Here is a 114,577-nt window from a genome sequence, read left to right as displayed (position 1 = left end):
CGCGGGCCGAGCCGTACGCCGCCCGCCCGTTCCCAGAGCGCCATCAGCACCGGGGACGCGGCCATGATCATGCCCATGTTGGCGGCGGGTGTGGTGACTCCGGCCTGGTTGACGAGGGTGTTGTAGACGGTGACGCCGAGCAGGGAGGCGAGGAGGACGAAGCCGAGGTGGCGCCGGATCAGCGCGCGTTGCCGCCAGGCCCGCCGGGCGCCGAAGGGGGCGACGACCGCGAGGGCCACCACCCAGCGCCAGAACGCGTGCTGGACGGGCGGGACGCTGTCGCCGAGGGCCCGGGAGGTGACGAAGCTGCCGGACCAGACGAGGGTGGCGAGGACGGCGAGCCCGATGCCGAGGGCGACGGGGGCGGCCGGTCCCGGCCGTGCGGCGGTGGGTGCCGCGGTGCTGCTCCGGCGTTCGGCTAGGGCCACGGAGTTCCTTTCGCTGGTCGGCGATGGCGGTGGCTCTACCGTCGCAGCGTCGCACCCGTCAGGTCCATCGAATCTTTTCGACTGCTCTGTGCAGGAGAACTGAAAGGTCGGGGCTCCGCCACGGTCCTGCCCCGCGGCATGAGCTGCCCCGCGACCGTCGCCCCGAACGCCAGGGCCATGCCCGCCAGTTGCACCGGCGTCAGCGCCTCGCCGAGCGCCGCCCAGCCGACGACGGCGGCGGTCAGCGGCGAGAGCGGGCCGAGGAAGGTGATCTGGGTGGCGGAGAGCCCGCCCATGCCGCGGAACCAGAGCCAGTACGCCACCGCCGTGTTGGCCAGCGCCAGGTAGAGGTAGCCGCCGACCGCCGGGCCGTCCAGCGCGGGCGGGGTGCCCTCGGCCAGGAGGGCGAGCGGGGCGATGAGCAGGCCGCCCGCGGTCAGCTGCCATCCGGTCAGGGCGAGGGGGCCGACGCCGTCGGGGCGGCCCCACCGTTTGCTGAGCACGGTGCCGGTGGACATGGAGGCGGTGGAGGCGAGGGCGGCCAGCGCGCCGAGCGGGTCCAGTGCCCCGGCCGCCTTCAGCACCACCAGGCTGACGCCGAACGCCGCCACGACCCCGGCGAGCACGGAGCGGGTGGTGGGCCGCTGCCCGAGCAGCAGCGCGGAGAGCCCGAGGACGAAGAGCGGGCCGATGGAGCTGACGACGGCGGCCATGCCGCCCGGAAGGCGGTAGGCGGCGAGGAACAGCAGCGGGAAGAAGGCCCCGATGTTCAGCGCGCCCAGGACCGCCGCCTTCCACCACCAGGCGCCGCGCGGCAGCACCCGGGTGAGGGCGAGGAGCAGCAGGCCGGCGGGCAGGGCGCGCATCAGCCCGGTGAACAGGGGCCGGTCCGGTGGCAGGAACTCGGTGGTGACCGCGTAGGTGGTGCCCCAGGAGACGGGGGCGAGGGCGGTCAGGGCGATGAGGGCGGGACGGTTCGCGGCCACGGAGGTCCCCTTCAAGTAGGTCGGCAATAAGTAGCTTACTCCTAAGCTACTTATTAGCAAGCCACTTTCTTGCGGCCGACCTGACGGCCGTCGATACTCGTCCCATGAGTGAGCGCCCCGAGCAGCACAAGGACCCGGTCGACGCGATCATCGGCCAGTGGGCGGTGGTCCGGCCCGACCTCGACACCACCGCGATGGAGGTCTTCGGTCGCGTCAACCGGCTCTCGCGTGCGATCGGCGAGCGGATGGACAGGGCCTACGCCGGGTTCGGCATCTCCCGCGGCGAGTTCGACGTCCTGGCGACGCTGCGCCGCTCCGGCGAGCCGTACGCGCTCTCGCCCCGGCAGCTGTCGGCGACCCTGATGCTCACCACGGGCGGCATGACGGGCCGGCTCGACAAACTGGAACGGGCCGGTCTCCTGCGCCGCTCCCCAGACCCGCACGACCGCCGGGGTCTCAGGGTCACGCTCACCGACAAGGGGCGGGAACTCGTCGACGAGGCGGTCGGCGCGGGGCTCGCCGTGCAGGCGGAGGTCCTGTCCGGCGCCCTCGACGCCGGGCGGGCCGGCCAGTTGGCCGACCTGCTGCGGGACCTGCTGTCGGCGACCGAGGAGTAGGAGACGGCATGCGGAAGGCGCCGGTCCCGCCCGCGTACGGCTGCTTGCCGCGTGCGGGAGGACCGGCGCCCTCGGTACAGCTGAGGTGGGCCGACGGGCCGTGGGCCCGCCGGGTGGAGCCCGTCAGGCCTTGGCGTCGGCCTTGGGCCGGGTCTTGATGTTGCGGGAGGTCACCCGGTGCTCCTCCTTGGACCTGTCCAGGACCATGACCAGGCCCGCGATGACCACGAACAGCGCGATCGGGGCCAGGACGTAGAGGCCCAGCGTCTCGATGACGCTCAGGCCCGGGCCGGGGTCGTCGCCGTCGTCGCGGGTCAGCGCGAGCGCGGGGGACGACATGAGCAGCATCATCAGCGTCGTACCGGCTGCCAGGGCGCCGGCGCGCAGGGCGTTCTTCTTGTCCACGGTGCAAAGTTAGCGAACGGCCGTCAGGCACGCGCGCCCGGGGTGCCGTACGGGGACCGGACGGGGCCTCCGGGGCGTTCCTTCCCGTGTCCGGCGCGCTCCCGTACGACGTCGATCAGGGCGTGCAGCCGCGGGGAGGCGGCCAGGTCCTCCAGGGTCACGGGGCGGCCCCCGGCGTCGGCGATCGGCAGGCGCCAGTTCGGGTACTGGTCCCAGGTGCCGGGGAGGTTCTGCGGGCGGCGGTCGCCGACGGCGTCCGGGAGCCAGATCCCGGCCATGCGGGCGGGGGTGCGCAGCAGGAAGCGGTGGACGGCCTGGATGCCCGCCTCCTCGGAGGGGGCGCCGGTGTCGCCGCCGGTGCCGTGCAGCAGGCCGAGCCGGGCCAGTACGTCCAGCCACTCGGCCGTGTCCGCCGACGCCTCGGCCCGTTCCTCCTCCAGCGGGCGGGTGAGCAGGCCGAGCCGGTCGCGGAGTTCGACGTGTTCGCCGGTGAGGCGGGCGGCGGTGGAGGGCAGGTCGTGGGTGGTGGCGGTGGCCAGGCAGTCGGCGCGCCACCGGTCGGGGGGCAAGGGGCGGCCGTCGCCCTCCCAGTCCCGCTCGAACCACAGCACCGAGGTGCCGAGCACCCCTCGTTCGCGCAGCGCCTCGCGCACACCGGGCTCCACGGTGCCCAGGTCCTCGCCGATCACCACGGCACCGGCGCGGGACGCCTCCAGGACGAGGACGGCGAGCATGGCCTCGGCGTCGTAGTGGACGTAGGTGCCCTCGGTGGGCGGGTGGCCCTTGGGGACCCACCAGAGCCGGAACAGGCCCATGACGTGGTCGATGCGCAGGGCTCCGGCGTAGCGGAACAGGCCGCGCAGCAGGCCGCGGAAGGGCGCGTAGCCGGAGGCGGCGAGGCGGTCGGGGCGCCAGGGCGGCAGGCCCCAGTCCTGGCCGCGGGCGTTGAAGGCGTCGGGCGGGGCGCCCACCGACATGCCGGCGGCGAAGCACTCCTGCTGGGCCCAGGAGTCGGCGCCGCGCGGGTGTACGCCCACGGCGAGGTCGTGGACGATCCCGAGCGGCATGCCGGCCTCGCGGGCGCTGTGCTGGGCGGCCCTGAGCTGGGTGTCGGTGAGCCAGGCGAGGCGGGAGTGGAAGTCGACGCGGTCCATCAGGGCGGTGCGGGCGCGGTCGGTGTCGGCCGAGCGGGGGTCGTGCAGGCCCTCGGGCCAGCGGTGCCAGTCGGGGCCGTGGACCTCGGCGAGCGCGCACCAGGTGGCGTGGTCCTCCAGGGCGGTGCCCTGTTCGGCGAGGTAGTCGCAGTAAGCGGCGCGGCGGCCGGGGCCGAGAGGCACCTCGCGGAGCAGTTCCAGCGCCTCGCGCTTGAGCTCCCACACGGCGTCCCGGTCGATGAGGGCGTCATCCTCCAGCACGGCCTCGCGCAGCCGCGCCGCCCGCTCCCGCAGCGACCGGGCACGCTCGGGGTCGGAGACGTGCGCGAACTCCGGCACGTCCTCGATCCGCAGGTGTACGGGGTCGGGGAAGCGGCGCGAGGAGGGACGGTACGGGGAGGGGTCGGTGGGGGCGCCGGGTACGGCGGCGTGCAGCGGGTTGACCTGCACGAAACCGGCGCCGAGGGCGCGTCCGGCCCAGGCGGCGAGTTCCCCGAGGTCACCGAGGTCGCCCATCCCCCAGGAACGGTGGGAGAGGAGGGAGTAGAGCTGTACGAGGAGGCCGTAGGAGCGGGTGGCGGGGGCGGGCAGCCGGGCGGGCGCCACGATCAGGTGGGCGCACGCGGTCCGGCCGTCGGGCGCGGTGGCGGTCAGGCGGTGGACGCCGGGCGGAAGACCGGCGAGGACGCCACCGACCGGTGCCCCTGCGGAGCCGCCACCGACCCGGGACCCCACAGCGCCATCACCGACCGGGGGGCATGCGACGCCGTCACCGGCCGGGAGGCCCACCGTGCTGTCGCGCCGCTCGCCCTGCTCGGTGTCGATGCGCAGCCGGGTCCCGTCGGGCAGTGCGGCGAGGGCGGTCGGCGCGGTGCCGTCGCTCCAGGCGACCACGGTGGGCGGCAGCAGGCGTTCGCGCAGCTCGGTGTCGCGGGCGGCGAGCGCGGCACGTACGGCTTGCGGGGTGCTCGTGTCCACGCCGAGGGCGGCCAGGGCCGAGGTGACGGCGGTGGCCGAGGCCGCGACGGCGCGGTCCGGGGACGGGCGGTAGGAGGTGGCGACGCCGTGCAGGGCGGCGAGCCGGGTCAGATCCTCGGGAAGGTCCTCGGTGGGGGGCTCGGCCGGCCGGGCTGCTGGCATCTACGACCTCTATGACCTCGTGGGTTCCGGGACGGCGAAGGAGGGGCCGCCCTGCTCCGGCACGTCGGCCGTGAGTTCGGGCGAGGACTCGCTGGTCAGCGGTACGGCGTCGGCGAACGGCGACTCGCTGGTGAGGGGCTCGGCGTCGGGCAGCGGCGGTTCGCTGGTGAGCGGGGTCTCGGCGCAGCTCCCGGTGGCGCCGAAGACGCAGTAGTGCGGGGTCTCGGAGGCGGCGGAGGGCTCCGCCCAGGGAGTGGACGGCTCCGCCACGGGTTTGGACGGGGCGGGGAGCAGCAGGGGTGCCAGTGCAGCCACGGGGGCCTCCTTGTTTCGCGCACGCTTTTGGCGGGTCACGGCAGCCCTACCCAGTCCGCGCGCGGACAGACGTCCCGATACCGACAACGTGACCCTGGTCACACGCTTCCCCCGTAAAATCTCTCAGAATCCGGGCAGCACAGTCACTTAACCCGTTCAGAGGTGACGCGGAGCGAAAAAACTTTCGTCAGCTATTCACTCAGTACATGTACTCGGTGAATACTGATCTCCATGAGCACCCGTCACATCCTGCTGGGGCTGCTCGCCTCGGGGCCGAGCCACGGCTACGACCTGAAGCGGCGCCACGACGAACGCTTCCCCCAGGCCCGGCCGCTGGCCTACGGGCAGGTCTACACGACCCTCCAGCGCCTGGTCCGGGACGGCCTCGCGGAGGTGGACGGCACCGCGTCGGACGGCGGTCCCGAGCGCACCGCGTACCGCACGACCGAGGAGGGCGCGCGGGAACTGGCCCGCTGGGCGGGCGAGATCGCCCCGCCCGCCCCCTTCGTGACGAACGAGATCTTCGCCAAGGTCGTCGTCTCGATCCTCACCGGCGCCGACGCGGACGCCTACCTGCTGGCCCAGCGCACCGCCCACATGGACCGGATGCGGGAGCTCACGGCGGTGAAGACGGCCCCCGGCGCGGACCTGACCACCGTCCTCTCGGCCGACTACGCCCTCAACCACCTCGACGCCGACCTCCGTTGGATGACCACCACGGCGGCCCGGCTCACCAATCTGACCGCGGAGGTCCGCACAGCATGACGAACGGGGACACGACCGGGAACGCGACGCAGCCGCTGCTCGCGGCCCACGCCCTGGTGAAGGCACACGGCAGGACGGAGGCCCTGCGCGGCGCCTCGCTCGAACTGCGGCCCGGCGAGATCCTCGCCGTCACCGGGGCCAGCGGCAGCGGCAAGTCCACGCTGCTGCACTGCCTGGCCGGGATCGTTCGGCCGGACGCCGGCTCGGTGACGTACGCCGGCCGGCGCCTGGAGGAACTGCCCGAGAACCGGCTGAGCGAGCTGCGGCGCACCGACTTCGGGGTGGTCTTCCAGTTCGGGCAGCTGATCCCGGAGCTGACGGCCCTGGACAACGTGGCGCTGCCGCTGATGCTGGCCGGCACCGGGCGCGCCGAGGCCCGGGCGCTGGCCGGTCAGTGGCTGGAACGGTTCGGGGTGCGCGGGCAGGAGGAGCTGCGTCCCGGCGAGATGAGCGGCGGGCAGGCGCAGCGGGCGTCGCTGGCCCGCGCGCTGGTCACCGGCCCGAAGGTGGTGTTCGCGGACGAGCCGACCGGGGCGCTGGACTCGTTGTCGGGCGAGCAGGTGATGACGGCGCTCGCGCACACGGCACGGGAGTCGGACACGGCGGTGCTGCTGGTCACGCACGACGCCCAGGTCGCGGCGTACGCGGACCGCGAGGTCCGGCTGCGGGACGGTGCGGTGGCGCCGCTGGGGGTGACGGCATGAGCACCGTGTTCTCGGACGTCCGGCTGGCCCGGCAGCTGGTGCGCGGGTCGGACCGGCGGGAGTGGTGGCGGATCGCGCTGACGGCGGCGGGCGCGGCACTGGCCACCGGCTTCGCGCTGGCGGCGGTCGCGCTCGCGTCGGTCCCGAGCGGATACTCCGTCTCCGTCCTCCACGGCCTGGTGAGCGAGGCCGGGACCCGTTCCGGGGTGATCGCCGGGCTGTTGCTGCTGCTGGTGCCGGTGCTGGCCTTCCTCGGCCAGTGCACCCGGATCGGGGCGGTGCACCGGGACCGGCGGCTGGCCGGGCTGCGGCTGGCCGGGGCGACGCCCTGGCAGGTACGGCGGATCGCGGCGCTGGAGACCGGGCTCGCCTGCCTGGTGGGCTCGGCGGTGGCGACCGTCTTCTCGGCGCTGCTCCTGCTGCGCCTGTGGACCGGCCCGACGGCGCTGACCTGGACCGGGTTCGCGCTGATCGCCGTCGGCGTACCGGCGCTGGGAGCGGTGGCGGGGGCGCTGGCGCTGCGCCGGGTCGTGGCGTCACCGCTGGGGTGGGTGCGCCGGGTGCGGCCGGGAACGGGGCGCGGTCCGGGAGCACTGTTCCTGGGCGGACTGCTCCTGCTGGTCGCGATGGCCCCGCTCGCCATGACCGGCGGTCACCGCGCGGGCAACCGGGTCCACTGGCAGACCCCGCTGACCGTCTTCGCCCTCGTCGTCGCGCTCGGCGCGGGCGCGGTGTGGCTGGCCGGGGCGACCGCTCGCCGCACCGGCCGGCTCCTGTCCGCGCGGGCCCGCACGGCGGCCCCGCTGCTCGCGGCGGAACGGCTGCGCGACGACCCGTGGGCCCCTGCCCGCACCCACGCCGCCGTCCTGGTCGTGACGGTGGCCGGTACGGCGTTCCTGTGCATCCGGCACGCGATGCTCACCGAACTGCGCTCCCAGGAGTACCTCGGCGCCGACATGGCGTACTACACCACCGGCCTCGACCTGACCGGCGCCGCCGTCCTGGTGGCCCTCGCGATCACCCTCTCGGGCCTGGCCGTGGGCACCGCCGAGTCCCTGACCACCCGCCGCCGCACCCTGGCCGCCCAGGTGGCCGCCGGAGTGCCCCGTACGGTCCTGAACCGGGCCCTGCTCCTGGAGACCGCCCTGCCCCTCGCCCCGGCGTTGCTGCTGGCCGGCGTCGGGGGCCTCGCGGTCGGTATCTGGTACTCGACCCTGACCGGCGACGGCTCGCTCCCCTGGACCGCACTGCTGGTCGCCCCCGCCGTGTACGCGTCCTGCCTGCTGGCGGCGGCGACGGCACTGCCGCTGCTGGGGCGGTCGGTGCGGCCGGGAGAGTTGCGGTACGTGTGACGGGGCGGGGGGCCTGGCGTCGGCGGCGGCTCGGGTGTCGGGGACGGGTAGCGTTCTGAAAACGTGAGCAGTCGGCGGCCAAGTGTCATGGGGGCGCTCGGATGAGCGGCTCGATGACAGTGGGGGTGGAGGTGTTCACGGTTTTGAGGGGTGGGTGGGGGCGGGACGGTCGTGAGCTGTCGCGGGATTCGGATCCGCCGAGGCGCAGCCGGGAAGGAACCGCCGCATGACACCGCCGCCGCACCGGCTCCTCCAGGCGCTCGACCGCTTCAACGCCGCCCACCCCTGGGACCACAACGCCCACTACCACCGGTGGATACTGCGACAGCTCCCCGGCCGGTTCGGCAGCGCACTGGACGTCGGTTCGGGCAGCGGTGACCTGGCCCGGCTCCTCGCCGCACGCGCCGACGAGGTCCGGGGCATCGACTCCGACCCGGCGATCACCTCGCGGGCGCGCCTGCTGACCCCAGCGGCGACAGCCGTGTCCTTCACCGTCGCGGACGCCCCGACGGGGCTCCCCGCCGGACCCCACGACGTCATCACCTGCGTCGCCACCCTCCACCACCTGCCGTTCGCCGAGGCCCTCGCCGCGTTCCGCCGGCACCTGGCTCCCGGCGGCACCCTGGTCGCCGTCGGCCTCTACCGGCCGCGGACACCCACGGACCATCTGCTCGGCGCGGCGGCCGTCCCCCTGAACGCCGCCACCGGCTGGCTCAAGAGCAGGGGCGGGAGCACGGCCCCACCCACGTCGATGTCCGCCCGCACCCGACCGGCCGACATGCCCTTCACCGACATCGCCCAACAGGCCCACGCGCTCCTGCCCGGCGCCCGCCTGCGCCGCCGCCTCTTCTGGCGCTACACCCTCACCTGGCGTCACCCCTGAACGAGCACCACCCCAACTCCCCCGCGAACCAAGCCCAGGCCCGCGGCCCCAGACGAAGTATCGGGCCACAGGGAGCTGGGTTCTTCGAATCCCGCACGGCAACGGTCCCGACGACGTTGAGGGCCACCTCCACGCATTCGCCGGACGTATTGCTGTAGCTGGATTTCACGAAGTCGAACTCGGACACCGGTCAAATCTCCTGTCGGATAGCCTCGATGAGTCGGATGGAGTCGCGCTGAGCAAGGCTCCGTCGAGCCGTGCGATCGAAGAGGTCCTTGTACTCGCTGCTCGCCGCTTCGTTCTCCACCCACACACTGGACGCGATCGTGTCGGCCTGCACCACATCCACCGCCTCGGTCTCATTGAACGACAGGATCGTGAACGGGCCCGTGATGCACGGATGCCCTCCCGCGTGGAACGGCAGGACCTGAAGGCGCACGTTGTCCAGGACGGCGACCTCCAGGAGTCGCTCCAACTGCCTGCGCATGATCGATGATCCACCGATCAACTGCCGCAACGCCGCCTCCCAGACGACGGCGTACACCTCGAGAGGACGCTCTCCCGCCAGGCGGTCCTGGCGACGCATCCGGATGTCGACGATCCGCTCGATCTCGGCAGGGTCCTCCCAGGGCCCGACCCCCTCACTGACCGCCAACGACCGTGCGTATTCGGGCGTCTGAAACAGACCCGGTACGAGTGAGAGCTGCCAGGTGCGTACGCGGCTGGCCGCGTCTTCCATCGCGATGAACTCCGTGAGCGCCCCGGGATGAGGGGAGTCCTGCCACCACCCCTTCGCCTTGCGCCTTTCCCGGTCCAGCCTGGCCAGTTCCAGCAACTGGGCCACAGCCTTCCCGTCCGCCAGCCCGTAGAACTCGCACAGCGCGCGAATGTCCGGGTCACGCATCGGCACCCAGCCGCGCTCCATCTTGACGATCTTCGAGTTGGTCGCGCTGATGACATCGGCGGCCTGCTGCTGCGTCCGGCCCGCGGCGTCCCGCAGGCGCAGAAGTTCGCCACCGAGCCTGCGTCCGAGGACGGTTGACGTCCGGTTGCCGAGTTGCGTGGTTCGAGTCACCCCCACATGGTGCCGGACTCGCCCTCCCGTGAGATCTCGGAGACAAATGTCTCTGAACCAATTGCCCTAACGACATCCACTCCACTACCGTCAGTACCCAGCCGCTCACTCTGCGGTCCGCCCGGCGGAAGCGCACCGTCCTGCCCCACGCAGGCACGGCAGAGACACCGCCACCCACCCCCGGAGAGACACATCGCCATGGCAGAACCCGTGCCGTTGCCACCCGTACCGCTCCCCCACGAAGACCTCCTCGACTACACCCCCACCCAGCGCAGCATCCCCCTCGCCCGACGCAGAGCCGCACGGCTCGTCACCGAGTGGGGGCGGCCCGCACTCGCCGGGGACGTCGCCCTCGTCGTCTCCGAGCTGATGACCAACGCCCTGCTGCACGGCAGCCTCCGGGGGCGGCTCATCCGCGTACACCTCACCCTCGATCACCGCACGCTGCGGGTCGAGGTCAGCGATCCGCGCGGGGAGCGGTTGCCGCGCCCGCGCCCCATCGGGGACGTCGGGGACGTCGGCGAGCAGTTCGGGCGGGGACTCCTCCTGGTCGGAGCGCTGACCGCGCGGTGGGGCTGGGAACCGCGCACCGTCGGCAAGACGGTCTACGCCGAGTGGGACACCCCGCCCGCCAGGCCGGGTTTCCCCTACGCTCAGGCCCCGTGACCGCTGTCCGACCTCAGATGCTCGTCACTCAGTTCGAGGAACTCGTCCGCCATGCCGCAAGGACGGCAGAGGCCGTGCGGTTGGAGTTCCTGCACGGGCGACTGAGCGCCAAGGCACCACTCGACGGCAACGCCGCATGCACCCTTCAGTGGCTCACCCGCGCCTGTGTGCGCGAGCGGCCCGAGCTGTCGCTGAACTCCGGGCAGGGCCTGGCCGTCGGCGCCCGCCGAGAGGGCCGCGCCCGCCCGGACGGCTCGCTGGCCCCGTCGGAGGCCTTCGCCGGACAGGGCGAATGGGCCGACCCCGCCCCCGTCCTCATGGTCGTCGAGGTCACCTCGTACGACTCCGACACCGACCGGCGCGACCGCGTCGACAAGCCCCGGGCCTACGCGGAGACCGGCATCCCGGTCTCCCTGCTGATCGACCGGGACACCTGCGAGGTCAAGGTGCACAGCCGCCCGGACGATGGGCGGTACGAGACCGTGCAGACGCTGCCCTTCGGCAAGGAGGTCACGCTGCCCGATCCAATCGGGATCACCCTGGACACCGAGCCGCTCAAGAACTGGGTGCGCTGACCCGTCCAGGCGGCCCGGCGGCCCGGCGTACGAGGAGGCCCGGACCGTCAGGCGGAAATGCCGTCGATCCGGGCCATGGCGTCCTCCGCGCCGTACGGCTGCAAGTACGGCAGCCAGCGCGGGTCCCTGTGGCCCGTGCCGATGATGCGCCAGGCCAGCCCGGTGGGCGGGGCGGGCTTGTGGCGCAGGCGCCAGCCGATCTCGCCGAGGTGGCGGTCGGCCTTGACGTGGTTGCAGCGGCGGCAGGAGGCCACCACGTTGTCCCACGCGTGCAGGCCCCCGCGGCTGCGCGGGACGACGTGGTCGACGCTGGTGGCGACGGCGCCGCAGTACATGCAGCGGCCCCCGTCCCGGGCGAAGAGCGCCCGGCGGGTGAGCGGGACGGGCCCCCGGTAGGGCACCCGCACGAACCGCTTGAGCCGGACCACGCTGGGTGCGGGCACGGTGACGGTCGCGCTGTGCAGAAAGGCGCCGGACTCCTCGAGGCACACGGCCTTGTTCTCCAGGACGAGGACGAGCGCGCGGCGGAGCGGTACGACGCCGAGTGGCTCGTACGACGCGTTGAGGACCAGGACATGCGGCACGGGTGCCTCCTTGGGCGTCGGCGGCGCGTGGCTCGCGCCGGGACGATCTGCAGTCAGTCTCCCCTCATGGCTGGTGGAAGCGCCACCATGTCCCGGTAACGGGCTGGGAGTGTTTTCGACCACACGGAGTGCATCCCCAGGACCGTGACCAGTTCAAGCGCGGGTGAGCGGGGTCTCTCCTGTGAACTTCGCGCCGTTCCGCACGTGGTGCCCCGTTAGTGTGGTGATTCCGTCCGTCCGGTGACCATTCCGTGACCTTGGAGCGACCCCCGCCGGGGGCGGGCGGCACCGCACCTGGAGGTATCCGTCGTGTCCCTGTCCGCCGCCGTCCTGCTGGCCGGTCCGTCACCGTCGCCGTCGCCGTCGGAGTCGTCGACACCGGCGGTGCCCTCGTTCCAGGACGCCCAGGAGAGCGCGTCGAACGCCGCCGGGTGGGTCGAGGAGAACTGGTCGACCTGGCTCGCGATCGGGCTGCGGGTGCTGCTGATCGTGGTGATCGCGGTGGTGCTCAGGGTGGTGGTGCGGCGGGCGATCACCAAGCTGATAGAGCGGATGAACCGCCGGGCCGGGACGGGTGCCAGTACGGCGCTGAGCGGGCTGCTGGTCAACGCCGAGCGGCGCCGCCAGCGCTCGGAGGCCATCGGGTCCGTACTGCGCTCGGTGGCCAGCTTCCTCATCCTCGGCACCGCGGCCCTGATGGTGCTGGGCACCTTCCAGATCAATCTGGCCCCGCTGCTGGCCTCCGCCGGTGTCGCGGGCGTCGCGATCGGCTTCGGCGCCCGCAACCTGGTCACCGACTTCCTCTCCGGCGTCTTCATGATCCTGGAGGACCAGTACGGCGTCGGCGACAGCATCGACGCGGGCGTGGCCTCCGGCGAGGTCATCGAGGTCGGACTGCGGGTGACCAAGCTGCGCGGCGACAACGGCGAGATCTGGTACCTGCGCAACGGCGAGGTCAAGCGGATCGGCAACCTCTCCCAGGGCTGGGCCACGGCCGGCGTGGACGTGACCGTGCGCTCCGACGAGGACCTGGAGAAGGTGCAGAAGACCATCGCCGCCGTCGGCGAGCGGATGAGCAAGGAGGAGCCCTGGAACGAGATGCTCTGGGGCCCGATCGAGGTGCTCGGCCTGGACTCCGTTCTGCTGGACTCCATGGTGGTGCGGGTCTCCGCGAAGACCATGCCCGGCAAGTCCCTCACCGTGGAGCGCGAGCTGCGCTGGCGCATCAAGCGGGCCTTCGACGCGGCCGGCATCCCGATCGTCGGCGGTCCGGTGCTGCCGGGGCAGGAGGCCGCGGCGTCCGATCCGACCGCGGGCATGGCGGCCCCGTCGGCGTACTCCAGCTCCGTGTCACCGCAGTCCATCGCGGCCTCCCCGATCCCGCCGCCGAGCACCACCAAGTAGCGCCGCCCGCGCTCTTCCCGCCCCCGGGGTGACGACCGCGTCGCCCCGGGGGCAGTCTCTTGACGGCTCCCGTCCGGCGGGCCTACGTTTCTCCACCAACAGGAAACTTTCCTAACAGTCGACGTCGACAGGCGCGGCCGGTGGACTTCGCCGTCCCGCACTGAAAAGCTGAGCGGCCGAGAGGCAGGTGGGGACACGCATGGCAGCAACCGCCGGCACGCCGGGCACCCCGCGCGTCCTGCGCGCCATGAACGACCGGGCCGCGCTCGACCTCCTGCTGGAGCACGGGCCGCTGTCCCGCACCCGGATCGGCAAGCTCACCGGCCTGTCCAAACCGACCGCCTCCCAGCTGCTGGCCCGCCTGGAGGCGGCGGGACTGGTGCTGGCCGGCGGCACCACCGAGGGACGCCCGGGTCCCGGCGCCCAGCTCTACGAGGTGAACCCGGCCGCCGCGTACGCCGCCGGACTCGACGTCACCCCGGACCGCCTGCTCGCGGCGGTCGCCGACGTCACCGGGCGCACGGTCGGCCGGTACGAGCTGCCCACCCCGGGCCGCCGCCCCACCACCCCCGTCGTCCAGCAGGTCACCGACGCCCTCGACGGCGCGGTGAAGGCGGCCGGACTCGCCCGGGACGACGTCCACCGCCTGGTCATCGGCACCCCGGGCGCCTTCGACCCGGGCACCGGACGGCTGCGCTACGCCTCCCACCTGCCCGGCTGGCACTCCCCCGCCCTCCTCGACGAACTCGCCGCCGCGCTGCCGATGCCGGTCGAGTACGAGAACGACGTGAATCTCGCGGCCGTGGCGGAGCAGCGGCTCGGTGCCGCCCGGGGCCACGGGGACTTCGTCCTGCTGTGGAACCAGGAGGGGCTGGGCGCGGCCCTGGTCCTCGGTGGCCGGCTGCACCGCGGCTGGACCGGCGGCGCCGGCGAGGTCGGGTTCCTGCCCGTGCCCGGCGCTCCGCTGGTCCGCAAGGTCAGCCGTACGGGCAGCGGCGGTTTCCAGGAGCTGGCCGGTGCGCAGGCCCTGCCGAAGCTGGCCCGCGAGCTGGGCGTCGGGCCGGTGCCGTCCGGGCCGTACACCGAGTCGGCCGCCGCGCTGCTAGCCTCGGCCGCCGAGCACCGCGACGACGGCCCCCACCACCGCCTGCTCCAGACCTACGCCACCCGCCTCGCGACCGGCCTGGCCTCCCTGGTCTCCGTCCTCGACCCCGAGCTGGTGGTGCTCAGCGGCACGGCGCTCACCGCGGGCGGCGAGCCGCTGCGCGCCCTGCTCCAGGACGAGCTGGAGGAGCTGGCCGCGTCCCGGCCCCGCCTCGTCCTCGGCGGCGTGACCGCCGACCCCGTACTGCGCGGCGCGCTGGAGAGCGCGCTGGCGACCACCCGCGACGAGGTCTTCGACACCTCGCGCTGACCCCGCACCACACGGCCCAGCACCGCCCGTCCCTCACCCGCCCATGCCCTGGGAGACCCCGTCATGCCTGGAATATCCAGGAAAGCTCCCTCGCTCTGCTCACCACCGCCCGGCATCGGGGCCGTGCCCCTCTTACAGTTCGTCTATGCGGTGCGCTTGGCCTGGGTGATGCGAAGCCGGGACAGCTCCGCCGACCTCACGAACGGCAGCCCCGCCGCGTGCGCTTGTTTCCGGTCGCGCGGGCAGTCGTTCCAGACGACGCGGGATCACGTTTTCCCTTATGGACTACCCGCCCAAGGTCACGGTCTCCAAGCTGGTCAACAGCCTCAAGTCACCGGCCTACCACGCAGCATCCTGCGGCGGCGCAAAAAGGGTTGATGACTTCTTGACTTCCTCCCTGCCTAAAGGCGGGGAGTTCCAGCGGTCGCCCGCTGGGTTTCCTGCTTCACTGCCGACTGCCCGCCCGGAGTGCTCCGTTGAGGTCTTACACCGGCTCCACAGGCCGACACCGCCAGTCCGGCGGCCTTCAGATTCTTCGCGGCGTTCACGTCCCGGTCATGGGTCGTGCCGCAGTCGCAGGTCCAGGTACGGACATGCAGCGGCATGTTCTGCTGGAGGGTGCCGCAGGCCGAGCAGAGTCTGGAGGAGGGAAAGAAGCGGTCGACGACGACCACGTCCCGCCCGTACCAGGCTGCCTTGTATTCCAGCATGGACCGGAACTCGGCCCAGCTCGCGTCACTGATGGCGCGGGCGAGCATGTGATTCCTGACCATGTTGCGGACGGTCAGGTCCTCGATGACGAGCGTTTGGTTCTCACGCACGAGTCGAGTGGTCAGCTTGTGCAGGTGGTCCCGGCGCCGGTCGGCGATCCGGGCGTGCACCCTGGCCACGCGACGCCGGGCCTTGGCCCGGTTGGCACCGTCCCCCTCGGCCTTGCGCGCCAGTTCACGCTGGGCCTTCGCCAGACGTGCCCGGTCCTTGCGCTCATGACGCGGGTTGCTGACCTTCTCCCCGGTGGACAGGGTCAGCAGGTGGTCCAAGCCCACGTCGATACCGACGGCGGTGTCCGTGGCCGGGAGCGGCCGGACGGCGGGATCCTCGACGAGCATCGAGACGAACCAGCGTCCGGCCGCATCACGGGACACGGTCACCGTGGACGGCTTCGCCCCCTTCGGGAGCGGCCTCGACCACACGATGTCGAGCGCGTCGGTCATCTTCGCCAGGGTCAGTCGGCCGTCCCGGAAGCGGAAACCGCTGGTCGTGTACTCGGCCGAGGCCCGGGACTTCTTCCGCGACTTGAAGCGCGGGTACCTGGCCCGCTTGGCGAAGAAGTTCGTGAAGGCGCCTTGCAGGTGACGCAGCGTCTGCTGGAGCGGGACCGAGGACACCTCATTGAGGAACGCGAGTTCCTCGGTCCTCTTCCACGCCGTCAGCATCGCCGAGGTGGCGTTGTAGTTGACCCGCTCCTGACGCGCCCACGCCTCGGTCCTGGCAGCAAGCGCCAGGTTGTAGACCTTCCGGACACAGCCGAACGTGCGCGACAGCTCCGCCGCCTGCGCATCCGTCGGGTGGAAGCGGTACTTGAACGCCCGCTTCACCAGGTCCGTAGCCATACTCACAAACTAAACCGGCTACAGGTGAAGATCAAACCTGCTGGTCAGGGCACGACCTTTCGCCCCGACGGCGAAACTCCGCCCGCTGCCCTGCTCCGCAGAAGCCCGATTCCTCCCCGGCCTGGAGGCCGGGGTTTCCTTGGAGGTACCCGATGAAACTCACCGTGGTCGGCGGCGGTTCGACCTACACGCCCGAACTGATCGACGGTTTCGCCCGGTTGCGGGACACACTGCCCGTCGAGGAACTGGTCCTCGTCGACCCGGCGGCCGACCGGCTGGAGCTGGTCGGCGGCCTCGCCCGCCGCATCTTCGCCAAGCAGGGGCACGACGGCCGCGTCGTCACCACCTCCGACCTGGACGCGGCCGTGGACGGCGCCGACGCCGTGCTGCTCCAGCTGCGCGTGGGCGGACAGGCGGCCCGCGAGCAGGACGAGACCTGGCCCCTGGAGTGCGGCTGCGTCGGCCAGGAGACGACCGGCGCGGGAGGCCTCGCCAAGGCGCTGCGCACGGTGCCGGTGGTGCTGGACATCGCCGAACGGGTCCGCCGCGCCAACCCGGACGCCTGGATCATCGACTTCACCAACCCGGTCGGCATCGTGACCCGCGCCCTGCTCCAGGCCGGACACCGGGCGGTGGGCCTGTGCAACGTGGCGATCGGACTGCAGCGCAAGTTCGCCGCCCTGCTCCGGGTGGCGCCCGCCGACGTCCACCTGGACCACGTCGGGCTCAACCACCTCACCTGGGAGACCGGCGTCCGCCTCGGCGGCCCCGAGGGCGAGGACGTGCTGCCCCGGCTGCTGGCCGACCACGGGGACGCGGTCGCCGCCGACCTCCGGCTGCCCCGGCCGCTCCTGGACCGCCTCGGCGTCGTCCCCTCCTACTACCTGCGCTACTACTACGCCCACGACGAGGTGGTGGACGAGCTGCGCACCAAGCCGTCCCGGGCCGCCGAGGTGGCGGCGATGGAGCGGCAGCTGCTCCAGATGTACGGCGATCCGGCCCTGGACGAGAAGCCCGAGCTGCTCGCCAAGCGCGGCGGCGCCTACTACTCCGAGGCGGCCGTGGACCTCGCCGCCGCCCTGCTCGGCGGCGCGGGCTCCCCGTACCAGGTGGTGAACACGTACAACCGGGGCACGCTGCCCTTCCTGCCCGACGACGCGGTGATCGAGGTGCCGGCCGCGGTGGGCGGCAAGGGCGCCGCCCCGCTGCCGGTGGCGGACGTGGACCCGCTGTACGCGGGGCTGATGGCGAGCGTGACGGCGTACGAGGACCTGGCCCTGGACGCGGCCCTGCGCGGCGGCCGGGACCGGGTCTTCCGGGCGCTGCTCGCCCACCCGCTCGTCGGCCAGTACGCGTACGCCGAGCAGCTCACCGACCGGCTGATCGCACACAACCGGGAGCACCTGGCGTGGGCCTGACCGGGAGTGTCCTCGCCGTCGACGCGGGGAACAGCAAGACCGACGTGGCCGTGGTGGCGGCCGGCGGGGAAGTGCTCGCCACGGCTCGCGGCGGCGCCTTCCGGCCGCCCGCCGTGGGCGTCGAACGGGCCGTGGACGCGCTGGCGGAGGCGGTGGCGCGGGCCTTCGCGGCGGCCGGCGTCACCGCCGTCGACCATGTCTCGGCGTGTCTGGCCAACGCCGACCTGCCGGTGGAGGAGGAGCAGTTGGCCGCCGCGCTGCGGGCGCGGGGCTGGGGTGCGCGCGTGGACGTGCGCAACGACACGTTCGCGATCCTGCGGGCCGGGGTCGACGAGCCGCGCGGGGTCGCCGTGGTGTGCGGGGCGGGCGTCAACTGCGTCGGCATGCGCCCGGACGGGCGCACCGCCCGCTTCCCGGCCATCGGACGGCTGTCCGGCGACTGGGGCGGCGGCTGGGGGCTGGCGGAGGAGGCGCTGTGGCACGCGGCGCGGGCGGAGGACGGGCGCGGGGAGCCCACGGAGCTGGCGCGGACGCTGCCGGCCCACTTCGGGCTCGGCTCGATGTACGCCCTCATCGAGGCCCTGCACCTGCGCCACGTCGAGCCCGTCCGGCGGCACGAGCTGACGCCCGTGCTGTTCGCGACGGCGGCCGGCGGCGACCGGATCGCGCGGGCGATCGTCGACCGGCAGGCCGACGAGGTGGTCGCCATGGCCACGGTCGCGCTGACCCGGCTGGACCTGCTGGCCGAGCCGACGCCGGTGCTGCTGGGCGGCAGCGTCCTGGCGGCGCGTCACGCGCGGCTCGACGACCGGATACGGCAGCTGCTGGCGGCCCGCGCCCCCGAGGCCGTACCGCGCGTGGTGACGGCCCGGCCCGTGCTGGGCGCGGTGCTGCTGGGACTGGACCGGACGGGGGCGCCGCCCGAGGCGCACGCGCGGGCGCGGGACCACTTCGGCGGCTGAGGTCCACCGCGTGCGGGCGCCGCCGGGACCGGCCCGGGGAACCGGACCGGTTCCGGTGGCGTATTCATGGGCAGGGGTGGTGCGTTGCACCCGGACCGGATCGCACCCGGACCGGATAGCACCCGGACCGGATAGCACCCGGACGGATCAAGATCGGGTGAAGGCCGGTGCGAAAGTCGGTGCGGGCAGCGATACTTGCGGCGACGGATGACCATGGGGGAGGTCAGCAGTGAATCGACCGCCGAAGGGCAGCGCGGCGCCACCACCGGGCACCGGCACGCCCACCGTGTCCGCCGTGCCGCCGCAGTCCCCGCCGGTCCCGGCGCAGCGGCCCGGCGGCGGCGCTCCCGGCACTCCCGCTTCTCCTTCCCCTCCCTCGCCCGCGCCGCCCCGGCGCACCGCGTTCGCCGAGGGCGTGGACCGGCTGCGGGCGGCCGCCGTCACCGAGCCGGGGCGGCTGCGGATCATCGGCGCGCTGCTCGCCGCGCTGGTCGTCGCCTTCGGCACGGTCACCGCCTGGCAGATGCACGAGCGGTCCACGGCGGCCCACGACGTGCGGTATCGCAGCCAACCGCTCACCTCCGACGCGGCCGACATCTACCGTTCCCTGGCCGAGGCCAACACCGCGGCCTCCAGCGGGTTCCTCGCCGGCGGTCAGGAGACCGAGGAGTCCCGGGACCGGTACGAGAACGGCATCCGCACGGCCGCCGAGGGCCTGGTGACGGCCGCCGCGAACTCCGACGCCGACTCACCCTCCGCGGACACCATCGCCGAGCTCAACCGTCTGCTGCCCGAGTACAAGGGCCTCATCGAGCGCGCCCGCACCTACAACCGGCAGGGCTTCCCGGTCGGCGGCGCCTATCTGCGCTACGCCAACGAGAAGATGCAGCAGGAGATGCTCCCGGCGGCGGAGGACCTGTACGAGACGGAGAACCGGCGGCTGAGCGCCGACTACGGGGACGCCAAGTCCTACCCGTGGGCGGCGATCGCCCTCGGTGTGCTGGCGCTCGGTGCCCTGGCCTGGGCCCAGCACCGCAACTACCGCCGCACCAACCGGGTCTTCAACCCCGGCCTGGTCACCGCCACGGCCACCACCGCCGTCGTCCTGCTCTGGCTGGTCGTCGGCCACAGCGTCGCGCGCTCGAACCTGGGCGACTCCCACGACCACGGCGTACGCTCGCTGAACGTGCTGCACGACGCCCGCATCGCCTCCCTGAAGGCCCGGGGCAACGAGAACCTGACGCTGGTGGCGCGCGGCGCCCAGACGAAGAAGGTCGGCGGCGAGACGGTCGACGCCTACGACTTCGACTTCGGGAAGAACATGGACGCGCTCGGCAAGGGGCTGGCCGAGGCCGCGCGGCTCGCCGACGACGCCGCCGGTGAGCGCCCGGTCGCCGCGGCCAGCGGGAACATGGCGGAGTGGAAGGAGCGCCACGCCGCCGCCCGCGAGCAGGACGAGAACGGCAACTACCAGCAGGCGCTGGACCTGGTGATCGGCGGCGAGGGCGCCACCGTCGAGTGCTTCGACGGCGTCGACGCCGCGCTCGCCGACGCGCTCGAGCACGAGGAACGGGAATTCGAGCAGGCGGCGGGCGACGGGCTGGACGCGATGGGCTACCTGCCGCAGGGCGCCGGTGTCCTCGCCGCCCTGGGCGTGGCCGGGGCGCTGCTGGGCATCGGGCGCAGGCTCTCGGAGTACCGGTGAGACGGGGCGTGGGTCCGGCGGACGGGCGGGAAGGGGAACCCGTGAAAGGAGGCGTGAGGATGAGCGCACGACGACTGCGGGCCGGCCTGAAGGGCTGGGGCGGGGTAGGGGCGATGGCCTTCGCCTGCGCCCTCGCCGTGCTCTTCGCCCTGCTTCTGCCGATGGTCCGGGCCGACGGCGGCGACGGCGCCGGCACCGGCGGCCACGGCGTCGCCCACGGCAGCCAGGCGCGTGCCGCCGAGGAGTGCACGGACCCGGAGAAGCAGACCCTGCCGCCGTCCGGCGACGACGGCCCCACCATCGACGAGATCCGCAGCCGCGAGGGCGAGAAGCGCAAGCTGATCGTCGGCGTCGACCAGAACAGCTACCACTGGGGCTACCGGGACCCGAACAGCGGGGGTGCCGCCGAGCTGGAGGGCTTCGACATCGACCTGGTGCGCCGCATCGCCGAGGACATCCTCGGCGACCGGAACGCCGTGCAGTTCAAGGCGATCCCCACCGACCAGCGCATTCCCGCGATTCAGGACGGCCGGGTCGACATGGTGGTCCGCACGATGACCATCAACTGCGACCGCCTGACCGACGTCGCCTTCTCCGCCCCCTACTTCCGCACCGGCCAGCAGGTGCTGGCGCCCAAGTCGTCGAAGATCACCGGCTACGACGGCACGCTGGCCGGCAAGGAGATCTGCACGGCGGCGGGTTCGACGGCGCTGAGCACCCTCCAGCAGGACCGGGAGGACGGCCGGCTGGCCGAGGGCGTCGACCTGCGCACCACGGTGCCCAACCAGCTGGACTGCCTGGTGCGCCTCCAGCTCGGCGAGGTCGACGCAGTGGTCACCGACGGCGCGCTCGCCGCGAGCCAGGCCGCCCAGGACCCCACGGTGGAGTTGAAGGGTGACGCCTTCACCACCGAGTACTACGGCGTGGCGATGAAGAAGGACGCCGACGATCTGGTACGCCGGGTCAACCAGATCCTCGTCGAGTGGCGCGCGGACGAGGCCGAGGGCTGGCAGCGCTCGTACGAGCGGTGGCTGTCGAAGACCATGGGCGAGGACCCGGCGAAGTACGAGCCACCGACCCCGCCGCAGTATCTGCGCGAGGACTGAACGACCGCCGAACCTCAGACAAGAGAACGCACAAGTCCGCGACAGCGAGAGGTGATCGATGGGCGACACGGGACCCACCGGGCCGGTGATGGACCGGGACGAGGTGGACCGTGCGCTGGCGCGGCTCGGCGCGGAGCACGAGGCGATCGAGACCTCGCTCCTCGCCCTCCAGGACCACGCGGGCCGCAGACTCCTCGAGGGCGCCGAGCTGACCGGGACGACCGCCGAGCGCTGGGCCGCCGCGGAGGCGTCGATCACGCTGCTGTGGACCTACTTCGACGCGTACGCGGGCGCGCTGCGCACCGCGCGGGAGATCCGTGCCCGGCGCCGCTGGTCCAGCCGCGAGGATCTGGCGGAGCTGACCGAGCTGCTGCGCGGCGACGCCGTCACGGTGGCGGGCGGCGCCGCCACCGCCGCGGCGCCCACCCCGGACGGCGGTCCGGGCCGGCTGAGCGAGCGGTACTCGCTGGTGACGCTGGTGGACCGGATGAACCAGCTGTACGCGGCCTCCCTGGACCTGGTGGTCGCCGCCGACGCGGTGTGGTCGGCGCTGCCCGCGCGGATCGATTTACTCGCCGCCGAGCTGCGACGCACCCGGGAGCTCGCGCACTCCGTGGGCGTCCGTCGCGGCGAGCATCCGGCCGGTGACGACCTGGAGCGGATCACCCGCACCCTGACGCGACTGCGCGAGCAGGTCGTGTCCGACCCGCTGGCGTTCTGGCAGCCGGCCGAGGGCAGTTCGGCGCCGGGCGGCGGACGGCCGGACACCACGGTCTACGACCGGGAGGCCCGCGCCCTGGAGGACGTGCGGCGCGAGATCGACGCCGTGCTGGCCGTGCGCCAGGACGCGGAGCAGCGGATCGTACGGCTGCGGGACGTGCTCTCGCGCGCGGACCGCACGCTCGCCGAGGCGCGCACCGCGCGCGGTGAGGTGCTGGCGAAGATCGCGGCGACGGAGGTGCCGGTCGTCAGCGGACCGCCGACGGTGCTCCAGGAGCAGCTGGCGGCGGCCGCCGAGTACCGCAGGCACGCCCAGTGGCACCGCCTGTCACCGCTGCTGGAGTCGCTGGAGGAGAAGGCCGAGGACGAACTGCTGCGCGCACGTGAGTCGTTGACGGCGGTCACCGCGCCGCTCGCGGTCCGCGCGGAGCTGCGCGGCCGGCTCGACGCGTACAAGGCGAAGGTGGCCCGGCTGGGGTACGCCGAGGACCCGGAGCTGGCCGAGAAGTACGAGAAGGCGCGCCGCATGCTGTGGAGCGCGCCGTGCGACCTGCGCGTCGCCGAGCAGGCCGTGCTGCGCTACCAGCACGCGGCGGCCGAACTGCTCGGCTCCGTCCCGCGCGTGCCCGGGCAGGGCGGGCCGGTGGACCGGACGGGACGGGGGCCCGGCGCGTGAGCGACGAGGGGGAGGCAGCGTCATGAGTGAGGCGGGGCTGACGTGTCAGCGTCCCGGCTGCGGCGGGACCTACGAGGACGTGGGCGGCGGCGAGCTGTACTGCGACACGTGCGGTCTCGCACCGGTCGTCGCCGCGGGCGGCATGGTCGGCTCGTCGCCGACCGGCGTCACCGGGGGCGGCGGGCGGGGCTCGCGGGGCTCGGCGGGCAGCGGGAGTTCACGGTCGAGCGGGCGCGGTTCGCGTACGTCGTCGCAGTCGTCGAAGTCCCGGCGGTCGGTGTCGGGGCGGCTCTCGCGGTCGGTGTCGGGCCGGTCCACGGGGCGCTCGGTGTCGGTGCGCAGCTCGGGGTCGGGCGCCGGTGCCTCCGCGCGCGGGCGGCTCGGTGCCGGGCTGGTCGAGGTCCCGGCGATCCCGCGCCCCGACCCGCACGCGATGGTCCTGAACAACCCTCAGGTGCCGGAGCGCAAGCGGTTCTGCTCCCGCTCGGACTGCGGGGCGCCGGTCGGGCGGGCGCGGGGTGAGCGGCCGGGACGTACGGAGGGCTTCTGCACCAAGTGCGGGCATCCGTACTCGTTCGTGCCCAAGCTGCGGGCCGGGGACGTCGTGCACGGCCAGTACGAGGTGGTGGGCTGCCTCGCGCACGGCGGGCTGGGCTGGATCTACCTCGCCGTCGACAAGGCCGTCTCGGACCGCTGGGTGGTCCTCAAGGGCCTGCTGGACACCGGCGACCAGGACGCGATGGCGGCGGCGATCTCCGAGCGGCGCTTCCTCGCGGAGATCGAGCACGCCAACATCGTGCGGATCTACAACTTCGTCGAGCACCTCGACCAGCGGACGGGTTCGCTGGACGGGTACATCGTCATGGAGTACGTCGGCGGCAAGTCGCTGAAGGAGATCGCCAACGGCCGGCGCTCCCCCGAGGGGCGGCGCGACCCGCTGCCGGTGGAGCAGGCCTGCGCGTACGGCATCGAGACGCTGGAGGCCCTCGGCCACCTGCACAGCCGCAACCTGCTCTACTGCGACTTCAAGGTCGACAACGCCATCCAGTCCGAGGACCAGCTGAAGCTGATCGACATGGGCGCGGTGCGCCGGATGGACGACGAGGAGTCGGCCATCTACGGCACGGTGGGCTACCAGGCGCCGGAGGTCGCCGACGTCGGCCCGTCGGTGGCGTCCGACCTGTACACGGTCGGCCGCACGCTCGCCGTGCTGACGTTCGACTTCCAGGGTTACACGACGGTCTACGCCGACTCGCTGCCGGATCCGGACTCCATCGACGTGTTCCGGCGGTACGAGTCCTTCTACCGGCTGCTGGTGCGGGCCACCGACCCCGATCCGGCCCGCCGGTTCGCCTCTGCGCAGGAGATGGCGGAGCAGTTGACGGGCGTGCTGCGCGAGGTGGTCTCGCTGCAGACGGGACGCGCCCGGCCCGCCGTCTCCACTCTGTTCGGGCCGGAAGTCAGGGTGACGGACACGGAGTTGTTCCCGCGACTGGACGGTGACGTGTCGCGCCTCGGGGCGCGGCCGGTGCGGTCGGGGCGGCGCGGCGGCGGTGGTGCGGCGGCGGCCGGGCTGCCGGACGGTGCGGGTGCCGGCCCCGCGTTGCCGGGCGGGACGAGCGCGGCGGTCGGGGCGCCCGGCGGGACGGGCGCGGGAGCGGTCGGCGGGTCGGGTGCGGGCGTCGGAGCCGCCGGCCCGGGAGGCGCGGGCGCCGTGCCGCCCGCGGGCACGGGCGCGAGCACCGCGCTGCCGGGTGCCGTGAGCACGGTCGGCGCGAGCGGCGCGGGCGGCGCGGCGGGCCCGGGTGGCGCGGCGCGCACGGGCGGTGACCCCGGCGGCACCACCGCCGGACTGGTCAAACCGGCCGACGCGCCCGCCGCAGCCCTCGCGCTGCCGGTGCCGCGGGTCGACGCCGGCGACCCCAACGCGGGTTTCCTGGCGGGCCTCATGGCGTCCGCGCCGGCCGAGCTGCTGACCGCGCTGGCCGCGGCGCCCGCGCCGTCGACCGAGACGCGGCTGCGGCAGGTCCGGGCCCGCCTGGAGAGCGGCGACGCGCCCGGCGCCCTGGAGGGTCTTCAGACGCTGGAGGGCGAACGGCCCGACGACTGGCGGGTGGTCTGGTACCGGGGGCTGGCCGCGCTGGTGACCGGCGACCACGAGGGTGCCGCGCTGGCCTTCGACGCGATCTACGACGCCTTCCCGGGCGAGATCGCGCCCAAGCTGGCGCTCGGCCTGTGCGCGGAGGTGCTGGGTCAGCTCGACAACGCCGCCGAGTACTACCGGCTGGTGTGGGCGTCCGACCCGAGCCACGTCAGCGCGGCGTTCGCGCTGGCCCGGGTGCAGCTGGCCGGCGGCGACCGGGCCGGGGCCGTACGGACGCTGGAGTCGGTACCGGAGTCCTCCATCCATTGCACCGGCGCGCGGGTGGCGGCCGTACGGGCGCGGCTGCGGCAGCGCACCGCGGCGGCCGGCGACGTAACGTTCCTGGACGATCTGACCGCCTCCGCGCGGCAGGTCGAGGCGCTGGACGTGTACGGTCTGGACCCGGCTCGGCGCGAGCAGCTGTCGGCCGAGGTCCTCGGCTGCGCGCTGGACTGGGTACTCTCCGGAGGTCGGGGTTCCGTCCCTCCCGCCGCCGGGGGACGGACGCTGCTCGGCAGCGGCCTGGACGAACGCGGTCTGCGTTTCGGCCTGGAGCGTTCGTACCGCACGCTGGCTCGGCTGGCGCGGGGCGGCGAGGAGAGGATCGACCTGGTGGAACGTGCCAATCGTTACCGCCCCCGGACGTGGGTGTAGTTGATGTCGCAGATGCCCGAGCAGGCCGCTGTGTCGAAGTGCCCGAGCTGCGAGGAACCCCTCGAGCCGGGTGACCGTTTCTGCGGTGCGTGCGGATACGACCTGTCCGCCGTGCCCGCACGGCCCGACGACAGCCCGACGATCGCCATGAACGGCGCGGTGCCCGCGCCGTCGTCGGCGCCGGAAGGCGTGGACTGGCCCGTGGCCCGGGACTCGGACGGCTTCGGCCGGCCCGCCCCCGTGCACGCGGCGGCCGAGGTGCCGGGCACCGATTCGGGCGGCGCCCCGCTGCCGCCGCCCCCGCCCGCCGCGCCGCCGATGCCGTCGGCCGCGCCCGAACCGGCCGACTCCGGGGTGCGGTTCGACCACCGGGCCGACGGGCGGGAGCCCGACGAGCCCGACGAGTACCCGTTGCAGGCGCCCGACCCCCGCTCGGCCGCCGCGCCCGCGCCGGCCGCACCCGCCGCGCCCGCCGCCTCCGAGAAGGTGTGCGTGGCCTGCCGCGCGGGCCGGGTCGACGACGACGGCTACTGCGAGAACTGCGGGCACGCCCAGCCCCGCGAACGCGACCACATGGAGCAGGAGTCCGGCCCGGTCGCCGCGGTGAGCGACCGCGGCCTGCGCCACCACCGCAACGAGGACGCGTTCTCCGTCGGCTGCGCCGCCCTGCCCGACGGCGCCCCCGCGACCGTGGCGATCGTCTGCGACGGCGTCTCCTCGGCGACCCGCCCCGACGACGCGTCACTCGCCGCGTCCCGGGCGGCCGGTGAGTCCCTGCTCGCCGCCCTGCCGCGCGGAACGCACCCGCAGCAGGCCATGCACGACGCCATCCTCGCCGCCTCGCACGCCGTCAACGCGCTGGCCGAGGAGCCCCGGACAGCCCTGGAGCAGGCCCCGCACCAGAACGCGCCCGCCTGCACCCTGGTCGGCGCCGTGGTGGCCTCGGGTCTGCTGGTCGTCGGCTGGGTCGGCGACAGCCGCGTCTACTGGGTGCCGGTCGACCGGAGCACCCCGCCCGCCCGGCTCACCGAGGACGACTCGTGGGCCGCGCAGATGGTCGCCGCCGGCCTGATGAGCGAGGCGGAGGCCTACGCCGACGAGCGCGCCCACGCCATCACCGGCTGGCTCGGCGCCGACGCCTACGAACTGGAGCCGCACACCGCGTCGTTCAAGCCGGACCGCCCCGGTGTGGTCGTGGTCTGCACGGACGGCCTGTGGAACTACGCCGAGTCGGCCGAGGAGATGGCCGACGCCGTACCCCTGGACGCCGCCGCGCGACCCCTGCACAGCGCCCGCGTCCTGGTCGGCCACGCCCTGGACGGCGGGGGCCACGACAACGTAACAGTGGCTCTCCTGCCGTTCCCGGCACCGCCGCAGGGGGCAGGATCGGCCTGAGGCCGCCGCGGGGCGGGGACGCGCGCGGGGTGGCCTCGCGGGCCGCAGGGGGCGGCCCGCGCCATCAGCCGTCACCCCACCGGTGTGGGGTCGTAGAGGGGGATGCGATCGGGCATGGCCAATTTCTCGAAGTCGAACGTGCCGCAGTTCTCGGTGGACGTCTACCAGAACGAGTCCCTGCCCGAGGGCGGCCGTGAGGTCAACGCCATCGTGACGGTCACCGCGACCGGCGGCGGCACCATCGGGAGCGCGGTCGCCGCGCCCCACCTGTACTCGCCGGGCCAGGGCCCGTCCGCCGCGGTGGCCGTCATGGTCGACTGCTCGGGCTCGATGGACTACCCGCCGACCAAGATGCGCAACGCCCGCGACGCGACGGCCGCCGCGATCGACACCCTGCGCGACGGCGTGCACTTCACGGTGATCGGCGGCACCCACGTGGCCAAGGAGGTCCATCCGGGCGACGGCCGGCTCGCGGTCGCCGACGCCACCACCCGGGAGCAGGCCAAGCAGGCGCTGCGCCGGCTCAGCGCGGGCGGCGGCACCGCCATCGGCACCTGGCTGCGGCTGGCCGACCGGCTGCTGGCCACCGCGGACGTCGCCATCCGCCACGGCATCCTGCTCACGGACGGCCGCAACGAACACGAGTCACCGGACGACCTGAAGGCGGCGCTCGACGCCTGCGCCGGGCGTTTCACCTGCGATGCCCGGGGCGTGGGCACCGACTGGGAAGTGAAAGAAGTCACAGGGATCGCCTCCGCCCTGCTCGGCACCGCCGACATCGTCGCCGACCCGGCCTCTCTCGCCGCGGACTTCACGCGGATGATGGAGACGGCCATGGGCAAGGAGGTCGCGGACGTCGCCCTGCGCCTGTGGACCCCCGTCGGCACCACTGTGAAGTTCGTCAAGCAGGTCGCCCCCACGGTCGAGGAGCTGACCGGCCGCCGCACCGAGGCGGGTCCCCGCGCCGGGGACTACCCCACCGGTTCCTGGGGCGACGAGTCCCGCGACTACCACGTCTGCGTCGAGGTACCGGCCGCGGACCTCGGCCAGGAGATGCTGGCCGCCCGTGTCTCCCTGGTGATTCCGGAGCCCGGTGGCACGGTCCAGAACCTCGGTGCCCAGGGTCTGGTGCGCGCCGTGTGGACCGACGACATGGCCGCCTCCACGTCGATCAACCCTCAGGTCGCCCACTACACCGGGCAGGCCGAACTGGCACAAGCCATCCAACAAGGTCTCGATCTGCGCAAAGCGGGAGACATCGACGGAGCAACGGCCAAACTGGGTCGCGCCGTTCAGCTCGCGGGGGCCTCCGGAAACGCGGATACGGCGAAACTGCTTGCGAAGGTGGTGGACGTGGTCGACGCGGCGGCAGGTACTGTGCGACTCAAAGCGAAGGTCGAGGAAGCCGACGAGATGACTCTCGAGACCCGGTCGACAAAGACTGTTCGTGTAAAGAAGTGACGCAGGACAACAGAGTCCAACAAGCCCGCAAGAGGGGGAAGCACCGACATGCCGACCTGCCCGAACGGACACCAGTCGGGTTCCGACGACTGGTGCGAGGTCTGCGGTCACCGCATGGCCGGTGCCGTGCCGCCCCCTCCCCCGCCTCCGCCCCCGGGCGGCGGCTACGGCTTCCCGCCGCCGGCCGGTCCGGGTGGTCCGGGCGGCGGTCCCGGTGGTCCGGCGGGCGGTCCCGGTGGTCCCGGTGCCGAGCCGCAGCTGTGCCCGCAGTGCCGCACGCCGCGTGAGGGCGGGGCGCCGTTCTGCGAGGAGTGCCGGTGGAACTTCCTCACCAACACCGCCACCTCCTACACGCCGGCCGCCCCGCGCCCGCCGGCGCCCGGGGGCCCGGGGCCGCGCTTCCCGCAGCCGCCGTCGGGCCCGTCGTACGGCGGCGGTGACTCGTACGACTACCAGGGCTCCCGCCCGTCCCAGATGAACCGTCCCGCGGAGCCGATCCCGCCGGGCCCGCCCTTCGGCGGCGACCCGTCGGGTCACGGTGGACCAGGCGGCGCTCCCGGGGGGCCGGGTGGCCCCGGTAACCCCGGTGGTCGTGCTGGTGGGCCCGGCGGCCCTGGTGGCCCTGGTGGACCTGGTGGTTTTGGCGGGCCTGGTGCTCCCGGGGGGCCCAACGGGCCTGGTGGTCCGGGCGGGCCTGGTGGTCCGGGCGGGCCTGGTGGCCCCTTCGGCTCCGGTGGTCCTGACGGGCCCGGCGGTCCCGGCGGGCCCGGCGGACCTGGTGGTCCCGGCGGCCCCTTCGGCTCCGGTGGTCCTGGTGGCCCCAACGGACCCGGTGGTCCCGGCGGCCCCTTCGGCTCCGGTGGTCCTGACGGACCGGGCGGTCCCGGCGGTCCCAACGGACCTGGTGGCCCCAACGGACCCGGTGGCCCCGGCGGCCCCTTCGGCTCCGGTGGTCCTGACGGACCGGGCGGTCCTGGTGGTCCGTTCGGCCCCGGTGGTCCGGGCGATCCGTCCGGGCCCGGTGGTCCCGGCGGCCGCGGTCCCAACGGGCCCGGTGGCCCGGGTGGCCCCGGCGACCCGTTCGGCTCCGGTGGGCCTGGTGGCTCCGACGGCCCGGGCGGACCTGGTGGCCCCGGCGGCCCGTTCAGCTCCGGTGGGCCTGGTGGACCCGACGGCCCGGGCCGCCCTGGCGGCCCCTTCGGCTCCGGTGGTCCGGGCGATCCGTCCGGGCCCGGTGGTCCCGGCGGCCGCGGTCCCAACGGGCCCGGTGGCCCGGGCGGCCCCGGCGGCCCGTTCAGCTCCGGTGGACCTGGTGGGCCCGACGGTCCCGGCGGACCTGGCGGCCCCGGCGGCCCCAACCGCCCGTCCGGGCCGCCCGCCCCGCCCGCCTTCGGTGCCGACCCGTCGCGGCCGGTGCCGCCGCCGCCCGGTCCCGGTGGTCCGGGTGGCGCTCCGCAGGCGTACCAGCAGTCCGGTCCGCCCGCCCCGCCCGCCTTCCCGCAGGAGACCAACCGCCCGCAGCAGGGCGGCCCGTCCTTCGGCGGCGGGGACGACGACTGGGTGCTCTCCCCGCCGTCGTCCGGCGGCCCGAACGGCCCGGGTCAGGCGCCGGGCGGTGGCTACGGCTACCCGCAGCCGGGCGCGACCCAGGCCCCGCCGCCCCCGCCCGGCGGTGGCGGCTACGGGTTCCCGCAGCAGCCGCAGCAGCCGCAGCGGCCCCAGGGACCGGCGACGTGGACCGCGACCATCGGCCCGGACCGCGACTACTTCATGGCGATGATGCAGCGCTCCGGCCCCGAGGCCGCGGGCCTCAACCTGCCCGCGTACTCGCCCGAGCAGCAGCGCACGCTCACCGGCAACCAGATCACCATCGGCCGCCGCCGGCACTCCACCGGCGACACCCCGGACATCGACCTGGCCGTGCCGCCGGAGGACCCGGGCGTCTCGCACCAGCACGCGGTGCTGGTGCAGCAGCCGGACGGGAACTGGGCGGTCGTCGACCAGAACTCGACGAACGGCACGACGGTCAACGGCGGTGAGGAGCCGATCCAGCCCTTCGTGCCGGTGCCGCTCCAGGACGGCGACCGGGTGCACGTCGGCGCCTGGACGACGATCACGATCCGCCGGGGATGAGACGGGGCTGAGACGGGGCCCGCCGTCAGACGAACGGCCAGGCGTACGGGCCCTCCGGGTCGTCCAGCCACGCCCAGGCCCGTTCGCCGCGGACGGTGATGCCGTAGCGCTCGCGGCGCGGGGCGTCCTCCCGGGCCCACAGGGCGTACGCCTCCTGCGGGTCGAGGCTGCCCCGGCTCAGCACCAGCAGGAAGCGGAAGAGGTCGTCCTCCCGGGCCCGGCGCGGCACCCCGCCCAGGCCCGGCGTTGGCGGCTCGCCCCGGTCCGGGCCGCCGCGCAGCGGCACGAAGTACGCGGGCGTGTGCAGGAAGCGCCCCTCGGCGTGCCCGGCGTCGTGGACGGTGAGGACGACCAGGCCGGTGGCGAGCGGCGTCAGGACGCGGCCGCCGGGCCGGCACTGGGCCAGCCAGGCGCGCGGGACCGAGGGCAGTTCGCAGGTGGCGAGGACGCGGTCGTAGGGGGCGCGTTCGGGCACGCCGCGGGCGCCGTCGCCGGTGACGACGGCCGGGTGGTACCCGGCGGCGGCCAGGTGCCGGCGGGCCGACTCCGTGATCTCGGGGTCGAGGTCGACGGTGGTGACCAGGTCGTCGTCGCCGAGCCGGTGGGCGAGCAGGGCGGCGTTGTAGCCGGTGCCCGCGCCGATCTCCAGGACCCGGTCGCCGTCCGTCACGCCCAGCTCCACCAGCATCTCGGCCATCAGCGAGGGCTGGCTGCTGGAGGAGAGCAGTTCGCCGTCGCGCAGCCGGGTGGCCAGCGGGGCGTCGGTGTACGCGCCGCGCAGCCAGCGCTCGCGGGCTTCGGGGTCGGGATGCTCGCCCCAGCGGCGTTCGTAGCCGCCCCGGACGCCGACGTAGTAGTACGGCACGAAAAGGTGGCGCGGCACCGCCGCGAAGGCCTCCCGCCAGACCGGGTCGGCCCTCCAGGCACCGCTCAGCTCGATCTCCCGCACCAGCTCCGCCCGCGCGGAGGCGGCGAGGCCGTCCAGGTCCGGGTGCCCGCCCATACCCCCACAGTAGGGCCCCGGCGGGTCCTAATCCTCAAGTCCTATGTCCACACGTCTGAGACCATGGACGACGTGAATGAGATTCGGCGCGGCACGCTTCAGGAGCAGACCTTCTACGAGCAGGTCGGCGGGGAGGAGACCTTCCGCCGGCTCGTCCACCGTTTCTACCAAGGGGTCGCCGAGGATCCGATCCTGCGGCCGATGTACCCGGAGGAGGACCTGGGCCCGGCCGAGGAGCGTTTCGCGCTCTTCCTGATGCAGTACTGGGGCGGTCCGACGACGTACAGCGACAACCGCGGGCACCCGCGGCTGCGGATGCGCCACGCCCCGTTCGCCGTCGACCGGGCGGCGCACGACGCCTGGCTGAAGCACATGCGGGTCGCCGTCGACGAGCTGGGGCTCTCCGAGGAGCACGAGCAGACGCTGTGGAAGTACCTGACGTACGCGGCCGCCTCGATGATCAACACGCAGGGCTGAGCACGGCCCCTCCCCTGCGCGGGGGCTGATGAACGGATTCCGGTCGTTCGACGCCGGTATCCGGTCACGATCCGGTCAAGTCCGCCTTTCAAACGGTTACCAGCGGCCCCTCCTCTCTGCCATCCTCGCCCGGAGGTCTGGACAACAGGTGGCGGGGGAGCCGGGTGGCGGGGTTCGGGGGACTGGCGGGGTTCGTGCTGCTGCGCGCGCGGGCGCACCGCCTGCTGCTGGCGGCGGCTCTGCTCACCGTCCTGCTGACGACGACGGTGCTGGCCACCCTCACCGCGTTCTCCGGCGCCATCGGGGACGCGGCCCTGCGGCACGCTTTGGCCGACCCGCGCAACGCCGCCGACGCCGCGCTGGTCGTGAAGGCGGACGTACCGGCCGCCCAGCGCTCCGACGCCGACGCCACGGTGCGGGAGGGGGCCGCGAGGACCTTCGACGGCCTGCCGCACACGGTACGGACCCTGGTCCGCTCCGGCCCGTACGCGCTGCCTTCCTCCTCCGCGCCGCCGTCCTCCTCCGCGCCGCGGGCCGAGTCGTCCGGCAACCCCGATCTGACGTACTTCGCGGCGCTCGACCCCACGCAGGTCCGGATCGACGAGGGCCGGATGCCCGGCGAGGCGGCGGGCGAGACCGTCGAGACGGCGCTGCCGGTGACCGCCGCCGAGCAGCTGGGAGTGCGGCCCGGCGACCGGCTCACGCTCACCGACCGCCTCGACGGCCCCGACGTCCGGGTGGTGGTCACCGGCCTGTACCGGCCGGTCGACGACGGGGCACCGTACTGGCGGCTGGACGACCTGGACGGGCGCGGCGTCGAGCAGGGCGGTTTCACGACGTACGGGCCGCTGCTCGCCCCGTCCGGCGTGCTGAGCGGCGGCAGGGTCAGCGCGGGCTCGTCGGGGTGGCTGGCGACGGCGGACTACGCGTCGCTGACGGTGGGCCGGACGGACGCCCTGCGCCGGGCGGCGCAGGAGGGCACGGCGTGGCTGCGCGACAGGCCGGTGCTCAGCGGCACGACCGAGGCGGGGACCGGGCTGGCCGGAATCCTGGACCGGCTCGACCGCTCGCTGGTGGTCGCCCGGTCCACCGTCCTGGTCATCGCGCTCCAGCTCGCCCTGCTCGCGGGCGGCGCGCTGCTGCTGGTGGCCCGGCTGCTGAGCGTCGAACGGGCGGGTGAGCTGCGGCTGCTGCGGGCACGCGGTGCCTCCCGGGCCCGGCTGGTGGGCGTCTGTGCCCTGGAGGCGCTGCTGCTGGCCGGGCCCGCACTGGTCTGTGCGCCGCTGCTCGCCGGGCCGCTGATCCGGCTGCTGGCCGGGCAGGGGCCGCTGGCCCGGATCGGGCTGCGGTGGGAGCCCGCGGCCGGCGGCAGCGGCGTGGTGTGGCTGGTGGCCGCCCTCGCGGCGCTCGGCTGCACCCTCGCCGTGACGCTGCCGGCGCTGACCTCGGCGACGGACGTCGGCGGCCGGGCGAGGACGCTGCCCGCCCCGCTGCGCGCGGGCGCGGACGTGGCACTGCTGGTGCTGGCCGGCGTCGCCTACTGGCAACTGGACCGGCAGACGTCCGGCACGGACACGGACACGGACACGGCCACGGGCACCGGTTCCACGTCCGGGACCGGTGCCGACACCGCTACCGGCGGGGACCCCGGCACGCTGGGCGTCGATCCGCTGCTCGTCGCGACGCCCGCGCTGGCCCTGCTGGCCGGGACGGTCCTCGCGTTGCGGCTGCTGCCGCTGGTGGCGCGGCTGGCCGAGCGGCGGGCGGCGAGCGGGCGCGGGCTGGCGGGGGCGCTGGCGGGCTGGCAGCTGAGCCGCCGGCCGATGCGCGGGGCGGGCCCGGTGCTGCTGCTGGTGCTCGCCGTGGCGCTCGGCACGATGGCGATCGGGCAGAGCGCCTCCTGGTCCCGCTCCCAGGACGACCAGGCCGACTTCCGCACCGGAGCGCCGGTACGGGTGACCGCCCCCGCCGAGTCGGTCCCCGGTCGCACCGACCGGTACGCGGCCGTGCCCGGCGTGGCGGAGGTGGCCCCGGCGGCCCGCACCACGCTGTCGCTGTCCGGCGACCGGACGGCCACCGTGCTGGCGCTGGACACCTCCCGCGCGGCGGACACGATGCTGCTGCGCTCCGACCTGGCCGACGAGCCGCTGCCGGAACTGCTGTCGGGCCTGGCACCCGGGCAGCCGTCCGCCGGCGCGCCGATCCCCGCGGGGACGGCGACGCTGTCGCTGGCCGCGACCCTGTCCGGCTGGGACGTCGGCACACCGCCCGGCGACACCGGCGACACCGTGCCGGGGGCGGGCCGGTCCCCCGCCGGCATGGCGGCCGACGTGACGGTGACCGTCGAGGACCGCTGGGGAACCCCGTACCGGCTGCGGGCCGGCCAGCTGGCCGCCGACGGCCGGGAACACACCCTCACCATGGACGTGTCGGCCGGCCCGCTGACCCTGACCGGTGTGCAGCTGGTCATGACCCGGCCGACGGGTGAGGGGGAGCAGCACCGGTTGACCGTGCGCGAGGTGACCGCCACGTCCGCCGACGGCACCGCACGGCAGGTGCGGCTGCCCGGCGACTGGACGGGGCTGTCGGAGGTCACCGGGCCGTCGCTCGGACCGGCCGACGGAGCTGCCTCGGCCCCGCCGCGGGTGCTGTCGGCGGAGCCGTTCACGGTCGAGTACGCCACGGGTCACTCCGACAACGACCCGACCCGGCCCCCGTCGGTCCTTACCCTCCGGCTGAGGGTGTCCGGGCCGCAGCCGCCCGACGTGACCGCCGTCGCCACCGACCGTTTCCTGGAGTCGACGGGCGCCCGCGTCGGGCAGCGCGTCAACGTGAACCTCGGCGGCGAACGCGTACAGGTGCGGATCCTGCGTTCGGTGCGGGAGCTGCCGACCACCGCCCCGGACGAGGCCGACCCGGCGCGGTTCGGCGGGGCCCTGCTGGTCGACCTGCGCACGGTGAACCAGGAGCTCCAGGGCGGCCACGGCACCGCCCTCCCGCCCACCGAGTGGTGGCTGCGGACCACGCCGGAGGAGGCGGACGGGGCCGTCGCGGCGCTGCGCGCCCTCCCGGACACGGCGCCGTCCCAGGTCATGGTGCGTGACGAGGTCGCCGAGCGGCTGCGCGACGACCCGTTCGGCGCGGGTCCCGGGGCGGCGTTCGCGGCGGCCGCCGGGGTCGCGGCGGCGCTGGCCGCGGTCGGGTTCGCGGTGAGCGCCGCGGGGTCGCTGCGCGAGCGGGGCACGGAGTTCGCGGTGCTGCGGGCCCTGGGCGCCTCGCGCCTGAGGCTGGCCCGCACGGTCGCCGTCGAGCAGGGCGTGCTGGTCGGCCTCGCGCTGCTGACGGGCGCCGCCCTGGGGGCGGTCCTGACCCGGGCGGTGATCCCGCTGACCGTGCTGACCCAGCGGGCCACCCGGCCCGTCCCCGGCGTGCACGTCACGCTGCCGTACGACCGGGTCGCCGTGCTGCTGGCCGCGACGGTCCTGGTACCGCTGCTGGTGACGGCGGCACTGGCGCTGCGCCGGACGGACCCGACGGTGACGCTCAAGGAGCGCGGAGGTGACGGAAGGTGAACCCGCCGAACCCGCCGAGCCCGGCGGACCCGCCGAACCGGCCGTACCCGGCGAACCCGCCCAGCCCGGCGAACCCGCCGAACCCGCCGAACCCGGCGAACCCGGCGAGCACGGCGAACCCGCCCAGCCCGCCGAACCCGCCGAGCCCGCCGAACCGGCCGAACCGGGTGCCCGCCCCCTGGATACGCACCCGGCTGCGGGCCGCCCCCGGTGCCGCGGGCGCGCTGGCACTGCTGGTGGCGCTGACGGCGTGCCTGGCCGCCGCGTTCCCGCGGGCGCTGGACCGGTACGCGGACGCCGGGCTGAGCCGGGCCGTCGAGCAGGTCCACCCCGGGCAGAGCAGCGTCCAGGTCAGTGCCGATCCCGGCCTCGGCAGGAAAACGGCGGACCAGGAGGACGCGCTGCGTCCCAAGAGCGTCGCCGGCTACTACAAGTCGATCGTGGACACCGTCGAGAGCCCGCTGGCCGTCGACGGCTCCCGGTCGGCGTACGGGGTGCGCACCACGTCCGACCTGATCGCGGCGGAGGAGTGGCTGCCCCAGCCGGACGGACTGCCCGCGCAGATGGTCCTCGCCACCCCGAACGACCTCGCCGACCACGCCCGCCTGCGCTCCGGCCGACTGCCCGAGGTGACCGGCGGCCCCGTGACCGCCTCCACCGGCCGGGTCGAGGCGGCGGTGACCGAGGAGACGGCCCGCACGCTGCACATCAAGACGGGCTCGGTCATCCACGTAGGAGGCAGGGCCGAGCTCGCCGTCCACGTCACCGGTATCGTCGCGCCACGCGATCCCGACGGCGTCCACTGGTCGGTCTGGTCCGTCCTGCAGACCCCGTCCCTGGTCAGCGCGCCCGGCGGCGACCCGAACGCCCCGAGGTTCTGGCGCGGCGGTCTGCTGCTCCCGCCCGAGGCGGCGCCCGCGCTGCTGGGCCCGGACGGCAGTCCCGTGCGCTACTGGCACCTGGCGCCCGACACGGACGCGCTGCACGGCCGGGACCTCGACCGGCTCAGCGCCTCCGTGGCCTCGCTGGAGTCCGGGCCCGGCACGGAGCAGCTGCGCTCGATGCTCAGCCCGTTCGCCGAGGTCGAGACCGGCCTCGACGCCGTGTTCACCACGTACGACCGCCTCCGCGGGGACATCGCTCCGCTGGTCGCCGTCGCCGCGTCGGGCGCCGGCACGGTCGCCGCCGTCGTCCTGCTGATGACGGGCGGTCTGGCCGCCGGGCGGCGCCGCGCCGAACTGGCGCTGCTCCGGTCCCGCGGCGCGTCCCTGAAGGGCATGACGGGCCGGCTGCTGGCGGAGACGGCTGTGGTGGCGCTGCCCGCGGGCGCCCTCGGTCTCGCCGTGGCCGTCCTCGTCCTGCCCGGCGCCCGGCTGCTGCCCGCGCTGTGGGCCGCGGGGGCGGTCACCGCGGTGGCCTGTCTCGCGCTGCCGCTGCGGGCCGCCGCCGCGCACCGCGCCGTGCGGGTGCACGGCGGCCGTCAGGACCTGGCGACCGCGCGCCCGTCCCGGCGCCGTACGGTCGCCGAGCTGACGGCCGTGGCGCTGGCGCTCGGCGCGGTCGAGTTGCTGCGCCGGCGCGGTGCGACGGGCGACTCCGGGGACCTGGTGTCCCTGGCGCCGGTGCTGGTGGGGGTGATCGCCGCGCTGGTGCTGGTCCGCCTCCATCCGCCGGCGCTGCGCCGCCTGGCCCGCCCGGCCGGACGGCTGCGCGGCGCGGTGGGTCATCTGGCGCTGGCCCGCGCGGGCCGTACGTCCGTCTCCGCCGTGCTGCCGCTCCTCGCGCTGCTGACCGCGTTCACCACCGCCTCGTTCGGCGGCTCGGTCCTGGCCGGTGTCTCGGACGCCCGGGACCGGGCCGCGGTGCTCGCCGTCGGCGCCGACGCCCGCGTGGAGGCGACGGCCGGACCGCTGCCGTCCGGCCTGCCCGACCGCCTCGCGGACGCGCCCGGCGTGCGGGGCGTCACCGGGGTGAGCATCGCCTACCAGGCCAAGACCTCGGACGGCCGCCAGTCGCTGCCGGTCGCCGGCGTGGACCCGGACGCCTACGCGGCGCTGGCGGCGCGGACGGGCCTCGGCGAGTTCGCGCCGGAAGAGCTGACACGACGGGACGGCTCCAAGGACCCGCTCCCGGCGCTGGCCTCCTCGATGGTCGCCGAACGGTTCGGCACCGCCCCCTTCCCGGTCCGGATGGAGGACGGCACCTTCGTCACCCTCCGGATCACCGTCGTCCGCGACCGCACGCCGGCCGTCTTCCGCGACGACTTCCTGGTCGTGGACCGGGCCGGGCTCTCCGCGCGGGCGGCCCGGCCGACCGTACTGCTGCTGACCGGCGACGGCCTGGACGGGCACGCCCTGCGGCGGACGGCGGGCGACGGCGCGTCCGTGCACCTGCGGTCCGAGGAACGGGCCCGGTACGTCGACTCGCCCCTGCAGTCAGGCGCGGAGCACGTCTACACGGCCGCCGTGGCGGCGGGCGCCGGCTACGCCGCCCTGGCCCTACTGCTGTCCCTCGCCCGCGCGGCCCCCGAACGCGCCGCCCTCCTCGCCCGCCTGCGCACCATGGGCCTCACCCCGGCCCAGGGCCGCCGCCTGCTGGTCCTGGAGTCCCTGCCCCAGGCCGTGCCGGCCGTCGCGGGCGGCATCCTGACCGGCTGGGCGGCGATCCGGCTGCTCTCCCCGGGCATCGACCTGACCACGATCGCCCTGGCGGCCTCGTCGCCCTCGACGGTCCCGGCCCAGCTCCGCACGGACCCGTGGTCGCTGGCCGTTCCGGCCCTCGCGGTGCTGGTGCTGACGGTGGGTGTGGCGGCCGGGCAGGCGTGGTGGTCGGGCCGGCGCGGCGCGGTCGCGGAGCTGCGGGCGGGGGACGCGCGGTGACGGCCTCGGCGCCGGTGCCGCCCGTCTGCGCAGGGTGCCGTACGCGGAAGACGGCACACGCCGGGAGGCGACGAAGCGACACGACGCGCAGGAGACGACGGAGGCCCCGATGACGACCACCAACCCCACCCTCGCCGAACTGGCCGACCGCGCCACCGCGTCCCGCGACCGTCCTGCCTACGGCCACGACGCCCTGATCACCTGCGACCGCGTCGTGCGCATCTTCAGCACGGACGGCGTGGAGGTACAGGCGCTCCAGGGCCTCGACCTGCTGGTCCGCCAGGGCGAGCTGATGGCGCTGGTGGGCGCCTCGGGCAGCGGCAAGTCGACGCTGATGAACATCCTGGCCGGCCTGGACACCCCCACCGCCGGCGCCGCCCGGGTCGCGGGCCGGGACCTGCTCGCGATGACGGCGAAGGACCGGCTGGCCTACCGCCGTACGGTGGTCGGCTTCGTCTGGCAGCAGACGTCGGGCAACCTGATGCCGTACCTGACGGCCGCGCAGAACGTGGCCCTGCCGATGCAGCTGGCCGGCACCGGCGGCCGGCGCGCGGCCCGCGCCGAGCGGGCGCTGGAGCTCCTGGACCTGATGGGGATCGCCGAATGCCGCGACCGCCGTCCGCACCAGATGTCGGGCGGGCAGCAGCAGCGGGTCGCCATCGCCGTGGCCCTGGCCAACGACCCCGCGGTACTGCTCGCCGACGAGCCCACGGGCGAGCTGGACTCCCACACCGCGGAACAGATCTTCGCCGCCTTCCGCACCGCGAACGAGCGTCTGGGCACCACCGTCGTCATCGTCACCCACGACCAGGCGGTGGCCGGCGAGGTCAGCCGCACGGTCGCCATCCGCGACGGCCGCACCTCCACGGAGGTCCTGCGCCGCAGCGAGGTGGACGCCGCGACCGGCGACGAGAGGGTGGTGGCCCGGGAGTACGCGATGCTCGACCGCGCGGGCCGGCTCCAGTTGCCCGCCGAGTACACGCGCGCCCTGGACATGCGCGACCGCGTGGCCCTGGAACTGGAACCCGACCACATCGCCGTACGCCCGGACGACAGCGACGGAACCTGAGCGGCCGGGCGGAGGACTCTCCCGGCGGGCTCAGCGCACGCTGATGCCGAGCGCCCCGGTACCGGCCCGCCGCAGGGCGACGGACCCGTAGGGAGTGCGCAGCCGCAGCCACGCACCCGAGGAGAACAGCCCGGGCGCGTCACCTACGGACGCGGACGCCCGCAGGAACCCCAGTGACTGGGCCGCGTGCACGGCCCGCACCGGCAGCCCGGTCTCCCCGACCGTCCGGGACCATATCTCCCGCCCGATCCGGTCCAGTTCGGTCCGCGTACGCTCCTCGGGCGCCAGCTCCGCCGTGCGGGAGCGGAACTCCGCCACCGCCGCGGCGACCAGCGCGCGCAGGGCGTCCGGCGCGGGCAGCCCCGGCTCGGGCCGCCAGCCGCCGCGCGGGGGCAGCACCCCGGCCCAGGGAGGGCCCGTCACCGCGCCCGGAACTCCCGCGGTCGCCGCCTGCTCGTCCACCGTCTCCAGCAGCTCACCGGCGGACACGGTCACGTCCAGCGTGACGTCGAGCCCGTTCTCGTACGGCTTGGCGAGCCGCACCGCGCGCACGGCCAGCACCTCGAAGGACGGCGGCCGTCCGAAGACGGCGAGGGCCGTGCCGGCCGCCTGGAGGCGGACCGCGGCGGAACGGTCGTAGTGGAGCAGCCGGGAGAGGAAGGCCGCGAGGTCCGCGGCCTCCCCCTCGTCGGCGAGGTGGAGGACCGTCATGCGACGACGGCCTCCTCCTTGGCGTCCGTGTACTCCTCCAGGAACTCCCGTTCCTCGGCGGTGATCCGCCGGGGCCGCTGCGCCTCGAAGTCGAACGGCACGATCACCGTGGAGGCGCGGACGTAGACCACGTCCCCGTCCTTGACCTCGTAGGTGAGCGTGAAGGAAGCCGCCCTTATCTCGGTGACCCACAGCTCGATGTCGACCGGACGGTGCCGGTGGACGAGCTGCCGTTTGTAGTCGATCTCGTGGCGCGCCACCACCGACCCCTGCTTGAAGTCCTTCTCCGGGCGGAACAGGAAGTCGATACGGGCCTCCTCCAGGTAGCGGAGGAATACCACGTTGTTGACGTGGCCGTACGCGTCCATGTCCGCCCAGCGCAGCGGGCAGCGGTAGATGTGCCGCAAGATCGATCAGCCCCGGGTCAGCTTCTTGTAGGTGGCGCGGTGCGGACGCGCGGCGTCCGGTCCCAGCCGCTCGATCTTGTTCTTCTCGTACGACTCGAAGTTGCCCTCGAACCAGAACCACTTGGACTCGCCCTCGTAGGCGAGGATGTGGGTGGCGACGCGGTCCAGGAACCACCGGTCGTGGGAGACGACCACGGCGCACCCGGGAAACTCGAGCAGCGCGTTCTCGAGGCTGGAGAGGGTCTCGACGTCGAGGTCGTTGGTCGGCTCGTCGAGGAGCAGCAGGTTGCCGCCCTGCTTGAGGGTGAGCGCGAGGTTGAGACGGTTGCGCTCACCGCCGGAGAGCACCCCGGCGGGCTTCTGCTGGTCCGGCCCCTTGAACCCGAAGGCGGAGACGTAGGCCCGCGAGGGCATCTCCACCTGCCCCACGTTGATGTAGTCCAGCTCGTCGGAGACGACGGCCCACAGGGTCTTCTTCGGGTCGATGTTCTCGCGGCTCTGGTCGACGTAGGAGATCTTGACCGTGTCGCCGACCTTGATGGAACCGGAGTCCGGCTCCTCGAAGCCCTGGATCATCTTGAAGAGCGTGGTCTTGCCGGCGCCGTTGGGCCCGATGACACCGACGATCCCGTTCCGCGGCAGCGTGAAGCTGAGGTCGTCGATCAGTACCTTCTCACCGAAGGCCTTGGTGAGGTTGTTGACCTCGACGACGACGTTGCCCAGCCGCGGGCCCGGCGGGATCTGGATCTCCTCGAAGTCCAGCTTCCGCATCTTGTCGGCCTCGGCGGCCATCTCCTCGTACCGCGCCAGTCGCGCCTTGGACTTGGCCTGACGCCCCTTGGCGTTGGACCGCACCCAGTCCAGCTCGTCCTTGAGCCGCTTGGCGCGCTTGGCGTCCTTCTGGCCCTCGACCTTGAGGCGGGTGGCCTTGGTCTCCAGGTACTTGGAGTAGTTGCCCTCGTAGCCGTGCAGGCGGCCGCGGTCGACCTCGCAGATCCAGCCGGCCACATTGTCCAGGAAGTACCGGTCGTGGGTCACGGCCACGACGGTGCCCTCGTACTTGGCGAGGTGCTGCTCCAGCCAGTTGACGGACTCGGCGTCGAGGTGGTTCGTCGGCTCGTCGAGGAGCAGCAGGTCGGGCGCCTCCAGCAGCAGCTTGCACAGCGCGACACGCCGCTTCTCACCGCCGGAGAGGTTCACGACCGGCCAGTCGCCGGGCGGGCAGCCCAGCGCGTCCATGGCCTGCTCGAGCTGGGCGTCCAGGTCCCAGGCGTTGGCGTGGTCGAGCTCCTCCTGGAGCTTGCCCATCTCCTCGAGCAGCGCGTCCGAGTAGTCGGTCGCCATCTGCTCGGCGATCTCGTTGAACCGGTCGAGCTTGCCCTTGACCTCGGCGACACCCTCCTGGACGTTCTCCAGGACGGTCTTCTCCTCGTTCAGCGGGGGCTCCTGCAGCAGGATGCCGACCGTGTAGCCCGGCGACAGGAACGCGTCACCGTTCGACGGCTGCTCCAGCCCCGCCATGATCTTCAGAACGGTGGACTTACCGGCACCGTTCGGACCGACAACACCGATCTTGGCGCCAGGAAGGAAATTCAGGGTGACGTCATCGAGGATCACCTTGTCGCCGTGCGCCTTGCGCGCCTTGCGCATGGTGTAAATGAACTCAGCCAAGAGAAACCGTCCGGCAGCTTGATCAGGCAGTGGGCAGATACACCCCATCTTGCCGCACCGCCACCCCTGGGAGGAAACGCGTTCCCTGCGGGGGCTCTGACCTGGGGTTTCCCGGATGGCGTCCGGAGCGCCCTCTCCCTTCCTCGACGTATGCCCGCACCGTGACGCCCCGGCTGCACACTGCGGACGGGCTACGTCATCAACTCGATGTGCGGATGCTCGGGCTCCGCCGGGCAGACGAACAGGTGCTGCCGGTAGCCGCTGCCTATCTGGACCCCGGTCGCGTTGTAGCCGCGGTGGCCGGGGTACGGTCCAGCGCCTGGGTGGGGGTGCGGAGACCAGCTGTTCCCGCCGTCGTCCCCTTCCTCGAACGTGGCGACGGTCATCAGGACCTCCATGCCGGTGCCGCACTCGGAGCAGGTCTGCGGGCTGGGGTCGTTGGCGTCCCAAGCGGGCCAGCCGCCGACCTTCCAGCCGGGGGCGTTGGACAGCACACAGTCGTAATACGTCTCCGTGTTCATGTCTTCCTCTGCTGCCTGCGGCACACTCCATTGCTTGAGCTGCTCCCGCAGTTCTTCGCTCAGCTCCAGATGGTCGGGGTACTCGGTGATCTGCTCCGGTTCGAGCACGCACGGTTCCGGCAGATAGCCGTCGAACTGCACCGCGGGCGGCTCGGGGGGCGTGTCGAGGATGTCGGTGACGGCTGCTGCCGAACGCCAGAAGAGCAGGGTCCTGGGCATGATCGGATGATCGAAGGGGCACCACAGAACCTGCAGCAGGTCCTTGCCCTCCGGCGGGCTCAGATCGGGCACATCCCGTGCGTACAGCTGCGCGACGGGCAGCATCGCTATGGGGCCGTCGTACGACTGGACCGCCAGCCTCAGAGGATAGGTCCGAGGGGGCCGGATCCGCTCGAGCGTCTCCCGTTCCTCCGGAGTCAGGTCCCGGCCGTGCGAGGCGGCGAAGATCCTTCGTTCCAACCGCAGATCCGCCGGGGACTGGGCCGGGTTGATGCCATCCACCACATGCGGTTCCTCGCAGTGCGGCCACGGCTCCTCAGCGGGCCACCGCAGCGGCCCGCCGATCGAGCTGTCGTGCCATGTCGGCGCCCCAGGTCGGGGGTGCAGGCGGGTCGCCGTGCGGGCCAGCGGAGCCAGTTGGGGAAAGACCGCGGCAACGTCGATCGGCCGTGGCGGGGTGACAGGAGTGACATTCATGGCCGCAATCTTGCCGATCGCCTCTGACAACGGCCCTCGTGGCCGCCCCACGAAGAGCTCCGGCACGGGCGCCACCCGAAAGAGCGCTACCACCGGTCCGTTGCCGGCAGATGGCCCGATCTCCATCGGCCGGCAGTGGCCGAACCCCTTGAGCCGCCGGGCGCGGCCGGGCGGGGCGAAGACAGGAGGCGGGGCGCGCAGTCATCTGGAGCCAGGCGTTCAACGACCAGTCCTGGGAGCCCGCTCTCGACTCCGTCGGCATCATCCCGACCCCCGAGACGGGGCAGCGCCTCTGACCTGGGCTCTCCTGGATGCTGGCGGCGCCTCGTCCGTGACTGCCGGTCGCCGCGCGGGTAAGGTGGCGATCTTCGGTCGGCGGAGCCGGCCGGAGTCCTCGAAGGCCGGGCACACCATGCACCTCGCCGACCACCGTCCCGCGGGCCGCCGTCTCGCCGCCGCCCTGGACGGCCTCGCCGTCACCTTCCGCGGCATGACCGCGCGTCCGGACGAGTACAACTGCGACTGCCACTGGGGCAGCGCGGAGGAACTAGCCCTTCTGAAGACACCGGACGTGGAGCTGGATCCGGACCTCCTGCGCCGGACCTGGCGGGCGACCGACTGGACCGATCACGCGGCCGTGCTGCGCCGCATCCTGCCCCAGTTCGCCGGGGTCCTGGTCGCCGGTCTCGCGGACCCCCTGTTCGGGCTGGAAGAGGCCGGGTACTCCCTGGCCCGCGGCCGCTGGCAGCGGTGGCCCGACGATCACGCCGGTCCGGTGCGCGAGTTCCTGAGCGCCTGGTGGGTGCAGAGCCTCACCGATCCGGACGCGACCGTACCGGCGCACCAGGTCTTCGCGCTGTGTGCCGAGGCGTCCGGAACGGTCGGCCCCTGGCTCGCCGAGTGGGAGCGGCAGACCGGGCGCCTCAGCGACCGGCGCCTCGCCGAAGCGGCGGCGGAATGGGAGTACGAGCTCCTCGGGGACAGCCTGCCGTGGTACGTCGGCTGGTACGAGAACGACGAGGAACGACTCCGTGCCGACCTGGTCGCCTGGCTCCTCGGCCACGGCGCGGCGCGGCTGCGCGAGTCGGGCGCTCCGGCGGACCTGCTCCACCGCATACGGCTGCTGTCGCTCACGGACGAGAAGCGCTGGTCTGACCCGCACTGGCCCGGTCACCGCTACTGACGCCGCCGCGCGAGTGCGCCGACGGGCGGGTGGGTCAGCTCTTCCCGCCCTCGTTGCGCCTGCGGACGAACAGCAGGACCGCGCCGCCGATCACGACGAGGCCGATGGCCGTGCCGCCTATCAGGGGGGTCACGCCGGAGCTTCCGGTGTCGGCGAGGTTGGTGTCCGGGGTGGGGGTGGCGGCCGGGGTGGAGGGGGCCGGTTCGGTGAGGGTGCGGGTGGTGTCGTCGAGGGCGGCGGTCCGGGTGCGGCAGTCGAGGACGCCGGAGAAGCGCTGCTCGAAGCCGGCCGGGCCGCGGACGGTGAAGTCGTAGGGCCGGTCCTCCGGCAGCGGGACCGTCACCGTGCGGGACTCGCCGGCCGCGATGGTGTACTCGGTGTCCAGCAGCTCGAAGGTGAAGTCCTCGTCGCCCTTGTTGGAGGCGGTGATGTCCAGGGCGCCCTCGGCGCAGTTCTTCCTCGCGGACAGGGCGGGTATCGGGCCTTGGTCGGACCAGGTTGCGGTCGCCGTCGCCGTGACCGTCGACTCGCTGGAGCCGGCCAGGATCTGGGTCTGGCTGCGGCTCTCGGAGGCGAAGGCCCGGCCGACCGGCACGGTGGTCGAGGCCTGGACGGTCAGTCCGGCGGTGCCGGGGTCCGCTCCCCTCGGCACGTCGAAGAAGATCTGCGTGCCGTTGGTGACGGAGGTGACGGGGGTGCCGTCCTTGTCGACGATCCGCACGCCGCCCGCGGTGGCGTCGACCGGCGGGGTCACCGTCGCGCCGCCGGCGTTGGTGCGGACCGTCACCGGGCCGAGCCGCTCACCGGGGCGGCCCGAGACCGCGGGCGGGTCCAGGGAGAGGGACGCGGTCGGCTCCTCGAGGTCGCGGGCGTGCTTCTCCAGGTAGTCGGCGAGCCGTTCGGCCTCGGGATCGGTGGCCTCGACGTCCGTGTCGTCCGAGTAGCGCCAGATGGCGACCTGCGTACCGGCCGCCGCGTCCTGCTCGGTCAGGCCGCCGCGGACGCCCGCCTTCTTCGCGAGCGCGGCCAGGTCGTTGACCTGGGGGTAGGAGTTCTGGAGGATCCAGCGGATGCGCCCGGCATCGTCGTTGGTGCCCAGCGAGGTGCCGCTCCAGGGCGTCTCGCGGTACTTGGCGTCCTTCTGCGTGGGGTTCTGGATGTCGACGCAGTACGTCTGCAGCATGCCGCCGCCGTCGACGGACATCTCGAAGAGGCCGGCCGGCACCTCCTGGTCGCCGGCGGCACCGTGGACGACCGCGGTGCCGTGCGTCTTGAGGCCGCCTATGGTGGCCGTCGCCCCGCCCTGTCCCTGCGCCGCCCCGTCCCGCGCCGCGGCTGCCGGGCCCGCGCCGGTGACGACGCCCGCGGCGGCGACCGCGGACACCAGTGCCGCGGCGGCGAGTCGCGCCGCTCCCCGGCCTGGCAGGGACAGCGCAGTGAACGAAGAAAACACCAAATTCCCCTTCGAGCAGGACCCGTTGACGTGGGGGGCAAGGTCCCACCAGCAGAATCAGCAGCCCCGCAGGGCTCGTTCGGCATCCTAAGGACATGACGCACCGTGTCCGCCGGTGATGTTCGTCCGCGAGGTGATCCGAATCGGAATCGTTATCGCCGACACGGTCGTGAGCAGGGCTTATCGACAAATCAACCCAGGGGCATCCAAGGCGTCTTCGCCGATAAGCCGCACTTCGGTCAGCTGCCGCGAGGCATCCGTGTCATGCCACGGTCGCGGGCTCCGGCCGCTGCCCGGCGGCCGGTGCGGCCGAGTCGACCGGGTCGGCCGGGTCGGCCGGGCCGGCCGCTTCCGGGGCCGGTGTCTCCCAGTTGGGCTCCGGCTGCGGTGGGGAGGTGGCCGCCGTCTCGGACCTGCCGGCGCGCCGGAACGCCGCCGTGCCGCGGGCCAGGTCGTGGCCGATCGCCACCGCGTCGATGTCCGCCGAGGTCCAGTTCTGCCCCTCGCGCACGTCCGTGCGCACCTTCAGCCGCCCCTGGACCACGACCGGATCACCCACCGCCAGCGACGACGACGCGTTGGTGGCGAGCTGCCGGTTGGCCCACACCGTGAAGAAGTTGGTGTGACCGTCCGTCCACGCGCTCTTCTCCCGGTCCCAGTAACGCGCGGTGACCGCCAGCCGGAAGCGTGCCGACGGGCCGTTCGCCAGCTCCCGGTACACCGGCTGCGTCGCCACGTTGCCCACCGCGCAGATCATCGTCTCGTTCATCGCGAGTCCTCCCTCCCCGTACGGGCGCCTCCCGCACGGCTGCTCCGGCGCGGCAGGCGCCACGTCCGCGTGGTCCCGCCGCCGCCCTTGCCGGTGCGATCGCGTCCGTCGCGACCGCCCGAGGTCAGACTGCCTCCGTCCGGGCCGGCCCGCTGAGGGCTGTGGACCGTCCCCGGGTCTGTGGAAAACTCCGTCACTCCGCCGCTGTCTCGCCCCTACCTCGCCACCGCCCCCGCCCCCGTGACCCGCCCGTACTGCTCCCGTACCTCCCGGTACCGCAACAGCTCCGCCGCCAGCGGGTCCAGCACCCCGGCACGGCCGCACCCCGCGGCCGCCTCCCGCAGCAGGCGTTCCGCCTCGTGGCCGTAGCGCCGTGCCGGACCGCGCGCCGCGACACGGCAGCTCCACTCGACGAGGGGGCCGCCGATGATCCCGGCCAGCATCAGCAGCACCGGCACGCCGAGGTTCGGCGGCACGAACCCGATGATCTGCCCCAGCAGCCAGAGCCCGCCCACCACCTGAAGCAGGGTCATCGTCGCCTGGGCCAGCACCGCCACCGGCCACCAGCCCGGCCGCGGCGGACGCCCCGGCGGCAGCCCCGTGCGCACCGCCAGCTCGTCCAGGGCCTCGGGCAGCCCCTGGGCGCCGCGGACCGCGGCCTCGCGCATCGCCTGCGCCCACGGCGCCGGCAGCCCGGCCGACGCCCGGTCGGAGACCGTGCGCACCGCCTGCTCGACGCGCTGGCGGGCCGTGGCCTCCTCGTCGGCCTGCGCGCGCAACGGGAGTCGTCCCGTGGGAGGTTCGCGCCGGTCGTGGTACCAGCGCCACAGCCGCAGCCACGGCGTGCCGCACGCGCGGTTGGCGTTGCGCAGCCAGGCGCGCTCGGCCGCCTCGCCCGCCGCGGTGGCGCCCACCGCGTCCGCGAGCCGGTCGGCGAACTCCTCCCGCGCCTCCTCGCTGAGTCCGGTCCGCCGTCCGGTGACGTACACGGGCCGCAGCCCCCGCGCGGCGGCGTCCACGTCGGCCGCGATGCGGCGTGCCGGGGCCTGCCGCTCGGTGACGAACTGGCCGAGCGTCTCGCGCAGTTCGCCGATTCCCTCGCCGGTCAGCGCGGACAGGGCGAGCACGGTCGCGCCGGGTTCGCCGTACTCCCCGAGCGCGATGCCGTCCTCGTCGAGCAGGCGCCGCAGGTCGTCGAGGACCTGTTCGGCGGCCTCGCCGGGCAACCGGTCCACCTGGTTGAGGACGACGAAGGTGACCTCCGCGTGGCCGGCCATCGGCCGCAGATAGCGCTCGTGGAGCACGGCGTCGGCGTACTTCTCCGGGTCGACGACCCAGATGACGGCGTCGACGAGCCGCAGGATGCGGTCCACCTGCTCCCGGTGCTGCACGGCCGCCGAGTCGTGGTCGGGCAGGTCGATCAGGACCAGCCCGCGCAGCGGCGACTCGGAGTCCGGGTGCTGGATCGGGCGGCGGCGCAGGCGGCCGGGGATGCTCAGCCGGTCCAGGAGGCTGGCCGCGCCGTCGCTCCAGCTGCAGGCGATGGGTGCCGCGGTGGTCGGGCGGCGCACGCCCGTCTCGGAGATCGTCACTCCGGCCAGGGTGTTGAACAGCTGCGACTTGCCGCTGCCGGTGGCGCCCGCGATGGCGACCACGGTGTGCTGTCCGGAGAGCCTGCGCCGCGCGGCGGCCTCGTCCAGGACGCGGCCCGCCTCGGAGAGCGTGCTCGTGTCGAGCCGGGTGCGGGACAGGCCCACCAGTTCGCGCAGCGCGTCGAGCCGCGACCTGAGCTGTCCGTCGTACGCCAGTGGCATCAGGGCGGCCGAGGAACCCGCGGGCCTGCTCGGCACGGTGAAGTACGGGTCCGGTCCGCCGTTCTTCTCGTCCACCCGCCGCGCGATCAGCCCGTCACCCCAGGCGCCGTCGCCACCGTCCCCGGAGCCGGGCGATCCACCCGCGGCGTGCTCCGTGCCCGACGGACGCTCCGCGGTCGTCCGGCGTGCCGAGTCCGCGCCACGGGCCCCCGCGGGCACAGACGCCCCAGCAGTGGGCGCGGCGGGCACGGCGGCCCCGTGTTCCGCAACGAAAGCCGGACGGTCCCGGCCCGCCCTGCCCTCCCGCTCCCCGGACGGGCTCCCGCGCTCCGTACGACGTGACGCCGCCGCGTCCTTCACGCGCGCGTGGAACCCACGGCGGCGGCGCTCGCCCTCACGCTCGCCCTGACGCTCACGCTCAGACCCGCGCTGCTCGGCGTCCCCGTCGGCGTCCTCCCGCGCGGCGGTGCCTTCGGCCGCGCCCGGACCCGACTCGACCGGCTGATCCACCCGGTCCACCCGGTCCACCCGGTCCACCCGGTCTCGCTGGTCTCCCCGGTCTCCCCTGTCCGACTCACCCGCCTGGCCTGCCTCCCCGGTCGTGTGGCCGGTGTGCTCGGTGGGGTCCTGGTCAGTGACGGCGGTCACCGGTCACCTCTCCTTCTGCAGTACGGACAGCGCGGCGATGAGTTCGGCCTGGGGCTCGGGATGGACGTCGAGCCCGTCGAGGGGCGCCAGCCGGCGTTCGCGCTCGACGTGCACGACCCGGTCCACGTGTTCGTCGAGCAGCCGCCCGCCCCGGTCGCGCAGCCGCAGCGCGCCGTGGGCGCCGATCCGCTCGGCGAGCCGTTCCCCGGCGCTGCGCCCGCGCCGCCCGCCCAGCAGCACGGTGGCGACCAGGGCGGCCACCACGGCGGGGTCCGGGGCCAGGTTCCGGTCGAGTTCGCGGACCTCGTCCTCGGCGTACTCCTCCAGCTCCCGGCGCCACCGCCGGACGGCCAGCCCGATGCGGTGCTCGGCGCTCTCCGGGGCGGGGTCGCGGCCGGCGAGTTCCGGGGCGGTGGCCGCCGGTTCGCGCCGCCAGGCCTCGTCGACCCGTTCGTCGGCGGCGGTCACGGAGCACAGCAGCAGGGCGGTCAGGCTCTCCACCAGCGAGTCGAGGAGTTCCTCGGGGGTGCAGTCGAGGGGGAACGCCCGCCACCGCTTCAGCGCGTCCCCGGCGAGCACGGCCCCCGCCTGCAACCTGCCCCGCACGCGCGCGTGCTCGGCGTCGTAGGCGCCGTCGACGGCGGCGGTGAGCCGGAGCGCGGCGGCGTACTGCGCGGAGGTGGCACCGGCCAGTTCGGGCATCCGGGACTTGAGGGAGTCCAGGATGCCGTGCGCCGTACGGGCCATGGCGTCGTGCCGGGCCCCGAGGTCCTGCGCCCGGTGCGCGAGCCAGGTCCGCAGCGGCGCCACCGCGCTGGCCGGCAGCAGCCCGCCGCCCCAGGCCGACTCGGGCAGCTCCGGGACGGTGAACCGGGGGACGTCGCCCAGTCCGGCCTTGGTGAGCAGCGCGGCGTACTGCCGCGACACCTCGGCCACCACCTGGTGGGGCACCCGGTCGAGCACGGTGACGAGGGTGGCGTCGTACTCCTTGGCGGTGCGCAGCAGATGCCACGGGACGGCGTCGGCGTACCGGGCGGCGGTGGTGACCATCACCCAGATGTCGGCGGCGCAGAGCAGCTCGGCCGCCAGGACGCGGTTGTCGGCGACGAGGGAGTCGATGTCGGGCGCGTCCAGGAGGGCGATGCCGGGCGGCAGGCTGTCGGCGGTCTCGACGCGCAGTACCCGCGCGGGGTTCTCGCCCGGCAGGAGCAGGTCGTCGCCGGGGTCCGGGTGGGGCATCCACACGCGCGTGAGGTCGGGCAGCACCCGCATGCCGCTGAACCAGTGGTGGTCCTCCGGATGGCAGACCAGCACCGGCGTGCGGGTCGTGGGCCGCAGTACGCCCGCCTCGCTGACCCGGCGGCCCACCAGGGAGTTCACCAGCGTGGACTTTCCCGCGCCGGTGGAGCCGCCGACGACGGCCAGCAGGGGCGCTTCGGGTTCCTTCAGCCGGGGCACCAGGTAGTCGTCGAGCTGGGCGAGCAGTTCGTCGCGGTTGGCACGCGCGCGTGGGGCCCCCGCCAGGGGCAGCGGGAAGCGTGCGGCCGCGACACGGTCGCGCAGGGCGGAGAGTGCGTCGAGCAGCTGAGGCCGTACGTCCAAGGTCACCACATGTGAAGAATGCCCAATTTCAGGGGAATTCTGAAGCATATGAGTATGCCTGCGCGCCGACCGGACACTTCAGGCGGAAGGGATTACTGGGACGCGAGCACAGCCCAGGCATAACGAGTGCACAACACCCGATGCGTGAGACGCCAAAAGCGATGCACGATTCGTACCTGCCTGCGATTATCGGAACCGCTTCACCGAACCTCCACATCGAGCCACGGAGGGGAAGCATCAGGGACATGGAGCCGGGAGCCCTATCCTTGTCCCCGGCGACGTCACGGATCGGCCCACACCCGGGCACCACGACCGAGGCCACCACACCAGGCCCCCGTAGCTCAGTGGATAGAGCAGGCGCCTTCTAAGCGCTTGGCCGCAGGTTCGAGTCCTGCCGGGGGCGCCACTGCCCGTTTGGCGGACGGACCGGAGGACCGGACGACGTGCGACTGCGCTGCGCGGTGCTCGACGACTTCCAGCAGGTGGCGACCGAGATCGCCGACTGGTCCCCGGTCGCCGGGGACGTGGACGTCGTGTCCTTCGACACCCATATCGACGGCGAGGACGCCCTGGCCGCGGCGCTCGCCGACGTCGACATCGTGGTCACGCTGCGCGAACGCGTCCACTTCCCGGCGTCGCTGATCGCCCGGCTGCCGCGGCTGAAACTGATCGTCGCCTCCGGCATGCGCAACAGCGTGATCGACTACGCCGCCGCCGAGGCGCACGGCGTCACCGTGTGCGGTACGGCGTCCTCCTCGACCCCACCCGTCGAACTGACCTGGGCCCTGCTGCTGGGCCTGGCCCGGGGCATCGTCCAGGAGAGCAACGCGCTGCGCGGGAGCGGCCCCTGGCAGCAGACGGTCGGCGCCGACCTGCACGGGCGCCGGCTCGGGCTGCTGGGCCTGGGGAAGATCGGCGGCCGGGTGGCCCGGGTCGGCCTCGCCTTCGGCATGCGGGTGAGCGCCTGGAGCCAGAACCTCACTCAGGAGCGCGCCGACGAGGTGGGCGTCGAACTCGCCCCCTCCAAGGAAGACCTGCTCTCGACGGCCGACTTCGTCTCCGTCCACCTGGCGCTCGGCGACCGCACCCGCGGCCTGCTCGGCCCCGCCGAACTGGCCCTGCTCAAGCCGACCGCCTACCTGGTCAACACCTCGCGCGCGGCGATCGTCGACCAGGACGCCCTCCTCGCCGCCCTGCACGAGGGCCGCATCGCCGGGGCGGGCGTGGACGTCTTCGACACCGAACCGCTGCCCGCCGGCCACCCGATGCGCACCGCCCCGCGCCTGCTCGCGACGCCGCACCTGGGTTACGTGTCACACGCCAACTACGCCACGTACTACGGCCAGGCGGTCGAGGCGGTCCAGGCCTACCTCGCGGGCTCCCCCGTACGCCGCCTGCCCGCGTCCCCAGCCCCCGCCCCTGCCCCTGCCCCTGCCACTCCCCCGGCCCAGGAGGCTCAGGCGATCCCGGCCCGGACGGACTGACCGGGCCGCCAGTACGTTCCGCCGCTCCGGCGCAGGTGGTCGAGGTCCACCAGGTAGCGCCGGAGCGTCACATGGTCGACGTCGCCGTCGTCGCACCAGGCGCGCAGCTTCTCGTCGACGGCGCGCTCCGGGTACTCCACGCCGGGCGTGAAGGTCTGCTCGGCGATGTGCCGCAGCACCACCTTCTTGCGCGTCCAGCGCGCGGGGAGCCGCACCAGCCGGCCGTCCTTGACGAAGGTCCGCACGATCAGGCCCGCCCGGTCGTCGTCCGCCCCGGTGTGTCCGGCGGTCTCCGCGGCCGGGCGGCCCGCGCGGGCCAGTTCCACGAAGCGTTCGTGGGCGACGACGAGGCCGCCGCCGTCCCCGGACGCCACGACACCCTGCTCCCGCAGCCGGCGCAGCGCGGCGGCGGTCTCCTTCGCGGACAGGCCTGCCGCCCGGGCCACGTCCTGCGCGCTGCCCGCCCCCAGGGCCACCGCCGCGAAGGCACGCACCCGGCCCTCGTCGGCGAACAGGCCGGGCAGGGCGGTCACGCCCGACCGGTCGGCGTGGTCGGGTCGGCCGGACGGGTCGGACTGGTGGGGTTGGTCGTTAACCATGCCGGGAGGCTAGTGGACGACCCGGCCCGGAGCGGAACGGTTTTCCGCCCCGCCCGTGTCCCGCCCGTGTCCCGCCCGTGCCCCGGACGCCCCGGCCCCGCCCTCCTGTTCAAAAAGGGTGATCCTCACATTCCCCCCGTGTCCCCTCTCCGACCAGCGGCGTTGAACCGGCAGTGCGGTGGCGCGTCCTGCCGCCGTGCTCCCCGAGTCAGAAGGAGAACGTGATGTCTCGCATCGCGAAGGCCGCCGGTGTCGCGCTCGGCGCCGGTGCCGTGGTCCTCAGCGGCACCGGCCTGGCCATGGCGGACGCGGGCGCCCAGGGCGCGGCCATCGGCTCGCCCGGCGTCCTGTCCGGCAACGTCGTCCAGGTTCCGGTCCACGTGCCGGTCAACGTCTGCGGCAACACGATCAACGTGATCGGTCTGCTCAACCCGGCCTTCGGCAACGTCTGCGAAAACGGCGACGACGACAAGAAGGACGAGAGCGACAAGCACGGCGAGGACGGCAAGAACGGCGGCGGCTACGGCGGCTGAGTCCCGCAGGCACCAGGCGAGCCCCGGTCTTCCCGGCCGGGGCTCTCCCGTGTCCGCCGTCCGCGCCGTCGGCCGGGCGCCCGGCGCCCGCCGGTCAGGCGTACCGGTAGATCCGGCTGTGGTCCTCCAGTTCGTCCGGTGTCACGTCCCACGGCGGCAGCCTCTCGTGCCGCGCGACGACCCGGCCGTGCTGCGCGCTGCCCCGGCCGGGCGGTTCGGCGGGCAGGTAGCGGGTGTTCTTGTGCCGGGCCTGCCAGCGGGACCACTGGAGGTCGACGAAGGCGTGGTGCAGCCAGAACACCGGGTCGTTGACGGAGGCGCCGCCGACCATGGCCCCGCCCACCCAGCGGTGCACGCGGTTGTGGTTGCGCCAGGAGACGCTGCCGCGTCCGGTGCCCCAGCCCTCCAGCTTGTTGCGGAAACCCTTGCGGACCGTGGAGTCCCAGGGCGCGGTGTCGTAGGCCGGGTCGTCGAGCGCCCACTCCAGGTCGCTCTTCGTCGGCAGGCCGATGGGGTCGGCGGCGCGGCCGAGGTCCCGGGTGAGGTACTCGGTGTCGGTGACGTTCTCCTTGAGCGTCCAGTTGCCCTCGGCGTGGGCGAACGGCCCGGTGGTCACCCGGTGGTCGGAGCGCCGCCCGGTGCCGCCGAGGAAGTCGGCCGTCCAAGGCGCCGACCTGGTGGTGCGGTCCTTCGTCCAGTCCCAGTACGGCACGGTGACCGACGAGTCGACCCGGCGCAGCGACTCCTCCAGGTCCAGCAGGAACCGGCGGTGCCAGGGCAGGAAGGACGGCGCCATGTGGGCGGTACGCAGTCCGTCCTCGCCGTCGGAGACGTAGTACTCGATGTGGGTCCGCACGAACTCGTCGTACTCACCGCGCCGTTTGACCTCCAGCAGCGCCTTGACGAACCGCCGCTTCTCGCTGCGGGTCAGGGTGCTGACGTCCTTACGCGTGTACGCCATGCCGCCCCCCGGAGTGGTGGTCGTGCCCCTCGGCGGCCGGCGTGTCGCGCAGGTGCTCGCCGGGACCGAGTTCGTCGACGGCGCCGCGGGCCGCGGCGAGGGGCGTGGGGTACGACCGGTAGTGGTCGATCATGCTCAGCCAGCTGCCGTCGGCCCGGCGCATCAGGTGCAGCGGCCGGCCGTCCACGGTGACGTGCCAGGTCCCGGCGCCGACGGCCCGCCCCGCGGCGGACCGGATGCCGCGGATGCGGCGGCCGCGGTAGGTCTCGTCGAACGAGGAGCCCTCGACCGGGGCGTCCGCGTCGACGTGCGGTTCGGGACGGGCGGGGCGCGCGTCCGCCCCGGTGGCGGCGGCCCGTGCGGGCCGGGAGGCCGCGACCAGCGGCGCCAGGGAGACGGCGAGGGCCGGGGCGAGCAGCCCCCGCATCATCTGCCGCCGCGTCCCGAGCCCCGGTGCGCCTACGGCCGGGCACTCAGCCGCCCGCCCGGCACCGCCCTCCGCGCCGCTCACGGGCCCTCGCGGAGTCCCGTACGCCGACCCGTCCGCCGGTCCGCCTGCCGGCCCCGCTGCCAGCCCGTTTGCCGGTCCGTCCGCCGTTCTGTCCGCTGTTCCGTCCACTGTTCTGCCCGCGTTGACGACCATGGCTCGCTCCTCGTCCGGTTCGGTGATCCGTACCGGTAACCGAGCGGCGGGCCCCGCGGTCACCGCGCGCGGGGCCACACGGGTGCGGACGTGAGCGGTACGGGTCACAGACCCGGGCCGACCCCCAGGTCGGCCGCCGGCACGGTCTGCACCACCGGCGTGAGCACGCCCGCCTGGGGCAGCTTGGCGGTCGGCAGGCCGAAGCCCCCGCCGTCGGGGGCGCTGAGCGGGGCGTCCAGCGACAGTCCCGGCGCCAGCGTCCGCAGTTCGGCGGCGGGGGCGTCGACGGCGGCGTGGTCGAAGCCGTCCCCGAGGACCTGCGGCAGGGGCTGGCGCAGGTCGACGCCCGGCAGGCCGCTGCTGACCGGCAACTGCGGAAGTGTCCGCTCCGGCAGCAGCCGGCCCTCGACGTACCGCGGCCCCTCGGGCGCGCCCGGCGTCGGCACGGGCAGCTCGCCGGCCACTTCGGGCAGTTCCATGCCGAGGGCCGTCTCCGCACCGCCCAGCGGCACCGGCACGGGGACCGCGCCGGCCGCGGCGGCGGGGCTCGCGGCCGCGCCCACGGCGGCAGCCACACCGGTGACGACGGCGGCCAGGGTTCGTCTGGTGGTCGACTTCATGTCAGGCACGGTCCCTTTCAGGAATGCGGGAGGGCTGGCGAATGCGGAAGGAGACTGACGGAAAGAGCGCGACGCGGCGGCGAATTGGGCGCCGGGTATCCGGGTCAGCGACCCAGCGGAAGGCCGCCGAGCAGGCCGCCCTCGGAGTTCAGCCGCGTGGTCGCGCCCTTCACGGTGTGCAGCACGGAGTCCTTGTTCTCGGTGTCCAGGGCGTCCGACTGGTGCTTGAGCGGCATCACGTCGATGGGCTCCGCGGTGAGCGCGTTCACGGCGCCGTTGAGGCTGGTGGGAGTGATGTCGGCGGGGTCGTAGGCGAACGCGGGGGCGGCGGAGCCGGCGGCGACCAGGGAACCGGCGACCACGGCGGCGGCCTTGAGGGACTTCATCGTGTTCCTTTCTTCGGCGACTCGACAGGTCACCGGAGGAAATGCGGACGCCCTGCCTAACGACCTGTGCCGGGCACGGAAACCCCGCGTCCGGAAGACATATGAGATCCCTTGATGACGGAATGCCCGGTGACGGAAACACGCCCGGTGACGGAACACGCTCGGTGGTGAAACGAGGAAAGGGCCGTCGCGCCACCCCGGAAAGGACGGGATGGCGCGGCGGCCCGGAACGCCGAGGGCGTCAGGAGGGGTTCGCCGGCAACGGGGCGGCCGGGGCGGCGGCCTCCGGAGCGGCCGGCAGCGCGGGCAGTCCGGCGAGGTCCGCGGCGGGCAGCCCACCGCCGACCAGCGTGGCGGCGACGACGTTGACGACGCCGGTCACCACGTCCTTGACGGCCGGGCTCACCTGTTCGGCGGTGCCGGAGGTGCTGGCCTTGATCAGGGCGTCGATCTGCTTCTGCAGTTCGGCGTAGGCGGAGGCGGTCAGGTCGGCCGCCGCCGCGGTCCCGTCACTGTCCTGCGCCACGACGGGCGCCGGCAGCGTGACCGGGGTCTCGGCCTCCGGCGCGGTCACGACCGGCGGCTGGGCCGGGGTGCTCGTACCGGGGGTGGTGGTGCCGGGCGTCGTCGTGCCCGGCGTGGTCGTCGCCGCGTCGTCGGCGTCCGCGTCCGCCGCTTCGGCCTTGGCGAGGGCGTCCTGGACGGCGGCGGCGAGCTGGTCCGCGTCGGTGGCGGCGAGCTTGCCGTTGTCGGCCTTGAGTACGGCGCCGAGCAGGTCGGTCACCGGCGTCAGCACGCCGCCCAGACCGGCCAGGCTGCCGACCTGGTCCTGCAGTTCGGCGGCGTCGGGCAGGGGTGCGTGGGACGCCGCGTGGGTGCGTTCCCGGACCGATTCGCCATCGGCCGCCATCACCGCCGGCCCGGAGAGACCGATCAGGAGGCCGGCGGTGAGGGCGGTGGTGGCGATTCGCCGTGCGGGCAGACGCATGAGGGGTTCCTTTCGGTGGTGCGTCGGATCTTGTGCCCACCGTGGAAGCGCCCGTGCCGCTCTGCAACCGAGCCGTGACCGTACGTCCGCACCCGCCTTTCCCCGCGTCGGCGTCCTGCCTGGTGGGACGGCCTGTCAAGGTCCGCCCGCCGTGTCGCCGTGCACACCCCCCATTCGGGGCAGCACACCGCCGTCCGTGCGGCAACGCGAACCGGCCGCCCGCTCGCGGAAGAACCGCGTACGGACGGCCGGTGCAGGGTTCGAGCCGACGGTCAGTCGTTCTCGCACTCGTTGCCGAACGCCGGGTTCAGCAGGCCGATGATGTCGACCGTGTTGCCGCAGACGTTGACCGGGACGTGGACCGGGACCTGCACGACGTTGCCCGACAGGACGCCCGGGGAGTGAGCGGCGGCGGCCTGCGCGCCGGCGTCGGCAGCGGCGACACCGGCGGTGCCCGCCACCGCGGCGGCGGCGACGGAGGTCAGGGCCAGGCCCTTCGCGATACGCGACATGGAGAAGTGCTCCTTGGGGTTGACACAAACATCCGGGCGGGTGCCCGGCGCAGTGTCAACGCGTGGCACACGCGTGAGTTGTGCCGCCGAAAGGGTGATCTCGGGGAAACCGGCGTTCACGATTCCAACACACTTACCCGGTTTCACCGTATTAGTACGGATAGCGGCTAGAGTCCCACACCATCCGACGCATCCCTGGTGCACCCCTGCGGGGCATCGACCGAGGGCACTCCCCGAGAGCTCCGGACGTGGCGGTGACCAGCCGGTTCCCTGCGGTGAGGCGCGTTTCCGCCCGTCCCGAGCATGTTCCGTGAGCGAGGAAACGCGTATGCACCTGCCACCGACCGACTCCCGGTCACGGGTTCTGCACGTCACCCAGCCGGTGGACGGCGGGGTCGCCCGAGTCGTGGCCGATCTGACCCGGGCTCAGCTCGCTGCGGGACTCCGCGTCATGGTCGCCTGTCCGGACGGGGGCTCTCTCGCCGCCGGACTCCGTGCGCTGGGCGCCGACGTGCGGCACTGGCCGGCGACGCGGTCGCCGGGCCCGGCCCTGCCGGCGGAGGTACGGCGGCTCGCCCGCGTGATCGGGAACGTGCGGCCCACTCTCGTGCACGCGCACAGCGCGAAGGCCGGCCTCGCGGTGCGGCTCGCCGTACGGGGGCGGGTGCCGACGGTGTTCCAGCCGCACGCCTGGTCGTTCGAGGCGGTCGGCGGGGCCGCCGCGGCGCTCGCGCTCGGCTGGGAGCGGTGGGGGGCGCGCTGGGCGGCGCGCACGGTGTGCGTGAGCGAGGCGGAGCGGCTGCGCGGGGCGCGGGCCGGGATCCGCGGGCGGTGGACGGTGATCCCGAACGGCGTCGACCCCGGCCGCTTCGGCGCCGCCCCCGCGCATGAGGTGGACGCCGTCCGGCTGTGGTGCGGCGCCGGCCCGGACGCCCCGCTGGTGGTGTGCGTGGGCCGCCTGTGCCGGCAGAAGGGGCAGGACGTCCTCCTGGCCGCCTGGGAGTCGGTGCTCGCCCGGGTACCGGGGGCCAGGCTGGTACTGGTCGGTGACGGCCCGGACCGCACCCGGCTCGCGGCACGCGCCTCGGCGTACGGCTTCGGCGTCGCGCCACTCCTCGGTGACGGGGCAGTCGTCAGTGGCGGGGCAGTCCCCGGTGGCGGAGCAGCCCCCGATGGCGGAGCAGCCCCCGATGGCGCGGCAGTCCTCGGTGGCGCGGCGCGGACGAGTGAAAGGCCACCCGCCCCGGTGCTGTTCGCGGGTGCCGTCGCCGACACCGCCCCCTGGTACCGGGCCGCCGACCTGGTCGTCCTGCCGTCGCGCTGGGAGGGCATGGCGCTGGCCCCGCTGGAGGCGATGGCCTGCGGCCTGCCCGTGGTGACGACCGGCGTGGACGGGGCCCGCGAGATGCTGCCGCCCGCCCTCGTCCCGCACTGCCTGGTGCCGCCCGGGGACGCGATGGCGCTGGCCGACGCCGTCAGCGGCCTGCTGCTCGACGCGCCGCTGCGCACGTCACTGGGCCTGAGGGGGCGCGCGCACGTCCGGTCCGCGCACGACGTACGCCACACCGCCGCCGCGGTCGCCGCGGTGTACGCCGACCTCCTCGGCGAGGCGGGAGCGGCCGGACGCGGGGCGGCGGGCGCTGCGCGCGCCCTCCCCCGGCCCATGGGCCGGCCGGTCGTCGCGTCCACCGAGTACAGGGAGTCCACGCACCCGTGACCGCGGAAAGCACCGTCCCCACCCCCGCCGGCCAGCCGCGCGATCTCGGCGCCTCCCCCGTCTCGGTACTGCCGCGGCGCGTCGGCACCGAGGGCTTCCGGCTCCCCGCCGGACGTCCCGCCCCGCGGCCGGACTCCCCGCTGCCGCTGATCGTGGCGGACGGCACGGCGGCCCTGCCTGGTTCGCTGGTCCTCACCGGCGCCCCGCACCAGCCACTGCTCGCGGCCCTGCTGGTCGCCGCCTCGCTGCTGCTGCGCCCGCGCCCCGTCCGCCGGCTGCCGGGCGCGCTGGACGACCTGCCCGCCCTGTGCGGCCGTATCGCGGTGCTCTGGCTGTCGCTCGGGGCGCTCGTGGCGGCGTACGCCCCACCGCACGCGCTGTCCGCCCGCACCCTGCTCCTCGGCTTCCTCCTGCACGCGGCGACGGGCTGTGCGGGCCGGGGCGTCGTGCACCGGCGGCGCCGTACCGCGCTGCGGGTCCGCCCGCGCGCCGCCCTCGTCGTCGGCCCCGTCGCGACCGCGCAGCGCGTGGCCTCGGCCGTGCTGCGCGAGCCGCGCTGCGGTGTGCGCCCGGTCGGGCTCGTGGCCGACGAGCCCGGCGGCACCCCGGGCGGCCTGCCCGTGCTGACCACGGGCGAGGAGGTGCGGCGGGCGGTCGTGCAGAACGGCGTACGGGACGTCCTGGCCGTGCACCCGTCCGTGCGCGGCCGTCAGGGCCCGCTGCTGCGGGCGCTGGCCGAGTCGGGGTGCGTGGTGTGGGAGGTCGAGGCGGACGCCCCGTCCCGCGCCGACGCCCCCGCCCTCCCGTCCCCGGGCCGGGACCGGCTCGCCGGATTCGCCTGCCGGCGCCTGGAGCCGGACGCCCGGCGGCCGGGCGGTGCCGGCAAACGGGTGCTGGACGTGACGGTGTCCGGGGCGCTGTTGCTGCTGCTGGGCCCGCTGCTGCTGGCCTGCGCGGCCGTGCTGAGGGTGGCCGGCGGGCCGGGCGTGGTGTTCCGGCAGGAGCGCATCGGCAAGGACGGCGCGCCGTTCACGCTGCTGAAGTTCCGCACCCACCGCCCGGCCGACGCGCACGAGTCGGCCACCCGGTGGAGCGTGGCGGACGAGCGGCGGATGCCCTGGTTCTGCCGCTTCCTGCGCCGCACCTCGCTCGACGAGTTGCTCCAGCTGTGGAACGTCTTCCGGGGCGACATGAGCCTGGTCGGCCCGCGCCCCGAACGCCCGTACTTCGTCGCGCAGTTCAGCCAGACCCACCCGGGATACGCGGCCCGCCACCGGGCCCCGGCCGGCATCACCGGCCTGGCCCAGATCAACGGGCTGCGCGGCGACACCTCCATCGAGGACCGGGCCCGCTTCGACAACGCCTACATCGACGACTGGTCGCTGTGGCAGGACGTCTGCATCCTGCTGCGCACGGCCGTCGCGCTCGTGCGTCCGACGGGGAGCTGAGCGAGGTGGCCCACGCCCTGCCCCTGGTGTCCACGGCGCGCGTACGCCGGCGGCTGCCGCCCGTGCTGGCCGTGGTGGCGGTCGTCGCGCTGCTCGCCCTGCCGGTCGCGGGGGACGGCGCGGACGGTGCCCACCCGGCGGACGTGGCCTCGGGGCTGGCGGTGCTGTACTGCGCCGTCCGGCTGGTACGGGACCGGCGGCGCCCCCTGTCCGGCAGGGCGGCCGTGGTGCTGGGGCTGCCCGTGCTAGGGCTCGCCGTCGCCGCCATGGGCGCGCTGTCGCCGGGGGCGGGGCTCACCGGCCTCGGCCGCTACCTCCAGGTCTTCGTCCTCGTCCCCGCCGCCGTGCTGCTGCTGGTCCGCGACCGCGGTGACGTGCGGCTGCTCGCGTGGTCGATGGTGGGGCTCGCGGCGTGGCAGGGGGCGGTCGGCGTCCACCAGTACGTCACCGGGACCGGGGCCTCCTACCAGGGCGAGCAGGTCCGGGCCGTGGGCACCTTCGGGCCGCAGGACGTGATGGGCATGGCCACGGTGGTCTCCCTGGGCCTGGTCTGTGCGGTGGGGCTGGCGCTGGGCCGGACGCCGGCGCGGCAGCGGCTGCTCGCCGCGGGGTGCGCGCTCGCCCTGCTGCTGCCGCTGGCCCTGTCGTTCAGCCGCGGGGCGTGGATCGCGACGGCTCTGACGTGCGCGGCGCAGCTGCTGCTCGCGGGGGTGCGGCGGGCGCTGGCGGTGGGGGCGGCCGTGGTGGCGGCGGGCGTGGTGCTGGTGGGCGGGTTCGGGGTGGGCACGGCGATGCTCCAGGAGCGGGTCGGCAGCATCACCCGGGTCGCCGACGCGCCCGACCAGTCGGTGACCGACCGGTACACCATGTGGGCGGCGGCCGTCGGCATGTGGCGCGAGCGGCCGCTGACGGGCGTGGGGCTGAAGGGCTTCCCCGAGCACCGCGACTCGCACGCCTCGCTGGCGCTGTCCTCGGGCAGCGAGACCGACGGCGCCGGCGCGGGCTACCGCAGGCAGCCGCTGCTGTCGCCGCACAACATGTACCTGCTGGTCCTGGCCGAGCAGGGGCTGATCGGGCTGCTCGCGCTCGCGGGGAGCTGGCTGGCGCTGCTCGTGCTCGGGCTGCGGAGACTGCGTGCGGCGCGGCGTTCCGGGCGGGCGGGGCAGGACTGCGCGCTGGTCGCCTGCGGGCTGCTGGTGTGGCAGCTGACCGACTTCGCGTACGCCGACATCGGCGGGCCTTCGACCGTACTGACGGCGGTGTGCTTCGGGTTGGCGGCGTGGTGGGGGCTGGGGGAAGGTGCGGGAGCCGCGGCCCGGGCGGGGACGCGGGCCGGCGCCGGGGACGGGGACGGGGCAGGGACCTGGGCCGGAGCCGCCGCGGACCCCGGGTTCGCGACGGGGCCACGGGCCGGTACGGGACGCGGGCCTGGTCGGGAGCGCGGCCCGGGTGCGGAACACGGTCCGGGTACGGGACACGACCCGGGCGAGGAACACGGTCCGAGCACGGGACACGGCCCGGGCACGGAACACGACCCGGGCACGGAAAACGACCCGAGCGAGGAACACGGTCCGAGCACGGGACACGGCCCGGGCACGGAACACGACCCGAGCGAGGAACACGGTCCCAGCGCGGAACACGGCCCAGGTACGGAACACGGCCCGGGCGAGGAACACGGTCCGAGTACGGAACACCACCCGGGCACGGAACACGACCCGGGCGAGGAACACGGTCCCAGCGCGGAACACGGCCCGGGCACGGAAAACGACCCGAGCGAGCAACGCGGCCCAAGTACGGGACGCGGTCCCAGTACAGGACGCCGCACCGGCACGCCCCGCACCCCGAGCACGGAGCCCGCGCCGCGCACCGAACCAGCGCCACGCACCGGCCGCCGGCCCGGTGGGAAGCCCCGGCCGGGGCGGTGGCCCGCGGTGGGCACGGCTCTCCGTACCGCCTTCGGACCGAGGACCGGCGCGCGCCGCCGCCACCGCCCCGGCCCGGGCCCCGGGGAGGTGCCGCCCCCGTGAAGACTCCCGCAGTACACGCCCCGGACGAGGCGGCGGTGCCCGCTGCCCGGACCGTCGGCACCCAGGAGACGGAAGCCGCCGCGCCCGCCGAGGGCCGGCCCTCCTCAGGCCTCCTCGCCCGCGCCGCGCTGCTCACGGCCGTGCTGTCGGTGGCCGGGTCGGTGCTCGGGCTGGTCCGGGACCAGGCGCTGGCCCGGCTGTTCGGGGCCGGCCGCGAGACGGACGCCTTCCTGGTGGCCTGGACGGTGCCGGAGTTCGCGGCGACGCTGCTCATCGAGGACGGGCTGGCCTTCGCGCTGGTGCCGATGTTCAGCCTCGCTCTGGCCCGCCGCGCGCAGGGCACCGTCCCCGGCGACCCGGTCCGCGCGCTGGTCGCCGCCACCCTGCCCCGGCTGGCCCTCGCCTTCGCCGCGGCCGGCACGCTGGCCGTCGTCGCGGCGCCGGTGCTGGTGCGGGCCCTGGCCCCCGGCCTGCCCGACCACGCCCTGGCCGTCGACTGCACCCGCCTGACCGCCACCTGCGTCGTCAGCTTCGGGCTGGCCGGGTACTGCAGCGCCGCCCTGCGCGCGCACCGCCGGTTCCTGGCACCGGCGGCGATCTACGTCGCCTACAACACCGGCCTCATCACCGCGATGTTCGTGCTCGGCGGGCGCTGGGGGGTGCGCTCGGCGGCCGTCGGGGTCGCGGTCGGCGGCGTGCTGATGGTGGCGGCGCAACTGCCGTCCCTGCTCGGGCAGCTGCGCCACCGGAAGGACGGCGACGGCACGGCCCGGACCACGAGCACCGAAAGGGACGACCCGGCACGCCCCCTCGCGCTCGCCCTGTTCGGCACCGTCCTGCTCTTCGCCCTGTGCCGGCAGTCCCAGGTCGTCATCGAGCGTTTCCTCGCCTCCGGGCTCCCCTCCGGCGCCATCTCGCACCTGAACTACGCGCAGAAGGTGGCCCAGATCCCGATGACGCTGTCGCTGATGCTGTGCACGGTCACCTTCCCCGTGGTGGCGCGGGCGGTGGCCGACGGCGACACCGAGCGGGCCCGCGACCGGGTGGAGCGGGACGTGGCGCTGGCCGCCGGTCTGGTGCTGCTGGGCACGGCCATGGTCGTGGCCTGCGCACCGCAGATGATCCAGCTGCTCTTCCAGCGCGGCGCGTTCACGGCCGCCGACACGGCGGCGACGGCGGGCGTGATGCGCGTGTACGCCGTCGGGCTGCTCGGCCAGACGGTGGTGGGCGCGCTGGCCCGCTCGTACTTCTCGGCGGGCCGCGCCAGCTGGTACCCGCTCGGCGCGATGGCCACCGGCATCGCCGCCACCGCCGGCATCGGCGCCTTCGCCGTCGGCCCGTGGGGCGTGGCCGGGATCGCCGCCGCCAACGCCGCCGGCATCACCGTCACCGCCGCCCTGCTGCTCGCCGGGATGGGTCCGCGCAGCGTCCCCGTGCGCGTGCCACGCGTCCTCGGCGACCTGGGCCGGCCGGTCCCGGCGGCGGTCGGGGCGACGGTCGTGGGCGCGCTGGTCGCGGACCGGTTCACCGGTCCCGGCGGCTCCCCCGCCGTCGCCCTCGCCGCCGGTGCCGCGGCCGTCGTCGGCGTCTTCGCCGTCCTCGGCCTGGCCCTGGGCGTCCAGGGCGTCGCTCCCGCCCTGGAGTCCGTCCACCGTTCCCTCCGCCCCGTCACACGAAGGCTCCCGCATGGCCGCATCAGCATCAGCTTCCGCTTCCGCCTCCGTCCCGGCTCCCGTCTCCGCCGTCTCCGCCGGCCCGGCTGACTTCCGCGCCCGCACCGGCCCCCGTACGCGCACCGGAGCCGCCGCCCGCCCCGGCACCGTCCCCTGGGTGGCGATGTACCACTCCGTCGGCGACGCCTCCGACGACCCGTACCGCGTCACGGTCACGCCCGAGCGGCTGGACGCGCAGCTCGGCTGGCTGCGCCGGCGCGGTCTGCGGGGGGTGTCCGTGGCCGAGCTGCTGGCGGCGCGGGCCCGCGGCGAGGGCCGGGGGCTGGTCGGGCTGACCTTCGACGACGGGTACGCTGACTTCGTCGAGCACGCCCTGCCCCGCCTGCGCCGCCACGGCTGCGGGGCCACCCTCTTCGTCCTGCCGGGGCGGCTCGACGGCGACAACGCGTGGGACCCGCTGGGCCCGCGCAAGCCCCTGCTGACCGCCGACGGCATCCGGCACGCCGCCGCCGAGGGTGTCGAGATCGGCTCGCACGGCCTCACCCACGTCGACCTGACCGCCGCCGACGACGCCGCGCTGAAGGCCGAGACCGCGCAGAGCCGGGCCCTGCTCACCGAGCTGACCGGCGCCCCGGTCACCGGCTTCTGCTACCCCTACGGCACGGTCGACGCCCGTGCCGCCGACGCCGTACGGGCCGCCGGGTACACGTACGCCTGCGCCATCGACCCCGGCCCGCTCACCGGCCCGCACGCGCTGCCCCGCGTGCACGTGGGGCAGCGGGACACGGCCGTACGGCTGCTGCTGAAGACCCGGCTGCACCGCCTGCGCCGCCGTCCCGCGACGGGGGTGTGAGGTGAAGGCCCTGCACGTCATCACCGGCCTCGGCGTGGGCGGCGCCGAGCAGCAGCTGCGGCTGCTCCTGCGCCACCTCCCCGTCGACTGCGACGTCGTGACGCTCACCAACCCGGGCCCGGTCGCCGACGGGCTGACGGCCGACGGCGTCGACGTCGTCCACCTCGGCATGGCCGGCAACCGCGACCTGGCCGCGCTGCCCCGCCTGACCCGGCTGATCCGCACCGGCGGCTACGACCTGGTGCACACCCACCTCTACCGTGCCTGCCTCTACGGTCGCCTCGCCGCCCGCCTGGCCGGCGTACGCGCCGTCGTCGCCACCGAACACTCCCTCGGCGACTCCCAGATGGAGGGCCGCCCGCTCACCTCCGGCGTCCGCGCGCTGTACCTGGCCGGGGAGCGGCTGGGCAGCGCCACGGTCGCCGTCTCGCCCACCGTCGCCGACCGGCTGAAGCGGTGGGGCGTGCCCGCGCCCCGCATCGAGGTCGTCCCCAACGGCATCGACCTGGCCCGCTTCCGCTTCGACCCGGTGGCCCGCCTGCGCACCCGCCGCCGCCTCGGCCTGCCCCAGGACGCGTACGTCGTCGGCGGCGTCGGCCGGCTCGCCCCGGGCAAGCGGTTCGACGTGCTGGTCCGCGCGCTGGCCCGGCTCCCGGACGACTGCTGGCTGCTGCTGGTCGGCGGGGGCCCCGAGGAGCACGTCCTGCGCCGCACCGCCCGCGAGGCGGGGGTCGCCGACCGTGTCCTGCTCACCGGCGAACGCCCCTACGTCCCCGACGGCTCCCCCGGCCCCGACCTGCCGTCCCTCGCCTCGGCGATGGACGTGCTCGCCGCGCCGTCGGCCGAGGAGGCCTTCGGCCTGGCGGCCGTGGAGGGCCTGGCGTCGGGGCTGCCGGTGCTCTACGCCTCCTGCCCGGCGATCGAGGACCTGCCGCGTGACGCCGCGCCCACGGCCCGGCGGGTCACCGGCGGCGCGGAGGACTACGCCCGCGCGCTCGCCGAGGTCCGCGCCGCCGCCGGACCGGGCCCCGGGCCCCGTTCCGCGCCCGAGGCCGCCCGCCACTACTGCGTCACCCGCAGCGCCGCCCGGCTGATGGACGTGTACGCGGCCACCCTCACGCACCCGTTGTCCCCGGCACCCCAGGGAGTCAGTTCCGCATGACCGAGTCCATGACCCGCCCCCCGGCCGACACCACGGCAACCGCGGCAACCAAGGGCACCACGGCACCGGACGAGGAGGCCGCCCCGCCCTCCCGCCCCCGCCGTGCGCTCGCCGCCCTGCGTCCCGCCCTGCGCCCCGTCCTGCGCCGCGTGCGCGCCCTGCCGCCGTGGTCCGTGCTCGCGGCCGGCGTCCTCGCCGGGGGACTGCTCGGTGCCGGCTACGGCCTGCTCACCCCCGACCGTTACTCGGCGACCAGTTACGTCGTCGCCGTCCCCGCCGACGAGTCCGACCCGGCGTCCGCGCTGGGCTTCGCGCAGGCCTACGGCCGGGTCGCCACCCAGCTCGCGGTGCTCGGGGACGCGCAGATGCACGCGGGCGTGCCGCTGACGACCCTGGAGGAGAGCGTGCGCACGGCGACCTCGCCGGACGCGCCGATGGTCTCGGTGACGGCCACCTCCTCCCGCCCGGTGGAGGCCGCCGACATGGCCAACGCGGTCGCCCGCGCCCTGACCCGGCACGCGGCGGCGTCCGCCGACGACACCCACGTCCAGCTGCGGCAGTTCGCGCGCGCCACCGAGCCGACCGAGCCGTCCTCGGCGTCGGCCGCCGTGACCGGGCTGGTCGGCGCGAGCGCGGGCGGGCTGCTGGGCGGGCTCGCGCTGCTGGTCCGTCCGCGCCGGGCCGCGCGGGAGTCCGGCCGCGCGGCGGCGCCCGTGCCCGGCCCCGCCCCGGCCGCCGACGTCCGCGGGCAGCTGTGACGACGTACCCGGCGACGCACCGGGCGCCGTGCCCGAGCGCGCACCCGGTGCCGTGCTCGCCGCCGGTGTACACGACGGAACTGGTCACCGACGAGGGCCGCTTCGCCGCGCTGGCGGCGGACTGGGGCCGGCTGCACCGCCGGTGCGCGGCGGCGACCCCGTTCCAGAGCCATGCCTGGCTGCACGCGTGGTGGCGTTCGTACGGCGTGCCCGGCCGGCTGCGGGTGCTGCTGGTCCGCGACGGCGGCGAACTGGTCGCCGCCGCGCCGCTGACCCTCGTACGGCGTCCGGTCCCGGCGCTGGTGCCGCTGGGCGGGGCGATCTCCGACTACGGGGACGTGCTGCTGGACGACGGGCGCGGGGACGCCGCGGTGGCCGCGCTCACCGGGGCGCTGTCCCGGGCGGCCCGCACCGCGCTGATCGACCTGCGCGAGGTACGGCCGGGCGCCGCCGCCGAGCGGGTCTGGGACCGCTGGCGCGGGCCGCGGCACCGGGTGCCCGACTCGCTGTGCCTGGAACTGCCCGCCGCGCCCCTGCCCGAGCTGATCGCCCGGCTGCCCTCGGCCAAGTCCCAGCAGCGGGTCCGCGCCAAACTGCGCAGGCTCGACGCGCTCGGCGTCGTCAGCCGTACCGTCCCGCCCGGCGAGGTGGACGCGGCGCTGCGCCGGCTGCTGGAGCTGCACCGGCTCCAGTGGCAGGGCCGGAAGGTGACCGGCGAGCACCTGCGGACCCGGTTCCGCGACCACCTGGTGCGGGCGGTGGGGCCGATGGTGCGCTCCGGGGACGCGGTGGTCACCGAGTTCCGGATGGACGGCGAGGTGGTGGCCGTGGACGTGACGCTGCTGGCGCGGCGGCTGGCGGGCGGCTATCTGTACGGCGCCCATCCCCGGCTGCGGGAACGGAAGGCGGACGTGGCCGTGATGCTGCTGGACGCGTGCGCGGAGCACGCCCGGTCGCCGGGGCGCTCCACGCTGAGCCTGCTGCGGGGCGACGAGCCGTACAAGCACCACTGGCGCCCGGAGCCGGTGGCGAACCAGCGGCTGCTGCTGGCCCGGCGGCGCACGGCACCGCTGCTGACGGCGGCCCTGTGCGACGTGGCCGCGCGCCGGCGGGGCAAGGAGCTGTTGCGGCGCCGGCGGGAACGGAAGGAGCACACCGGTGGCGACCGGACCTGACCGGCCCCGCCGCCACCGGTGCGGACGGCTACTTGTGGCGCGAGTACCAGTCGAGGCGCACGCAGAGCTTCCCGCCGAGCCAGTACTCGACCCAGTCGCCGAGGTTCAGCGGAGAGCAACCGGCGGCGGGCTCGGGCACGGTGGGCACCGGGGGCACCGTGGGGGTGGTCGGCTCCGGGACCTCGGGCGCGGGTTCGTCGGTTCGGCCGAAGAGCACGGACCGGTAGACGGCCGTGGACCGGGGATTGTCGTCGCACTGCCACACGCCGTGCGGGCAGTAGTCGGTGAGCGTGTTGTACACGGGTTTGTGCTCGTCCATCCAGGCGAGCATGCGCCGCATGTACTCGGCGTTGTCGCCGTTGCGGAACAGTCCCCATTCCGGATAGGAGATGGGCTTGCCGTGCGCCTTGGCGAAATCCACGTGCGCCTGGAGTCCGTAGGGTTCCGTCACCTGTTCGTCGAACGGCATTCCGCGCGGCTGGTCGTAGGAATCCATGCCGATGATGTCGACCGTGGCGTCCCCCGGATAGCACTCGGTCCAGGGAATGGCGTCCCGGCCGCGGCTCGGGGTGAAGTCGAAGCGGAACTTCTGCCCCGGCACCGCGCGCATGGTGGTGACGATCCTGTTCCAGTACGTCTTCCAGGCCTCGGGGTCCGGCCCGCAGCGGTGGCTGTACGTGGTGCCGTTCATCTCCCAGCCGAGCACGAGGACCGTGTCCGGCACGCCCAGTTCGACCAGCCGTTCGGCGAGGGCGCGGTAGTGGTGGTCGAAGCGTCCGGCGGCGCCCTGGCGCAGGAGGGCGCGCACCTCGTCGTCGTCGAGCCCTTCCTCGTTGCGCTCCATCATGGGCACGTTGAGGACGAGCATCCGGTCGGCCTCGCGGGTGCGCCAGTCGGCCCACACGTCGAGGAAACCGGGGGCGCCCGCGATGTTGCTCCAGCGGTCGCCGGGCAGGTAGGTGTGCCCGACGCTCAGTTCGGCGCCGCCCAGCCAGTGGCTCAGCTCCGCCATCCGGGCCACGCCGCGCGGGCCGTAGTCGAGGTAGGCGCCGAAGGCGGGGGCGGCGGCCGCCGCGGGTGCCTGGGCGGCCGGCGGGGCCGGTGCGGGCGGTGGCGGTTCTCCGGCGGCGACCTGGGGGCTCGCGGCCAGCAGGGCCGCCGCCGCGAGCGCCGCCGCCACCGCGTACGCCGGCCGCCCCGGCCGGGTCCGTGTCCGCCGTACGGCCATGTCGGCTCCCTTCCTCGCCTGAATCAAAGGCATCACTCGCATTACTGGCATTACTGACACTCAGTCATATGAAATGCCGTCACGCCACCGCGGTTACGGCTTTCGAGTGGGCCGCTCGCCCGCTTCGGTGACCCGAAACGAATACGAAGGAAGTCTCCCGTGTCGCTGTTCGACACCCGCGTCCCCGCCGTTCTGCTGCGGACCGACCGGAATCCCTTTCACCACGGAACGCTGGGTGCCGTGCGTTCGCTCGGCCGCGCGGGCATCGAGGTGCACCTGGTCGCCGACTGCGCCGGAAGCCCGGTCGGCGCCTCCCGCTATGTGAGCCGGCTGCACACTCCCCCGCCGCCCGGTGCGTCGCCCGCCGGCGTCGTGGCGACGCTGCGCCGGGTCGCCGCGCGGGTCGCCCGGCCCGCGGTGCTGATTCCGATGGACGACGCGTGCGCGGTCGCGGTGGGGCTGACGCGGGCCGAGCTGGCGCCCCTGTACCTGCTGCCCGACCTGCCCGGCGCGCTGCCCGGGCGGGTGGCCGACAAGGCGGAGCTGGCGGGTGTGTGCGCGTCGCTGGACGTCCCGCACCCCGAGACGCTCGTACCGGACGGGCCGGACGACGCCGCCCGAGCAGCCTGGCGGCTCGGGCTGCCGGTGGTGGCGAAGTGGAGCCGGCCCTGGCTGGTGCCTCCGGGCGGCGGGCTGCGCAGCACCGCGCTGGTGCGGTCGGCGCGGGAGGCGCGGGAGCTGTACGCACGGGCCGAGGAGGCCGGCAGCCGGCTGCTGCTCCAGGCGTTCCTGCCGCCGGGGCCGGACCGCGACTGGTTCTTCCACGGGTACGCCGACCGATCGGGCGCGCTCCGCGCGGGCGGACCCGGCCGCAAGACCCGCGCCAGGCCCCGGGGTGCCGGCCTGACGGCGGTCGGCCGCTGGACGCCGAACCCGCGGGTGCGGGCGCTCGCCGAGCGGATCACCGGTGAGCTGGGCTACCGGGGCATCCTCGACCTCGACTTCCGCCGCTGCGGGACGACGGGCCGCTACCACCTGCTCGACTTCAACCCGCGTCCGGGCGCCCAGTTCCGGCTGTTCACCGACACCGCCGGGCTGGACGTCGTACGCGCCCAGCACCTGGACCTGACCCACCGCCCGCTGCCGGACGGGGCGCCGCGGCCGGGGCGGGCCTTCGTCGTGGAGAACTACGCGCCGCTGAGTGCCCTGCGTCCCGCCCCCGACGGACGCGAACTGGCCTGGCACGCCCCGGACGACCGGGCGCCCGGCCGGGCCCTGTGGTCCCTGTGGGGGCGCCACGTGACCGACCGCCTCCTGGCCCGCCCGCACCGGGGGCCCCACTCCGACCCGCGCACTACGACACCGGCCCGCCCCCGCGTCGTACGCCAGGCCCCGGCGCCCTCCCCCGACCGCGCGGAGAGTGCGGACCGCGCGGACCGTGCGGAGGAGGACAGGGCGGGCAGCCACTGACGCACCCGGCCTTCCGCGCGCCGGGCAGCGGACACGGCGGCGTCCCGCCGGGCCGGGCGAGGAACGCACGGCCCCCTGGGCGAACCCACGCCCGGGCGAGCCGCTCACCGCGAGGCGCGGGCCGCGCCCCGGACCCGGGCGCCCCGGCGCGCCCCTCGCGAACCCGGCCCGACCCGGTGGGAAGAGACACCGCGCTCCCGGCCGGCCACGGACCGCGCCCCGTGACTGCCCGGCGAACCACCGCCCCGGCGAAGCGCGCCCCCCGCGCAGGGCGTGCGGCGCGCGCAGGGCGTGCGGCTTGCCGGGCAGCACCGCGCCCCCGGTCGACCGTGCGGGGTCGGCCGGGGGCGGCGGGGCGGGTCAGCGGCGGGCGGCCGGGCGGCTGCGCCGGTACAGGATCGCGCCGGCGGCGATCAGCCCGGCGCTGGCGGCGGCCGTGCCCACCATGGCCTCGCTGCCGGTCTCCGCGAGGACCGGCGGCTGCTCCTCGTGCGCAGACGGTGGGGTCTCCTCCTCGCCCGCGGGCGGCGGGGTCTCCTCCTCGCCGGACGGCGGGGGCTCCTCTTCCTCGGCCGGGGGCGGCGGCTCCTCCTCGGTGGGCGGAGTCGTCGGAGGCGGCGGCTCCTCCTCGCCGTAGCCGGGCGGCTCCTCCTGCTGCTGGTCGCAGGAGTTGCCGAAGACCGGGTTGAGCGCCGCGATCACGTCGACGGTGTTGCCGCAGAGGTTCACCGGCACGTCGACCGGCACCTGCGCGGCGTTGCCGGAGCCGACGCCGGGCGAGCCCACGGCCTCGCCGTCCGCGACGGCTCCGGAGGCGGTGTCGACGTCGTCGGCGTGCGATCCGCCGTACCCGCCGTTCTGGTCGTCCGAACCGTAGCCGGAGCCCAAGTCGCCGGTGTGCTCGTCCGAGGAGTTCTCGCACTCGTTGCCGAAGGCCGGGTTCAGCGCGGCGATCACGTCGACGGTGTTGCCGCAGGCGTTCACCGGCACGTCGACCGGCACCTGGACGGCGTTGCCGGACGCGACGCCCGGCGAGTTCTTGGCGGCCCCGTCCGCATGCGAGTCGGCAAGGGCGGGGCTGCCGCACAGGGAAAGGATGCCCGTCGCGGCGGCTGCCGCGACCATCCCCCTGCTCAGGGTCTGTCGCACTCTCGTTGTCTTCCTGCTGGTAGAGATGGCTGGAGTACCGGCTGCGGGCAGGCCGCAGAAAGGGGGAAAGCCGGCCCCGAACCAAACGAGTTGGTCAAGGCCGGCCGTGACGCAGCCGGTCGGTGCGGAACGACGTCAGTCGTTCTCGCACTCGTTGCCGAACGCCGGGTTCAGCAGACCGATCACGTTGATGGTGTTGCCGCACACGTTGACGGGCACGTGCACGGGGACCTGGACGACATTGCCGGACAGGACACCCGGGGAGCCGACGGCGGCACCCTCGGCACCCGCGTCGGCGAAGGCCGGGGCGGCCATGCCGAGGGCCATGATCGCGCCCGCGACGACAGCAGCGCTCTTCTTCATGAACTTTCCCTTCTCTGCGGTCATGACTGAATGACGGCCGAAACCGCGCGAGCACAGCATTGACGGCTCGCACCATGACCTGCAGCCTGCAAACGAGGAATTGACGGTCGGGGAAACTACCGAACGTGGGACACCGGGAAATTCACCCGGATGCATCACGACACGGCCCGGCCGTTCCCCCAGGAGAGCGACGACGTCATTCCGCTCGCCCGGCGAAAAACCCGGCCCGGTCACGGCCGGGCGGCCCGCGGGGAAGTCAGCGGGCCGCCCGAGCCGGGCGCGGTACGGCTCAGCCCTCGCCGTTCGCCGACAGCACCGACAGGTCCTCCAGGACGTGCGAGATCGCACCGTCCCGCTTGGCCTGCGTGGAGTTGTCCGCGCACTGCTGCGCCAGGTCGTCCGACAGGATCGGCACGTCCTGGATCGGCACCAGGTTGATGACGGCGACGTTGATGTCCTCGAGGCCGACGCACGGCTTGTTCAGCGTGCCCTCGACCAGCGACAGCTGCGGGCTCATGTCGCCGTCGGTCGCCGAGTTGCCGAACGACGACGAGGCGCCGTTGCCGTTGGCCACGGCCGGCCCGTTGTCGTCCCCGATGGCCAGGGCCTGGGGGGCGGCAGCAGCGGACATGCCGATCACAGAAGCGGCAGCCGCCGCGGCGACCATTGCCTTCTTGAGCACTTCGCGTTCCTTTCGTCGTAGCGACGCACTGTCCTACGGCCTCATCAACCCGGTGCGGAGTGATTGGTTGCGGGCGTTCACCCGGTTGGCCCGCACGACATCTCGAAGTCCCTGGAAAAGACGCCGGGAAATCGCGGGGAAACACGGACCCGCACACATTTCCCCCTGTCCGCCGACAGAGTGAACGGGAGAAACCCGGCCGCGTACACGGAGTTGACCAGAGCGCTCCGGTGGACGGGGTTTTTCAGAAAGGACTGGCCAAATGATCAAGAAGGTAGTCGCCTACGCGGCGATCGCCGCCTCCGTCATGGGCGCCTCCGCTGCCGCGGCCCCGCAGGCGATGGCGATCGGCGACGACAGCGGCCCCGTCTCCGCGAACGGCAACGGCGCCTCGCAGTACTTCGGCAACTCGGCGACCCACGGCAACATGAGCCCGCAGATGGCGCTCATCCAGGGCTCGTTCAACAAGCCCTGCATCGCGGTGAGCGACATCCCGGTCAGCGTCGTCAACCTCGTGCCGATCCAGGACGTGCCGATCCTGTCGGACGAGCTGACCCAGCAGTGCGCCGAGAACTCCACGCAGTCCAAGCGCGACGGCGCGCTGGCGCACCTGCTGGAGGACGTCTCGATCCTGTCCTCCAACGGCGAGGGCGGCGGCAACGGCTGACGCCGGCCGAGGGGCGGGCCGCCGAGCGCATCGGCGGCCCGCCCCCTTTCGCATGCCGTCGTCGGAACCGGGGTGCGCCCGGCGTCAGCGTCCCGGCGCGGCGTACAGGGCCTCGATCTCGTCGGCGTACGCCGTCACCGCCGCCTGCCGCTTCACCTTCAGGGACGGGGTGAGCAGCCCGTTCTCCTCGGTGAACTCGCCGTCGACGATGCGGAAGGCGCGGATGGACTCGGCGCGGGAGACGGCGGCGTTGGCGTGGTCGACGGCCTTCTGCACGTCGGCGCGCATCCTCTCGTCCCGCACGAGCTCGGACAGCGGAGTGCCGGCGGGGAGCTTGCGGACCGCCAGCCAGTGGGCGACGGCGTCCGGGTCGAGGGCGACCAGGGCGGCGACGAAGGGCCGGTTGTCGCCGACGACGAGGCACTGGGCGACGGGCGGCCGGCTGCGCAGGCGGTCCTCCAGGACGGCCGGGGAGACGTTCTTGCCGCCCGAGGTGACCAGGAGGTCCTTCTTGCGGCCGGTGATGGTGAGGTAGCCGTCGTCGTCGAGGGAGCCCAGGTCGCCGGTGGCGAACCAGCCGTCGGTGAGGGCGGCGTCGGTGGCCCCGGGGTTGTTCCGGTAGGCGCCGAAGACGATGCCGCCCTTGACGAGCACCTCGCCGTCGTCGGCGATGCGCACGGCCGTGCCGGGGATCGGCGGGCCGACGGTGCCGGGGCGCGGGCCGAGCGGCGGGACGATGGTGGCGGCGGCGGTGGTCTCGGTGAGGCCGTAACCCTCGTAGACCATGATTCCGGCGGCGTAGAAGAACAGGTTGAGGTCGCGCTCCAGCGGGGAGCCGCCGCTGATGGCGTAGCGCATCCGGCCGCCGAGCTCCGACCGGACCCGGCGGTAGACCAGCAGGTCGTACAGGGCCCAGCCGGCCCACAGGGCGGGGGCGGGGCCCTTGCCGCGGCCGAGGAAGCGTTCCAGGTGGGCCGCGCCGAAGCGGACGGCGAGGCGGTGGGCGCGCTCGAAGGAGGCGCCGCGGCCGATCTTCTCGGCGGTCGCGCGGCCCGTGTCGTGGATCTTCTCGAAGAGGTACGGCACGCCGACCAGGAACGTCGGGCGGAACTCCTTGAGTGCCGGGCGGAGTTCGTCGGGCTTGATGCTCGGGAAGTGGCCGAGCTCGATGCGGGCCAGCAGGCAGGCGATCTGGATGGTGCGGCCGAGGATGTGGGCGAGGGGCAGGAAGAGGAGGGTCGAGGCGGTCTGGCCGGTGACCTCCTTGAAGATCGGGTGCAGCAGTTCGACCGTGTTCGCGGCCTCGGCGTGCAGGTTGGCGTGGGTGAGGACGCAGCCCTTGGGGCGGCCGGTGGTGCCGGAGGTGTAGCAGACGGTCGCCACCGAGTCCGGGGTCAGGGCGGTGCGGCGCTTGGTGACCTCCTCGTCGGTGACGCCCAGGCCGAGGGCGGTGAGGTCGGCGAGGGCGCCGGCGTCGAGTTCCCAGGCGCGGGGGCGCTCGTCGTGACCGGCCGTGGCGGCCACGACGGTGGCGGTGCCCGCGGCCGTCTCGGTGACGACGTGGCGGGCGCCGGAGTCGCGGACGATCCACTCGACCTGGTCGGCGGAGGAGGTGGCGTACACGGGGACGGTCTGGCCGCCGGCCGTCCAGATCGCGAAGTCCAGGACCGTCCACTCGTAGCGGGTGCGGGACATGACGGCGACCCGGCCGCCGGGCTCCAGACCGGCGGCGATCAGGCCCTTGGCCACGGCGGTCACCTCGCGGGCGAACTCCGCCGCGGTGACCGGCTCCCAGACGCCGTTCACCTCGCGGCGCAGGACGACGGCGCCGGGGGCCTCGGCCGCGTTGGTGAACGGGATGTCGGCGGTGCTGCCCGTGGTGGGGCGGGACGCCAGGGCCGCGGTGCGGGCCTCGCGGACGGTGCCGTGCGCGTCCCGGACGGTCTCGGTCCGCGTGCGGGAGACCAGGTCCCCGCGCTGCCTCGCCCGTTTCAGGTCCCTGCGTACGCCCATGTCGGCTCCCGGTCGCGGATCAAAGTGGTGTTGCGCTGCCTGTTCCCGTTACTTACTTGAGAGTAAACTTACTCATGCGTAAGGGGTCAACGGGGCAACCGATCGACGGGTGCGTGTCAGGTCAGCCGGTCCGCCTGCCGGACGGCCGTGGCGAGCTGCCGTACGTCCGGGTCCTCCGTGCGGTCGGCCAGCGCGCCCGCTCGTTCGGCGAGTTCGCCGAGGCGCGGTGCGCCGGGCAGGTCGCCGTCGCCGTCGTACGGGGAGCGCAGGGCGGCGGCGAAGTAGGCGGCGGTCGCCGTGACCCGCAGGCCGCGGTCCGCGCCCCACACCGAGTCGCCGAGGTCGCCGGTCTCCACGTCGCCGGACTCTTCGTGCGGGGCCCGGCTCTCGGGGTCGAGCCAGCGGACGGTGGCGGTGGCGAGGTGGCCCTCGGCGCCGGGCCGGACGCGGACGGCGTACAGGGCGGTGACGGTGTGGCCGGGGCCGACCTCGCCGCCGTCGACGCGGTCGTCGCGGAAGTCCTCGTCGGCGACGCGGCGGTTGTCGTAGCCGACGAGGCGGAACTCGGCGACCGTCTCCGGGTCGAAGGCGACCTGGGCCTTGGCGTCGCGGGCGGTCAGCTCGATGTGGCGCGGGAGCTGCTCGCAGAAGACCTCGCGTGCGTCCTCGGTGTTCGACACGTACGTGGTGTGGCCGTCGCCCTTGTCCGCGAGGCGTTCCATCAGGGCGTCGCCGTAGTCGCTGCCGACGCCGACGCCGAAGAGGGTGATGCCGTGCTCGCGGCGCTCGTCCGCGATACGTTCGAGGATGGCGTCCGCGTCGGTGTCGCCGGTGTTGGCGAGCGCGTCGGAGACGAGGACGACGCGGTTGGTGGCGCCCTCGCGGCGGCCCTCGACGGCGGTGTCGTAGCCGGTCTCGACGCCCGCGCCGAGGTTGGTGGACTCGGCGGGCTCCAGGCTGTCGATGGCGTCGTGGATCCGGCCGCGGCGCTCGCCGAGCCGGGTCATCGGCAGGACGGTCTCGGCCTCGTCGCTGAAGGTGACCAGCGCGACCGAGTCGTCGTCGCGCAGGCGGTCGGTCATCGTGCCGAGGGATTCCTTGGCGAGGTCGAGGCGGCCGGGCTCGGCCATGGAGCCGGAGACGTCGATGACGAAGGTCAGGGCGGCCGGCGGGCGTTCGCCCTCCTGCTCGGCGCCCCGGGTGGCCAGGCCCACGCGGAGCAGCGACCAGTCCTCCTCGTCGGTGCGGGCGCCGTCCACGGTCACCGTGAAGCCGTCGCCGTCGGGACGGTCGTAGTCCTGGCGGAAGCTGTTGACGAACTCCTCGGGCCGGACCGTCGACGGGTCGGGCAGCCGGCCCTCGGCCAGGGTGCGGCGGGCGTAGCCGTAGGAAGCGGTGTCGACGTCCAGGGCGAAGGTGGAGAGGAGGTCGGGTTCGGGGGCGATCTCCCGGGAGTCTCCCGTCCCGCCGGTGGTCGCGCCCCCGTCGTAGCGCTGTCCGCCCTCGCCGCGCGGGCGGTCGGGCGCGGGCATCGGCACGGAGTTCCCGCCCCGGGAGTCCGCCGCGGTGTCCTTCGCGCCCTGTGCCGCGTCGTCGCCTCCCCCGCAGCCGGTGAGCAGCAGGCCGCCCGCCGCCGTGAGCGCGAGCAGCGCGCCGATCGGCCCTCGTGTCCGGTGACGCCTCATCTTCCGTGCCCCCTGGTTCCGTTGACGCCGGTGTACGTGACTGTGACGGCGCGGGAGGGCGGAACGTGCGGCACGGGGCGTCACGGGTGCGTCTCGAAGTGGGTACGGCGGCGTGCCGCCGAGACCGGTGGGTGATCCTCCGGTGACCTCGTCGAGGCCGCCGTCTTTCCAGGACCCACTCAGGACACCACTCAGGACACCACGTCCTTGCGGGCGAAGCCGCGGAAGGCCAGGGCGAAGAGGACCAGGGCGTACGTCACCGACAGCGACGTGCCCTGGATCAGGCGGGTCCAGTCCAGCTCGGGGCGGACCGTGTCCAGCCAGGCGTACTGCCAGTGCGCGGGCAGGAAGTCGCGCCAGCCGCCGAGGGCGGTCACCTCGTCCAGGACGTTGCCGATGATGGTCAGGCCGACCGCGCCGCCGACCGCGCCGAGCGGGGCGTCCGTCTTGGTGGACAGCCAGAACGCGAGCGCGGCGGTGACCAGTTGCGAGACGAAGACGTACGCCACCGTGATGGCCAGGCGCTCGGCGGCGGTACCGGTGGGCAGGCTGCCGCCGGTGGGCAGTTCCAGCGGGCCCCAGCCGTAGGCGGCCGTGCCCACGGCCAGCGCGGTCAGCGGCAGCAGCACGATCGCGGCCAGGCTGAGGGTGAGGGCGACGACCAGCTTGGACCACAGCAGGCGGGCGCGGGGCACCGGCGCCGCCAGCAGGTAGCGCAGGGAGGACCAGCCGGCCTCCGAGGCGACCGTGTCCCCGAAGAACAGGGCGACGGGCACGACGAGGAGGAAGCCGGCGGAGGCGAACAGGTTCACCGCGGCGAAGTTGGCGCCCGACGCGGTGGCCGAGTCCATCAGGCTGATCCGGTCGTTCGCGCCGCCCGGTTCGCCGCCGATGCGGAAGGCGACGAGCAGGACGAACGGCAGGGCGAACAGGATGCCGCCCATGACGAGCGTGCGCCGCCGCTTCAGCTGCCGGACCAGCTCCACCCGCACGGGCAGCGTGCGGCCCGCGCGGTAGCCCTCGGCGACCTCCCGGGGGCCGGGGGCCGCGGCGCGGTCGGCCAGCGTGCTCATGCTCAGTCTCCGATCAGGGTGAGGAAGGCGTCCTCGAGGCGCCGGTGGGGGCCCACCGACTCCACGGGCACGTCCAGGCGGACGAGTTCGGCGATCAGGTCCCGGGCGGTGCCGCCCGGTCCGAGGCGGACCAGCAGGCCGCCGTCGGCCGCCGCCGCCGAGGCCACGCCCGGCAGCGCGGCCACCTTCTCCACCAAGGGCGCGTCGACCGCCGCGAAGGTGCCCACCAGCAGCGTGTCGCCGGAGCCGATGATCTCGCCGACCGGGCCCGCCTGCACCAGCCGCCCGTGGTCCATGACCACCAGGTGGGTGCAGCTCTGCTCGACCTCGGACAGCAGGTGGCTGGAGACGATCACCGTGCGGCCGGCCGCCGCGTAACGGATCATCACCTCGCGCATCTCGCGGATCTGGGGCGGGTCCAGGCCGTTGGTCGGTTCGTCCAGAATGAGCAGGTCGGGCAGGCCCAGCATGGCCTGGGCGATGGCCAGACGCTGGCGCATGCCCTGGGAGTAGGTGCGCACCGCGCGGGCGAGCGCGTCGCCGAGCCCGGCGATCTCCAGGGCTTCGTCGAGGAGCGCGTCCTCGGGCGGGCGGCCGGTGGCCCGCCAGTACAGCTCCAGGTTCTCCCGGCCGGACAGGTGCGGCAGGAAGCCCGCGCCCTCGACGAACGCGCCGACGCGGGAGAGCACCGGGGCGCCGGGCGCGATGGCGTGCCCGAAGACGCGGATCTCGCCGCCGTCCGGACTGATCAGGCCCATCAGCATGCGCAGGGTGGTCGTCTTGCCCGCGCCGTTCGGCCCGAGCAGGCCGAGCACCTGGCCCTGCTCCACGCGGAAGGACAGGTCCCGCACGGCGTACCGGTCGCCGGACTTGCCGTACCGCTTGGTCAGGCCGGTGATCTGGAGCGGTACGCCGGACAGCGCGGGGTCGGGCGGCGGCGCGGTGGTGCGGCGGCGGGCGGTCAGCAGCAGGGCCGCGGCCACCGCCGCGCCCGCGAGCGGCGCCCACCAGACCCAGGCGGGCAGCCCGGCCACCTGACCGGTGTCGCCGAGTCCCGTCGGGACCTCCAGCTCGCCCTTCAGGGAGACGGTGTACGTGGCGGGGGCGGCCGGAGAGGCGTAGCCGAGGTCGGTGGAGGACAGGACCAGGCGCAGGCGGTGGCCGCGCTCCACCTCGTGGTCGATCGCGGGCAGGGTGAGCTCCACGTCCCTGCCGTCGCCGATGTCGTCCACCCGGACGGGCGTGACCAGCTGGGAGGGGAGCACCGGCTGGGCGCCGCCCGGTCCGACGTCGTACACCTTGGCGAAGAGCACGGCCTCGTCCTTGGTGGACTCCACGTGCACGGTCGCGGTCGGCGAGCCGGTGATCCGGAGGTCCTCCTCGAGCGGCGCCGACTCGAACGCGGCGTGCTGGCCGGGGAAGTCCAGGGAGACGCCGATGCCGAGGGAGGAGAGCTGGGAGAGTCCGCCCGAGCCGCCGATGCCGGGGAGGGCGGAGACGGCGGGCGGGCTGGCGCCGGCCGGGTTGTCGAAGGACTGCTCGCGGCCGCGCAGTTCGATCGCGCGAGGGTCGCTGACCAGTCCGGGGTAGGAGTCGGCGCTCACGCCCTCCAGGCGGGGCTCGCCGTCGCCGCTGCCGGTGCCGGCGGTGCGCGTGACGCGGAAGGCGGGACCGGTGCCGGCCGACTCGTCGTCCTTCAGGTAGCGGTCGAACCACGCCCCGATACGGGCCTCGACGCGGTCGGTCTCCAGGTCGCCGCCGTCGTGCCCGCCCGCGATCCAGTCGACGGCCACCGGGGCGCCGTTGTCCCGGATCGCCTCGGCGGCCAGGTCGGCCTGGCCCAGCGGGAAGAGGGAGTCGGTCTGGCCCTGCACCAGCAGCGTGGGCACGTCGATGCGGTCGGCGACGGCCTGCGGGCTGCGCTCGTCGAGGAGGGCCGTGGCCTCGGCGTCCGGCTTCCCGGACTCGGCGACGCGCTGGTACATGCGGCACAGCTCGTCCTCGAACCGGTCGCAGCCGCCGCCCAGGTTGACGAAGATGCCGGCCCACAGCTTCTTGAAGACGCCGTTCGGGAAGAGGGCGTCCGAGAGGTTCCAGTAGGTGACGGCCGGGGCGATCGCGTCGACCCGGTCGTCGTACCCGGCGGCCAGCAGCGAGACCGCGCCGCCGTAGGAGCCGCCGGCCACGCCCACGCGCGGGTCGCCCTCCTCGTCCAGCCGGACCTCGGGCCGCTGCGCCAGCCAGTCGATCAGCCGGGACACGTCGGCGACCTCGCCGTCGGGGGCGTTGAGACCGATCTTCCCGGTGGAGTCGCCGAAGCCGCGCGCCGACCAGGTCAGGACCGCGTACCCGTCGCGGGCGAGGTCCTCCGCCTGGCCCCGTACGTCGGCCTTGCTGCCGCCGAAGCCGTGCGCGAGCAGGACGGCCGGGCGGCGGCCGTCGGAGCCCGCCGTGAAGTACGAGGTGTCCAGGCGCACCCCGTCGCCCACGGCCACGACCCGGTCCGAGCGGTGCACCGGGGGCGGGTCGTCACCGGCGACGGCCGTCCAGGTCCCGGCGCCGGCGAGCACGACGACGGCGGCCGCGGCGGCGAGGATCCGCCGCGGCCCCCGTAGCAGCCCTCGCACGCGGGGCAGTCGAAGATCCATGCGTCAACGGTACGGGCCGCCGCCGACATCGGGGGCAGCCCCGGGGCCGAACCTCCGCCCCTCCCACGGAAGTACGCGGCGGGCGTCGCGTACCACGGGTGCGGTAGGGAGAGGGGGAGGCGGGGCCCTCGGCGCCGGGCCGGGCCGCAGCGAGGCGGGCCGCCGTCCGGGCGCTGTCGGTGGCGCCCGGTACAGTCCTGGGCACAGGTGAATCACAGGAACACGGCAACGGGTGGGGACTCATGAAGGTGAAGTACACCGCGGCCTGGGTGGGGCTGACGGCGGCGGCGATGGTCGCGGCGACCGCGTGCGGTTCGGAGGGCGCCAAGTCGGCGGCCGAAGGCGCCGAGAAGGCCGCCGACACGGCGGTGAGCAAGGCCGACACCATCATGGCGGCGCTCTCGCGGGCCACCGACCGGACCGAGGAGCTGGGCTCCGCCGAGGTCAGGACGACGACCGACCTGGGGACCGGCGAGCCGATCGCCATGGACGGCACGTACTCGTGGGGCGACGGCTACGCGCTCGACGTCGAGATGGACACCGAGGCCGTGCAGTTGCAGGACCTCACGGACTCCCCGACCGTGCGCACCCTGTTCGTGGACGGCGCCTACTACTACGACATCGACCCGCAGCCCGCCGGCCCGCTCGCGGGCAAGGAGTGGATGAAGATCGACGGGTCGGCGATCTTCGGCGAGTCCGGCGCCGCCGCGTTCAGCGGGGCCGGCGGCGGGGCCAGCCCGGCGGACTCCATGAAGGGTCTCAAGTACGCCAGCGACGTCGAGGACCTCGGCGCGGAGACTGTCAACGGCAAGCCCACCACGCACTACCGCGCGGTGCTCGACGGGGAGGACATGGGCAAGTTCAAGGACGCCTTCAGCGGCGCCGACAGCATGCTCAACTCCACCGGCAGCGACTCGATCACCATGGACATCTGGGTGGGCGAGAAGGACCTGCCGGTGCGCCTGACGCAGGAGTTCGGCGCCATGACGGTCACCATGGACTTCGACAAGTTCGGCGCCACGAAGGAGATCGTGGCCCCGCCCGCGCAGGAGGTCGGGGACCTCACCGAGGAAGTGAAGGACTCCGGGGCGATGGTCGGCTGAGACCGCGTGGCGGTGCCCCGGCCCGCACGGGTGGGCCGGGGCACCAGGACCTCGGTGACCGCGGTCAGCGGTTGCGGTCAGTGGTTGCGCGGGAAGCCCAGGTCCACGCCCGCCGGGGCGTCGGCCGGGTCCGGCCAGCGGGTGGTGACGACCTTGCCGCGGGTGTAGAAGTGCGTGCCGTCGTTGCCGTAGATGTGGTGGTCGCCGAAGAGGGAGTCCTTCCAGCCGCCGAAGGAGTGGTAGCCGACGGGGACCGGGATCGGCACGTTCACGCCGACCATGCCGGCCTCGACCTCCAGCTGGAAGCGGCGGGCCGCGCCGCCGTCCCGGGTGAAGATCGCCGTGCCGTTGCCGAACGGGGAGGCGTTGATGAGGGCCAGGCCCTCCTCGTAGGTGTCCGCGCGCAGCACGCACAGCACCGGGCCGAAGATCTCGTCCTGGTACGCCTTCGCCGTGGTCGGCACCCGGTCCAGCAGCGAGATGCCGATCCAGTGGCCGTCCTCGTGGCCGTCGACCGTGTGGCCGGTGCCGTCGAGCACGACCTCGCAGCCCTCCGCCGCCGCGCCCGCCACGTAGGACGCCACCTTGTCGCGGTGCGCCTTGGTGATGAGCGGACCCATCTCGGACGTCGGGTCGTCGCCGGGGCCGATCTTGATCTTCTCGGCGCGCTCGCGGATCTTCTGGACCAGCTCGTCGCCGATCGCGCCGACCGCGACGACCGCGGAGATCGCCATGCAGCGCTCGCCCGCCGAGCCGTAGGCCGCGGACACGGCGGCGTCGGCCGCCGCGTCGAGGTCGGCGTCGGGCAGCACCAGCATGTGGTTCTTGGCGCCGCCGAGCGCCTGGACGCGCTTGCCGCCCGCGGAGGCCGTGGTGTGGATGTACCGGGCGATCGGGGTGGAGCCGACGAAGGAGACGGCCTTGACGTCCGGGTGCTCCAGGAGGCGGTCCACGGCCACCTTGTCGCCGTGGACGACGTTGAAGACGCCGTCCGGCAGGCCGGCCTCGGAGAGCAGCTCGGCGATCTTCACGGCGGCCGACGGGTCCTTCTCGCTCGGCTTGAGCACGAAGGTGTTGCCGCAGGCGATGGCGACGGGGAACATCCACATCGGCACCATCGCCGGGAAGTTGAACGGCGTGATGCCGGCGACGACGCCGAGCGGCTGCCGGATCGAGGACACGTCCACGCGGGTGGCGACCTGCGTCGACAGCTCCCCCTTCAGCTGCACGTTGATGCCGCAGGCCAGGTCGACGATCTCCAGGCCGCGCGCGACCTCGCCGAGCGCGTCGGAGTGCACCTTGCCGTGCTCAGCGGTGATCAGGTCGGCGATCTCGTCGCGGTGGGCGTCCAGCAGCGCCCGGAACTTGAAGAGGATCGACGTCCGCTGCGCCAGCGAGGACTGACCCCAGGTCAGGTACGCCTCCTGGGCTGCGGCGACCGCGGCGTCCACCTCTTCGACCGAGGCGAAGGCGACCTTGGTGGTGACCGCGCCGGTCGCCGGGTTCGTCACCGGCCCGTACGTGCCCGATGCGCCTTCGGCGGTCTTGCCGCCGATCCAGTGGTTGACGATGTTCGTCATGACCGAGAACTCCTTCACAGATGGCGGCGACGGGTCGAGACGTGCCGTTGGTCCAGCTCACGGGCGGTGACCGGCGACGATCGGGTCGCGGTCCACGACGCCCGGGTCGCGGTCACTGCCATGGGTCCATCCCAGCAGCCGGGCGCGCCGGGCGCGCCCGACACTGTGTATGCGGTTTGGGCGTCCGCGTAGACACGTGGGGCAGTGTCGGCGCCCGGCGCCCCGACGGGCGGGGGAACCTCCGGCGCGGGGCCGGTGCGAGCGGGGAGTCGGCGCTCGCGCCTCGCTCCTGCCAGGGCGAGTCGGCTGTCCCGCGCCGGAGGCGTTCGGTGGGGGGAACCGGCGACGGCGGGCGCGCGCTCCGGGCCACCGGCGACCGGGTCGTACGCCATCGCGTTCCCCTTCGTGCGCGTCCTCGTGCCCGTCTTCGTGCCGGGCGTCGTGCCCGTCTTCGTGCCCGTCTTCCTGGCGGGCGTCGTGCCCGCCGTTCCCGTGCCCGCCGTTGCGTCTCCCCCCGGTTTCTAGCCCCGCGGGTCCGCCCTGTCAATGTTTTGTCCGGACATTCGGACGACATGGTCCGGACAACCGCCCGTACGCCCCCCACGAGCCGCCCCGCCGCCCCGCCGCCCCGCCACCCCGCCACCCCGGAGTCAACGCGCCACGCCCGGCCCCGGACGTACGTCTTCGTGGCACTCGTGTCACAAAGGGCCCGGTCCCGTCACACATGTCACGCGCGCACGGGTCTTCCGTCACATCCCGGAACGGCCCCTGACCGCCCGTCACCCGGTGTCGTTCACCCGTAACAGGCTTGGTGATCGCCGACGCAGCACCCCGGCTCCCCCCGGCGGCCGTCCCCGGTCGCCGCCGTGGTGCGCGCAGGGAGGTGCGGCTAGTGACCGACCGAAGGCTCTGGTCCTACAAGGACATCGCGGCCCACATCCGGGTACAGCCGGACACCGTGCGGTCGTACCGCAAGCACGGGCTGCTGCCGCCGCCCGACCACGTGGAGGGCGGGAAGCCGTACTGGTACGCGGACACGGTCCTGGCCTGGGTGGCGTCCCGGCCGCGCAACCGGAAGCGGTAGGCCGGAAATCCGTTCGGAATCCCGTCCTCCCGTGGGGCACAGTTCCGCCCATGGACTTCTCCGTGAAACCCGTCCTGACCGGCGACAGGACCGTTCTGCGACCGTTCACCGAGGCGGACGCCGGGCGCATGTGGGACATCATCAACGACCCCGAGGTGCGGCGCTTCACCGGCTCGCCGGGGCACGAGCTCACGCCCGAGGTGCTGCGCACCTGGTACGGCTCGCGCAGCGCGCAGCCCGACCGCCTCGACCTCGCCGTCACCGATCCCGCCGACGGGGAACTGCTCGGCGAGGTCGTGCTCCACGACTGGGTGCCCGAGGACCGTTCCTGCACCTTCCGCACCCTGCTCGGCGCGCGCGGACGCGGCCGGGGCATCGGCACCGAGGCGACCCGGCTGATCGTCGGCCACGCCTTCGAGGAACTCGGCCTGCACCGCGTCCAGCTCGACGCCTACGCCTACAACCACCGGGCGCTGCGGGTCTACGAGAAGGTCGGATTCGTGCGCGAGGGCGTGCGGCGCGAGGTGGAGCTGCGGGACGGCGCATGGGTGGACGAGGTGCTGATGGCCGTCCTCGACCACGAGTGGGCCGTCCACCGAGGGCACCCCGGGGCAGCCGTCACGGTTCCATGACCGTCACGGCTCGATGACCGTCACCCCCGCGCCGGGCGCCGTCCCCATCGCCGCGAGGGCCGCCGGGACCGCCTCCAGCCCGATGGTGGACGTCACCAGCAGGTCGGGCCGGAGCACTTGGCCGCGGACCAGTTCCAGCATCGGCGGGTAGGTGTGCGCGGCCATCCCGTGGCTGCCGAGGAGTTCGAGTTCCAGGGCGACGGCGCGGGCCATCGGCACCGGTGTGGTGCCGTCCGCCGAGGGCAGCAGCCCGACCTGGACGTGCCGGCCGCGGCGGCGCAGGCCGGCCACGGACGCGGCGCAGGTGACGGGCGAGCCGAGGGCGTCCAGGGAGAGGTGGGCGCCGCCGCCGGTGAGGTCGCGGACGGCCGCCGCCGTGTCCGGCGTCCGGGACGCGTCCACGCACTCCACCGCGCCGAAGGCGCGGGCCAGCTCCAGCGCCCGCGCCGACACGTCCACGGCGACCACCCGGGCGCCCGAGGCCGCGGCGATCATCACGGCGGACAGGCCGACGCCCCCGCAGCCGTGCACCGCCACCCACTCCCCCGCCGCGACCCTGCCCTGCTGCACGACGGCCCGGAAGGCGGTGGCGAACCGGCAGCCGAGCGAGGCGGCCGTGGCGTACGACATGCCCTCGGGGACGGCGACGAGGTTGACGTCGGCGTGGTCAAGGGCCACGTACTCGGCGAAGGAGCCCCAGTGGGTGAAGCCCGGCTGGGTCTGGCGCTCGCACACCTGCTGGTCCCCCGCCGCGCACGCGGCACAGCTCCCGCAGGCGCAGACGAACGGCACGGTCACCCGGTCGCCGGGCCGCCACCCGGCCACTCGGTCACCGACCGCCTCGACGACGCCGGCGAGTTCGTGACCGGGTACGTGCGGCAGCGTGATGTCCGGGTCGTGGCCCTGCCAGCCGTGCCAGTCGCTGCGGCACAGCCCGGTGGCCTCGACGCGCACCACGACGCCGTGCGGCGCGGGCTCCGGGTCGGCGACCTCCCGGACCTCGGCCGGCTCTCCGAAGCGCTCGAACACGACCGCGCGCATCCGTCACCCTCACTTCCGTGCTTCCCGCACCCTCGTGGGGAGTTCCGTGGCGGAGTTTCCGCCTCCCGTCCCTCATCTCACGGCAGGCCCATCCACCTTCATACCCCCTAGGGGTACAGTGGGGGATGCGGGGTCCACGCCGGCCACGCACAGACCACCATGCACGCCCCGACGAGGAGTAACGACATGACCGCCCAGACCGACACCCAGGGCTCCGTCACCACCGTCTACAAGGTGAGCGGAATGAGCTGCGGACACTGCGAGGGCGCCGTCTCCGGCGAGATCTCCGAGATCGCGGGCGTCGGCTCGGTGCAGGCCGTCGCCTCCACCGGCGTGGTCACCGTCGTCTCCGGGGCGCCCCTCGACGACGAGGCCGTACGCGCCGCCGTGGACGAGGCCGGCTTCGAGCTGGTCGGCAGGGCCTGAGCGGCCCCGCCGGGGGCGGACGGGAGTTCGGACCATGACCAGCACCACCGCGGAAACGCCCACGGACGCCACGGCCGCCACGGCCACCGAGCCGGATCTCGCCGAGGTCGAGCTGATCGTCGGCGGGATGACCTGCGCCTCCTGCGCGGCCCGCGTCGAGAAGAAGCTCAACCGCATGGACGGCGTCACCGCCACGGTGAACTACGCGACGGAGAAGGCCCGGATCACCTACCCGGCGACCACCGAGGTCGCCGACCTGATCGCCACCGTCGTCAGGACCGGCTACACCGCGGAGGAACCGGCGCCGCCGCCGGAGCCGGCCGACGACGCGCAGGCACCCGGCGCAGAGGCCCCCGGCGCGGACGACGACCCCGAGCTGTCCGCCCTGCGCCACCGCCTGCTCGTCTCCGCCCTCCTCGCCGCCCCCGTCGTCCTGCTCGCGATGGTCCCGGCGCTGCAGTTCGACAACTGGCAGTGGCTCTCGCTCACCCTGGCCGCGCCCGTGGTGGTCTGGGGCGGCCTCCCCTTCCACCGCGCCGCCTGGACCAACCTCCGGCACGGCGCCGCCACCATGGACACCCTGGTCTCCCTGGGCACGCTCGCGGCGTTCGGCTGGTCGCTGTGGGCGCTGTTCTTCGGGGACGCGGGCATGCCGGGCATGCGGCACGGCTTCGACCTCACCGTCTCCCGCGCCGACGGCGCCTCCGCGATCTACCTGGAGGCCGCCGCCGGAGTCACCGCCTTCCTGCTCCTCGGCCGGTGGCTGGAGGCCCGCTCCAAGCGCCGTGCCGGGGCCGCGCTGCGGGCGCTGATGGAGCTGGGCGCCAAGGACGTCGCGGTCCTGCGGGAGGGGCGCGAGGTGCGGGTGCCGGTGGGCCGGCTGGTGGTCGGTGACCGGTTCGTCGTACGGCCCGGCGAGAAGGTCGCCACCGACGGCACGGTGGTCGAGGGCGCCGGTGCCGTGGACGCCTCGATGCTGACCGGCGAGTCGGTCCCGGTGGACGTCGGACCCGGCGACACCGTCACCGGCGCCACGGTCAACGCCGGGGGCCGGCTGGTGGTGGAGGCCACCCGGGTCGGCGCCGACACGCGGCTGGCGCGGATGGCGAAGCTGGTCGAGGACGCGCAGAGCGGCAAGGCCGAGGTGCAGCGGCTCGCCGACCGGATCTCGGGGGTCTTCGTGCCCGTCGTGCTGCTGATCGCCTTCGCGACGTTCGGCGGCTGGCTGGGCGTCACCGGGGACACGGTGGCCGCGTTCACCGCCGCCGTCGCCGTACTGATCATCGCCTGCCCGTGCGCGCTGGGCCTGGCGACACCGACCGCGCTGCTGGTGGGCACGGGCCGCGGCGCCCAGCTCGGCATCCTGATCAAGGGCCCGGAGGTACTGGAGTCCACCCGGCGCGTCGACACGGTCGTCCTGGACAAGACCGGCACCGTCACCACGGGCCGGATGACCCTGCACGAGGTGTACGCCGCCGAGGGCACCGACGAGGCGGAGCTGCTGCGGCTCGCGGGCGCCGTCGAGCACGCCTCCGAGCATCCCGTGGCCCGCGCGGTCGCCGCCGGCGCGGAGGAGCGGATCGGCACGCTGCCCGGCGTCGAGAACTTCGAGAACGTCCCCGGGCGGGGCGTACGTGGGCGCGTGGAGGGCCGCGAGGTGGCCGTGGGGCGCCTCTACGACACTCTCCCGCCCGGGATTGCCCGCGCTCTCGACGAGGCCGTCAGGGGCGGCCGTACGGCCGTGGTCGTCGGCTGGGACGGCGTCGCGCGCGGAGTGGTCGCGGTGGCGGACACGGTCCGGGAGACCAGCGCACAGGCGGTGGCCGAGCTGCGCCGACTGGGCCTGACTCCCGTACTGCTGACCGGCGACGACCGGCGGGTGGCCGAGTCGGTCGCCCGTGCCGTCGGCGTCGACGAGGTGATCGCCGAGGTGCTGCCCGAGGAGAAGGTGGCCGTGGTGGAGCGGCTGCGGCGCGAGGGCCGTACGGTCGCCATGGTCGGCGACGGCGTCAACGACGCCGCCGCGCTCGCCACCGCCGACCTGGGCCTGGCGATGGGCACGGGGACGGACGCGGCCATCGAGGCGGGCGACCTGACGCTGGTGCGCGGAGACCTCAGGGTGGCCGCGGACGCGATCCGCCTCTCCCGGCGCACCCTGTCCACCATCAAGGGCAACCTCGTGTGGGCCTTCGGCTACAACGTGGCCGCGCTGCCGCTGGCCGCCGCCGGGCTGCTGAACCCGATGATCGCGGGGGCGGCGATGGCCTTCTCCTCGGTCTTCGTGGTGACCAACAGCCTGCGCCTGCGCGCGTTTCGCTGAGGTCTCGATGACCGGAGCCCTCTGGAGTCCGGCACGCACCTCACATAAGCTCTTCACAAGGCTCGCGCATCTTCCTTACGCTTGGGTCCCGGTCGACGTATCGGGGCTCTTGCGCACCTAAGGGACATATGCAAGAGACGCAGATCACAGTGATGCGAACGTAACCATCGAAGGGGTTCGAAGGTCTAAGTTGGCGATGTCAGGCAGCGTCTTGGGGGGCGCCACCTGGCATCTGGGGATGTCTTGGGGGACTTTCCCAGAGCTGCGTTGCCGGGACACGTACACCGGGAAGCTTTGAGCGGCCCTCCCGGGTGCGCTGTCCCGGCAGACCGCACGACCGCACGACACGTACGGCGGGCTTGGCCCGTCGTGCTCATACACAGCGATTCAGGCGCTGTCCTCACAGACGCCCGGCCGGATCCCGTGGGGGGAATCCGCACCGGGACATGGGAAGGCGCCCTGGTTCGTCGGCCCGTGGGGGGACCGGCGCCAGGGCGCCTTCTTTCTTGCGGTTGTGCAAGCGCCCAAAGGGGCGCGGGGAACTGCGCGACCAGCCAGAGACTGCCCGCAGCCGCCCCACACCCCTCAGCGACGAACTCTTAGGCGCACGGCACCGATACCGGCAGGTGTCAGCGCTCCTCGACCGGCACGAAGTCGCGCTCGACGACGCCGGTGTAGATCTGGCGCGGGCGGCCGATGCGGGAACCCGGCTCCTTGATCATCTCGTGCCACTGGGCGATCCAGCCCGGCAGGCGGCCGAGGGCGAACAGGACCGTGAACATCTCGGTCGGGAAGCCCATGGCCCGGTAGATCAGGCCGGTGTAGAAGTCGACGTTCGGGTAGAGGCTGCGCGAGACGAAGTAGTCGTCGGAGAGCGCGTGCTCCTCCAGCTTCAGGGCGATGTCCAGCAGCTCGTCGGACTTGCCGAGGGCGGAGAGCACATCGTGCGCGGCGGCCTTGATGATCTTGGCGCGCGGGTCGAAGTTCTTGTAGACCCGGTGGCCGAAGCCCATCAGGCGGACGCCGTCCTCCTTGTTCTTCACCTTGCGGATGAAGGTGTCGACGTCGCCGCCGGAGTCGCGGATGCCCTCCAGCATCTCCAGCACCGACTGGTTGGCGCCGCCGTGCAGCGGGCCCCACAGCGCGTTGATGCCGGCCGAGATGGACGCGAACATGTTCGCCTGGGAGGAGCCGACCAGGCGGACCGTGGAGGTCGAGCAGTTCTGCTCGTGGTCCGCGTGCAGGATCAGCAGCTTGTCCAGCGCGGAGACGACGATCGGGTCGAGCTCGTACTCCTGGGCGGGGACCGAGAAGGTCATGCGCAGGAAGTTCTCGACGTAGCCGAGGTCGTTGCGCGGGTAGACGAACGGGTGGCCGATCGACTTCTTGTACGCGTAGGCCGCGATCGTCGGGAGCTTGGCGAGCAGCCGGATCGTCGAGAGGTTGCGCTGACGCTCGTCGAACGGGTTGTGGCTGTCCTGGTAGAACGTCGACAGCGCGGAGACCACCGACGACAGCATGGCCATCGGGTGGGCGTCGCGCGGGAAGCCCTTGTAGAAGTTCTTGACGTCCTCGTGCAGCAGGGTGTGCTGCGTGATCTCGCCCTTGAAGGCGGCCAGCTGGTCGACGGTCGGCAGCTCTCCGTTGATCAGCAGGTAGGCGACCTCCACGAAGGAGGAGCGCTCGGCCAGCTGCTCGATCGGGTAGCCGCGGTACCGGAGGATGCCGGCTTCGCCATCCAGGTAGGTAACGGCGGATTTGTAGGCGGCGGTGTTGCCGTAACCGCTGTCCAGCGTCACCAGACCGGTCTGGGCGCGGAGCTTCCCGATGTCGAAGCCCTTGTCGCCGACGGTGCTGTCGATCACCGGGTAGGTGTACTCGCCGTCGCCGTACCGCAGTACTACAGAGTTGTCGCTCACGTCTTCCCTCACCGACGTAGTGCCTCATCTTCGAGGTGCCCTGACTGTCTCTACCATCCCCCACTTGGCTCAGGAGAGTGCACTCGGGGTCGACCATCGGGCCTATCGGCGGCACTCAGTGCCGCCAACTAGCTCATCCTGCCCCCTCTCCTCCCCATCCGGAAGTGCTCTGTGACCTTCCCGACTCATTTGATCGATCATTTTTTTCACAGGGGCGGGGAGGTTTGCCGGAAGGTCTGCGGGGTCAGGGGCCCGCCAGCCGGAAGTCGAGCGCCGTGCAGCGCCGGCCGGCCGACACCGTGCGCACCGCCTGTCCGATCGCCTTGCGGGAACCGACGAGGACGACCAGCCGCTTGGCCCGGGTGACCGCCGTGTAGAGCAGGTTCCGCTGGAGCATCATCCAGGCACCGGTGGTCACGGGAATCACGACCGCCGGGTACTCACTGCCCTGGGACCGGTGGATGGTCACCGCGTAGGCGTGGGCCAGTTCGTCCAGTTCGTCGAATTCGTACGGAACCTCCTCGTCCTCGTCCGTCAGCACGGTGAGGCGCTGGTCCACCGGGTCGAGCGAGGTGACCACGCCGACGGTGCCGTTGAAGACACCGTTCTCACCCTTCTCGTAATTGTTGCGAATCTGAGTGACCTTGTCGCCGACCCGGAAAACACGGCCGCCGAACCTCTTCTCGGCGAGATCCGGGCGGCCGGGGGTGACGGCCTGCTGGAGCAGCCCGTTCAGCGTCCCGGCCCCGGCGGGTCCCCGGTGCATCGGCGCCAGCACCTGCACGTCACGCCGCGGGTCGAGCCCGAACTTCGCCGGGATGCGCCGCGCGGCGACGTCGACAGTGAGTCGCCCCGCCTCCTCGGTGTCGTCCTCGACGAAGAGGAAGAAGTCCTTCATCCCGTCGGTGAGCGGGTGCTGCCCGGCGTTGATCCGGTGCGCGTTGGTCACCACCCCCGACTGCTGGGCCTGCCGGAAGACCCGAGTGAGCCGGACGGCGGGGACGGGGCTGCCGGGCGCGAGCAGATCCCGCAGCACCTCCCCCGCCCCCACACTGGGCAGCTGGTCGACATCCCCGACGAAGAGCAGATGTGCACCCGGAGGCACCGCCTTGACCAGCTTGTTGGCGAGGAGCAGGTCCAGCATCGACGCCTCGTCCACCACGACGAGGTCGGCGTCGAGCGGCCGGTCCCGGTCGTAGGCGGCGTCACCGCCGGGCTTGAGCTCCAGCAGCCGGTGGACCGTGGACGCCTCGGCACCGGTCAGCTCGGCGAGGCGCTTGGCCGCCCGCCCGGTGGGCGCGGCGAGCACCACCTTCGCCTTCTTCGCGCGGGCCAGCTCCACGACCGACCGGACGGTGAACGACTTGCCGCAGCCGGGCCCGCCGGTGAGGACGGCGACCTTCTCGGTCAGGGCGAGGCGTACGGCCGCCTCCTGCTCGGGCGCGAGATCGGCGCCCGTGCGCTGCCTGAGCCACCCGAGAGCCTTGTCCCAGGCCATGCCCTGGAAGGCGGGCATCCGGTCCTCGTCCGTCCGCAGGAGGCGGCGGAGCTGTCCGGCGAGGGCCAGCTCGGCGCGGTGGAAAGGGACGAGGTAGACGGCGGTGACGGGGTCGCCGCCCTCCGGGTCGGGGACCTTCTCGCGCACGACCCCGGGATCGTCGTCGGGATGGTCCGGCTCGGCGGCCAGCTCACCAAGACACTCGATGACGAGCCCGGTGTCCACCTGGAGCAGCTTCACCGCGTCGGCGATCAGCTTCTCCTCGGGGAGGTAGCAGTGCCCCTGGTCGGTGGCCTGCGACAGGGCGTACTGCAAACCCGCCTTCACCCGTTCCGGGCTGTCGTGCGGGATGCCGACGGACTGGGCGATCTTGTCGGCGGTGAGGAAGCCGATGCCCCAGACGTCGGCGGCCAGGCGGTAGGGCTGGTTCTTCACGACGGAGATCGACGCGTCACCGTACTTCTTGTAGATGCGCACGGCGATCGAAGTGGACACCTCCACGGTCTGGAGGAAGAGCATGACCTCCTTGATCGCCTTCTGCTCCTCCCAGGCGTCGGCGATCTTCTTCGTCCGCTTGGGACCGAGGCCGGGCACCTCGATGAGCCGCTTGGGCTCCTCCTCGATCACGGTGAGGGTGTCGATGCCGAAGTGCTGCGTGATGCGGTCGGCGAAGATCGGCCCGATGCCCTTGACGAGGCCGGAGCCGAGGTAGCGGCGGATGCCCTGGACGGTGGCGGGCAGGACGGTCGTGTAGTTCTCGACGTGGAACTGCTTGCCGTACTGCGGGTGCGACCCCCAGCGCCCCTCCATCCGCAGCGACTCCCCGACCTGCGCGCCGAGCAGCGCGCCGACGACGGTCAGCAGGTCGCCGGCGCCTCTGCCGGTGTCGACGCGGGCGACGGTGTAGCCGTTCTCCTCGTTGGCGTACGTGACGCGCTCCAGGACGCCTTCGAGGGTGGCGAGCCGCCGCTCGCCGGGGGCCGCGGGGGGCTGGTCGGTCATGATCCGACGGTACCGGTGGGGTGTGACAGGGGTGACCGGGACCGGCTTCTCAGTACGCTCGCGGCGTGGAGTACGCGAGGATGCGCGCCATCGCCGAGAACCTCGGGGCATACGCGGAGCGCCTGGAAGGGACGTGGCGCGTCGAGATCGGGCCGTCCGGTCCGGCACTGGCCATGCTGTGCCCGTCCAAACGCCGTGAGGGCACGGTCCGTCGCATCCGCGAGCAAGTGGACCGGCAACTCCGCAGCACGCACCCCGGCTACATCTGCGCGAACGGTCCTGCGATCGAGTGCCCGGCCATCGGCCGCATGCGCCGCCCTGCCGCTGTGGTGATTCCCGAGGCGACCCTCGACGAAGACGGCATCGCCGTTGACTCGAGGCAGGTGCTGGCGGTCATCGAGGTGCTCTCGCCGCTCGTTCCGGGCAACGAGTACGACGTGAAGCTGGCCGAATACCCGGCCATGGGCATCCCGCACTACATGATCGTTGACCCACGCACCGGCACGATCCAGGTGCACGCCGAGCCTTACAAGGGTCGCTACAGCACCGATGTGCCGTACATCTTCGGTGACTCGGTGGCGTTCGGGCCGTGGGTGGTGGAGACGTCGGAGTTCCGCAGGTACGGCCGGGAGGGTTAACGGCCCGCGTCCGACTTGACGCCTTCGAGGAAGTGACCGAAGGCCTCCGGCGGGAACGTGAGGGTGGCTCGGGCGGGGGCCTTGCTGTCGCGGACGGCGACGTGGGTGGTCGACGTGGCTATCTCCACGCATTCGTTGCCGTCGCCCGGTCCCGAGTACGACGACTTGTGCCAGTTGTCCATGTAGCTCACAGCTCCTTCTCCGCCCCCTTGATCGCCCGGACGAAGACACTGAAGGCCTCGGTCGGGACGGAGAGTGCTCCGTCCTCGCGGGCCTTGGAATCGCGCAAGGCTACGCGGGTGGATGAGTTCGCGACCTCCACGCAGCTGTTGCCGTCGCCCTCTCCGGAGTAGGAGGACTTGCGCCAATTGTCGAACGTAGTCATCAGTCTCACAGCTCTTTCGCAAGTTCGTGGATGAATGTGCGCGACCGTGCGGGTTCGAGCGATACAGCCGTCACCATACGGAAGTTCGTTCGGTAAGTGCTCAATTGCGCCTCTGCGTCTATGAAGACCACGCCGTGGGGCGCGTCGCGCACCACGGTGTCCAGCCTGGGCATGGGACCGCCCGCGTAGGTCATGGTGCTCGATGCTTTGCCGAAGCCGTCCAGGTCGAACGGGACGACCCGCAAGGTGACGTGGTCCGCTTCGGAGCGCTCGAGGAGTTTCTCAAGCTGCCCGCGAGCGACCTTTCGGTCGCCCACCCTGATGCGCAGTGCCGCCTCGTGGATCACGACATCGTGCGGAACAGCAAGCTCTTGGCGAGCCAGACGGTGCTGGACGCGCAGATCGATCTCCTCCTCGGTCAGCCTGGGCAGGCGCGAGGAAAAGACGGCACGTGCGTAGTCCCCGGTCTGCAGGCGGCCCGGAACGTAGAGGATCGCGACGTCCCGTAGGAAGGTCGCATGGTGCTCAAGTTCCGACAGGTCGAGAAACGGCGTGGGCAATAGTCCGCGATACTCCTCCCACCAACCACGTGTTCGGTCGGTCGCCATAGAAGTCAGCGCCTCGATGAGATCCTCGTCCGTGCAGGCGTAGTGCGACTTCAAGCGGCGCAACCGCTGTTCACTCACGCCTGTCAGCCCGGATTCGATGTGGGTGATCTGGACCCTATTCGCACCGAGCAACGCTGCCGCCTGCGTGGCGGTGAGGCCGGCCGCTTCACGGAGTCGGCGCAGTTCGAGCCCGAGACGCCTTTGACGTGCGGTCGGTTCGCGCCTGAGAACCATGGTTCCTCTTTCAACCCGGCTACTAAGAGAGCTCGTTCGGGGGTCAGATTACGCGATCGGCTTGCCCGGGATTACTAGTTAGCCCTACCGTCGGTGACGCGACGCACACCGTGCGAAACCGGGCCACCGGAAGCGCACCGCCCCGTCCTGCCATGACGGCTGCGGCATTGACACCTGGCCCGTCCTCAACCCACCACACCCGAAACGAGAGATCCCGCATGCCCGAAACCGATCCGTGGGAGTACTCCCTCTACATCCCCAACGACCTCCGCGCCGTCACCGTCAGCCGCCGCACCCTCCGTCTGGTCCTCACCATGCACGGACTGATCCGCCTCGTCGACCTCGCCGAACTGCTCGCGACGGAGCTGGTCTCCAACGCCGTACGGCACACCAAGGGCCCCGCCGCCCTCCGCATCCGCTGGTCGCCGCCGGGCACGCTGCGGATCGGGGCGTGGGACGCGGACCCCGAACCGCCCGAACCCCCGGCCGCCTTCGGGCGGGTGGAGGAGTCGGAGGCAGGGCGGGGGCTGGCGCTGGTGCGGGCCTGCGCCGACGTGTGGGGGTGGCATCCGCTGGCCAGACACGGCAATCGGGGCAAGTACGTATGGTGCGAGCTGTCGGCAGCCTGAAGGCCCGCCCGGACAATTCACTTGCCCCGACGGGGGTTCTTCCGGAGGCTCGCCGCATGAGTGCGAGTGAACTCGATCGCCGGCTGGTCTCGGCGGTCCTGTCCGGTGACGCCGACGCGGTGCGGGACCTGCTGTACGAGGGAGCGGACCCGAACACGGTGGACGCCGACGGCGGGTTGCCGGTGCTGTGCACTGCCGTGGCGGCCTACGACGCCCCGGCCGCCGAGGCCCTGATGGACGGTGGGGCCGATCCTGATCGGGAGCTTCCAGACGGGAGTACGCCGTTGCTGCGGGCGCTCGACGGTGGGTCCCCGGCCGTCTTCTGCTCGGTACTCGGTAAGGATCCCCGGCTGCGGCTGTCGGAACAGGAGCGTGCGCGGCTGCTCGCCCGGGCCCGGAGCTGGTACGAGACGGGCGTGGTCGAGGAGTTGCGGCGCAGGACGGGGACACGGGGTCCCGTCATGCCGGAGCGGGTGACGGACGAGGGGCACGACTGGGTCGACCAGTACGCGCTCGGCGGTCTGGTCGTACGGGCCGGGCACGGGGCCGTCCTGACGTGGCTGGAGTCACGTTTTCAGGTCCTGCCCTCCGTCGACGAACTGATCGACCGCGCCGTCGCCGTGGCGGACGAGGAGCACGTCGACTGGTGGGCAGTGTGCTACGCGCTTCTGGAGCGCCACCGCCAGGAGACCTGGTCGGCCGCGCTGGCCCACGGCGACCACCCCGATCCGGCACACCGCCGCTTCGTCGCGGACTACCTGCGGACGCGCGGGATCCTCGCGTGCGACTCCCCCTTCGCGGAGCGGGAGAGCGAGTTCCTGGCCGCGTGGGCGACGCGGGAGACGGACGGTGCGGTGCTCGCGAAGGTACTGGAGGCCTTCGCCGAGTACGAGCATCCCCGCATGGAGGCGACGGGACTGTGCCACGCCGCGCACCGGGACCCCCGCGTGCGCCTGCGCGCGACCACCGTCCTCGCCGCGTCGGAGACCCGCTCGCCCGAGGCCGGCGCGGCCCTGCTCGTCCTCCTCGGCGATCCGGACGCCCGCGTACGGCTGGAGGCGTGCCGGGCGACTCTGAAGGACGACGCCCTTCTCGCGCGGGCCGCCGCTGAGCTGGCCCGCCTGGCCGAGGGGCCGGAGCGGGGACTGCGGGGCGCGGTGGCGGAGGCGCTGACCGCCTCACCGGACCGTACGGCCGTCACCGCCGACGCCCTGGCCGCACTGCTCGGCGACGACAACCAGCTCGTACGCCTGGAGGCGGCCTACGGTCTCGTGCTGCGCGACGATCCGCGCACCGGGGAGGCCGTCGAGCGGGTCGGGCCGCTCGGCGGCGGGTTCGAGCACGACCACCGGGTCGACGCGCTGTGGGACTGGACGCGTCGGGAGCGCCGTCCGTGGCCGCTCGCACCAGCAGCCGGGGACGCGTAGGCCGACGGAGCGCCGGCGTCACAGTGCCGCGAACAGCCCCGCCAGCGGGGCGGGCGTGCGGGCCGGGTCCAGGGCCTCGACCAGCACACGACCGTAGCGGATCTTGCGGCCCTTCTTCGTGCCGAAGAAGCGGCGGAGTTGCTGGCGGGCCGTGCGGTCCCGCTGGGCGGGCTGGCGGAGGAAGGTCTGAAGAGGGCGGAGGTCGCCCTCCGCCTCGATCAGTTCCGTCACCCGGTCCTCGCCGAGCGCGCGGATCAGCTCGTCCTCCAGGTCGGCCGTGCAGACGAAGAGGTCGTCGGGGGAGGCGTGCGCGCGGTCCAGGGCGCGGACGTAGTAGCCACGTTCCCGTTCGTCGCACAGGCCGGCCAGCCGCAGGTCCAGGCCGGTCGGGCCGAGGAGGCCCGCGAAGCGGCCGACGCTCATCGCGCCGCCCATCGACAGAACGCAGATCCCCTCCGTCGCGAGGTCCCGGCCGTGGTGCGCGGCCAGTGCGTCGACCGCCGCCGTGTCGCTCGGCCCTTCGAGCAGCACCGCCGTACGGACGGACAGGCGCCCGGCGAGTTCGCGTACGGGGTCTTCGGGACCGCCCGCCGCCCACGCCGTGACCGCGTCCCGGAACGATGCCATGTCCGCCATGGGTCGAGTCTCCGTCCTCGGCGGCCGGCGCGGTAGCGAATATCGCGGTTCCGTCGGGCTGCATGTCAGAGGGGCGGAGATGGACGAGGTCTTCAAGGCGCTGGCCGACGGCAGTCGACGCCGACTGCTGGACAGCCTGCACGCGCGCAACGGGCAGAGCCTGCGCGAGCTGTGCGCCGGGCTGAACATGGCCCGGCAGTCGGTCAGCAAGCACCTGGCGGCGCTGGAGGCGGCCCACCTGGTCACCACCGTCCGGCGGAGCCGGGAGAAGTTGCACTACCTCAACGCCGAGCCGATCAACGCCATCGCCGAACGCTGGATCAGCCGCTACGACCGGGAGCCGGTGCGCGCACTCGCCGACCTCAAGCAGGCGCTGGAGAACACCGCCATGGAAGGCCCGAGTTCGGCACCGACTGGGCGGCCGGGTCGCCCGTGGTGTGGAAGGAGCTGGCGACGGAGACCGCCGATCCCGAGCAGGTCGTCCTGGAGGCCGAGCCCTGCCGACGGCTGTCGCACACCTTCACGCCCGAGTGGGCGAAGGCCAACGGGATCGACGACGAGACGCTCGCCAGGCTCTCCGCCGAGCGGCGGTCGAAGGTCACGTTCGAGATCGAGGACCTCGGCGAGGAACTGGTGAAACTGACCGTCGTCCACGACGGGTTCGAGCCCGGCAGCACCGTCCGCGGGATGATCCAGCACGGCTGGCCGGCCCTCCTGGCCGGCCTCAAGACGCTGCTGGAGACCGGTGAGACGCTGCCGGAGCCCCAGTGAGCCGGTCGGTCCTTCAGCGGCGCAGGGCCGTCTCCCGGTGCATGTGCGACAGCTTCTCCGGGTTGCGGACGGCGTAGAGGCCGCTGATGCGGCCCTCGTCGAAGCGGACCGCCACCACCGTGTCGAGCTCGCCGTCGACGTGGAGAACCAGCGCCGGGTAGCCGTTGACCTGGGCCGGTTCCATCGACAGCGCGACGGTCTGCTTGGCCAGTCCGCCGAGCAGCAGGCGGGCCACCTTGTCGGCCCCCATGATGGGGCGCAGGACGGCCTGCTTGATGCCGCCGCCGTCGCCGAGCAGGACGACGTCCGGGGAGAGGATGTCGAGCAGGCCCTGGAGGTCGCCCGTCTCCACGGCCCGCTGGAAGGCCGCGAGGGCCTTCTGCGACTCGGTCGCCGAGACCACCCCGCGCGGGCGGCGGGCCGCGACGTGCGCGCGGGCCCGGTGGGCGATCTGCCGGACGGCGGCCGGGCTCTTCTCCACGGCGTCGGCGATCTCGTCGTAACCGAGGTCGAACACCTCGCGCAGTACGAACACCGCCCGTTCGGTCGGCGTCAGCGTCTCCAGCACCAGCATCATCGCCATCGACACGCTGTCGGCCAGCTCGACATCCTCCGCCACATCGGGGGTGGTCAGCAGCGGCTCGGGCAGCCAGGAGCCGACGTAGGACTCCTTGCGGCGGCCGAGGGTGCGGATTCTGTTCAGGGCCTGGCGGGTGGTGATGCGGACGAGGTACGCGCGCCGGTCGCGTACGACGCCGAGGTCGACGTCCGCCCAGCGCAGCCAGGTCTCCTGGAGGACGTCCTCGGCGTCCGCCGCCGAGCCGAGCATCTCGTACGCGACCGTGAAGAGCAGGTTGCGGTGGGCGACGAAGGTCTCGGTAGCGCCGTCCTGGTCGCGTCCGCCGTTCTCACTGGTCACCGGCTTCTCCCGTTCGTTCGGCTCGGTCGTTTCGGTGTCACGCGCACGGGACACCGGCCGCCGGTGCGCTGTGACACCCGCCGCCGGTGGGCCACGTCACATCGGCATCCCGTCACAGGGACCGGGCCGCCGGCGTCTCGTGTTCGTCACCGAGTCACCGAGACACCGAGTCATCGAGAGCGAGGACGGGATCATGGACACCCGATTCAACCTGTTCGAGAACGAGTTCGCAGGCCGGTTCGCGAAGCGGTTCGCGGGCGCCGGGATGCTGGTCCACCAGTCGGCGCTGCCGAAGTCGACGCAGGAGCTGGTGTCGCTGCGGGCCAGCCAGATCAACGGCTGCGGCCACTGTGTCGACATGCACGTCAAGGAGGCGGCCGCCGCCGGGGAGAGCGCGGTGCGGCTGCACCTGGTCGCCGTCTGGCGCGAGTCCACCGTGTTCACCGAGGCCGAGCGGGCCGCGCTGGCGCTCGCCGAGGAGGGCACCCGGCTCGCCGACGCCCACCAGGGCGTGTCCGACGAGACCTGGGCGCAGGTGCGCAAGCACTACGACGACGACCAGACCGCCGCGCTGATCTGCCAGGTCGCCCTGATCAACGCGGCCAACCGGCTCGCCGTGATCACGCACCAGAAGGGCGGTTCCTACGAGGCGGGGATGTTCAAGGCGGCGGTCGGTGAGGCCGCAGCCGGCGACTGAACCGACTGAAACGGCTGCAACGCGCTGCGACGGCTGCAACGGCTGCAACGGCTGAACCTCGCAGCGACCGCGTCCGGCCCGGTCCGGGGCCTCCACACCCCGGCCGGGCCGCCGCCATGTCGGTCACGATTGGGTTTCGGCTTCCGCTCACCCTCTTGTCGAACGCCCGTGTAATCGTTTCCAATCCTCCGTGTAATCGATTCCACGAGGAGGTGGAACGGCGATGGCGAGCATCAAGGACGTCGCCGTCGAGGCGGGCGTGTCCGTCGCGACGGTCTCGCGCGTCCTCAACGGCCACCCGTCCGTCAGCCCCGGGGCCCGCACCCGCGTGCTGGCCGCCGTCGAGACGCTGGGCTACCGCCCGAACGCCGTCGCCCGGTCGCTGCGCACCGATCAGACCCGCACCCTCGGCCTGGTCATCAGCGACGTCATGAACCCGTACTTCACCGAACTGGCCCGGTCGGTCGAGGAAGAGGCCCGCGCGCTCGGCTACAGCGTGATCATCGGCAACGCCGACGAGCGGCCCGACCTCCAGGACCACCACGTGACGACCCTGCTGGACCGCCGTATCGACGGGCTCCTCGTCTCCCCCACCGACGGCGGCTCCCCGCGCATGCTGGACGCCGCGCGGGCCGGGACGCCGATGGTGTTCGTCGACCGGTGGATCCCGGGCGTGGACGTGCCCGTCGTCCGGTCGGACGGGCGGGGCGCGGTGCGCGACCTCGTCGCCCACCTGCACGGGCTCGGGCACCGGCGGCTCGCCATCATCGCCGGGCCCGCCGCCACCACGACCGGACGCGAGCGCGTCGACGCCTTCCGCGAGGCGCTCGCCGCGTACGGGCTTCCCCTCCCGGACGCGTACATCGGCCAGGGCGACTTCCAGGCGGAGAGCGGGCGCCGGGTCACCGAGGGCTTCCTCGACCTGCCCGAGCCGCCCGACGTCGTCTTCGCCGCCGACAACCTGATGGCGCTCGGCGCGCTGGACGCCGTACGCGCGCGCGGTCTGCGTGTCCCCGAGGACATCGCGCTCGCCGCGTTCGACGACATCCGCTGGTTCGTGCACACCGACCCGCCCGTCACCGCGATCGCCCAGCCCACGGGCGACCTCGGCCGGGCCGCCGTACGCGCGCTCGTCGACCGGATCGAGGGGCGGACCGGCGAATCCGTCACCCTTCCGGCGCGGCTCGTCGTGCGCCGTTCGTGCGGTGAGGCCACCCCCGCATCCGAACACCCCCCGTCCCCCTCCCCCGTACGAAGGAGTACGCCGTGAGCAGCCGCAGTCCGGACGAGTTGCTGCGCATCGAGGGCATCCGCAAGACCTTCCCCGGCGTGGTCGCGCTCGACAGCGTCGACTTCGACCTGCGCCGGGGTGAGGTGCACGTGCTGCTCGGTGAGAACGGCGCGGGCAAGAGCACCCTCATCAAGATGCTCTCCGGCGCCTACACGCCCGACGCCGGGCGGATCCTGGCCGGCGGCGAGGAGGTGCGCATCCACGGTGCGCAGGACTCCGAGCGGCTCGGGATCGCCACGATCTACCAGGAGTTCAACCTCGTTCCCGACCTGACGGTCGCCGAGAACATCTTCCTGGGGCGCCAGCCCCGCCGGTTCGGGATGATCGACCGGAAGAAGATGGACGCGGACGCGGAGGTGCTGCTGGAGCGGGTGGGGGTGAAGGTGTCCCCGCGCGCGCGGGTGCGTGAACTCGGTATCGCGCGGCTCCAGATGGTCGAGATCGCCAAGGCGCTCAGCCTGGACGCGCGCGTGCTCATCATGGACGAGCCGACCGCCGTGCTCACCTCCGAGGAGGTCGACAAGCTGTTCGCGATCGTGCGGCGGCTGCGCGAGGACGGTGTCGGGATCGTCTTCATCACCCATCACCTGGAGGAGATCGCCGCCCTCGGCGACCGCGTCACCGTCATCCGGGACGGCAGGAGCGTCGGGCAGGTGCCCGCCTCCACCCCCGAGGACGAGCTGGTACGGCTCATGGTCGGGCGGTCGATCGAGCAGCAGTACCCGCGTGAACGCACCGACGCCGGTGAGGCCTTGCTCAAGGTGGACGGGCTGACGCGGGACGGGGTCTTCCACGACGTCGGGTTCGAGGTGCGGGCCGGTGAGGTCGTCGGCATCGCCGGGCTCGTCGGGGCCGGGCGGACCGAGGTGGTGCGGGCCGTGTTCGGCGCCGACCCCTACGACTCCGGGAGCGTGCACGTGGCGGGCGCGCCGCTGCGGCGGCACGACGTGAACGCCGCCATGGCCGCCGGGATCGGGCTGGTGCCCGAGGACCGCAAGCGGCAGGGGCTCGTGCTCGACGCCTCCGTCGCGGAGAACCTCGGGCTGGTGACGCTGAAGTCGTCCGCCCGCGCGGGGCTCGTCGACCTCAAGGGGCAGCACGCGGCGGCCGAGCGGGTCGCCGGACAGCTCGGCGTGCGGATGGCCGGGCTCGGGCAGCACGTGCGGACCCTGTCCGGCGGCAACCAGCAGAAGGTCGTCATCGGCAAGTGGCTGCTGGCGAACACCAAGGTGCTCATCCTCGACGAGCCGACGCGCGGCATCGACGTCGGCGCCAAGGTCGAGATCTACCAGCTGATCAACGAGCTGACGGCGGCCGGTGCGGCCGTGCTCATGATCTCCAGCGACCTGCCCGAGGTGCTCGGCATGAGCGACCGCGTGGTCGTCATGGCGCAGGGCCGGGTCGCCGGTGAACTGCCCGCCGAGCGGGCCACCCAGGACGCCGTCATGGCGCTCGCCGTCAGCACCCCCCACACCAACGGAACCGGAACGGAGGCCTCCCGTGGCCACTGACACGCTCAAGAGCAAGCCGGGCGCGCAGGGCGGCGCCACGGGCGGCCTGCGCCGCCTGCTGCTCGACAACGGCGCCCTGACCGCGCTGATCGTCCTCGTCATCGCCATGTCGGCGCTGTCCGGCGACTTCCTGACCGCCGACAACCTCCTCAACGTCGGCGTCCAGGCCGCCGTCACCGCGATCCTCGCCTTCGGCGTCACCTTCGTCATCGTCTCGGCGGGCATCGACCTGTCGGTCGGCTCGGTCGCCGCGCTGTCGGCCACCGTGCTGGCGTGGAGCGCGACCGAGGCCGGGATGCCGGTCGTGCTGGCGGTGCTGCTGTCCGTCGCGACCGGTATCGCCTGCGGCCTGGTGAACGGTTTCCTCATCTCGTACGGGAAGCTGCCGCCGTTCATCGCGACGCTCGCCATGCTGTCGGTGGGGCGCGGTCTGTCGCTGGTCATCTCGCAGGGCTCGCCGATCGCCTTCCCGGACTCGGTCTCCCACCTCGGTGACACGCTCGGCGGGTGGCTGCCCGTGCCGGTGCTGGTGATGGTCGTGATGGGGCTGATCACCGCGTTCGTCCTCGGGCGGACCTACATCGGGCGCTCCATGTACGCCATCGGCGGCAACGAGGAGGCCGCCCGGCTGTCCGGGCTGCGCGTGAAGCGGCAGAAGCTCGCCATCTACGCCTTCTCCGGCCTGTTCGCCGCCGCCGCGGGCATCGTGCTCGCCTCCCGGCTCTCCTCCGCGCAGCCGCAGGCCGCGCAGGGTTACGAACTCGACGCCATCGCCGCCGTCGTCATCGGCGGCGCCTCGCTCGCGGGCGGCACCGGCAAGGCGTCGGGCACCCTCATCGGCGCGCTGATCCTCGCGGTGCTGCGCAACGGCCTCAACCTGCTGTCCGTCTCCGCGTTCTGGCAGCAGGTCGTCATCGGTGTCGTCATCGCGCTGGCCGTGCTCTTCGACACGCTGCGGCGCAAGGCGGGCGCGACGACTCCGGCGGCCGGGGCGTCCGGCGGCGGGAACCGGGGCAAGCAGGCACTGACGTACGTCATCGCGGCCGTCGTCGCCGTCGCCGTGGTCGGCGCGACCTCGCTGCTGCACAACGGGTCATCGGACGGCAAGACGCAGAAGATCGGGCTGTCGCTGTCCACGCTCAACAACCCGTTCTTCGTGCAGATCCGCGCCGGCGCCGAGGAGCAGGCGAAGAAACTGGGCGTGGACCTGACGGTCACGGACGCCCAGAACGACGCCTCCCAGCAGGCCAACCAGCTGCAAAACTTCGTCAGCGGCGGCCTGTCCTCGATCATCGTCAACCCGGTGGACTCCGACGCGGCCGGCCCCTCGGTGCGCTCGGCGAACAAGGACGACATCCCCGTCGTCGCCGTGGACCGCGGCGTCAACGAGGCCAAGACGGCCGCGCTGGTCGCCTCCGACAACGTCGAGGGCGGTGAGCTGGGCGCCAAGGCGCTCGCCGAGAAGCTCGGCGGCCAGGGCACCATCGTCATCCTCCAGGGCCAGGCCGGCACCTCAGCCAGCCGGGAGCGCGGGGCGGGCTTCGCGGCCGGGCTCAAGGAGTACCCGGGCATCAAGGTCGTCGCCAAGCAGCCCGCGGACTTCGACCGCACCAAGGGCCTGGACGTGATGACGAACCTGCTCCAGGCGCACCCCGACATCGACGGCGTCTTCGCGGAGAACGACGAGATGGCGCTCGGCGCGATCAAGGCGCTGGGCTCCAAGGCCGGGAAGTCCGTGCAGGTCGTCGGGTTCGACGGCACGCCGGACGGGCTGAAGGCGGTCCAGGAGGGCACGCTGTACGCCTCCGTGGCGCAGCAGCCCAGGGAACTGGGCAGGATCGCCGTGCAGAACGCGTTGCGCGCCGCCGACGGCGAGAAGACGGAGAAGATGGTGAAGGTGCCGGTGAAGGTGGTCACCAAGGAGAACGTGGCCGGCTTCGAGGGCTGACACGTTCACCGGGAATCACCCGGGGTTCAGTGGGATCGGAGAGCGACTCATGTACGACTACGACCTCCTGGTCGTGGGATCGGCCAACGCCGACCTCGTGATCGGCGTCGAGCGGCGGCCGGGGGCCGGCGAGACGGTGCTCGGCACCGACCTGGCCGTCCACCCCGGCGGCAAGGGAGCCAACCAGGCGGTGGCCGCCGCCCGGCTCGGCGCCCGTACGGCGCTGCTGGCCCGGGTCGGCGACGACGACTACGGACGGCTGCTGCTGGACTCGCAGCGGGCGGCCGGCGTCGACACGGTGGGCGTCCTGGTCGGCGGTGCCCCGACCGGCGTCGCGCTGATCACCGTGGACCCGTCCGGGGACAACAGCATCGTGGTCTCGCCGGGCGCCAACGGCCGGCTGGCACCCGGCGACGTCCGCGCCGCCGCGAGCCTCTTCCACGCCTCCCGTGTGGTCTCCACCCAGCTGGAGGTGCCGCTGGAGACGGTGGTGGAGGTGGTCCGGAGCCTGGCACCGGGCAGCCGGTTCGTGCTGAACCCGTCGCCGCCGCTGCCGCTGCCCCGCGAGGTGCTGGCGGCCTGCGACCCGCTGATCGTCAACGAGCACGAGGCGAAGGTCATCCTCGGCGACGCTCGCGTGAGCGACCGCCCCGAGGACTGGGCCCGCATCCTGCTGGCCAAGGGGCCGCGTTCGGTCGTCGTCACCCTGGGCGCGGAGGGCGCGCTGGTGGCGTCGGGGGCGGAGGTGTCCCGGGTGCCGTCCGTGAAGGTGGACGCCGTGGACACCACCGGCGCCGGTGACGCGTTCACCGCGGCGCTGGCCTGGCGGCTCGGCACCGGCGCGTCGCTCGCGGAGGCGGCGGCGTACGCGGCCCGGGTGGGCGCGGTGGCGGTCACGAAGGCGGGGGCGCAGGCGTCGTACCCGACGGCCGCGGAGGTCGAGGCGCTGTGAAGAAGGCGGGGATACTCAACCGGCATCTCGCGGGTGCCCTCGCCGAACTCGGCCACGGGGACGGAATCTTGGTGTGTGACGCGGGCATGCCCATAACGAACGGCCCGCGCGTCGTCGACCTGGCTTTCCGCGCCGGTGTGCCCTCCTTCGCCGAGGTGCTGGAGGGGCTGCTGGCCGAGCTGGTGGTGGAGGGCGCGACGGCGGCGGCCGAGGTGCGGGACGCCAATCCGTCGACGGCCGGTCTGCTGGCCGGCCACTTCCCTGACCTCACCCTGGTCCCGCACGAACGGCTCAAGGAACTCAGCGCCGGCGCGCGGCTGGTCGTCCGCACCGGCGAGGCACGGCCGTACGCGAACGTACTGCTGCGCTGCGGGGTGTTCTTCTGAGACGGCGTCCGATGAGGCGGGGGCGGGCGGGGCGCCGGCCGGACGGACTTCGAAGTGGCCCGGTCCGTCAACCGGGCCCCTTCAGTCCCCTCCCCTTGTCAGGACCCTTCAAGCCCCCCCGGGTCCCCTCCCAGAAGTCCTGACGCGAAGTACGACCCGCGAGGTGCGGAGAGGGTTGCACGGTTCTCGCGGAAACTTTCCGGCCATCCGCCACAGGCTCGGAACAGAGGCCGCGCGGGCGTCGTCCCGCCCCGGTTGCCGGGCAAGGTCGTCCGGGCCATGTCCGGATCGCGTCACACCGTGATCGACGGCGTTGCGTCCTCAATGCGTTGCGCGACAGCATGTTCGAGTAGATTTGTGATGCGTACGGGATGCACGGGGGTGACACACGTGAAGTTCGACATGGGGTCCACGACTCTGTCGGATCTGGGCAGGAGCACGGTCGGTTCGAGTACCGACCTGGGCACGCTGATCCGCATGCTCATCCAGGCGGCCGAGCCGCTGGAGGGCAAGTTCAACGGATCCGGGAAGGTCGCGTTCGACTCGTTCAAGACGCGTGCGGACGAGATCACCGCCGCGCTCAACGGGTCGCTCAGCGCGATCCTCGAAGGCCAGGGCGGTATGGACACCGCGTTCGCCACCGGTGACACCGAACAGCAGGACAACGCGCAGCGGAACATGGGCGTGGCCAACTTCGACGCGGCCCGCTTCGGCGCGCGCTAGTCCGCCGGCCGGGGCAGAGGCCGACAACCACAGGGGGTTTTGACGATGGGCCAGAATCTGGACCGCCGCTCCTACGACACCGGCGCGTCGAGCGAGGTGCAGGGCGGCTTGCAGGGCATCGTCGGGCAGCTGGAGCGTGTGCTGACCGACCGCGACAAGGCTGTGAAGGCCGCCATGGCCGACTTCCAGGCCGATGGCGTCTCCGATGAGTACCACGGCAAGGAAGTGCGCTGGAACCGCGCGGCCGACGAGGTGCGCAGCATCATCCAACTGGTGCGCACGACCCTCGAGGACAACGACGGAACGGCCCAGTCAACGTTGGCGAGGGCAAAGGCGGCGGTCGACAACATCGGCTGACGCGGGGCGCGTCGACGGACGACGGCGCACGGGGACATGGGGAAACGGGGAATCCATGACGGGGTGGGACATCTCGCCATCGGGCGTGCAAGGCGTCCTCAAGGAGACGGCGAAGGCGGCCGAAGGCCTCTCGAACACGGGGAAGGCCCTGCAGGAGACGCTGCCGAGCGCGGCCGAGTCCGCCGGCACGATCCAGCAGGGCGGCGTGGAGCGGAGCGGGGTCCAGGGCCCAGTCGCGGCGGCGCTGGGCGAATTCTTCACCGCCTACCAGGAGAAGCTGATGTACGTCGCGGTGCGCACGTCGAACTCCCTCAACGGGGCGGCCGGCGCGACCAACGCGTATGTCAAGGGTGACCTGGACATGGCCGCGCGGGCCCAGGCGAACGCGCTGAAGGAGCCGAAGATCGACCTGCCGGGGGCGGGCGGGCAGCAGGGGGGCAAGTGAGTGCGGATCTGATCGACCCACAGAACATCCCGCAGTTCACCGGTGACCTGGAGCAACTGGTCACGGACCACATGCTGCTGACGGGGGAGGCCCTGGTCTTCCGCCAGTCGGGCTCGGACGTCCACACCCGGTTCCAAGGCCTGTCCGCCTGCTACACGGCGCCGGAGGCGGAGCAGTTGTTCGCCACGACGGCGCCGGTGGCGGCCAAGGCGGACGAGTTCGCGGACGATCTGGAGAAAGTCGCGGCGGCCCTCAGCTCGTACGAGACGGAGATCCAGCCGCTCGTGGCAAAGCTGAAGAGCCTCAAGCGGCGTGCGGAAACCTTCCGGCATCAGATAGCGGCGGACGACGACTGGCGCGAGGACGACGACAACGTCCAGCTCAACAACGACCTGGTGCACGACGTCAATGCCACCACGGTCGCCTTCTGGCTGGCGGAGATCGCCTGCCACAACACGATCACCGCGCTGGTGGGCGGATCGACGCTGATCCTCGAGGACGGCGCGCAGAAACGCCTCGTGGAGCGCGGCACCAGCACCTACGGCTTCACCGCCGACCTGCTGAACCAGTCCGAGGAACTGCCCTGGGGCTCGACCGTGGAGAAGGAGCGGCACGGGCTCGACTGGCTGACTCACCAGGTGGGGGAGTTCGGCAAGGGATTCGTCGTCGACGGGGTGTGGGGCACGATCCGCGGCCTTGGCACCCTCGTCGGCGTCGACGGCTGGGACGCGGCGGGCGAGGCGTGGAAAGGGCTCGGCAAGCTCGCGACCGGCGTGCTCATCACCGCGGTCCCCGTCGTCGGCGTCGCCTACTGGGCGATGCCGGAGGACAAACTGCCCTCCTACCTGCGCGACTCCCGCAACACGGTCAAGGAGGCGGGCAAGGCGCTGGTGGCCTGGGACCAGTGGGGCGAGAATCCCGCACGCGCGGGCGGCGCGGTCACCTTCAACGTCCTGACGACGGTGTTCACCGGAGGCACCGGAGCCGCGGCGAAGAGCGCCGCGGTGGCCCGCACGGTCGGCGCGCTCGGCAAGACCGCCCGGCTGGTGGACCCCATGACGTACCTCGGCAAGGCCGCGACGTTCGGCACGGCCAAGGTCTCCGACCTCTTCGCCGGCCTGCGGGGCGTGCACGCGGGCACCTACGACGACATTCTCTCCGGCGCGGGACGCGTCCAGCCCGACGGCAGCGTGATGCGGGTCGCCGACGACATGCCGGTCATCCGCGGCAATGTCGTGGAGTGGCCGGACGGCACCCGCCTGAACCTGGACGACGGCTCGGTCGTCCGCGCGGACGGCACGACGGCACCGACGAAGGTGGAACTGTCGGCAGCGGACCGGGACCTGCTGGAATTGAGTCTCGCCCGTCGTGGCCCTGCTCCCGTCGGTGCTCATACCGGCGAGGTCAGCATCGCGGAGGCGACGGGTGACTCGGCTCCGGGTGGATCGAGTATTCCGACCACCACGTCTGACGGCCGTGCAGCGGGCGGCATGGACCACGATGCAGGGAACCGTTCGTCTCCCAGCCATGAATCACCTTCCGGATCGGCTCATGGAGGGCACCCCTCGCATGGCGACGGACCGTCCAGTCGCCCAGAGCAGCCGCACACGGACTCACCCCGTCACGGCGAGTCGCGCGACTACGGTTCGGGCGATGAGCCCCGGCCATCGGCGCGTTCGGACTCAGAAAGGGACTCACTGCCTCCGGACTCCCACGACGATCTCGGCGCGACGCGGCATAGTGACCCCTCAGTGGACTCCCTCCGGGCGGATCTCGATGCCGCCCCTGCTCCTGGCCCGGGCGACAAGGTTCTCGTCCAACTCCCCGAGGCACGGGTCACCCGAGCCAACGGTCTGATCACTCATGTCGACGGCCGTTTGGTGAGCGATTACCTCGACCAAGTGTCACGTGAGCGCGGTACCGCGTACCGGCAGGCGAAGGAGGCGGGAGTATTCCCACGTAAGCAGACCGGCGCGTGTGTAGGATCCGTGATCGACCTTCGTACCGGACAAATCATCGAAGGTATCAACGGGAAGCCGGACGACGTCATCCCACCAGACAAACTTCATCCCACCCTGGTCGCCCGCTACGAAGCCATACGACTGAGCCCGCCGCACAAGGACCATCCTCTGGGACATGCTGAAGTCAAAGCGGCAAACGCACTACTCTGGGAGCGCACCCAAAAGGGTCTCCCCGACGGGGAAGACGCGCTCGCCGAAATGCGCGCGTCTGTCGAATTCCCCTACTTGTCGGACAAAACGACCGGGGCTCCAGGCAGGGCCGCCCCCTACTGCGCCAATTGCAACCACATGCTGCAAGGGGTGCCGTCCAGCCACGGACGTTTCACTGGTTTCCCCCCGAGTGACGAGAACTGGATCCCCTAATGGCCGCCACACAACGCATCGACATCGACGACCCAGAAGTGGACATGGATGACGCACAACGCTTGCTCTACCGAGGGGCCCTTTTCACCGGCGAGGTGACGGAATACCTAGGGGGCAAGCTTGTAAGCCTGGACGCATATGTTGCAGGGATTCAATGCGGCCTGTCACGCGAGTGGTACAAGGACGGTACCCCGCGATCGGAAGGTACCGTCCGCGAGGGTCTTCCTCGCGGAGAATTCAAAGAGTGGCACTCGAACGGAACACTGGCGTCACGCAAAGTGTTCGACGATGACGGTCTCACGCTCCGAGAGGAATACCGGTGGGATCAAGACGGCCGGCCGACTCGAAGTTGGCGTCTTGACGACCACTTGCCGGAGCCGTGAACAGGTTCCCGACCATCGGGCCGCAACGCCTCTCCATAATCTCGACGACGTGGTGTCGCGGAGGGCGGTGCTCGATGGCACAGGACCTGATCGCGGCATCGCTGTTCGAGTTCGACGCGTCGGCCGCCTCGCTCAGGACATCCCGTTTCATGGGTACCTCGCTGATCGACGTCGACTTCAACGGGCCCACATATGCCGGGTACCAGATGAAGCAGTTCGATCTCGCGAAATGAGGAACTTGTTCATGCCGACGCATGTCTCTCGACCTGGGCAGGGAATCGGCCATCCGGACCCGGACGGATTCCGACAAGGGCTCAACGAAAAAACTCTCCATCATATCAAGCGTCTTGAGGAATACCCTCAGAGCTTCGGCCTGACCTTCGGCGGCGCTCTGTCCAGTGCGAGTCTCCTGACGCTGAGCGATCCCACCGCACAGAAGCTGGAGACCTGGGAAGCCTGGGTCATAGCCATGCAGGTCGGGTCTGCCTTGTTCGCCTCGGCGACCGCCCCCGAGGGTTCCACCGTGGAGTGCGTGATCGGTTATGAGATGCGGACGATCCCCACCGTCGGGGTCACCCATTTCATCGACGCCGGAACCTGGCTGGAGGCCTTCTGGCTTGCCGTCGTCTGCCGGGACCAGGCGCGGATGACGCAGCTGTGCGAGGTGCCTGTCGAGAAGCTGCGGGCCTCCGGTGCCGTGTTCGAGGAGTACATCTACCACTGGGTCGAAGTCCTCCAGACGTACTGGCTGGAGCGGCCGGCGCTCGGATAGAAACTGGTCGCCGCGGTCGACGGGACCGACCCTGACCGGCTGCGGTTCATGGACCGCGAGATGATGCTCAAGGTCCTCTATCCGCCGATCAACCTGTTCTTCCGCTTCGTCGGCCAGGACGCGGACCAGTTCAACAAGGCCCTGGTGCAGGGGTTGGAGCTGCACAAGGAGTACTGGACGGCGAGCGAGGAGCGTCAGGAAACGGGCAACGGCGACATCCCGCTCGCGATTCTCGCCCTCGCCTGCCTCGCCCATGACGCCGGACTGCCCATCGAGGTCGAGTCGGAGTACCTGCCCGAGCACCTGCTCAAGCGCAGCTGGCTCGGCGAGTTCCCCACCTGACCCGACACGAGGTGAATGCCCGGCATGACCACCCAGGACTACGACAGCCAGCTCCTCGAATCCGTCTCCGTACGACGACGGAGGTTGCGGGACGCCCTGTTGTTCGGGGTGGAGCGGCAACGGCGGGCCGTGGACGAGCGGGTGGGAAAGGCGGTCGCCGGGATGGTGATCGCGGCCGTGCTGTGCGCGGGGTGTGTGGGGTGGTCGTTCGTGTCGCACCGGCTGATCGGGCAGAGCGGCCCGTACTCTCCCGGCGTTTCTACGCCCTCCGACAGTCCTACAAGTCGGTGATAGGTTCGCGAACGTGATGTCTACGGGGGCCCTGAGCAGGGAAACGGGCAGTGGGCCGACGGTGTTGAGCCGGGTCACGCTCGTCGGTGAGCGGCGGCGCGTCGACCTGGTGCTTCCTGCGCGGGAGCCGGTCGGGCTGCTGCTGCCCGAGATCATGCGGTTGCTGGACGACGGCGCGAAGGGGCGGCCCGCCTCGCGTCACCTCGTCACGGTGGACGGCTCCGCGCTCGATCACGACAGCACACTGGAGACCGCGGGCATCCGCGACGGCGCCGTGCTGCGTCTCGTCCGTGTGGAGGACGCCCCGCCCGCCCCCGTCGTGCACGACGTCACCGACGTGGTGGCCGAGGACCTCGGTCACCGAAGAGGGCTGTGGGGGCCCGCCGCCCGGCGGGTCACAGCGGGTGCCGCGAGCGTGGGCTGGGTGGTCGTCGCCGCCCTGTTCGCACGTGCGCAGTACGACGACAAAGCCACGATCGCCGCCGCACTGCTCGCCGCCGCCGGTGCGGCCGCGGTAGCGGGCGCGGCCCTGGGGCGGGTGCGCAGGCACGGGCTCGCCGCGACCCTTTTGTGTGCCGGTGGCGCGCTCGGTGTGTTGGGCGTGTGGAGCCTCGTCGACGACCTCGGCGGGTCCTCGGCGGACGCGCTGCGGCTCGGCGGGGTGGCCGCCGTGAGCGTGCTGGTCCTCGCCCTGCTCGGGCTGTGTACGCCGCTGGGGCGGGGCGGAGTCGTGGGCGCCGGTGCCGTGGCTGTGACCGCCGTCGGCTGGGAGGTCGTCGTCGCCCTGCAGTCCGGCGCCGGGACGGCGGAACAGCAGGCGCGTGCCGGGGCCGTTCTCGGCGTCGTCTGTGTGGTCGTGCTCGGGGTGCTGCCGCGGCTCGCGCTGATGGCGTCCGGGCTCTCCGGGCTCGACGACCGCCGGGCCGGAGGGGTCTCCGTCAGCCGCTACCAGGTGACCCCCGCTCTGGCCGCCGCCCATCGCGGTCTGGTGCTCGCCACCGTCACCGTAGCCGGGTCGGCAGCCGTGGCCGCCGTACTGGCGTTGCGGGACCCCTCCGTGTGGACGGTGCCGCTGGCCGCGGTCGTCGCCGGGGTGCTGGCCCTGCGGGCCCGGGCGTTTCCGCTGGTCGCCGAGGTGGTCGTGCTGCTGGCCGCCGCGGCGGCCGTCGCCGTACGGTTGCTGACGGCGTGGGGGGAACGGTCCTCGGCCGCGGCTCCGCTGGCCGTCCTCGTCGTGCTGGCGGTACTGCCGCTCGTCGTGCTCGCCGTGCAGCCTGCCGAGCACGTACGGGCCCGGCTGCGCCGCGCCGGTGACCTGCTCGAATCGGTGGGGGTCATCACGCTGCTCCCGCTGCTCGCCGGCGTGTTCGGTGTGTACGGGCGACTGCTCGACACCTTCGCTTAGGGGGCACGGCGGCATGACGCAGGGACAGGACGATCAGTGGCGGGAGCAGCCGTCGGCACTCGGCGGCGGCGACTGGCAGCGGGACGTGCTGCGGGAGCTGGGCGGGGGCCTGGGGAACAGCCACCCGGGTGCGGCTGTCCGGCCCGGCGAGCCCGCCCTGCGGCTCGTGCACACCGCGCCCCCGCAGCCCGCAGCCACGGCGGCGGACGCGGGGCCGGAGACAGGTGGTGATGCCCCGTCCGGCCCGCACGACGCACTGGGCGCTCCCGCGGCCCCGGACCGCACATCCCCTGCCTTGTCGACGTCCCAGCTGCCGCCGTCGAGGCTGAACTGGCCGGAGGTGACGAGGCGTTCGATGCGGGCGGCCATCACAGCACCACCACCGAACGCAGC

General features: G+C 73.3%; 98 protein-coding genes, 1 tRNA gene and 5 pseudogenes (1 of these 104 cut by a window edge). 61 read left to right on the top strand and 43 right to left on the bottom strand.

Annotated elements, in window-relative coordinates; all coding sequences use genetic code 11:
• Positions 1–428: the 5' end (the start) of a DMT family transporter gene (locus KUM03_RS25900; RefSeq protein WP_217251757.1), read on the bottom strand. The gene continues 496 nt to the left of window position 1, outside the view; 428 of the gene's 924 nt are visible here — the first part of the coding sequence; its start codon is at positions 426–428; the stop codon falls past the left edge of the window.
• A gap of 35 nt (positions 429–463) precedes the next feature.
• Complete coding sequence (locus KUM03_RS25895; RefSeq protein ID WP_217251754.1) at positions 464–1,414, bottom strand: EamA family transporter; 951 nt, start codon at positions 1,412–1,414, stop codon at positions 464–466.
• 104 nt (positions 1,415–1,518) lie between these two features.
• On the opposite strand from KUM03_RS25895, the gene KUM03_RS25890 reads away from it, so the two are divergent.
• Positions 1,519–2,031 (top strand): MarR family winged helix-turn-helix transcriptional regulator, encoded by a 513-nt coding sequence (locus KUM03_RS25890; RefSeq protein WP_217251752.1) that lies wholly within the window; start codon positions 1,519–1,521, stop codon positions 2,029–2,031.
• Between the two features lie 123 nt (positions 2,032–2,154).
• Here KUM03_RS25890 and KUM03_RS25885 read toward each other — a convergent pair whose 3' ends face one another.
• The 3 genes from KUM03_RS25885 to KUM03_RS25875 are packed head-to-tail and all read right to left on the bottom strand — an operon-like array spanning position 2,155 to position 5,045.
• Entirely contained in the window at positions 2,155–2,436 is a 282-nt protein-coding gene (locus tag KUM03_RS25885) for a hypothetical protein (protein WP_217251749.1), read from the bottom strand.
• 23 nt (positions 2,437–2,459) lie between these two features.
• Complete coding sequence (gene malQ, locus KUM03_RS25880; protein ID WP_217251746.1) at positions 2,460–4,730, bottom strand: 4-alpha-glucanotransferase; 2,271 nt, start codon at positions 4,728–4,730, stop codon at positions 2,460–2,462.
• Between the two features lie 9 nt (positions 4,731–4,739).
• Positions 4,740–5,045, bottom strand: a complete 306-nt coding sequence (locus KUM03_RS25875) for a hypothetical protein (protein WP_052838118.1) — start codon at positions 5,043–5,045, stop codon at positions 4,740–4,742.
• 231 nt (positions 5,046–5,276) lie between these two features.
• Here KUM03_RS25875 and KUM03_RS25870 point away from each other — a divergent pair, with 231 nt between their 5' ends.
• The 4 genes from KUM03_RS25870 (at position 5,277) to KUM03_RS25855 (ending at position 8,749) form a co-directional block, all read left to right on the top strand.
• A complete protein-coding gene (locus KUM03_RS25870) occupies positions 5,277–5,810 on the top strand; it encodes a PadR family transcriptional regulator (RefSeq protein WP_217251744.1) in 534 nt (177 codons plus the stop codon).
• Positions 5,807–6,514, top strand: a complete 708-nt coding sequence (locus KUM03_RS25865; RefSeq protein ID WP_217251741.1) for an ABC transporter ATP-binding protein — start codon at positions 5,807–5,809, stop codon at positions 6,512–6,514. The genes KUM03_RS25870 and KUM03_RS25865 overlap by 4 nt, the downstream gene beginning before the upstream one ends.
• Complete coding sequence (locus KUM03_RS25860) at positions 6,511–7,866, top strand: FtsX-like permease family protein (RefSeq protein ID WP_217251739.1); 1,356 nt, start codon at positions 6,511–6,513, stop codon at positions 7,864–7,866. Before KUM03_RS25865 ends, KUM03_RS25860 begins: the two co-directional genes overlap by 4 nt.
• Positions 7,867–8,092: 226 nt before the next feature.
• Entirely contained in the window at positions 8,093–8,749 is a 657-nt protein-coding gene (locus tag KUM03_RS25855; protein WP_217251737.1) for a bifunctional 2-polyprenyl-6-hydroxyphenol methylase/3-demethylubiquinol 3-O-methyltransferase UbiG, read from the top strand.
• On the opposite strand, the gene KUM03_RS25850 is transcribed toward KUM03_RS25855, so the two are convergent.
• Together KUM03_RS25850 and KUM03_RS25845 are read right to left on the bottom strand one after the other, a co-directional pair.
• Entirely contained in the window at positions 8,730–8,918 is a 189-nt protein-coding gene (locus KUM03_RS25850; RefSeq protein WP_374225401.1) for a DUF397 domain-containing protein, read from the bottom strand. The genes KUM03_RS25855 and KUM03_RS25850 overlap by 20 nt on opposite strands.
• Before the next feature lie 21 nt (positions 8,919–8,939).
• A complete protein-coding gene (locus KUM03_RS25845) occupies positions 8,940–9,824 on the bottom strand; it encodes a helix-turn-helix transcriptional regulator (RefSeq protein WP_217251732.1) in 885 nt (294 codons plus the stop codon).
• A 198-nt stretch (positions 9,825–10,022) separates the two neighbouring features.
• Between KUM03_RS25845 and KUM03_RS25840 the strand changes: the two genes are divergently transcribed.
• Together KUM03_RS25840 and KUM03_RS25835 are read left to right on the top strand one after the other, a co-directional pair.
• On the top strand, positions 10,023–10,490 hold the full coding sequence (locus tag KUM03_RS25840; RefSeq protein ID WP_217251730.1) for an ATP-binding protein: 468 nt from the start codon (positions 10,023–10,025) through the stop codon (positions 10,488–10,490).
• On the top strand, positions 10,487–11,065 hold the full coding sequence (locus KUM03_RS25835) for a Uma2 family endonuclease (protein ID WP_308406414.1): 579 nt from the start codon (positions 10,487–10,489) through the stop codon (positions 11,063–11,065). Before KUM03_RS25840 ends, KUM03_RS25835 begins: the two co-directional genes overlap by 4 nt.
• A 47-nt stretch (positions 11,066–11,112) precedes the next feature.
• Here KUM03_RS25835 and KUM03_RS25830 read toward each other — a convergent pair whose 3' ends face one another.
• On the bottom strand, positions 11,113–11,649 hold the full coding sequence (locus tag KUM03_RS25830; protein ID WP_217251728.1) for an HNH endonuclease: 537 nt from the start codon (positions 11,647–11,649) through the stop codon (positions 11,113–11,115).
• 309 nt (positions 11,650–11,958) lie between these two features.
• Between KUM03_RS25830 and KUM03_RS25825 the strand changes: the two genes are divergently transcribed.
• From KUM03_RS25825 to KUM03_RS39335, 3 genes and pseudogenes are all read left to right on the top strand, one after another.
• Entirely contained in the window at positions 11,959–13,053 is a 1,095-nt protein-coding gene (locus KUM03_RS25825) for a mechanosensitive ion channel family protein (RefSeq protein WP_217251726.1), read from the top strand.
• A 199-nt stretch (positions 13,054–13,252) separates the two neighbouring features.
• Positions 13,253–14,467 (top strand): ROK family transcriptional regulator, encoded by a 1,215-nt coding sequence (locus tag KUM03_RS25820; protein WP_217251723.1) that lies wholly within the window; start codon positions 13,253–13,255, stop codon positions 14,465–14,467.
• Between the two features lie 219 nt (positions 14,468–14,686).
• Positions 14,687–14,834: pseudogene (locus tag KUM03_RS39335) on the top strand (transposase); the annotation flags it as partial.
• A gap of 34 nt (positions 14,835–14,868) precedes the next feature.
• On the opposite strand, the gene KUM03_RS25815 reads toward KUM03_RS39335, so the two are convergent.
• A complete protein-coding gene (locus KUM03_RS25815) occupies positions 14,869–16,080 on the bottom strand; it encodes an RNA-guided endonuclease TnpB family protein (protein ID WP_217251721.1) in 1,212 nt (403 codons plus the stop codon).
• 152 nt (positions 16,081–16,232) lie between these two features.
• On the opposite strand from KUM03_RS25815, the gene KUM03_RS25810 reads away from it, so the two are divergent.
• The 9 genes from KUM03_RS25810 to KUM03_RS25770 all read left to right on the top strand — a co-directional run bounded on the left by KUM03_RS25810 (position 16,233) and on the right by KUM03_RS25770 (position 30,453).
• Positions 16,233–17,498, top strand: coding sequence for a 6-phospho-beta-glucosidase (locus KUM03_RS25810; protein ID WP_217251719.1), 1,266 nt, complete (start codon positions 16,233–16,235; stop codon positions 17,496–17,498).
• Positions 17,489–18,460, top strand: coding sequence for a BadF/BadG/BcrA/BcrD ATPase family protein (locus KUM03_RS25805; RefSeq protein ID WP_217251717.1), 972 nt, complete (start codon positions 17,489–17,491; stop codon positions 18,458–18,460). The genes KUM03_RS25810 and KUM03_RS25805 overlap by 10 nt, the downstream gene beginning before the upstream one ends.
• A 229-nt stretch (positions 18,461–18,689) precedes the next feature.
• Complete coding sequence (locus tag KUM03_RS25800; RefSeq protein ID WP_217251715.1) at positions 18,690–20,165, top strand: hypothetical protein; 1,476 nt, start codon at positions 18,690–18,692, stop codon at positions 20,163–20,165.
• A 59-nt stretch (positions 20,166–20,224) separates the two neighbouring features.
• Positions 20,225–21,271, top strand: coding sequence for a glutamate ABC transporter substrate-binding protein (locus KUM03_RS25795; RefSeq protein ID WP_217251712.1), 1,047 nt, complete (start codon positions 20,225–20,227; stop codon positions 21,269–21,271).
• Positions 21,272–21,329: 58 nt separating this feature from the next.
• Positions 21,330–22,667, top strand: coding sequence for a hypothetical protein (locus KUM03_RS25790; protein WP_217251710.1), 1,338 nt, complete (start codon positions 21,330–21,332; stop codon positions 22,665–22,667).
• A 22-nt stretch (positions 22,668–22,689) separates the two neighbouring features.
• Positions 22,690–25,464 (top strand): serine/threonine-protein kinase, encoded by a 2,775-nt coding sequence (locus tag KUM03_RS25785; RefSeq protein ID WP_217251707.1) that lies wholly within the window; start codon positions 22,690–22,692, stop codon positions 25,462–25,464.
• A 3-nt stretch (positions 25,465–25,467) separates the two neighbouring features.
• Positions 25,468–26,859 carry a PP2C family serine/threonine-protein phosphatase gene (locus KUM03_RS25780; RefSeq protein WP_302185897.1) on the top strand — a complete coding sequence of 464 codons (1,392 nt, stop codon included), beginning with the start codon at positions 25,468–25,470 and terminating at the stop codon, positions 26,857–26,859.
• A 114-nt stretch (positions 26,860–26,973) separates the two neighbouring features.
• On the top strand, positions 26,974–28,320 hold the full coding sequence (locus KUM03_RS25775; RefSeq protein WP_217251703.1) for a VWA domain-containing protein: 1,347 nt from the start codon (positions 26,974–26,976) through the stop codon (positions 28,318–28,320).
• 48 nt (positions 28,321–28,368) lie between these two features.
• Positions 28,369–30,453, top strand: a complete 2,085-nt coding sequence (locus KUM03_RS25770; protein ID WP_217251700.1) for an FHA domain-containing protein — start codon at positions 28,369–28,371, stop codon at positions 30,451–30,453.
• 25 nt (positions 30,454–30,478) lie between these two features.
• On the opposite strand, the gene KUM03_RS25765 is transcribed toward KUM03_RS25770, so the two are convergent.
• On the bottom strand, positions 30,479–31,456 hold the full coding sequence (locus KUM03_RS25765; RefSeq protein ID WP_217251698.1) for a methyltransferase domain-containing protein: 978 nt from the start codon (positions 31,454–31,456) through the stop codon (positions 30,479–30,481).
• Positions 31,457–31,519: 63 nt separating this feature from the next.
• On the opposite strand from KUM03_RS25765, the gene KUM03_RS25760 reads away from it, so the two are divergent.
• The 4 genes from KUM03_RS25760 (at position 31,520) to KUM03_RS25745 (ending at position 39,453) form a co-directional block, all read left to right on the top strand.
• The gene (locus tag KUM03_RS25760; protein ID WP_217251696.1) at positions 31,520–31,933 is read left to right on the top strand and encodes a globin; all 414 of its coding nucleotides are present in this window, start codon (positions 31,520–31,522) and stop codon (positions 31,931–31,933) included.
• A 164-nt stretch (positions 31,934–32,097) separates the two neighbouring features.
• Positions 32,098–35,505 (top strand): ABC transporter permease, encoded by a 3,408-nt coding sequence (locus KUM03_RS25755; RefSeq protein WP_217251693.1) that lies wholly within the window; start codon positions 32,098–32,100, stop codon positions 35,503–35,505.
• Positions 35,506–35,672: 167 nt separating this feature from the next.
• Positions 35,673–38,384, top strand: a complete 2,712-nt coding sequence (locus tag KUM03_RS25750; protein ID WP_217252984.1) for an FtsX-like permease family protein — start codon at positions 35,673–35,675, stop codon at positions 38,382–38,384.
• Between the two features lie 109 nt (positions 38,385–38,493).
• The gene (locus KUM03_RS25745; RefSeq protein WP_217251691.1) at positions 38,494–39,453 is read left to right on the top strand and encodes an ABC transporter ATP-binding protein; all 960 of its coding nucleotides are present in this window, start codon (positions 38,494–38,496) and stop codon (positions 39,451–39,453) included.
• A gap of 30 nt (positions 39,454–39,483) precedes the next feature.
• Here KUM03_RS25745 and KUM03_RS25740 read toward each other — a convergent pair whose 3' ends face one another.
• From KUM03_RS25740 to KUM03_RS25725, 4 genes are all read right to left on the bottom strand, one after another.
• Positions 39,484–40,164, bottom strand: coding sequence for a hypothetical protein (locus KUM03_RS25740; RefSeq protein WP_217251689.1), 681 nt, complete (start codon positions 40,162–40,164; stop codon positions 39,484–39,486).
• On the bottom strand, positions 40,161–40,571 hold the full coding sequence (locus KUM03_RS25735) for a thioesterase family protein (RefSeq protein ID WP_217251686.1): 411 nt from the start codon (positions 40,569–40,571) through the stop codon (positions 40,161–40,163). The genes KUM03_RS25740 and KUM03_RS25735 overlap by 4 nt, the downstream gene beginning before the upstream one ends.
• A gap of 6 nt (positions 40,572–40,577) precedes the next feature.
• A complete protein-coding gene (ettA, locus tag KUM03_RS25730) occupies positions 40,578–42,242 on the bottom strand; it encodes an energy-dependent translational throttle protein EttA (RefSeq protein ID WP_217251684.1) in 1,665 nt (554 codons plus the stop codon).
• Between the two features lie 191 nt (positions 42,243–42,433).
• Positions 42,434–43,525: a hypothetical protein gene (locus tag KUM03_RS25725; RefSeq protein WP_308406413.1), complete on the bottom strand. Its 1,092-nt coding sequence runs from the start codon at positions 43,523–43,525 to the stop codon at positions 42,434–42,436.
• 346 nt (positions 43,526–43,871) lie between these two features.
• On the opposite strand from KUM03_RS25725, the gene KUM03_RS25720 reads away from it, so the two are divergent.
• The gene (locus KUM03_RS25720; RefSeq protein WP_217252980.1) at positions 43,872–44,642 is read left to right on the top strand and encodes a hypothetical protein; all 771 of its coding nucleotides are present in this window, start codon (positions 43,872–43,874) and stop codon (positions 44,640–44,642) included.
• A 34-nt stretch (positions 44,643–44,676) separates the two neighbouring features.
• On the opposite strand, the gene KUM03_RS25715 is transcribed toward KUM03_RS25720, so the two are convergent.
• The 4 genes from KUM03_RS25715 to KUM03_RS25700 form a co-directional block, all read right to left on the bottom strand.
• Entirely contained in the window at positions 44,677–46,095 is a 1,419-nt protein-coding gene (locus KUM03_RS25715) for a Cys-Gln thioester bond-forming surface protein (protein WP_217251682.1), read from the bottom strand.
• 262 nt (positions 46,096–46,357) lie between these two features.
• Positions 46,358–46,864 (bottom strand): single-stranded DNA-binding protein, encoded by a 507-nt coding sequence (locus KUM03_RS25710; protein WP_217251679.1) that lies wholly within the window; start codon positions 46,862–46,864, stop codon positions 46,358–46,360.
• 215 nt (positions 46,865–47,079) lie between these two features.
• Positions 47,080–49,326 (bottom strand): YfjP family GTPase, encoded by a 2,247-nt coding sequence (locus KUM03_RS25705; RefSeq protein WP_217251677.1) that lies wholly within the window; start codon positions 49,324–49,326, stop codon positions 47,080–47,082.
• Between the two features lie 3 nt (positions 49,327–49,329).
• Positions 49,330–50,937 (bottom strand): dynamin family protein, encoded by a 1,608-nt coding sequence (locus KUM03_RS25700; RefSeq protein ID WP_217251674.1) that lies wholly within the window; start codon positions 50,935–50,937, stop codon positions 49,330–49,332.
• Positions 50,938–51,258: 321 nt separating this feature from the next.
• Between KUM03_RS25700 and KUM03_RS25695 the strand changes: the two genes are divergently transcribed.
• Together KUM03_RS25695 and KUM03_RS25690 are read left to right on the top strand one after the other, a co-directional pair.
• Positions 51,259–51,334: transfer RNA gene (locus tag KUM03_RS25695), tRNA-Arg, on the top strand.
• A gap of 37 nt (positions 51,335–51,371) precedes the next feature.
• Positions 51,372–52,412, top strand: a complete 1,041-nt coding sequence (locus tag KUM03_RS25690; RefSeq protein ID WP_217251672.1) for a D-2-hydroxyacid dehydrogenase family protein — start codon at positions 51,372–51,374, stop codon at positions 52,410–52,412.
• Here the strand turns inward: KUM03_RS25690 and KUM03_RS25685 are convergent.
• Positions 52,385–53,011, bottom strand: a complete 627-nt coding sequence (locus KUM03_RS25685) for a DUF2087 domain-containing protein (protein WP_217251670.1) — start codon at positions 53,009–53,011, stop codon at positions 52,385–52,387. The genes KUM03_RS25690 and KUM03_RS25685 overlap by 28 nt on opposite strands.
• Before the next feature lie 224 nt (positions 53,012–53,235).
• Between KUM03_RS25685 and KUM03_RS25680 the strand changes: the two genes are divergently transcribed.
• Entirely contained in the window at positions 53,236–53,544 is a 309-nt protein-coding gene (locus tag KUM03_RS25680; RefSeq protein WP_217251667.1) for a chaplin, read from the top strand.
• 94 nt (positions 53,545–53,638) lie between these two features.
• Here KUM03_RS25680 and KUM03_RS25675 read toward each other — a convergent pair whose 3' ends face one another.
• The 6 genes from KUM03_RS25675 to chpG form a co-directional block, all read right to left on the bottom strand.
• Entirely contained in the window at positions 53,639–54,505 is an 867-nt protein-coding gene (locus tag KUM03_RS25675) for a tyrosinase family protein (protein WP_217251665.1), read from the bottom strand.
• Positions 54,489–55,016, bottom strand: coding sequence for a tyrosinase family oxidase copper chaperone (locus KUM03_RS25670; protein ID WP_308406412.1), 528 nt, complete (start codon positions 55,014–55,016; stop codon positions 54,489–54,491). Before KUM03_RS25670 ends, KUM03_RS25675 begins: the two co-directional genes overlap by 17 nt.
• 236 nt (positions 55,017–55,252) lie before the next feature.
• Positions 55,253–55,768, bottom strand: a complete 516-nt coding sequence (locus KUM03_RS25665; RefSeq protein ID WP_217251663.1) for a hypothetical protein — start codon at positions 55,766–55,768, stop codon at positions 55,253–55,255.
• A 104-nt stretch (positions 55,769–55,872) separates the two neighbouring features.
• The gene (locus tag KUM03_RS25660; RefSeq protein ID WP_217251661.1) at positions 55,873–56,154 is read right to left on the bottom strand and encodes a hypothetical protein; all 282 of its coding nucleotides are present in this window, start codon (positions 56,152–56,154) and stop codon (positions 55,873–55,875) included.
• 241 nt (positions 56,155–56,395) lie between these two features.
• Positions 56,396–57,142, bottom strand: coding sequence for a hypothetical protein (locus KUM03_RS25655; RefSeq protein ID WP_217251659.1), 747 nt, complete (start codon positions 57,140–57,142; stop codon positions 56,396–56,398).
• A 272-nt stretch (positions 57,143–57,414) separates the two neighbouring features.
• Positions 57,415–57,654: a chaplin ChpG gene (gene chpG, locus KUM03_RS25650; RefSeq protein ID WP_217251657.1), complete on the bottom strand. Its 240-nt coding sequence runs from the start codon at positions 57,652–57,654 to the stop codon at positions 57,415–57,417.
• 328 nt (positions 57,655–57,982) lie between these two features.
• Here chpG and KUM03_RS25645 point away from each other — a divergent pair, with 328 nt between their 5' ends.
• From KUM03_RS25645 to KUM03_RS25610, 8 genes and pseudogenes are all read left to right on the top strand, one after another.
• Positions 57,983–59,371 carry a glycosyltransferase gene (locus KUM03_RS25645; protein ID WP_217251655.1) on the top strand — a complete coding sequence of 463 codons (1,389 nt, stop codon included), beginning with the start codon at positions 57,983–57,985 and terminating at the stop codon, positions 59,369–59,371.
• Positions 59,368–60,819, top strand: a complete 1,452-nt coding sequence (locus KUM03_RS25640; RefSeq protein ID WP_217251653.1) for an exopolysaccharide biosynthesis polyprenyl glycosylphosphotransferase — start codon at positions 59,368–59,370, stop codon at positions 60,817–60,819. Before KUM03_RS25645 ends, KUM03_RS25640 begins: the two co-directional genes overlap by 4 nt.
• A 5-nt stretch (positions 60,820–60,824) precedes the next feature.
• Positions 60,825–62,150, top strand: a pseudogene (locus tag KUM03_RS25635) (O-antigen ligase family protein); the annotation flags it as partial.
• A 692-nt stretch (positions 62,151–62,842) separates the two neighbouring features.
• Positions 62,843–64,609, top strand: coding sequence for a lipid II flippase MurJ (murJ, locus tag KUM03_RS25630; protein ID WP_217251651.1), 1,767 nt, complete (start codon positions 62,843–62,845; stop codon positions 64,607–64,609).
• 73 nt (positions 64,610–64,682) lie between these two features.
• Positions 64,683–65,372 (top strand): polysaccharide deacetylase family protein, encoded by a 690-nt coding sequence (locus KUM03_RS25625; RefSeq protein WP_217252976.1) that lies wholly within the window; start codon positions 64,683–64,685, stop codon positions 65,370–65,372.
• A 1-nt stretch (position 65,373) separates the two neighbouring features.
• Positions 65,374–66,534, top strand: a complete 1,161-nt coding sequence (locus KUM03_RS25620; protein ID WP_217251648.1) for a glycosyltransferase — start codon at positions 65,374–65,376, stop codon at positions 66,532–66,534.
• Positions 66,531–67,292, top strand: coding sequence for a lipopolysaccharide biosynthesis protein (locus KUM03_RS25615; protein ID WP_254399875.1), 762 nt, complete (start codon positions 66,531–66,533; stop codon positions 67,290–67,292). Before KUM03_RS25620 ends, KUM03_RS25615 begins: the two co-directional genes overlap by 4 nt.
• Positions 67,293–67,357: 65 nt before the next feature.
• Positions 67,358–68,467 carry a GNAT family N-acetyltransferase gene (locus KUM03_RS25610; RefSeq protein WP_308406411.1) on the top strand — a complete coding sequence of 370 codons (1,110 nt, stop codon included), beginning with the start codon at positions 67,358–67,360 and terminating at the stop codon, positions 68,465–68,467.
• 28 nt (positions 68,468–68,495) lie between these two features.
• Here the strand turns inward: KUM03_RS25610 and KUM03_RS25605 are convergent, their stop codons facing one another.
• On the bottom strand, positions 68,496–69,695 hold the full coding sequence (locus KUM03_RS25605) for a glycoside hydrolase family 26 protein (RefSeq protein WP_217251646.1): 1,200 nt from the start codon (positions 69,693–69,695) through the stop codon (positions 68,496–68,498).
• A 159-nt stretch (positions 69,696–69,854) separates the two neighbouring features.
• On the opposite strand from KUM03_RS25605, the gene KUM03_RS25600 reads away from it, so the two are divergent.
• A complete protein-coding gene (locus KUM03_RS25600; RefSeq protein WP_217251645.1) occupies positions 69,855–71,165 on the top strand; it encodes an ATP-grasp domain-containing protein in 1,311 nt (436 codons plus the stop codon).
• A gap of 360 nt (positions 71,166–71,525) precedes the next feature.
• On the opposite strand, the gene KUM03_RS25595 is transcribed toward KUM03_RS25600, so the two are convergent.
• The 3 genes from KUM03_RS25595 to rdlA form a co-directional block, all read right to left on the bottom strand.
• Positions 71,526–72,314 carry a chaplin gene (locus KUM03_RS25595; RefSeq protein WP_374225391.1) on the bottom strand — a complete coding sequence of 263 codons (789 nt, stop codon included), beginning with the start codon at positions 72,312–72,314 and terminating at the stop codon, positions 71,526–71,528.
• Between the two features lie 135 nt (positions 72,315–72,449).
• Positions 72,450–72,677 (bottom strand): chaplin ChpD, encoded by a 228-nt coding sequence (gene chpD, locus KUM03_RS25590; RefSeq protein WP_073723186.1) that lies wholly within the window; start codon positions 72,675–72,677, stop codon positions 72,450–72,452.
• A gap of 289 nt (positions 72,678–72,966) precedes the next feature.
• Positions 72,967–73,359 (bottom strand): rodlin RdlA, encoded by a 393-nt coding sequence (gene rdlA / locus KUM03_RS25585; protein WP_217251644.1) that lies wholly within the window; start codon positions 73,357–73,359, stop codon positions 72,967–72,969.
• A 262-nt stretch (positions 73,360–73,621) separates the two neighbouring features.
• Here rdlA and rdlB point away from each other — a divergent pair, with 262 nt between their 5' ends.
• Entirely contained in the window at positions 73,622–74,026 is a 405-nt protein-coding gene (gene rdlB, locus KUM03_RS25580) for a rodlin RdlB (RefSeq protein WP_217251643.1), read from the top strand.
• A gap of 84 nt (positions 74,027–74,110) precedes the next feature.
• Here the strand turns inward: rdlB and KUM03_RS25575 are convergent, their stop codons facing one another.
• The 4 genes from KUM03_RS25575 to KUM03_RS25560 all read right to left on the bottom strand — a co-directional run bounded on the left by KUM03_RS25575 (position 74,111) and on the right by KUM03_RS25560 (position 81,445).
• Positions 74,111–76,039, bottom strand: a complete 1,929-nt coding sequence (locus KUM03_RS25575; protein ID WP_217251642.1) for a long-chain fatty acid--CoA ligase — start codon at positions 76,037–76,039, stop codon at positions 74,111–74,113.
• 116 nt (positions 76,040–76,155) lie between these two features.
• The gene (locus tag KUM03_RS25570; protein WP_217251641.1) at positions 76,156–77,724 is read right to left on the bottom strand and encodes a VWA domain-containing protein; all 1,569 of its coding nucleotides are present in this window, start codon (positions 77,722–77,724) and stop codon (positions 76,156–76,158) included.
• 191 nt (positions 77,725–77,915) lie between these two features.
• Entirely contained in the window at positions 77,916–78,797 is an 882-nt protein-coding gene (locus KUM03_RS25565; protein WP_217251640.1) for an ABC transporter permease, read from the bottom strand.
• Between the two features lie 2 nt (positions 78,798–78,799).
• Positions 78,800–81,445: an alpha/beta fold hydrolase gene (locus KUM03_RS25560; protein ID WP_217251639.1), complete on the bottom strand. Its 2,646-nt coding sequence runs from the start codon at positions 81,443–81,445 to the stop codon at positions 78,800–78,802.
• 242 nt (positions 81,446–81,687) lie between these two features.
• Here KUM03_RS25560 and KUM03_RS25555 point away from each other — a divergent pair, with 242 nt between their 5' ends.
• Positions 81,688–82,548, top strand: a complete 861-nt coding sequence (locus KUM03_RS25555; protein WP_217251638.1) for a hypothetical protein — start codon at positions 81,688–81,690, stop codon at positions 82,546–82,548.
• Between the two features lie 77 nt (positions 82,549–82,625).
• Here KUM03_RS25555 and mmsA read toward each other — a convergent pair whose 3' ends face one another.
• On the bottom strand, positions 82,626–84,128 hold the full coding sequence (gene mmsA, locus KUM03_RS25550) for a CoA-acylating methylmalonate-semialdehyde dehydrogenase (protein ID WP_217251637.1): 1,503 nt from the start codon (positions 84,126–84,128) through the stop codon (positions 82,626–82,628).
• An 892-nt stretch (positions 84,129–85,020) separates the two neighbouring features.
• Between mmsA and KUM03_RS25545 the strand changes: the two genes are divergently transcribed.
• Both KUM03_RS25545 and KUM03_RS25540 read left to right on the top strand, forming a co-directional pair.
• Positions 85,021–85,212, top strand: coding sequence for an AlpA family transcriptional regulator (locus tag KUM03_RS25545; RefSeq protein ID WP_217251636.1), 192 nt, complete (start codon positions 85,021–85,023; stop codon positions 85,210–85,212).
• 50 nt (positions 85,213–85,262) lie between these two features.
• Positions 85,263–85,844: a GNAT family N-acetyltransferase gene (locus KUM03_RS25540; RefSeq protein ID WP_217251635.1), complete on the top strand. Its 582-nt coding sequence runs from the start codon at positions 85,263–85,265 to the stop codon at positions 85,842–85,844.
• A 3-nt stretch (positions 85,845–85,847) separates the two neighbouring features.
• Here the strand turns inward: KUM03_RS25540 and KUM03_RS25535 are convergent, their stop codons facing one another.
• Complete coding sequence (locus KUM03_RS25535) at positions 85,848–86,885, bottom strand: zinc-dependent alcohol dehydrogenase family protein (protein WP_217251634.1); 1,038 nt, start codon at positions 86,883–86,885, stop codon at positions 85,848–85,850.
• Between the two features lie 186 nt (positions 86,886–87,071).
• Between KUM03_RS25535 and KUM03_RS25530 the strand changes: the two genes are divergently transcribed.
• A complete protein-coding gene (locus tag KUM03_RS25530; RefSeq protein ID WP_217251633.1) occupies positions 87,072–87,311 on the top strand; it encodes a heavy-metal-associated domain-containing protein in 240 nt (79 codons plus the stop codon).
• Between the two features lie 34 nt (positions 87,312–87,345).
• A complete protein-coding gene (locus KUM03_RS25525) occupies positions 87,346–89,631 on the top strand; it encodes a cation-translocating P-type ATPase (protein ID WP_217251632.1) in 2,286 nt (761 codons plus the stop codon).
• A 629-nt stretch (positions 89,632–90,260) separates the two neighbouring features.
• On the opposite strand, the gene KUM03_RS25520 is transcribed toward KUM03_RS25525, so the two are convergent.
• Entirely contained in the window at positions 90,261–91,550 is a 1,290-nt protein-coding gene (locus KUM03_RS25520; protein ID WP_073723214.1) for a citrate synthase, read from the bottom strand.
• Positions 91,551–91,794: 244 nt separating this feature from the next.
• Positions 91,795–94,050 carry an ATP-dependent RecD-like DNA helicase gene (locus KUM03_RS25515; protein ID WP_217251631.1) on the bottom strand — a complete coding sequence of 752 codons (2,256 nt, stop codon included), beginning with the start codon at positions 94,048–94,050 and terminating at the stop codon, positions 91,795–91,797.
• Between the two features lie 80 nt (positions 94,051–94,130).
• On the opposite strand from KUM03_RS25515, the gene KUM03_RS25510 reads away from it, so the two are divergent.
• On the top strand, positions 94,131–94,688 hold the full coding sequence (locus KUM03_RS25510; protein ID WP_254399873.1) for a Uma2 family endonuclease: 558 nt from the start codon (positions 94,131–94,133) through the stop codon (positions 94,686–94,688).
• On the opposite strand, the gene KUM03_RS25505 is transcribed toward KUM03_RS25510, so the two are convergent.
• The 3 genes from KUM03_RS25505 to KUM03_RS25495 are packed head-to-tail and all read right to left on the bottom strand — an operon-like array spanning position 94,685 to position 95,915.
• On the bottom strand, positions 94,685–94,879 hold the full coding sequence (locus KUM03_RS25505; RefSeq protein ID WP_374225389.1) for a DUF397 domain-containing protein: 195 nt from the start codon (positions 94,877–94,879) through the stop codon (positions 94,685–94,687). The genes KUM03_RS25510 and KUM03_RS25505 overlap by 4 nt on opposite strands.
• On the bottom strand, positions 94,876–95,073 hold the full coding sequence (locus KUM03_RS25500) for a DUF397 domain-containing protein (RefSeq protein ID WP_217251628.1): 198 nt from the start codon (positions 95,071–95,073) through the stop codon (positions 94,876–94,878). Before KUM03_RS25500 ends, KUM03_RS25505 begins: the two co-directional genes overlap by 4 nt.
• Positions 95,074–95,078: 5 nt before the next feature.
• A complete protein-coding gene (locus tag KUM03_RS25495) occupies positions 95,079–95,915 on the bottom strand; it encodes a helix-turn-helix transcriptional regulator (protein ID WP_217251627.1) in 837 nt (278 codons plus the stop codon).
• Between the two features lie 218 nt (positions 95,916–96,133).
• On the opposite strand from KUM03_RS25495, the gene KUM03_RS25490 reads away from it, so the two are divergent.
• Together KUM03_RS25490 and KUM03_RS25485 are read left to right on the top strand one after the other, a co-directional pair.
• Positions 96,134–96,544 (top strand): ATP-binding protein, encoded by a 411-nt coding sequence (locus tag KUM03_RS25490; RefSeq protein WP_217251626.1) that lies wholly within the window; start codon positions 96,134–96,136, stop codon positions 96,542–96,544.
• A gap of 56 nt (positions 96,545–96,600) precedes the next feature.
• A complete protein-coding gene (locus tag KUM03_RS25485; protein WP_217251625.1) occupies positions 96,601–97,971 on the top strand; it encodes a HEAT repeat domain-containing protein in 1,371 nt (456 codons plus the stop codon).
• A gap of 18 nt (positions 97,972–97,989) precedes the next feature.
• Here the strand turns inward: KUM03_RS25485 and KUM03_RS25480 are convergent, their stop codons facing one another.
• Positions 97,990–98,607 carry a TOPRIM nucleotidyl transferase/hydrolase domain-containing protein gene (locus KUM03_RS25480; protein ID WP_217251624.1) on the bottom strand — a complete coding sequence of 206 codons (618 nt, stop codon included), beginning with the start codon at positions 98,605–98,607 and terminating at the stop codon, positions 97,990–97,992.
• Between KUM03_RS25480 and KUM03_RS39075 the strand changes: the two are divergent.
• Positions 98,597–98,800: pseudogene (locus tag KUM03_RS39075) on the top strand (hypothetical protein); the annotation flags it as partial. The gene KUM03_RS25480 and the pseudogene KUM03_RS39075 sit on opposite strands and share 11 nt — an antisense overlap.
• A 239-nt stretch (positions 98,801–99,039) precedes the next feature.
• Positions 99,040–99,378, top strand: coding sequence for an SRPBCC domain-containing protein (locus KUM03_RS39070; protein ID WP_308406409.1), 339 nt, complete (start codon positions 99,040–99,042; stop codon positions 99,376–99,378).
• A gap of 13 nt (positions 99,379–99,391) precedes the next feature.
• Here the strand turns inward: KUM03_RS39070 and KUM03_RS25470 are convergent, their stop codons facing one another.
• Complete coding sequence (locus tag KUM03_RS25470) at positions 99,392–100,297, bottom strand: RNA polymerase sigma-70 factor (RefSeq protein ID WP_217251623.1); 906 nt, start codon at positions 100,295–100,297, stop codon at positions 99,392–99,394.
• A gap of 193 nt (positions 100,298–100,490) precedes the next feature.
• On the opposite strand from KUM03_RS25470, the gene KUM03_RS25465 reads away from it, so the two are divergent.
• The 14 genes and pseudogenes from KUM03_RS25465 (at position 100,491) to eccD (ending at position 114,184) form a co-directional block, all read left to right on the top strand.
• On the top strand, positions 100,491–100,994 hold the full coding sequence (locus KUM03_RS25465) for a carboxymuconolactone decarboxylase family protein (RefSeq protein WP_217251622.1): 504 nt from the start codon (positions 100,491–100,493) through the stop codon (positions 100,992–100,994).
• 223 nt (positions 100,995–101,217) lie between these two features.
• Positions 101,218–102,264: a LacI family DNA-binding transcriptional regulator gene (locus KUM03_RS25460; RefSeq protein ID WP_217251621.1), complete on the top strand. Its 1,047-nt coding sequence runs from the start codon at positions 101,218–101,220 to the stop codon at positions 102,262–102,264.
• Positions 102,261–103,796: a sugar ABC transporter ATP-binding protein gene (locus KUM03_RS25455; protein ID WP_217251620.1), complete on the top strand. Its 1,536-nt coding sequence runs from the start codon at positions 102,261–102,263 to the stop codon at positions 103,794–103,796. The genes KUM03_RS25460 and KUM03_RS25455 overlap by 4 nt, the downstream gene beginning before the upstream one ends.
• Positions 103,786–105,744: a substrate-binding domain-containing protein gene (locus KUM03_RS25450; protein ID WP_217251619.1), complete on the top strand. Its 1,959-nt coding sequence runs from the start codon at positions 103,786–103,788 to the stop codon at positions 105,742–105,744. Before KUM03_RS25455 ends, KUM03_RS25450 begins: the two co-directional genes overlap by 11 nt.
• A gap of 49 nt (positions 105,745–105,793) precedes the next feature.
• The gene (locus tag KUM03_RS25445) at positions 105,794–106,696 is read left to right on the top strand and encodes a ribokinase (protein WP_217251618.1); all 903 of its coding nucleotides are present in this window, start codon (positions 105,794–105,796) and stop codon (positions 106,694–106,696) included.
• Positions 106,693–107,082 carry a D-ribose pyranase gene (gene rbsD, locus KUM03_RS25440; protein ID WP_217251617.1) on the top strand — a complete coding sequence of 130 codons (390 nt, stop codon included), beginning with the start codon at positions 106,693–106,695 and terminating at the stop codon, positions 107,080–107,082. The genes KUM03_RS25445 and rbsD overlap by 4 nt, the downstream gene beginning before the upstream one ends.
• 390 nt (positions 107,083–107,472) lie before the next feature.
• Positions 107,473–107,805, top strand: coding sequence for a hypothetical protein (locus tag KUM03_RS25435; protein WP_217252969.1), 333 nt, complete (start codon positions 107,473–107,475; stop codon positions 107,803–107,805).
• A gap of 45 nt (positions 107,806–107,850) precedes the next feature.
• Positions 107,851–108,162 (top strand): pore-forming ESAT-6 family protein, encoded by a 312-nt coding sequence (locus KUM03_RS25430; protein WP_217251616.1) that lies wholly within the window; start codon positions 107,851–107,853, stop codon positions 108,160–108,162.
• A 55-nt stretch (positions 108,163–108,217) separates the two neighbouring features.
• Complete coding sequence (locus tag KUM03_RS25425) at positions 108,218–108,607, top strand: DUF6507 family protein (protein ID WP_217251615.1); 390 nt, start codon at positions 108,218–108,220, stop codon at positions 108,605–108,607.
• Positions 108,604–110,991 carry a YwqJ-related putative deaminase gene (locus tag KUM03_RS39065; RefSeq protein WP_217251614.1) on the top strand — a complete coding sequence of 796 codons (2,388 nt, stop codon included), beginning with the start codon at positions 108,604–108,606 and terminating at the stop codon, positions 110,989–110,991. Before KUM03_RS25425 ends, KUM03_RS39065 begins: the two co-directional genes overlap by 4 nt.
• 457 nt (positions 110,992–111,448) lie before the next feature.
• Positions 111,449–111,607, top strand: a complete 159-nt coding sequence (locus tag KUM03_RS25415; protein ID WP_217251613.1) for a hypothetical protein — start codon at positions 111,449–111,451, stop codon at positions 111,605–111,607.
• Positions 111,604–112,488: pseudogene (locus KUM03_RS25410) on the top strand (immunity 49 family protein). Before KUM03_RS25415 ends, KUM03_RS25410 begins: the two are co-directional and overlap by 4 nt.
• 24 nt (positions 112,489–112,512) lie before the next feature.
• On the top strand, positions 112,513–112,779 hold the full coding sequence (locus KUM03_RS25405; RefSeq protein WP_217251612.1) for a hypothetical protein: 267 nt from the start codon (positions 112,513–112,515) through the stop codon (positions 112,777–112,779).
• A gap of 16 nt (positions 112,780–112,795) precedes the next feature.
• Positions 112,796–114,184 (top strand): type VII secretion integral membrane protein EccD, encoded by a 1,389-nt coding sequence (eccD, locus tag KUM03_RS25400; protein WP_217252967.1) that lies wholly within the window; start codon positions 112,796–112,798, stop codon positions 114,182–114,184.
• A 297-nt stretch (positions 114,185–114,481) separates the two neighbouring features.
• Here the strand turns inward: eccD and KUM03_RS25395 are convergent.
• Positions 114,482–114,553 (bottom strand): annotated as a pseudogene (locus KUM03_RS25395) (MBL fold metallo-hydrolase); the annotation flags it as partial.
• Positions 114,554–114,577: the final 24 nt, after the last annotated feature.

This window comes from Streptomyces sp. AC602_WCS936 (genome assembly GCF_019049125.1).
Taxonomy (GTDB): Bacteria; Actinomycetota; Actinomycetes; order Streptomycetales; family Streptomycetaceae; genus Streptomyces.
Note: the sequence above shows the minus strand (reverse complement) of the source record. Positions and strands in the feature narration are given on the sequence as shown.

What these genes read in the sequence shown, in the direction of transcription:
- KUM03_RS25795 (WP_217251712.1), top strand. Translation starts at nt 20,225, where the DNA reads ATGAGCGCACGACGACTGCGGGCCGGCCTGAAGGGCTGGGGCGGGGTA.
- KUM03_RS25645 (WP_217251655.1), top strand. Translation starts at nt 57,983, where the DNA reads ATGCACCTGCCACCGACCGACTCCCGGTCACGGGTTCTGCACGTCACC.
- KUM03_RS25740 (WP_217251689.1), bottom strand. Translation starts at nt 40,164, where the DNA reads ATGACGGTCCTCCACCTCGCCGACGAGGGGGAGGCCGCGGACCTCGCG.
- KUM03_RS25535 (WP_217251634.1), bottom strand. Translation starts at nt 86,885, where the DNA reads ATGCGCGCGGTCGTGTTCGAGCGCTTCGGAGAGCCGGCCGAGGTCCGG.
- eccD (WP_217252967.1), top strand. Translation starts at nt 112,796, where the DNA reads ATGTCTACGGGGGCCCTGAGCAGGGAAACGGGCAGTGGGCCGACGGTG.
- KUM03_RS25890 (WP_217251752.1), top strand. Translation starts at nt 1,519, where the DNA reads ATGAGTGAGCGCCCCGAGCAGCACAAGGACCCGGTCGACGCGATCATC.
- KUM03_RS25820 (WP_217251723.1), top strand. Translation starts at nt 13,253, where the DNA reads ATGGCAGCAACCGCCGGCACGCCGGGCACCCCGCGCGTCCTGCGCGCC.
- KUM03_RS25605 (WP_217251646.1), bottom strand. Translation starts at nt 69,695, where the DNA reads ATGGCCGTACGGCGGACACGGACCCGGCCGGGGCGGCCGGCGTACGCG.
- KUM03_RS25495 (WP_217251627.1), bottom strand. Translation starts at nt 95,915, where the DNA reads ATGGTTCTCAGGCGCGAACCGACCGCACGTCAAAGGCGTCTCGGGCTC.
- KUM03_RS25870 (WP_217251744.1), top strand. Translation starts at nt 5,277, where the DNA reads ATGAGCACCCGTCACATCCTGCTGGGGCTGCTCGCCTCGGGGCCGAGC.
- KUM03_RS25780 (WP_302185897.1), top strand. Translation starts at nt 25,468, where the DNA reads ATGTCGCAGATGCCCGAGCAGGCCGCTGTGTCGAAGTGCCCGAGCTGC.
- KUM03_RS25560 (WP_217251639.1), bottom strand. Translation starts at nt 81,445, where the DNA reads ATGGATCTTCGACTGCCCCGCGTGCGAGGGCTGCTACGGGGGCCGCGG.
- KUM03_RS25615 (WP_254399875.1), top strand. Translation starts at nt 66,531, where the DNA reads ATGACCGAGTCCATGACCCGCCCCCCGGCCGACACCACGGCAACCGCG.
- KUM03_RS25815 (WP_217251721.1), bottom strand. Translation starts at nt 16,080, where the DNA reads ATGGCTACGGACCTGGTGAAGCGGGCGTTCAAGTACCGCTTCCACCCG.
- KUM03_RS25530 (WP_217251633.1), top strand. Translation starts at nt 87,072, where the DNA reads ATGACCGCCCAGACCGACACCCAGGGCTCCGTCACCACCGTCTACAAG.
- mmsA (WP_217251637.1), bottom strand. Translation starts at nt 84,128, where the DNA reads ATGACGAACATCGTCAACCACTGGATCGGCGGCAAGACCGCCGAAGGC.
- KUM03_RS25510 (WP_254399873.1), top strand. Translation starts at nt 94,131, where the DNA reads ATGCGCGCCATCGCCGAGAACCTCGGGGCATACGCGGAGCGCCTGGAA.
- KUM03_RS25720 (WP_217252980.1), top strand. Translation starts at nt 43,872, where the DNA reads ATGCACCTCGCCGACCACCGTCCCGCGGGCCGCCGTCTCGCCGCCGCC.
- KUM03_RS25565 (WP_217251640.1), bottom strand. Translation starts at nt 78,797, where the DNA reads ATGAGCACGCTGGCCGACCGCGCCGCGGCCCCCGGCCCCCGGGAGGTC.
- KUM03_RS25490 (WP_217251626.1), top strand. Translation starts at nt 96,134, where the DNA reads ATGCCCGAAACCGATCCGTGGGAGTACTCCCTCTACATCCCCAACGAC.
- KUM03_RS25855 (WP_217251737.1), top strand. Translation starts at nt 8,093, where the DNA reads ATGACACCGCCGCCGCACCGGCTCCTCCAGGCGCTCGACCGCTTCAAC.
- KUM03_RS25685 (WP_217251670.1), bottom strand. Translation starts at nt 53,011, where the DNA reads ATGGTTAACGACCAACCCCACCAGTCCGACCCGTCCGGCCGACCCGAC.
- KUM03_RS25460 (WP_217251621.1), top strand. Translation starts at nt 101,218, where the DNA reads ATGGCGAGCATCAAGGACGTCGCCGTCGAGGCGGGCGTGTCCGTCGCG.
- KUM03_RS25430 (WP_217251616.1), top strand. Translation starts at nt 107,851, where the DNA reads ATGGGCCAGAATCTGGACCGCCGCTCCTACGACACCGGCGCGTCGAGC.
- KUM03_RS25485 (WP_217251625.1), top strand. Translation starts at nt 96,601, where the DNA reads ATGAGTGCGAGTGAACTCGATCGCCGGCTGGTCTCGGCGGTCCTGTCC.
- KUM03_RS25540 (WP_217251635.1), top strand. Translation starts at nt 85,263, where the DNA reads ATGGACTTCTCCGTGAAACCCGTCCTGACCGGCGACAGGACCGTTCTG.
- KUM03_RS25575 (WP_217251642.1), bottom strand. Translation starts at nt 76,039, where the DNA reads ATGGGCGTACGCAGGGACCTGAAACGGGCGAGGCAGCGCGGGGACCTG.
- KUM03_RS25625 (WP_217252976.1), top strand. Translation starts at nt 64,683, where the DNA reads ATGTACCACTCCGTCGGCGACGCCTCCGACGACCCGTACCGCGTCACG.
- KUM03_RS25570 (WP_217251641.1), bottom strand. Translation starts at nt 77,724, where the DNA reads ATGAGGCGTCACCGGACACGAGGGCCGATCGGCGCGCTGCTCGCGCTC.
- malQ (WP_217251746.1), bottom strand. Translation starts at nt 4,730, where the DNA reads ATGCCAGCAGCCCGGCCGGCCGAGCCCCCCACCGAGGACCTTCCCGAG.
- KUM03_RS25785 (WP_217251707.1), top strand. Translation starts at nt 22,690, where the DNA reads ATGAGTGAGGCGGGGCTGACGTGTCAGCGTCCCGGCTGCGGCGGGACC.
- KUM03_RS25765 (WP_217251698.1), bottom strand. Translation starts at nt 31,456, where the DNA reads ATGGGCGGGCACCCGGACCTGGACGGCCTCGCCGCCTCCGCGCGGGCG.
- KUM03_RS25745 (WP_217251691.1), top strand. Translation starts at nt 38,494, where the DNA reads ATGACGACCACCAACCCCACCCTCGCCGAACTGGCCGACCGCGCCACC.
- KUM03_RS25405 (WP_217251612.1), top strand. Translation starts at nt 112,513, where the DNA reads ATGACCACCCAGGACTACGACAGCCAGCTCCTCGAATCCGTCTCCGTA.
- KUM03_RS25465 (WP_217251622.1), top strand. Translation starts at nt 100,491, where the DNA reads ATGGACACCCGATTCAACCTGTTCGAGAACGAGTTCGCAGGCCGGTTC.
- KUM03_RS25710 (WP_217251679.1), bottom strand. Translation starts at nt 46,864, where the DNA reads ATGAACGAGACGATGATCTGCGCGGTGGGCAACGTGGCGACGCAGCCG.
- KUM03_RS25555 (WP_217251638.1), top strand. Translation starts at nt 81,688, where the DNA reads ATGAAGGTGAAGTACACCGCGGCCTGGGTGGGGCTGACGGCGGCGGCG.
- KUM03_RS25775 (WP_217251703.1), top strand. Translation starts at nt 26,974, where the DNA reads ATGGCCAATTTCTCGAAGTCGAACGTGCCGCAGTTCTCGGTGGACGTC.
- KUM03_RS25860 (WP_217251739.1), top strand. Translation starts at nt 6,511, where the DNA reads ATGAGCACCGTGTTCTCGGACGTCCGGCTGGCCCGGCAGCTGGTGCGC.
- KUM03_RS25660 (WP_217251661.1), bottom strand. Translation starts at nt 56,154, where the DNA reads ATGAAGTCCCTCAAGGCCGCCGCCGTGGTCGCCGGTTCCCTGGTCGCC.
- KUM03_RS25525 (WP_217251632.1), top strand. Translation starts at nt 87,346, where the DNA reads ATGACCAGCACCACCGCGGAAACGCCCACGGACGCCACGGCCGCCACG.
- chpD (WP_073723186.1), bottom strand. Translation starts at nt 72,677, where the DNA reads ATGAAGAAGAGCGCTGCTGTCGTCGCGGGCGCGATCATGGCCCTCGGC.
- KUM03_RS25425 (WP_217251615.1), top strand. Translation starts at nt 108,218, where the DNA reads ATGACGGGGTGGGACATCTCGCCATCGGGCGTGCAAGGCGTCCTCAAG.
- KUM03_RS25480 (WP_217251624.1), bottom strand. Translation starts at nt 98,607, where the DNA reads ATGGCGGACATGGCATCGTTCCGGGACGCGGTCACGGCGTGGGCGGCG.
- KUM03_RS25680 (WP_217251667.1), top strand. Translation starts at nt 53,236, where the DNA reads ATGTCTCGCATCGCGAAGGCCGCCGGTGTCGCGCTCGGCGCCGGTGCC.
- KUM03_RS25865 (WP_217251741.1), top strand. Translation starts at nt 5,807, where the DNA reads ATGACGAACGGGGACACGACCGGGAACGCGACGCAGCCGCTGCTCGCG.
- KUM03_RS25790 (WP_217251710.1), top strand. Translation starts at nt 21,330, where the DNA reads ATGGGCGACACGGGACCCACCGGGCCGGTGATGGACCGGGACGAGGTG.
- KUM03_RS25810 (WP_217251719.1), top strand. Translation starts at nt 16,233, where the DNA reads ATGAAACTCACCGTGGTCGGCGGCGGTTCGACCTACACGCCCGAACTG.
- chpG (WP_217251657.1), bottom strand. Translation starts at nt 57,654, where the DNA reads ATGTCGCGTATCGCGAAGGGCCTGGCCCTGACCTCCGTCGCCGCCGCC.
- KUM03_RS25500 (WP_217251628.1), bottom strand. Translation starts at nt 95,073, where the DNA reads ATGACTACGTTCGACAATTGGCGCAAGTCCTCCTACTCCGGAGAGGGC.
- KUM03_RS25515 (WP_217251631.1), bottom strand. Translation starts at nt 94,050, where the DNA reads ATGACCGACCAGCCCCCCGCGGCCCCCGGCGAGCGGCGGCTCGCCACC.
- rdlB (WP_217251643.1), top strand. Translation starts at nt 73,622, where the DNA reads ATGATCAAGAAGGTAGTCGCCTACGCGGCGATCGCCGCCTCCGTCATG.
- KUM03_RS25415 (WP_217251613.1), top strand. Translation starts at nt 111,449, where the DNA reads ATGGCACAGGACCTGATCGCGGCATCGCTGTTCGAGTTCGACGCGTCG.
- KUM03_RS25770 (WP_217251700.1), top strand. Translation starts at nt 28,369, where the DNA reads ATGCCGACCTGCCCGAACGGACACCAGTCGGGTTCCGACGACTGGTGC.
- KUM03_RS25675 (WP_217251665.1), bottom strand. Translation starts at nt 54,505, where the DNA reads ATGGCGTACACGCGTAAGGACGTCAGCACCCTGACCCGCAGCGAGAAG.
- KUM03_RS25665 (WP_217251663.1), bottom strand. Translation starts at nt 55,768, where the DNA reads ATGAAGTCGACCACCAGACGAACCCTGGCCGCCGTCGTCACCGGTGTG.
- KUM03_RS25655 (WP_217251659.1), bottom strand. Translation starts at nt 57,142, where the DNA reads ATGCGTCTGCCCGCACGGCGAATCGCCACCACCGCCCTCACCGCCGGC.
- KUM03_RS25445 (WP_217251618.1), top strand. Translation starts at nt 105,794, where the DNA reads ATGTACGACTACGACCTCCTGGTCGTGGGATCGGCCAACGCCGACCTC.
- KUM03_RS25760 (WP_217251696.1), top strand. Translation starts at nt 31,520, where the DNA reads ATGGACGACGTGAATGAGATTCGGCGCGGCACGCTTCAGGAGCAGACC.
- KUM03_RS25840 (WP_217251730.1), top strand. Translation starts at nt 10,023, where the DNA reads ATGGCAGAACCCGTGCCGTTGCCACCCGTACCGCTCCCCCACGAAGAC.